We start from the raw sequence: 114,691 nt of genomic DNA on the forward strand, positions 1-114,691 counted from the left end.
ACAGCGCGGTAGCAACAACTTGGCACACTTCTGGCTTTAGCTCCCCTCGAGTAGAAGCGGTCAGTGCCAGCCATGGCACCGGGCATTGCTCTTGCGCCCTTCCCTATGGGCGTACGTCCGATTGGATGCTTGAACGCGGCGCCAACGCCCCGGGCAAGAGAGAAGTGTTAGCCGCGTGACTACGTCTTGGCGCCCTCTCTCTTCCCACGTTCTCTCTCCAATCGGTCCCTCGCTGGCGTGCCGATTGGCGCGCGGCGGTTTTCGAATCGTTGTGGAGAACACATCATGAAAATTCGCTTTGCCTTGGGTCAACCGCTTCGCTCGTTGCTGGCCATGGCCCTCGTGCCCGCTGCCCTGATAGCGTCTCCGCTGGCCTTGGCTAATGACAAGGTGGTGCTGCTCACTTCCTGGTATGCCCAGGCCGAACAGGGTGGTTTTTACCAGGCCCTGGCCGATGGCTTGTACGAGAAAGAAGGCCTGGACGTGACCATTCGCATGGGTGGGCCGCAGGTCAATGGCATGCAGTTGCTGGTCAACAAACAGGCCGACTTCATCGTCAACTACGACTTGCAGATCCTCAAGAGCGTGGAGCAAGGCCTGCCGGTGGTGGCCGTGGCCGCGCCGTTTCAGGGCGACCCACAAGGATTGCTGACTCATGCGGACGTCAGCGGCCTGGACGCCTTGCAGAACAAGCAGGTGCTGGTGTCCACCTCGGGCCAGCAAACCTGGTGGCCGTGGCTCAAGGCCAAGTACCAACTCAAGGACAGCCAGGCCCGGCCCTACACCTTCAACCTGCAACCTTTCCTCGCGGACGCCAACACCACGCAGCAGGCCTATGCCAGTTCCGAATTGTTCCAGGCGCTGAAGACCGGGGAGAAAGCCAACTTTTTCCTGTTTGCCGACGCCGGCTACCCGCCTTACGGCTCGACCCTGGCCACCCGCCAGGACGTGATCGATCAGCACCCCGACCGGGTCCAGCGTTTTGTTCGCGCCTCGATGGAGGGCTGGAAGCGCTACCTGGACAACCCGAGCGCCAACCATTTGATCAAGGCCGACAACCCGAACATGAGCGATGAGCTGCTCGCCTGGGGCTTGTCGACTCTCAAGCAATATCGCCTGGTCACCGGCGGTGATGCCGCCACCCAGGGCATCGGTGTGATGAGCGATGCGCGCTGGCAGGCCACCCGCAATTTCATGGTCGAAGCCGGCCTGCTCGGTGCCGATGCGCCTTGGCAGAAGGCCTATACCACGCGCTTCGTCCAGGACTTGAAAGTGCTGCCGACCGCCGAACAGGCCGCCAGCCGCTAAGCCAAATTGCAACGCTGAACCCAAAGCCCGGGCCCAAGAGCCGGCTGAATGAATACCGTGAGGACACTTTTTATGTTGGTCACCAAACAACCCGTCTTGCGCCGTTTCTGGTACGCCCTGCTGCCCATGACCGCGCTGGATGCCGGCCCTCAACCCTTCACGCTGCTGGGTGAAGCCCTGGTGCTGTGGAAGCGCCCCGACGGCACCCCGGTGGCCATGCGCGACCGCTGCTGCCACCGCACCGCCAAGCTGTCCAAGGGCTTTGTCAGCGAGGACGGCAACATTGCCTGCGGCTATCACGGCTGGGAATACGACTGCACCGGCACCTGCGTGAAGATCCCGCAGAACCCCGCGGGCATGATCCCGCCGGGCGCCTCGGTCCAGGCCTTTCACTGCCAGGAAAAATACGGCTACGCCTGGGTCGCCCTCGACGATCCGCTGCAACCCATCCCCGAGTTTCCCGAAGACGGCGCCCCGGGCTACCGGCGCATCTTTCAGTTTTATGAAGAGTGGAAAACCAGCCCACTGCGGGTCATGGAAAACTCCTTCGACAACTCGCACTTTTCCTTCGTCCACAAGGCCAACTTCGGCCTGTTCGACCAGCCGGCGCCGGCCGGCTACGAGTTCCGCGAAACCGATTACGGCTTCGAGGCCGAAACCCGAGTGCCGATCCGCAACCCCGAAGAAAGCTATCGCATCACCGGCACCCGCGAACCGATCACCCAGCGCCACCTGATCAACCGTTATTACCTGCCCTTCTCCCGGCGCTTTGGCTGCATGTACCCGGACAGCGGCATCCACCACATCATCTACAACTGCGCGACACCCATGGAAGACGGGCGCCTGATGCTGGTCCAGTGGCTGTACCGCAACGACAGCGAGGAGCAATGCTCGACCCAGGAACTGATCGATTGGGACGCGGCGATCACCGCCGAAGACCGCGACATTCTGGAAGCCACCGACTACGACGCCTGTGTCGACACCCGGCGCAGGGTGGAGCTGCACATGCCGTCTGACAAGCCCGGCCTGGTGATTCGCCGGCAACTGCTGAGCCTGCTCGAAGCCCATGGCGAAAGCGAAGTGTTCCTCAGCCACTGAGTTCAGCGCCCCGGTGCGCCGGGGCTTATCCGGTCGCTCATGACCCCAGGGGAGAGCGCTATGTTGATGCAAACCATAACTCCTGCCGACGCCCGGCCACAGGCGTTGCCCGACACCGACAGCGTCGGTGTGCAAACGCCACTGTTCGCCAACCAGGTGGAAAAAACCTACAGCAATGGCACCCAGGCCTTGAGCCGGGTGAAGCTGGCGATTCAGCGCGGCGAATTCGTCTCATTGCTCGGCCCTTCGGGCTGTGGCAAGAGCACCTTGCTGAAGATGTTCGCCGGCCTCGAACAACCCTCCGCCGGCCATGTGCGCTGGTGGGGCAAGGACAGCCCGGCCAGCCCGACGCAGGGTCAAAGCCTGGCCATGGTGTTCCAGGAGGCGACCCTGATGCCGTGGGCCCGGGTCAGCGATAACGTGCGCCTGCCCCTGGACCTGGCCGGTGTGCCCAAGGCACAGAGCCAGCCCAAGGTCGACGCGGCCCTGGCCCTGGTCGGCCTGGACCGCTTCAGCCAGGTGTACCCGCGGGAGCTGTCCGGCGGCATGCAAATGCGCGCATCCATCGCCCGCGCCTTGGCCACCGAGCCCAATCTGCTGCTGATGGATGAACCCTTCGGCGCCCTCGACGAGTTCACTCGCAACAAGCTCGACAGTGACCTGCGCCAGCTGTGGGCCAGCCGCGACCTGACCGTGGTGTTCGTCACCCACAGCATCTTCGAGGCGGTGTACCTGTCGTCGCGGGTGGTGGTGATGGGCGCGCGTCCGGGCCGGGTGATCGCCGACATCGAGATCGACGGCCCCCTGGAGCGGGACGAGGCCTACCGCACCTCCCCGGCCTTTATCGAGCAGTGCGCACGCCTGTCCCGGCTGCTGGCCCAGGCCAATGGCGACATTTGCTGATTCCCTACGAGAGCCCAATCATGAGCCCATCCTTTACTCCCTGGTTGCGACACCCCACGGTGTTGCGCATCGTCTCGCCGCTGCTGCTCGGCGCCGTGTTGCTGAGTCTGTGGCAACTGGCCTGCGTGGCCTGGAAAGTGCCGGTGTACCTGGTGCCCTCCCCGGCCGACATCGGCCGCACCCTGGTCAGCGATGGCCCGATGTTGCTCGGTGCGTTGTGGATGACCTTGAAGATCACCTTCTTCTCGTTCGCCCTGGCGGTGCTGATCGGCACTTTGGCGGCCTTTGTCTTTGTGCAGAGCCGGGTGCTTGAAGCCAGCCTGTTTCCCTACGCCATCCTGTTACAGGTCACGCCGGTGGTGGCCGTGGCGCCGCTGATCATCATCTGGTGCAGCAACACCACGCTGGCGTTGGTGATTTGCGCGACCCTGGTGGCGATTTTCCCGATCATCGCCAACACCGTACTCGGCCTGCGCAGCGTCAACCCCGGCCTGCTCAATCTGTTCCGCCTGAACCGCGCCAGCCGCTGGCAGGTACTGCTGCGCCTGCGCATTCCCAGCGCCCTGCCGTGTTTTTTTGCCGGGCTGCGCATTGCCAGCGGGTTGGCGTTGATCGGCGCGGTGGTGGCGGAGTTCGTCGCGGGCACCGGGGGCACTGGCGCCGGGCTGGCGTACCAGATTCTCCAGGCCGGCTTTCAACTGAATATTCCAAGGCTTTTCGCCGCCCTGCTGCTGATCGCCCTGACCGGTGTCGCATTGTTCAGCCTGATGGCCGTGCTGGCCCGGTTGAGCCTGCGCAACTGGCACGAAAGCGAACTCGGCTAACCCTTTGAGTCCGCCGCAGGCGCGGCGTATGGAGCCTCACATGACGTTTGAAAACAGCTGGCTGGTACGTAACGCCAGCGCCATTCTCACCGGGTTGTCCGGCGCAGCGGCGCGCCATGCCGGGCCTGATATTCGCATCGTCGACGGGCGCATCGCCGCCATCGGCGCCCTGCAACTCCTGCCCGGGGAGCGCGTTCTGGATGCCACCGATTGCGTGGTCTACCCGGCGTGGGTCAATACCCACCATCACCTGTTTCAGTCGCTGCTCAAGGGCATTCCCGCAGGTATCGACCAGAGCCTGGGGGCCTGGTTGGGCGCTGTGCCCTATCGCTATCGCGGCCTGTTTGACGAGCAGAGCTTTCGCCTGGCCGCGCGCATTGGCCTGGTTGAATTGGCGCGCTCCGGCTGCGCCACCGTCGCCGACCACCATTACCTGTACTTGCCGGGTATGGCCTTTGACAGTGCCGAGGTGCTGTTCGAGGAAGCCGAACGCCTGGGGCTGCGTTTTGTCCTGTGCCGGGGCGGCGCCACACAAGCACGACAAGCCGAAGGCATGGCGGTGGCCGGGCCGGAAACACTGGAGCAGTACCTGAACGACGTTGAGCGCTTGGTGCGGCGTTATCACGACCCGGCCGCCGATGCCTGGCGACGGGTGGTGATGGCGCCCACCAGCCCTCCCTACTCCATGCCGGCGGAGCATCTGCGCGAAACCGCCCGAGTCGCCCGGCGATTGGGCATTCGCCTGCACAGCCACCTGAGCGAAACCGTCGAATATCAAAACGAGGTTCAGCAACGCCACGGCATGTCGCCGGTGGCGTTCTGTGCCGAGCAGGAGTGGCTGGGGCCGGACGTGTGGTTCGCCCATCTGGTGAAACTCGATGCGGAGGAAATCCAGATGCTCGGAGCCAGCGGCACGGGCATCGCTCATTGCCCGCAAAGCAATGGCCGCCTGGGCAGCGGCATCGCCGATGTGGTGGCCATGGAAGCCGCCGGGATGCAGGTATCGATCGGCGTGGACGGCGCCGCCTCGAACGAGGCCTGCGACATGATCAGCGAAACCCACGCCGCCTGGCTGATGCAGCGGGCCAAGGCCGGCGAACGGACCCGCCCGCGGTATGCCGGCGGCAACGAGGAAGGCGGTGCCCACGCGGCCACGGTGGAAGACGTGGTGCGCTGGGGAACCGCCGGCGGTGCCAAGGTGCTGGGGCTGGACGCCGTGGGCAGCCTGCAGGTGGGCATGGCCGCCGACCTGGCGATCTACCGTCTCGACCAGCCGCGCTACTTCGGCCTGCACGACCCGGCGATCGGCCCGGTGGTAGGCGGCGGACGCCCGACCTTGCGCGCCATGCTGGTGGGCGGGCGGTTGACCGTCGACAACGACCAGTTGCCCGACCTCGACCTGGCCGAACTCGGCGCCCAGGCCCGGGACGCGGTGCGCCGCTTGCAGCAGGCCGCAGGAGTCCGCGCATGAGCTGGTCTGCCCTGCACGTGCGCAGCCTGCGCCTGGAAGCCGACGATGTGCTGGGTATCGAATTAGCACCCGTCGACGCCGCGCCCATGCCCTTTAGCTGGGCCGCCGGCGCCCATGTCGACCTGCGCCTGGGCAACGGCGCAGTGCGCCAGTATTCGGTGCTGAGCCTGCCGGAAGATGGTCACCTGTACCTGGGGATCAAGCGCGAGCCGGCCTCCCGAGGTGGCTCGCGCTGGCTGCACGAGCAACTGCGCCTGGGTGCGCAGATCGAAGTCAGTGCGCCACGCAATTTGTTCGCCCTGCAACCGGGCAGCGGGCCGGTGACGCTGGTGGCGGCGGGCATCGGTATTACGCCGTTGCTACCGATGTATCGCCAATGCCTTGCCGAAGGCCGTCCCGTACGCTTGCTTTATTTCACCCGGGAGACACGCCAGGCGCCTTTCATCCAGCGCCTGGGCGCCGACGTCCAGTGGTACGGCGGCTTGCGCGCCGGGCAAATCGCCGAGCTGTTGGCCAGGCAATTTCCCGCGTGGCAGACCGAAGCGGGTTTGTACTGCTGCGGCCCGACCGGCTTCATGGACACCGTCGAACAGGCGGCGCTCAAGGCGAACTGGCCGGCCACAGCCCTGTATCGCGAGCACTTCCAGGCCCAGCAGCCCGCGACCCCTGAGGCGCACAGCTTTTCACTGGAGCTGCGACGCAGTGGTTGTGAGGTCCAGGTGCAAACCGGTGAAAACCTGATCCAGGCGGCTTCGCGGGCCGGGGTCAATCTGGAATTTTCCTGTGGCATGGGCATGTGCGGCGCTTGCGTGTGCCGGGTGCTTGAAGGCGAACCGGAGCACCGGGATGAATGCCTGAGTGACGCTCAGCGCCAGAGCGGGGAATGGATCGCGGCCTGTGTGTCCGGGTGTCGCGGCCAACGGTTGGTGCTGGATGCCTGAGCGGTGAGGCATGAGGCCCGTTAAAGCGGGCCTGGTTGGCCGTCCATAAATGCCCAACCTCACATTTGTGCCGCACTCTTCTAGACTTAATAGGTGGTCGCAGACAGAACCAAGCACGTCGCTTTGGTGCAACTGAATCAACGCCCCCGTGGCAATCTGGCTTTTATGCCCCTATTGAGGCGCGGCGAAGACCGTGCCGGGCACAACAAGATGCCCGCCAAGGGTGCCCTGGCCACCGGCCTGAAAATCCACGATGCCGTGACGTGGTGTGAATGCCGCAGCCGACACTTTCGGACGACCGACGACCTTCTGGTTTGTCCGTGACCGTGAGGATTGCTGAATGCCTGATGAGTTGTTGCACCTGCCTGTGGTCAACAGTCTGCTGGAGCGCCATAAGAGCACCCCGGGTGCGCTGTTGCCCATTCTTCATGATATTCAGGAGCGTATCGGTTACGTCCCCGATGCCGCCGTCCCCGAGATTGCCCATGCCCTCAACCTGAGCCAGGCCGAGGTTCGCGGGGTGATCAGTTTTTACCATGACTTCCGTACTGAACCGCCCGCGCGGCATATCCTGCGTCTGTGCCGGGCCGAGTCGTGCCAGAGCCGCGGCGCCGAGCAGCTTGCCGCGCAGTTGCGCGAGCGTCTGCAACTGGATGATCACGGCAGCAGTGCCGACGGCAGTATCAGTTTGCGTCCTGTTTATTGCCTGGGGGCGTGTGCCTGTTCGCCGGCGCTGGAGCTGGATGGTCGGGTGCATGCGCGGCTGAGTGCCGAGCGGCTGGATGCGTTGCTCGATGCTTGCCGGGAGGACGCGTGATGCCGACTCTTTATTTGCCTTGTGATTCGCTGGCCCGTGCCGTGGGGGCCGATGAGGTGGCGGTGGCGCTGATCACGCAGGCTCAGGAACGTAATTTGCCGCTGGAGTTGCAGCGCACCAGTTCTCGCGGTTTGTATTGGCTGGAACCGTTGCTGGAAGTTGATAGCCCGCAAGGTCGGATCGGCTTTGGGCCGCTGACGGCTGCCGATGTGCCGTCGGTGCTTGAAGCGCTGAACAATCCATCCGCTCATCCGCTGGCCTTGGGGCTGGTAGAAGAGCTGCCTTATCTCAAGTCTCAACAACGCCTGCTATTCGCCCGCGCCGGCATTACCCGGCCGCTGTCGCTGGATGATTACCGGGCCCATGGCGGTTTCGAAGGTTTAACCAGGGCCGTCAGTATTGGCGGCGAGCAGACCTCGACCGCCGTGTTCGACTCAGGCCTGCGTGGCCGTGGCGGTGCGGCCTTCCCCGCCGGGATCAAATGGCGCACGGTGCGCGGCACTCAGGCTGCGCAGAAGTACATCGTGTGCAACGCCGACGAAGGCGACTCCGGCACTTTTGCCGACCGTATGTTGATGGAAGGCGATCCCTTCCTGCTGATCGAAGGCATGGCCATTGCCGGCATTACCGTCGGCGCCACTTTCGGCTACATCTATGTGCGTTCGGAATATCCGGATGCCGTGGCGACGTTGCGCGCAGCGCTGAACATCGCCCGAACTGCAGGTTACCTCGGCGCCAACGTCGGCGGCAGCGGCTTGGCCTTCGATATGGAAGTGCGCGTCGGTGCGGGTGCTTACATCTGCGGTGAAGAGACCGCGCTGCTGGATTCGCTCGAAGGCAAGCGCGGGATCGTTCGCGCCAAGCCGCCGATTCCGGCCTTGCAGGGGTTGTTCGGCTTGCCGACGCTGGTGCACAACGTGCTGACGTTGGCCTCGGTGCCGCTGATTCTGGCCAAGGGGGCGCAGTTCTACCGCGACTACGGCATGGGCCGTTCCCTGGGCACCATGCCGTTTCAACTGGCGGGCAATATTCGTCACGGCGGGCTGGTGGAACGGGCCTTTGGCCTGACCTTGCGCGAACTGGTGGAAGACTACGGCGGAGGCACCGCCAGTGGCCGGCCGCTGAAGGCTGCGCAGGTGGGCGGTCCGCTCGGCGCCTGGGTGCCACCTTCGCAATTCGATACGCCGCTGGATTACGAAGCCTTCGCCGCCATGGGCGCGATGCTCGGGCACGGTGGTGTGGTGGTGGCTGACGACAGCCTCGACATGGCCCGCATGGCGCGTTTCGCCATGCAGTTCTGCGCCGAGGAATCCTGTGGCAAATGCACGCCGTGCCGCATCGGTTCGACTCGCGGCGTCGAGGTGATCGACCGTCTGCTGGCGGCACCCGACCAAAACAGCCGCGATGCGCAGGTGATCATCCTCAAGGACCTGTGCGACACCCTGCAATACGGTTCGCTGTGCGCGTTGGGTGGCATGACGTCTTATCCCGTGGCCAGCGCCCTCAAGCACTTCCCCGCTGACTTCGGTCTGCAAGCCTCGGAGGCCGAGCAATGATCACTCTCTTCGACCCGAAAACAGACATTGACCTTGGTACTCCGGCCCGCGACAGCCAGGTGCAAGTCACCCTGAACATCGACGGCCGCAGCATCAGCGTGCCTGAAGGCACTTCGGTGATGCGCGCCGCCGCGCTGCTCGGCACCACCATTCCCAAACTCTGTGCCACCGACAGCCTGGAAGCCTTCGGCTCCTGCCGCATGTGCCTGGTGGAGATCGACGGCATGCGCGGCTACCCGGCGTCCTGCACCACGCCGGTCACGGAAGGCATGAGCGTGCACACCCAGACGCCCAAGCTCGCGACGCTGCGCCGTAACGTCATGGAGTTGTACATCTCGGATCACCCGCTGGACTGCCTGACCTGCTCGGCCAACGGCAACTGCGAGCTGCAAACCGTGGCCGGTCAGGTCGGCCTGCGGGAAGTGCGCTACGGCTATGAAGGCGAGAACCATCTGGCCGATGTGAAGGACACGTCCAACCCCTATTTCGATTACGACCCGAGCAAGTGCATCGTCTGCAACCGCTGTGTGCGTGCCTGCGAAGAAACCCAGGGCACCTTTGCCTTGACCATCACCGGGCGCGGTTTTGAATCCCGTGTCGCGGCTGCCGGTGGGGATAACTTCCTCGACTCGGAATGCGTGTCCTGCGGCGCCTGTGTGCAGGCTTGCCCTACCGCGACGCTGATGGAAAAAAGCGTGGTCGAACTGGGGCAACCCGAACGCAGTGTGATCACCACGTGTGCCTATTGCGGCGTGGGCTGCTCGTTCCGTGCCGAGATGAAAGGCGACCAACTGGTGCGCATGGTGCCGGACAAGAACGGCCAGGCCAACCACGGCCACTCCTGCGTCAAAGGGCGTTTTGCCTGGGGCTACGCCACCCACCCGGATCGCATCACCAAGCCGATGATCCGCAAACACATCAGCGACCCGTGGCAGGAAGTCAGCTGGGATGAAGCGGTGACTTACGCCGCCAGTGAATTCCGTCGCCTGCAACAGAAATACGGCCGCGATTCCATTGGTGGCATCACCTCCAGCCGTTGCACCAACGAAGAAACCTATCTGGTACAGAAACTGGTGCGTGCGGCTTTCGGCAACAACAACGTCGACACCTGTGCGCGGGTTTGTCATTCGCCGACCGGTTATGGTTTGAAGCAAACGTTGGGGGAATCTGCCGGCACCCAGAGTTTTGATTCGGTGATGAAGGCCGACGTGATCCTGGTGATGGGCGCCAACCCTAGCGACGCTCACCCGGTGTTCGCTTCGCAACTCAAGCGCCGTTTGCGTGAAGGGGCGCGGCTGATTGTCATCGACCCGCGTCGCATTGATCTGGTGGATACGGTGCATGCCCGCGCCGAGTATCACCTGGCTTTGCGCCCCGGTACCAACGTCGCCATGCTCAATGCTCTGGCCCACGTCATCGTGACTGAAGGACTGCTCAAACAAGACTTTATCGACGCCCGTTGCGAGGGCAGCGACTTCGCGATCTGGAGTGAATTCGTCAGCCGCGCGGAAAATTCGCCGGAAGCCCTCGGCCCAATCTGCGGTGTACCCGCTGCCGATATCCGTGCCGCTGCACGTTTGTATGCCACGGGCGGCAACGCGGCGATCTACTACGGCCTCGGCGTCACCGAGCACAGTCAGGGCAGCACCTCGGTAATGGGCATCGCCAACCTCGCCATGGCCACCGGCAACATCGGCCGTGAAGGCGTGGGCGTGAACCCGCTGCGTGGGCAGAACAACGTGCAGGGTTCCTGTGACATGGGCTCCTTTCCCCATGAGTTGCCCGGCTATCGGCACGTCTCCAACGAGGTGGTACGAGCGCAGTTCGAACAGGCCTGGAACGTCACCCTGCAACCCGACCCGGGACTGCGCATCCCCAACATGTTCGAGGCGGCGCTGGGCGGCAGTTTCAAAGGACTGTATTGCCAGGGCGAAGACATCGCCCAGAGCGACCCGAATACCCAGCACGTCACCGCAGCCCTGTCGGCCATGGAATGCATCGTGGTGCAGGACATTTTCCTCAACGAGACCGCCAAGTTCGCCCACGTGTTTTTGCCGGGTAGTTCGTTCCTGGAAAAGGACGGCACCTTCACAAACGCAGAACGACGGATCTCCCGTGTGCGCAAGGTCATGGAACCGCTGGGTGGCAAGGCTGACTGGGAAGGCACCGTGGCCCTGGCCAACGCCTTGGGTTACCCGATGAGCTACCAGCATCCATCGCAAATCATGGATGAAATCGCCAGCCTGACGCCGACCTTCACCAACGTCAGCTACGCCGAACTGGATCGCCACGGCAGCCTGCAATGGCCGTGCAACGCGGCGGCACCGGACGGCACGCCGACCATGCACATCGAGGAATTCGTGCGCGGCAAGGGGCGCTTCATGCTCACCGGTTACGTGCCGACCGAGGAGAAGGTCAACGCTCGCTATCCGTTGCTGCTGACCACCGGTCGCATCCTCAGCCAGTACAACGTCGGCGCGCAAACCCGGCGTACCGACAACGTTGCCTGGCACGACGAAGATCGCCTGGAAATCCACCCGACCGACGCTGAGAGCCGTGGCATCAACGAAGGTGACTGGGTCGGCATCGGCAGCCGCGCCGGGCAGACCGTGCTGCGCGCGCGGATCACCGAACGGGTCGCGCCGGGCGTGGTGTACACCACGTTCCACTTCCCGGAATCGGGGGCCAACGTGATCACCACCGACAACTCGGACTGGGCTACAAACTGTCCGGAGTACAAGGTCACCGCCGTGGAAGTCAGCCGCGTTTATCACCCTTCGGAATGGCAGAAGCGCTTCCAGGAATTCAGCGATGAGCAGCATCGGTTGCTGAAAGAACGTCGGCACCCCGAGAAAGCCGAGGTACGCAAATGAGTACCGACAACCTGATCAAGATGGCCAACCAGATCGGCCAGTACTTTGCTACGCAACCGGACCAGGAACAGGCAGTGCTGGGCGTGCGCAATCACCTGCAGATGTTCTGGGCGCCGAGCATGCGCAAGGAATTGCTGGCCTGGCAGACGGAGCATAAAGGGGCGGATTTGCATCCGCTGGTGCAGGCGGCGGTGAGTGGCGCGGGCTGGTAGCGACTGAATAAACACAATACTTGTAGGAGCCGGCTTGCTGGCGATGGCGGTTGGTTAGGCGACATCTGTGTCGACTGTATGTCCACCATCGCCAGCAAGCCGGCTCCTACAGCTTGAGCATGGGTGTAACGATTGCCCTACTCCTTATGCCCCGTCGTCCCTACCGCCACTTCAATCGCCCGAACGCTGACCGCTGCAAATATCGCGGTCATCAGCACGCCGTTGAATCCAAGCAATAACGCCAGTACCCGCGAGATACCGAGCTTGGGCACCAGCTCTCCGTAACCAATGGTCAAACCGGTCACGAAGCCGAAATAGATGCCGTCCATGGGCTTCCAGCCTTCCAGATAGCCGATGATGAAGCCGAACAGCACAATCAGGAAAACCAGAACGGAGAAGATCGGCCAGACGACTCGCAAGTAAAAACCGACTGCTTTGAAAAATTCTCGACGGACGTGCGCTGCATGAGTGGTGTTCATGTCATGGGCTTCCTGAGGATGGTATGAGCTGATGGCGAATTTAAACTCCATTAGCTTGGCACAAGCGCTGGAAACCGCTGGCGGATGGCACGATTCCGTCGCGGCAACGCATGTCCACTGCGTTGCCACGTCCGAGAGAAAGTAACGGTCAGTTCGTTTCGCTTTCGCGGATCAGTTTCTTGTTGATCTTGCCGACGCTGGTCTTGGGAATCTCGGCAACAAACTTGAACTGCTTTGGAATCGCCCACTTGTTGATGCGACCGCATTCAACGAAGGTTTTCAGGTGGGTTTCGAGGATTTTGCGGTCGAGGAATTGCCCCGGTTCGCACACCACCAGCGCCATCGGCCGTTCACCCCATTGCTCGTCGGCGATGCCCACGACGGCGACCGACATGACCGCTTCGTGCTCGCTGATCAGGCTTTCCAGTTCCAGGGAGCTGATCCACTCGCCGCCGGTCTTGATCACGTCCTTGATCCGGTCCTTGATTTCCACGCCGCCCATGGCGTCGATGGAGGCCATGTCGCCGGTGTGCAGCCAGCCGTTGTGCCAGAGCTCGGCGCCTTTTTCCGGTTCGTTCAAATAGCCTTGGGTCAGCCACGGTGCGCGCACGACGATTTCGCCTTGGGCCACTCCGTCATGGACGACGTCCTGGCCTTCGGCATCGATGATCTTCAGGTCGACCATTGGCACCGGCGTGCCGGTCTTGATGCGCAGCGGCAACTGGTCGTGCATCGGCTGCTTGAGGTCTTCGTCACGAAGATAGGTCACGCACAGCAACGGGCAGGTTTCCGACATGCCGTAGCCGGCGTGTACCACCATGCCTTTGGCACTGGCTTCGCTAGCGATGCCGAGGGTCAGGGCGCTGCCGCCGAGGAGCATTTTCCAGCCGTCGAAACGGGCAGTTTTCGCCTCCTCGCAGTTAAGGATCATTTGCAGGATGGTCGGCACGCAGTGAGAGAACGTGACTTTCTCTTCGCGGTGCAGCCGGACCAGGCTGTTGGGCTCGTAGCGGCCGGGGTAGACCTGCTTGATGCCCATCAGGGTCGCCACATAAGGCACGCCCCACGCATGCACGTGGAACATCGGCGTGATCGGCATGTACACGTCATCTGAGCGCAGCAGCGGCTGGCCCTGATAGACGCCCAAAGTGCCAACGGCATTCAGGGTGTGCAGGACCAATTGACGATGGGTGAAGTACACGCCTTTTGGCGCGCCGGTGGTGCCTGTGGTGTAGAACAGCGTCGCCACCGAGTTCTCGTCGAAGTCGGGGAAGTCGTACTGGTCCGAGGCCTGGGACAGCACCTGCTCGTATTCACCCAGCACCGGTAGCGACGTGTTGGCGGCGTTGTCGTCGGTGAGCTGGAGGAAGCCTTTGACCGTGGTCAGTTGCCCTTGAATCTGCTCGACCAGCGGCAGGAAATCGTCATGCACCAGCACCAGGTCATCTTCGGCGTGGTTCATGGTGTAGAGCACCTGATCCGGCGACAAGCGAATGTTCACCGTGTGCAGCACTGCGCCGATCATCGGTACGGCGAAGAAGCATTCCAGGTAGCGATGGCTGTCCCAGTCGAGAAGGGCCACGGTGTCACCGGCCTTGACCCCGGCCGCCGTCAGCGCGTTGGCCAGGCGGCGAATGCGCTTGTTCAGCGTCTGGTAGCTGTAGCGCAGTTTGTCGGCGTAGACGATTTCCCGACCCGGCTCGTAGCGCACCCCGGACAGCAGCAATTGCTTGATCAGCAGTGGGTAGGCATAGGCGCCGTCGGCGGGCGCGATTATTTTTGTATTTATCATGTTGGAGTTCCTTGTCCGTGGCTTAGAACTGCGCCGCGTCCAGTTGATAGAGGCATTCGCTGCCAGCCTTGGCCGACGCGCTCAACGAGTGGATTCGTGGCAGCAGACGGGCGAAGTAGAAGCGTGCGGTAGCCAGTTTGCTGACGTAGAAATCGTCCTCGGCGTCGGCGCTCATCGCAGCTTTGGCCATGCGCGCCCACATGTAGGCGTACGCGGTGTAGCCGAACACTTGCAGGTACTCGACCGAGGCCGCGCCGATTTCATTCGGGTTGTTTTGGGCCCGGTCCAGCAGCCACGCCGTCAGTTCGTCGAGGGTGTCGACGGCGGCGTTCAGCGGTTGGGTGAACTCGCCGAGGTCAGCGCAGGCGTTGGCGGTGAAATTACGGATTTCCGACGCGAACAACCGATAGAGCGCCCCGCCGCTGCCGACGATTTTGCGCCCGACCAGGTCCAGCGACTGGATGCCGTTGGTGCCTTCGTAGATCTGGGTGATGCGCACGTCGCGCACCAATTGTTCCTGGCCCCACTCGCGGATGTAGCCATGGCCGCCAAAAACCATCTGACCGTGAAGGGTGGTTTCCAGTCCCATGTCGGTGAGGAATGCCTTGGCCACCGGGGTCAACAGGGCCACCAATTCCTGGGCGCGATTGCGGGTGACTTCATCGTCGCTGAACTTGGCGGTGTCCAGTTGCAGCGCGACGTAACTGGAGAACGCGCGGCCGCCTTCGTTCAGGGCTTTCATGGTCAGCAGCATGCGACGCACGTCCGGGTGGACGATGATCGGGTCGGCGGATTTGTCCTTGTTTTGCGCACCGGTTGGCGCACGGCTTTGCAGGCGATCGCGAGCGTAGGCCAGGGCGTTCTGGTACGAGCGCTCACCTTGCGCCAGACCTTGAATGCCCACGCCCAGACGCTCGTAGTTCATCATGGTGAACATCGCCGCCAGGCCTTTGTTCGGCGCGTCGACGAGCCAACCGGTGGCGCCGTCGAAGTTCATCACGCAGGTGGCGGAGGCCTTGATGCCCATCTTGTGTTCGATGGAGCCACAGGACAGCGCGTTACGTTCGCCCAGCGAGCCGTCGTCATTGACCAGCACTTTGGGTACCAGGAACAGCGAAATGCCTTTCGGTCCCGCGGGCGCATCCGGCATACGAGCGAGCACCAGATGGATGATGTTTTCCGTCAGGTCGTGGTCGCCGCCCGTGATGAAAATCTTGCTGCCGCTGATGGCGTAACTGCCGTCAGCCTGGGGTTCTGCCTTGGTGCGGATCAGGCCCAGGTCTGTGCCGGCGTGGGCTTCGGTCAGGCACATCGAACCGGTCCAGGTGCCGGCGTACATGTTCGGCAAATACTTGGCTTTCAGTTCTTCGCTGGCGTGGGCCTTGATCGACAGGCAAGCACCGGCGGTCAGCATCGGGTACAGGCCGAATGACAGGCTGGCCGCGTTGACCATCTCTTCGACCTGCGCCGAAATCGCCTTGGGCATGCCCATGCCGCCGTACTGCGGATCACCGCCCACACCGACCCAGCCGCCTTCAGCGAAGGCTTGGTAGGCGGCGGCAAAACCGTCCGGCGCGGTGACCGAGCCATTGTTCCAGGTGCAGCCCTGTTCGTCGGTGCTGCGGTTGAGCGGTGCAATCACTTCACCACTGATTTTGCCGGCCTCTTCCAGGATCGCCGCGGCGGTTTCTTCATCGATCACGTCAGCCAGGCCAGGCAAACTGGCCCACAACCGGGACACCTGGAAAACCTCGTTGAGTACGAAGCGCATGTCGCGCAGGGGAGCTTTGTAGTCAGACATCGTTGCTTACTCGGAAGTGGTCACGGCATGCGGCATGCCAAGACGTTCAGTGGTTTCGGTGGTTTCTGCGGCGGTAACAGCAACGGCCTCGACCGCTCGTTCGCGCAGCAGGAAGTACGACAGGGCCGGGATCAGGATCAGCGCGCCAAGCATGTTCCACAGGAACATGAAGGTCAGCAGGATGCCCATGTCGGCCTGGAACTTGATCGGCGACCAAACCCAGCACACCACGCCAGCGGCGAGGGTGATGCCGACCAGCCCGACCACCCGGCCGGTGAACGACACGGCGTTGCGGTAGGCCTGGGACAACGGCATGCCCTGGCGCTGGAAATGCAATTGCACGCTGAGCAGGTACAAGGCGTAGTCCACGCCGATGCCCACGCCGAGGGCGATTACCGGCAAAGTCGCGACTTTCACGCCGATGCCCATGGCCACCATCAGTGCTTCGCAAAGGATCGAGGTCAGCACCAGCGGCAACAGCGCCACCAGTGTGGCGCGCCAGCTGCGGAAGGTGATCAGGCAGAACAGCGTCACCGCCAGGTAGACGTACAGCAGCATGGTGCGGTTGGCCTCACGCACGACGATGTTGGTCGCAGCTTCAATACCGGCACTGCCGGCAGCGAGCAGGAACTGGCGATCTTCGGTGCTGTTTTCCTTGGCGAACTTGTCGGCAATCGCCACCACGGCGTCGAGTGTTTCAGCCTTGTGGTCCTTGAGGAACGCAATCACCGGCATCAGCGAACAGTTGTTGTTGAACAGCTCCGGCGAGTTGACCGAGGCCTGTTGCGCAGCGTAGTTCAGCACGTCCTGGTTACGCTGGATGCTGTTGAGCTTGGGGTTACCTTCGTAGGTGCCCGCGGTGATTTGCCGTACCGCGTTGACCAGCGAGGTGGTCGCTTGCACGCCCGGATACTGTTGCAGCTCCCAGGCCAAACGGTCGGCGAGGGTCAGCGTCTTGTAATTCAGGCAGCCTTCCGGCGCAGTCTTGATCATCACCGCGAACAGGTCGCTGGACAGCGCGTAATGCTGGGTGATGTAGGCGTTGTCGCGGTTGTAACGCGAGTCTGCACGCAACTCCGGGGCACCGCTTTCGAGGTCGCCGATCTTCAGGTTCAGGCTGACCATGAAACCGCCGATGCCCATCAACACTGCAACCAGCACGGCACCAGTGGCCCACTTGCGCGTGGTGAAGCGGTCGAGCAAGTCCCACAGTCTGCCGAAGCCTTTGTGGTGTTCGGCACGGTTGTCGATTTTCAGTGCGCGGTCAGCCGCCTTGGCGCCGACGCCGACGTAAGACAGCGCCACCGGCATCAGCAACAGCGAAGTGAAGATCAATACCGCGACACCGATACTCGCGGTGATCGCCAGGTCCTTGATCACTGGAATGTCGATCAGCATCAGCACCGCGAAGCCCACGGCGTCGGCCAGCAACGCAGTAACCCCGGCGATGAACAGACGACGGAAGGTGTAGCGCGCGGCGATCAGTTTGTGGGTGCCACGGGCGATGTCCTGCATGATCCCGTTCATCTTCTGCGCCGCGTGGGACACACCGATGGCGAAGATCAGGAACGGCACCAGCACCGAGTACGGGTCGATGGCGTAGCCAAGCCAGGCGACGATGCCCAGTTGCCAGACCACCGCGATCAACGAGCAGCCGACCACCAACAGCGTGCTGCGTACGCAACGGGTGTAGGCATAAATGATGATCAGCGAAGTGATAACGGCGAGGCCGAAGAACATCATGACCTGGATCAGGCCATCGATCAGGTCGCCCATTAGCTTGGCGAAACCAATCACGCGGACCTTGTACTGGCCCTTGCCCTCTTCCCCGGATTTACGCGCGGCGCTGTCGCCGGCGTATTCGATCTTGTCGCGCAACTGCTCTTCGAGCATCTGCGAGAACGCGTGGTAGTTGATCGGCTGACCACCCGCGGCGGCTTTATCCAGCAGCGGCACAATCAACATGCTCGACTTGAAGTCGCTGGCCACCAGGCTGCCGACGATACCGGCGCGAGAGATGTTCTGACGCAGCTGTTCGATCTGTTCGGGCTGACCCGAATAGGTGTCGGGCATCACCGGGCCACCCTGGAAACCTTCCTCGGTGACTTCAGTCCAGCGCACCGCCGGGCTCCACAACGACTTCATCCACGCACGGTCGACGCCTTCGGTGAGGAATAACTGATCGTTAACCTGCTTGAGCACGTCCAGGTATTGAGGGTCGAAAATATCGCCCTTGGTGTTCTCCACCACCACCCGCACCGAGTTGCCCAAGCCGCGCAGCGACTGGCGGTTTTCCAGGAAGTTCTGGATGTACGGCTGGCTCTGCGGAATCATTTTTTCGAAACTTGGGCGCAACTCCAGGCGAGTTGCGGCCATGAAGCCCAGGACCACGGTGGCCAAGGCCATCAGCAGCATGAACAGCGGCCGATAGTTGAACACCAGCCGTTCGAGCAGGTTGCCGGAGCGGCGGTCGAAATCGCGCAGATCGCGGATCACCGGCATGGCGTCTTGTTTGATATTGCCCATGTCTGGGTTCTCGCTCTTAGGGTTCGAGGGCTGGATCGGCGGCCAGCGTCCGTGCGCCACGGCTGCCTGCCACTACCAGCGCGCCATCGGCGGACTGGGTAGCACCGGCTATGGGTGTCGGTGTCGGTTTCTGCACCAGATACAGTTGTGCGCCAGAACCCTGGCTCACCAGCATCTGCCCTCCCTGGGTGAACAAGCGGTATTGCCCGCGCGCATCGATGAGGCCGGCGGTGATGCTGACGTGCAGGCCGGTTTTCAGTGCGGTCCAGTTTTGCCCGCCATCGGTGCTGCGCAACACGTTGCCGCGCAGGCCATAGACGAGCACTTCGCCAGGCTTGCCGAGTACGCCGAAGAAGCTGCCCTGATAAGGCGTCGGCACGGCGGCGAAACGCTGGGTGTTGTCATCCCACTTGAGCAACAGGCCTTGCTCGCCGGCGATGTACACGGCGTCGCCGGTGGAGGCGATGGCGTTGAGGTGGAAACCCTGCGGGTTGTCGGTGCGATCCTGGAACGGGGTCCAGGTCAGGCCACCGTCTTCGGTGCGCAGGATCAGGTTGAACACGCCGACCACATAGCCGACTTTGTCGTTGGCGAACCAGACGTCAAGCAGCGGTTTATCCGCGCCTTGATCGACCAGTCGTTGGCCTTCCATAGCCAACTGGGGCCATTGCTCATTGCCCGGCTCGGCGCTGGCCAGCGCCGTGTAATGGTTAACCACTAACGTACCGATCTGGCGGCCGTCGAGTTGCTTGCTCCAGGTCGCGCCTGCGTCGCTGGAATGCAGCACCACGCCGTCATTGCCCACCGCCCAGCCTTGACTGGCGGTCGGGAAGTTAACGGCGGTGAGGTCAGCACTGACCGGCACGGATGCCTGTTGCCAGTGTTGGCCGGAATCATCGGAAAACAGGATGTGACCACGCTGGCCGACGGCGATCACGCGCCCACCGGCGCGGGCCATGCCAGACAACGGGCTGTTGATGGCCAGGGCGCTGACCTTGGCGGGCAGGTCCAGCACATCGACGTAATCGTTCGCATGGGTGATGCCCTGCGACAGGCAGAGCACGACGCCAAATGCCAGCTGCAACATATTATTTTTATACGAACACATACCGCGTCCTCTTCGAAAAACCGCGCCGAGGCACACGTTGGTGTGCCTGACGTTCGAACCTGGCGCCCGCTGCGATCGGCATGCACCGACCGCAGCACGGTTCACCGCCTTGTGAGCAGTGGACCGTACGGGCGCTTTTTTACGGTTGGCTTAGCGAATGCCGCTACCGGCCAGGGATTCCGAAGACCACTGGGCCTTGGAGAGCGGATCGATGTACTTGATGCCGCCGTAAGGGCCGACAACACCGTTGATGTTGTAGGAACCGCCGACCAGGTCGTAGATCATGAACGGCGTGGAGTCCGGAACCTGCTTGTCATAGCTCTGGCTGAGGAAGGCGAACGAACCGCGATAGAGCTGACCACGAGCGTCATATTGATCCGAGGCCAAAGCGGTCCAGCTGTCTTCGTCGAGGTAGAAGCGGCGCTTGGCGTAGATGTGGCGAGCACCGGCCTTGAGCGTGCCTTCGACGACCCACACGCGGTGTTTTTCCCAGCGTACGAAGTCAGGTGACAGGTGATTGGCAGTCGTCAGCGACTTCGGATCCTGCACGTAGGTCAGCTTGTAGGTGTTGTACGGCACGATCATTTCTTGCTTGCCGACCAGTTTCCAGTCGTAGCGATCCAGCGCACCGTTGAACACGAACACGTCATCGTAGGTGCCCGCACCGGCGGTACCAGGGTTTGGCGTGTCGTAGGCCAGGCTCGGCGCCAGTTTGACTCGACGCTGCCCCGGCAAGTACTGCCAGGCGCGACGCGGTTGCTGCAATGGGTTGGCGGCGTCCTTGAGCATGATCGCCTCGCCGGCCCGGCGCGCAGGGCCGGTGTACGCCAGTTTCATCTGGTAATACACGTCGGCGCTGCTGACCGGCTGCGACAGGTTTTCGTAGATCGGGTAAGAGATGTTCGCTTGCCCGGTGGTCGCCAGGCTCGGCACACCGGCCGAGTCGACGTTCCAGGAGTCGTACTTGGAGCTGATGCTGACGCCTTGGTAGCGCAACAGGAAGTTCCACATCGCTTCGTTGCCCGACTGCGGAATAGGGAACGGGATGCCTGGCAGCACGTTGTCGATGGCCAGGCCACCTTCCAGAGACTTGGCGCCGCTGGCGTTTTTCACGCCGTTGTCCAGAATCGCTTGAGGCAGCGAAACGGTGCGGTGCGTCGGGAACACGTCGACACGGAACGTCGGGAAACGCTTGGCCAGTTCTACCGTGGTCGCCGTAAGGAGGCCCTTGTACTGATCGACGTTCTTGCCGTCGATCACCAGTAGCGGTTTTTCACTGGCAAACGGATCCGGGCGCATGCTGTCGCCGGCTTTGAAGCTGGCCGGCGCCGTGGTCAAGCCACCGTTGTAGGCAGGAATGGAACCATCAGCGTTCCCGGCTTTTTCAGCCCCTACCAGGGTCAGGCTGCTGCCGAGCTTGGCAGCTTCCTGAGTCGAAACAGCGGCCTGTGCCTGAGCGGCGAAGACCAAGGCCAGCGAAGCGGCCAACACGGTTTTTACGAATTTCATGTTGTTATTCTCCTGCTTGCGTTAAGCAAATCAGTGGTGAATCAAAAGGTTGTTTTCATCGTCAGGTAAACAGCGCCACGGTCCTCAGTCGTTGCACCACCACCGGAGAAGGCGGAGTAGCCACCGGCGTAACAGGCGTAGTTTTCGTTGCCGCTAAAGGCGTTCGGCGCAGCGCCGTCACCGCCATTCGGACCGGTACTCACACCACTGACATTACACTTGTCGGTCTTGCCGAAAGAGTCCACGTACTTCAGGTCGACAAAGTATTTGTTGTACACGACGGCCCCGAGGCCGACGGCGTAGTTACCGGTGTCTTTGGCACCGCCACCGGAGACCGGTGACACGCCATCGAGACCGACGTTGATGGACATCGGCGCGTTGAGGTCAACACCGGGAAACACCTGGTACCAGGTCGGTGTGAAGTTGACCGCGATACCCCAGTTATCCCGGGTTGGCTGATCGATGCCGCGGTAGGTGCTCTTTCCTTTGTAGAGCGCTTCATTCTTGCTATCGAGCTTGAGCAAGTTGCTGTAGTACAACTCGGCGAGCAGCGTCGCCGAATCGAACACGGGAGTTTTCGGCATGGTCATCAGACCGTTGAGCGTCCAGTGCAGGGTGTCGCCGGTGGCGGCCATGCTGTCGCCCTTCTCCGGGGTGTCATACACCACGCCGGTGGAAGCGGTGCGCGCCGGCAACAGGCCAAGGCCCTGACCCAGACCCAGCGGGCTGGTGGTGCTGACGATCGCCGGAATACTGGCCAGCGGCATGTTGTGGCGAACGTTCAGGTCCGAACCCACGCTCACGCCACCGACGTCCTTGGACAGGCTCAGGCCGACGATCTTGATGTTGTCGGCGTAGGCCATTTGATAGGTGGCCGTGTTCAGCGAGTTGAGCGTGTTGACGACCGCTGGCACTTGCCCTGCCGGACGGGTGCCGTTGGCGTTGGCCGAGCTGATGCCCCTGGCATCCAGCCACGCTTGCGGCAGGATTTCCGAGGTTTCGCGGTAGTAAACGCCGAGGGTGCCGTCCAGCCAGGCGGGTGACCATTTGGCCATCAGGCCCCAGTCACCGCGCTTGTCCGGCGTCAAGTCATGCCCGCGACGTACGTTGGTCAAACCGTTGCACGGCGCCAGGCCACAACCCAGCGGGCTGCCTGGAACCACGGCGTTGGTGTTACCCAACAGGAACGATTGCGCGCCGAAACCGACCAGGTCGGAACCGCCGTAATAGGTGCCCGCTTCCGGCAGGCGCGCTTCGTCCCAATCAAGGAAGTACTGCGCAGCCAAAGTCAGTTCAGGGTTGACCGTGAACGACATCGACAGCTGATTACGCGGAACGAAGAGTTCCTTGGCTTCGGTGCCCGGCGACGCGGCCAGTTTGGCCAGGTCGAGGCCGGATTGGCCGTAGCTGATCGAGTGCACCGGGTTGAGGATGGTCTCGCCCCAGAACACGTTGTGCTGGCCAGCCTTGAAGCTCAGCATCGACTCCTCGCCCACTTCGGTGCTGTAGAACACGAAAGCATCGAGGATTTCTCCGGACGGACCGGTGTAATAACGCGAGGCGTAGTTGCTCAGGTGCGGGCTGCCAAAGCCGACGTTGTCATTGGTGACCGGGGCCAGGCGCGGGTCGTTGGCGACCAGACCGGATGTCGAACCGTTGCCGTTGACGAACGGGTTGGAATTGGAGCCGACGTTTTCATAGGCCTTGTCGTACCAGCTGGCGGCGCTGACGCGGAAGCCCATGTGGTTCTGATAGACCACGTCCATCTCGGTCAACAAGTCGACGCGATTGGTGATGTTGGTCCCGGACTTGCGGAAGTTGTAATCGCCGTCGTTGTTGTTCGGCGTTCCCAGCATGCGCTGGTCAGCGCTTTCGGTGCGTACGCCGTAGTTGTACTTGATGGTGTTATCGATTCGCATGGTCCAGTCCGGATTACCCGTATCAATCTCTGCCCCATGTGCGGCCGGCATAATGGCGGCCAGAATGGCCGACGCCAGCAAGGTGTAGCGTGTGGTGGTGAAGCCGTGACTCTTATTGTTGTTGTGCATTGCGTTGTCTCCGCCTTTTTCTATTTGTTTTTAGCGCAGCCGCCCTCGCGTGACCCGGTGAGGCCAACGTTTCAGGGGTGAGGGCAAATGCCGGTTGGCTGAGTGCCAATCCGACTCCTGTATTAGCGGTCCAGCTGCAGGATCAATGCCTCGGCTTGCGCCCAGTAGCCAAATCCTGCGGCCGGATTGAGATGGCCGACATCGCCCAGATCGAGCAAGTCGGCGCCCCAGTTTTCAGCCATGCGGGTCACGGCTGAAAGACTGGCCAGGTGATCATTGGTGCTGCCGGCCACGATGCTGCGAAAGGGCAGCGGCCCCTTTGGTAGAGGATCCCAACCGTTGCTGCGAAGGGATTCAGGGGATGGATAGTTGGCAGGCCAAGCCGCGTCGAGATCGGGTGGCGCGGCCAGCAGAGCGCCCTTGATCGGACGACTGAATTGCGCCGCCCAGTGCGCGACCATCAACACACCGGCACTGTGGGCGACCAGAATGACCGGCCCGTCGATCTGTTCAAGTTCGTGCTGGATCGCCCGGACACGCGCCTGGCAATCGAGCTTGTCGGTTTCCAGCGGCGGCACACTGCGTACCTTGCTCAGCCTGGCTTCCAGCAGCGTTTGCCAATGCTCGGCAACGTGCTCGCGCAGACCGGGTACGATCAGAACGGTGGCAGCAGTTTGCAGTTTATCCACGTCAACACCTTCGCTTTCTCGATGACTCGACTGGCTCTTTCGCCAGGGGCTTTTTGTAGTGTCGACATTAAAGAGCGGCCACCCCGCACGCTTTACATTGGACGTCATGCACTTTTCTTTTGATGACAAATTGTCGGACACTCAGACGTGTGACCGATGGTCTAAAATCACCGCAGGTTGGCGCAGGGTCACTGTAATCAACGGATGAGGTGCAATTGCTGCATAACGTGCAGATCGCCGGGCACGGGACAGCATGAAAACATCCGTTACATGACAACTGTTCAACAGCCCACGTGCTGGATATAGTCGCCACGCTCACGCCAATTGCCATCGGCCCAGGGAAGACCTTCGAATGCCCAAGTTTGTTCGCGCCGCCGTGTTGACCAACTACCTGGAGGTTACCCAGTACCTGGGTTTCAACCCGCGTGACGTATTGGCGGACGCAGGCCTGAGCCGAGCCCAGTTGCTAGCCCCTGAGTCGCGCATCACCATCGATTCCGCCGTGCGTCTGCTGGAAGATTCGGCGGCCGCCAGCGGCTGCCAGACTTTCGGCCTGAGCATGGCCGAATCGCGCCAGCTCTCGGACTTCGGCGTGGTCAGCTTGCTGCTCAGCCACCAGCGCACCTTGCGCGACGCTTTGCAGGTGGTATTGAACTACCGGCACCTGATGAACAATTCGCTGGCGATCTTCGTCGAAGAGGCCGGCAAAATGGTGATCATCCGCGAAGAGGTGGTCACCGAATCGCCGATGCCCAGCAAGCAGGCCACTGAATTGGCCATCGGCGTGATGTTCCGGCTGTGCGCCGCCCTGCTCGGCAGCCACTGGCATCCCTACAGCGTCAACTTCATGCACCAGCCGCCGGACAACCTGCAACTGCATCGACGCCTGTTCGGTTGCAACCTGGAGTTTGGCAGCGAGTTCAACGGCATCGTCTGCCCCAATACCAGCCTCGACCTGCCAAACCCCCATGCCGACCCCGCCATGGCCCGTTACGCCCAGAGCTACCTCGACTCGCTGCAAAACGACGAAGGCGCCTCCTTGCTGTTCGAAGTGCGCAAGGCCATCTACATGCTGTTGCCCATGGGGCGCGCCACCATCGAGCAAATCGCCCAGACCCAAGGCATGAACGTGCGCACCCTGCAACGCCGCCTAAAGGAAGACGGATGCGCCTTCAACGACGTGATCAACGACGTGCGCCGCGACCTGGTGCTGCGTTACCTGGAAAACCCGAACTACTCGCTCAGCCGGATTGCCGACATGCTCGGCTATTCGATGGCGAGTTCGTTTACGCGGTGGTTCATCAACCAGTTCGGCATGCCGCCGGCTAACTGGCGGGCGCAAAAGCAGGGGGCTGCGAAAACGCCGGGGGATGCTGCGGGGCAATCAGTTCCCAAAGAAACCTGATTCGGCCCGAGATGAGCGTTGCGGTTGAAAAGCGACTAACGGGGATGATCTCGACGTTGATGTTAATCCAACAGTCCAGCGCCAGTAACCCACCCCGCGCACAGCGAGCCCACGCGGATCGATGACCGCGAGCGTGGGCGTTGCGTGATGCTCACCGGGATTGTTCACGCGCTCTCGATAGCATTCGCTGTCGCGTGGCGTCTACTGTCAGAAATTACAGGTGGATGCCACGGCTCTAATCTTTGACAGCCAAAAAAAACGGCGACTGCTGGTACAGTCGCCGTGTAAAGACCGGTGTTTATGACACCGGTCGAGAGCTTCACTGTGACGAGGAGCCAGCCCAGTGAAGCCCTGCCATAAACCTTGCGTTCTCAGAGCCCCCAGCGCAGCAACAACAGCACCAGCACGACGAGGAACACCGTCTCACCCACCATCAGCAGGATCGGTTTGATCCCGACCGAAGCCAGCTCCTTGAGCCGGGTCTTCATGCCCAGTGCGCTGATGGAGATCACCAGGCACCAGCGCGACAATTCGTTGACCGAACCTTGCACCGCCGGGGCTATCCAACCGGTGCTGTTGATGCACGCCAGAATCAGAAAACCGACGGCGAACCACGGCAGCAACGGTGGACGTTTGCCAGTCGGGTCGGCGCCCTGCATGCGAGTGATCATGGCGGCGGTGACGATCACCGGCAGCAGCATGGCAACCCGCATCAACTTGACCACCGTGGCCGTGTCGCCGGTCTCGGTCGACATGCTGTAGCCGGCACCGACCACCTGGGCCACGTCGTGGATGGTGGCGCCGAGGAACACGCCCGCCACCTGCGGCGACAAATGCAGCCAGTTGGCGATCATCGGGTAGACGATCATCGCCATGGTCGACAGCGCGGAAACGCCGATCACCGTGAACAAGGTCGCGCGTTCTTTCTGCGGATGATTCGGCAGCGCTGCCGCCAGGGCCAATGCCGCCGACGCACCGCAGATCGCCGTCGCGCCACCGGTGAGCATGCCGAACAGGCGTTGAAAGCCCAGAGCCTTGGCCGCGATCACGGAAACGCTGATGGTCACCACCACCAGGATTACCACCAACGCAATCGGCTTCCAGCCCAGTGCTGCCATTTGTTCGAGGGTGATGCGCATGCCCAGCAGCGCCACGCCGATGCGCAAAACGGTGCGTGCAGTGAATTCGACACCGGCCTTGCACGGGCCGTCATCGGCAAGAAAATTCAGTGCCATGCCCAACAGCAAGGCAAACAGCATGACCGGCGCACCGTAGTGCTCCGACAAAAACGACGCAGCGGCCGCCACGATCAGGCTGACGATAAAGCCCGGGGCCAATTCGCGTGTGCGGCTATGGATACGGGTGAGAGCGATGGCGCTCATGGCGCGGCCTCCTCGGGAACAATGACGATAAACGCCTGGTCGTCGATGATCTCGACCGGGTAGCTGTTGACTTTGACCAGTTTGGAATTGAGCAAATAGCCGCTATGCAAATCGAAGCGCAGGCCATGGGCGCAGCATTGAATCACCCGACCATCCAAACGCCCGCCACACAGCGAGGCGCCCTGGTGCGGGCAACTGTCGTCGATAGCGAACAGCTGTCCGTCGACGTTGAACAACGCCAGGCTTTTGTCTTCGAATTCGAATAGCGCCCGGCCACCGGCCTGCGGGTGTTTCCCGGCAGGTACGGGGATGCGCCGGGTCATGCCGGTTGCCGCTCGAGTTCACTGTCCTTGAGTGCCTGGTTCATGGCCCCGAGCAGCGCCTGAGCCGGTTGTGCACCGATGACCGTCAGGCGGCGGTCGAACTGAAAGCTCGGCACGCCACTGGTCGCGTCGGGAGAACCTTCAAATGGCGTGCCGTCGCCCTTCAGGCAATCGAGCACCACGTCCGTATCGACACCGCAGGAGCGGACGATGGCGAGCAAGGTCTCTCGGCACCCGAGGTTTTCGCGTCTCTGGAAATACGCGGCGAACATCCGTTCGAGCAGCATTTCACGCTGCGCTGTATTACCCAGTTCACTCACACGCTCGAACATACGATGGGCGTCGGCGGTGTTGGGCATCGTCTCGATGCGGCTGAGATCGATGGTCAGTCCAACCGCCGAGGCTGCCTGCTGTACTTGTGCCTGACGCATGGTCACTGCGTCGGCATTGCCCAGGCGCTTGCGGTAGAAATCGGCGAAGGGCTCACCCTCTGCTGGCAACTGCGGCAGCAACTGCGTGCCATGCCACACCGTGGTGATCTTCACGTCCGGGTGGCGACTAAGGAACTGTACCTGCGCATGCTCCAATTGGCGTTTGCCGATCAGGCACCAGGGGCAGATAAAATCGAAAAACACATCAATCTGTAAACGACGACTCACAACTTCACCTCTATCCCGGCGGCACTGACTGGTTCAGGCACGCTCTGACCTTCAAGCCGGGCGATATCTTTTTGGTAATGACACTTGGCGTAGAAGAACACCGCTGCCGCCGCGAGGCTGACCAGTGGCACCAATTGGAACGCGGCATGCAGGCCGATGAGGTCGGACACACGACCCGTGAGGAACGGCCCGGGCGCCAGGCCCAGCAGGTTATTGGCCAGGGTCAGCGTGGCGAACGCCGTACCGTGGACCGAGTAATGGGTCAGGTTGGCAACCATCGCGCCGGCAGGGCCGGTGGTACCGGTGGCAATCAGCATGCCCAGGCAGATCAGCAGCAGTTGCAACGGTCCCGCCTGCAAGGCAAACGCAGCGGACAGCAACAGGCAGCTGCCCAGGCAGAAGCCGATGGCCAGGCTGACCTTGCGCTCCGGCGAGTTGCGGCACAGGCGATCACTGAGCATGCCGCACAGGATCATCCCGGCGCCGCTGCACAAGACGATGATCGCCGCCATGCCGCCAGCCTTGTCAGTGGGCATCTCGTAGTAGCGATTGAGATAGCTGGGAATCCACACCATCACCGTGCCGCCAACGAACAGCTGCAAGCCACTGCCAATGTAAGTCGCCACCACCGAACGGCTGGACCACAGCGTACTCAACGGACGCTTGACCGCTGCCACTTTGCTCGCCAGTTGCGCTGCACGCTTGGGCGCAATGCGCGCTTCCTTGACGATGATCGGGTAAAGCACCGCCAGCACCAGGCCGAACAGCGCCATGCCGGCAAACGACCAGCGCCAGCCGAGCTTGGCCGCAATCGCACCGCCCAACGCCATGCCCAGCACCGAGCCGAACATGCCGCCGGCCATGAAGGCACTGGCCAGGGTGGCGCGCATGTGTTTCGGAAACACCGAAATCACGACCGCGATGCCGACGCTGCCGTAGGCTGCTTCGCCGACGCCGACCATGAAGCGGGCGATGAACATTTGCTGATAGTCCTGCGCCAACGCGCAGCCCAGCGTAGCCACACTCCACAGCATCGCCATCAGTGCGAGGCTTTTGACCCGGCCGAAGCGGTCGGCCATCAACGACAGCGGGAATGTCAGCAGGCCGACCATCAGGGCAACGATGCCACTGAGCAGCCCGAGCTGGCCGTCGCTCAAGGCCCATTCGCCCTTGAGCAGCGGGAACACCGCATTCAGGACCTGACGCGACATGTAATCGGAAATCAACAGGCCGAACGTCAATGCAAAGACGATCCAGGCATATTGGCGCGCAACGCCGACTTCGCAGGAGTCGTCATCGTCGGCGGCGATTGGGTGAAAGGCCATGCAGCCTCCTCAAAAGCTTTTATTTATTGTTGTTATCAAGCGTGTTGCAGTGCAGCGGACGAGAGGTCACGGCCCCTCGCCCGGACCAAGGATCAGCCGCGTTGCGGCACACCTTTTTGCCCAGCCTTGCGGTTGGGGGCCATACCGTTTGCGAGCAGGGTTTCTTCGATGCTCTGGTACTGCACGCCGATGCGGTAGATCTCGCGGGCTTCTTTGCCGGTAGCGATTTCACGACCCAGCTCATGGGCAATGCGCACGGTTTGCTTGATCTGTGCCACCGAGCCGAAACGCTCGCCCTTGTGATCAATAATAGTGTCTTCGTTGCCCACACGCGGGTGCAGCCCCATGGACATCGCCATGGTGTTGAACGGCAGCACGTTCTTGAGCAGCGACTCGGAAGTCAGGGTGCAACCGTCCGGAACGCGGTGAATGAAGTTGAAGAAGTTGAACGGGTTCGGGCCGTCGAAACCACCGCCGATGCCGATCCAGGTCAGGTTCAGCGGGCCTTTGTAGACGCCACGGCGCACCAGGCGCTCAAGGGTTTCCAGCGCGTGCATGCCGGTCAGCTGGAAGTGCGGCTGAATGCCGTTGTCCATCAGGCGCTTGAGGTGCTCGGCAACCCAGGCCGGGCCGGCCGGCACGGTCATCTCGCTGTAGGCCGCGTGGATCATCGGGTTGTCCAGAGAAGTGCCCTTCAGGTACTCCGGATACAGCAACTCCATGATGTTCATCTGGGTGGTGTTGATCGCCACCGTGACCTGGTCCGGTTTTGGCGTCAGCTCGGCCAGCATGTGGCGAGTGTCGTCGGACAGCCACTTGGCGGCTTCACCATCGCTTTCCGGAGCGAAGGAAATCGAACCGCCGACCTGGATGATCATGTCTGGCACGGCTTCACGCACACCGGCGATCAGCTCGTTGAATTTCGACAGGCGCTTGGAGCCCTTGCCGTCCAGTTCACGCACGTGCAAGTGCAACACGGTGGCACCGGCTTCGTAGCATTCAACCGCTTTCTGGACCTGTTCATCCATGGTCAGCGGGATGTCTTCAGGGAAGTCTTCCGGCATCCATTCCGGGCCGTACGGGGCTACGGTGATGACTACCTTTTCCATGTTTTCGGGGTGCAGGGAATCGTCGAAGAATTGCATGATTACTCCAGTTCTTATGCCAGTTCTTATGATTGTCCCGCCCACCCGGGGTCGCGCCGGGCAGACGTATTTACGAGTTCGAATGCAGAGCGGTCGATCAGTAAGTCTTTTCGCCGATAATCCCGGCGCGCTCCATCTTGCGATGGCACGGCGGGTAATCCATGACGGCGTAGTGCTGGGTACTGCGGTTATCCCAGATGGCGATGCTGTTGGGTTTCCAGCGCCAGCGCACTTGATACTCAGGGATGTACGCCTGGCTGATCAGGTAGCGCAGCAACTCGCTCGCGCCGGGGTTGGCGTCCTGGCCGAAGCGCACCCGCTCAGGGGTGTGGTAGTTGCTCAAGTGCGTGGTGAAGGCGTTGACGAACAGCACCTTCTCGCCGGTTTCCGGGTGAGTGCGCACCACCGGGTGCTCGGCATCCGGGTACATCGCCTTGAGCGCCAGACGCTTCTCGATCGGCATGGCCGCACCGAAGCTCGCTTCGATGCTGTGGCGGGCGCGCAGGTCGGCAATCTTTACCTTCACATCTTCAGGCAGACGCGCATAAGCCTCGACCATGTTTGCCCACATGGTGTCGCCGCCCACTGGCGGGCATTCCACACAGCGCAGCACGCAACCCATCGGTGGCGCATCGCGCCAGGTCGCATCGGTGTGCCAGGCGTTTTCGTAACGGTCCATCGGCTGGTCCGGATTCTTGTAAATCCGCACCAGTCCCGGATGCTCCGGGTCGCTGCCGGCCACCGGGTGATCCTCCAGCTCGCCGAAGCGACGGGCGAAGGCCACGTGATCGGCGCGGGAGATTTCCTGGTCACGCAGGAACACCACGCGATGCTTGAGCAGTTGGTCACGAATCTCGGCAAACAAGCCGTCGTCGTGCACGGCGTCGGCGAGGTTGACGCCGATCAGTTCGGCGCCAATGGTGGCGGTCAATTGTTCGACTTTCATGGCTGGCAGCTCCTTAAATGACGAAAATCGACGAGCCGGTGGTCTTGCGTGACTCAAGGTCGCGATGGGCCTGCACCGCGTCCTGCAACGCGTAGTGCTGGTTGATCTCGATCTTGATTCGGCCGCTGCCAACATGGTCGAACAACTCGCCAGCCAGCTCGGCTTTTTCGGCCGGGTCGCTGATGTAGTTGGCCAGGGCCGGACGGGTCAGGTACAGGGAACCTTTCATCGCCAGCATCACCGGGTCGAACGCCGGGATCGGCCCCGACGCGGTGCCCACGCAGACCATCAGGCCACGGGGTTTCAACGAATCCAGCGACCCCATGAAGGTGTTCTTGCCAACGCTGTCGAACACGACGTTGACGCCCACGCCATCGGTCAATTCGCGAACGCGAGCGGCGACGTCTTCATGGCTGTAATTGATCGTATGGTCGCAACCGTGAGCCCGGGCTATTTCAGCCTTTTGTTCGGTCGACACGGTGCCAATCACGTTCAGCCCGAGCAATTTTGCCCACTGCGAAACGATCAGGCCGACACCACCGGCAGCAGCGTGCAGCAGAATGCTGTCGCCGGCCTTGAAGTCGTAGATGCGGCGCATCAGGTACGAGGACGTCAGCCCGCGCATGGTCATCGCGGCGGCGGTCTCGAAGCTGATGGTTTCCGGCAGCTTGATCAGCGGCGCGGCCGGAATCAGGCGCTCGGTACTGTAGGCGCCGAGGGTGTTGAGAAAACCGGTGTACGTAACGCGGTCGCCCACCTGGACGTTAGTCACGCCCTCGCCGATGGCCTGGACCACCCCGGAGGCTTCAACGCCCATGCCGTTAGGCATCGGAATCGGGTAAGTACCATTGCGGAAGTAGGTGTCGGCATAGTTCAGGCCAACGGCTACATGACGAAGACGGACCTGGCCAGGACCGGGTTCGCCGACTTCGACGTCCTCATAGCGAAGAACATCGGGACCACCGGTTTCGTAAAAGCGTACGGCTTTGGCCATTATTTTTATTCTCCAATCTGCAAGTTGGCTGTGGCATCGAATTGCACTGATTGGACTGTAGGTTGCGGCCTGATGCGACGCTTCTCATCAGGCGACAATGGCTTTTCATTTCATGACAGGTGTGGCAGCCCCCTCCTCGGCTATTCGATCTGAATAGGCCCTTTGGTGCCGGCACCACTGTCGGTCCAGTAGTCCTCGTTCTCCAACCGCCGGTCGCCCTGGATCGTGAAAGTGAGCTTGCCCTGGCGAAATTGCAGCGTGCCATCGGTGCGCTTGGCCTTGACCCGTTCGCCGTTGACCCAGACGTTCTCCTTGGAATCGATACGAATGGTGGCGACCGTCGCGCCGGCATCACTCTTGGCGACCCACTGCCCGGCGTACGGGGTCTGGGTGGTTGTACTGTCGTCGGCGGCTGGTGCTTGGGGATTGCTGAATCCGGCCTTGGCGTTTTCAGCCTTGCTCTTGTGGATGTCGCACCCCTCCAACTCGCTGACCTGGGTGCAACCCGAGGCCTCAAGCTGTTTGCGGTACTTGTCGTTGATGGCGTAGGCCGGGGATTGGCCCAGGATCACAAGGGCCAGCGCCGGCAGGATAAATCTGTTCATGCGTACCTCTGTGCAATTAAAAATGTGTTGAAGCGCCGACAAACGGCGTTGCCGATTCACATTAGCCTGTCCTGCCGCCACCTGCGATATCATCGCCCGCCTCTGCGCCCCAAGAGCCCTGACCCGGATGTCCGTAACCCTGCCACCGCCCACCGATCTTAATTCCCTGCCACCGGTACTCGCCGGCCCGCTGTTGCGGCGTCTGGAACCCACGCGGCTGGTGTTGTGGCTGGTGGCTTCGCGAGTGCTGGAACTGACCTTGCGCATGCAGGGTGTCGCCGATATCCGCCTCGACGCCGGGCAGTGCACGGTGATTGCGGTGGGCACTCATGCTTTCGTGCATTTGATCGATGTGCAACTGGACAACGCTCTGCCCTGTGATGAGCGCATCGAATACGACCTGTTGATGAGTGACGGCAAAGGTATCGCCGATTGGGCGCCGCATCTGCTTTATGGCGATGCTGTGCGTCCGAATTTCGTCCTGCGCTCGCGGATCGATCAGTTGCTGCACGGATCCTGCCGCAAACCCCATCACCCGGCGGCCGACGGTCTGCTCTGCGTCGATGCCCTGTTGGCGCAAGCACACGATGCCAGGGAGCGCCCGGCGCTGCTGATGATGAGCGGCGACCAGGTCTACGCCGACGATGTCGCCGGGCCAATGCTGCGGGCGATTCATGCCTTGATCGAGCGGCTGGGTTTGTTCGGTGAGCACCTCGAAGGCGCCGTCGTCAGCGACAGTGCCGAACTGTACGGCCACGCTGCCTGCTACTACCACCGCGCCGATTTGCTGCCGGCACTGAAGAGCAACGAAACCCTGCGTGATCGCTTCTTCGGCGGTGTGCGCAAGCCGATTTTCACCAGCAGCAGTGCCGACAATCATTTGGTGACTTTCGCTGAAGTCATGGCCATGTATCTGTTGGTCTGGTCGCCGACGCCTTGGTCGCTGATCGCACCAAAGCCGCCGAAACTGATCAAGGAACGGCGGGAGCGTTATGCGCTGGAACAGACGCGCATCGACGGTTTCAAGGCAGGCCTGGGCAACGTAGCGCGAGCGCTGGCGCATTTGCCGACGCTGATGATTTTCGACGACCACGACATTACCGATGACTGGAACCTTTCCGCGCAATGGGAGGAGACGGCCTACGGCCATCCGTTCTCCAAACGCATCATCGGCAACGCGCTGCTCGCCTACATGTTGTGCCAGGGCTGGGGCAACAACCCGGATGCGTTCCGCGGCGTACTGGAAAAAGCTGGCTCGTTGAGTGCCACCGGTCAAGACCGCTACCTCGACAGCCCGGTGCAGGACGCATTGATCGATGAGTTGCTGCGTTTCCAGCAGTGGCATTACGTGCTGCCCACCAGCCCGGCGATGGTGGTGCTCGACACCCGCACGCGGCGCTGGCGCAGCGAGATGACACTCAAGCAACCCTCGGGTTTGCTCGACTGGGAAGCCCTCAGCGAACTGCAACAGGAACTGCTGGACCACCCGTCAGCAATCATCGTTTCGCCAGCGCCGGTGTTCGGCGTCAAACTGATCGAGACCGTGCAACGGGTGTTCAGTTGGTGCGGCTATCCACTGTTGGTGGACGCGGAAAACTGGATGGCCCATCGCGGTGCGGCGCAGGTGATCCTGAACATTTTCCGACACTCGCGGACACCGGGTAACTACGTGGTGCTGTCAGGCGATGTGCATTATTCCTTCGTCTACGAAGTACTGATCCGACACCGCAAGGCCGGGCCGCGCATCTGGCAGATCACCAGCAGCGGCATCAAGAATGAGTTTCCGCCGAGACTGCTGGAATGGTTCGACCGCCTCAACCGCTGGTTGTACTCCCCACGCTCGCCGCTCAACTGGCTGACCAAACGTCGGCGCATGCGCATCGTCCCGCACGTCCCGGAGCATGCTGAAGCGGGCGAACGGCTGTGGAACTCGGCGGGAATCGGCCAGGTGTTCTTCAATGAACAAGGGCAGCCACGGGATATTTTCCAGCACAACGCCAATGGCTCGCCGAAAACGCGGATGGTGGCGCCTGAGGGAGATGATTAAAAAACCTGTGGGAGCGAGCCTGCTCGCGATGGCGCCCTGACAATCACCCTCGAAGTGCCTGATGGATTGTTTCGCGAGCAAGCGTGCTCCTACGACGAATCGGTGTCGCCCATGGATCTCACCCGAACCCTGATCATCGGCAATTCCGGTTCCGGCAAAAGCTGGCTGGCGCAAAGCCTGGCCGAGCAAATCCAGGCGCCGTGGACCGATCTCGACCTGATTCACTGGCTATCCGACGAACACAGCATCGCCCGCCCCCGCGCCGAAGCATTGGCCCTGGCGCGGATCGCTGCCGGTGCAGAGCGTTGGGTGATCGAAGGTGTGTACGGCTGGATCGTCAGCGAGCTTTTGCCTCGAGCGACAGCACTGATCTGGCTAACCGTTGACGACGAAACTTGCATCGCCAACATTCGCCAGCGCGAGGCGAAACGGGATAAGAAGGATGAGTTGCTGGTCGCGTTGCTGGAGTGGGCCGGCAGCTATCGGTTGCGTGAGGACTCCAGTGGATTTGGCGTACATCAGCAATTATTCGAAAGTTTTGTCGGCTCAAAATTTCAGCTGCAGAACCGGGCAGATATCACCGAATTCGCAACGCAGAAAATCCCCCTGTAGGAGCATATTTCAAGCGACTTTTATCGAGTGGCTCACCCCTCTCACAATCATCTCCACCTCCCGTTCATCGATCGTCAGCGGTGGCAGCAGGCGAATGGTCTGGCCCCGGGTTACGTTGATCAGCAAGGCGTGATCCCGTGCGGCGATAAGGCTCAGGTCGCGGATCGGTTGCTTGAGTTCGATGCCGATCATCAAACCCCGGCCGCGGATCGCTTTTATGTTCGGGCTATCCGCCAGTTCCATGCGCAACCTGCCGAGCAGGCGTTCGCCCTGTAGCCGCGCGTTGTCCAGCAACGCTTGTTCTTCGATGATTTCCAGCACTGTGCAACCGACCCGGCAAGCTAGCGGGTTACCGCCGAACGTGCTGCCGTGGCTACCAGGGGTAAAGAGTTCGGCGGCTTTGCCACGGGCCAGGCAGGCGCCGATCGGGATGCCGTTGCCGAGTCCTTTGGCCAGGGTCATGACGTCGGGAACGATGCCTTCGTGCTGGAAAGCGAACCACTGGCCGGTCCGGCCGATGCCGGTCTGGATTTCGTCGAGCATCATCAACCACGAGCGCCGGTCGCACAGTTCACGCACGGCTTTGAGATAGCCGGGCGGCGCCAGTTGCACGCCGCCCTCGCCCTGAATCGGCTCCATCAGAATCGCCACGATGCGCGCGCCATAGACCTGCTGCACCTGGTCCAGAGCCTGGAGATCGCCGAACGGCACTTTGACGAAATCCCCCGGCAATTTGTTGAACCCCAATCTGACCGCCGGGCCATCGCTGGCGGACAGGGTGCCGAGTGTCCGGCCATGAAAAGCGTTCTCCATGACCACCACCAGCGGCTGTTCGATGCCTTTGTGCCAGCCATACAGCCGCGCGATTTTCAGCGCTGTTTCATTGGCCTCGGCCCCTGAATTGTTGAAAAACGCCCGGTCCATGCCCGCCAGTCCGGTGAGTTTGTGTGCCAGCCTCTGCTGCCAGTCGATGCTGTAGAGGTTCGAGGTGTGAAGGAGCAAGCCGGCTTGCTCACTGATGGCTGCGACAATTTTCGGGTGGGAATGGCCTACGTTGGTCACCGCCACCCCGGCCACTGCATCGAGGTATTCACGACCGGCCTGATCCCACAGTCGCGTTCCCAGGCCTTTGCTGAAACTCAAGGCCAGGGGTTGGTAAGTGCTCATCAGGCAGGCGGCGGTCATGACATCAGGCTCCATCAATTGTCGGTGTTTTTGCAGTATGGTTATCCACCTGAGCTGGATAAACGCTGCAAAACTTCAATCATTTAAAAGCTGAGCTTGATAATGGACCTGTTCCAAGCAATGACCGTTTACGTAACAGTCGTGGAAGCCGGCAGCATGACTGCCGCGGCGCAGCAGTGCGAAATGTCCACGACAATGGTCGGCAATCACCTCAAAGCGCTGGAGCAGCGCCTGGGTGTGCGCCTGCTCAACCGTACGACGCGGCGTCAGCGGTTGACGGAATTTGGCACCGCTTACTATCAGCGCTGCCTCGAAGTCCTAGGGCTGGTGGAAGATTCCGAACGTCTCGCCGAGCAGGCGCTCGATGAGCCCAGCGGCACGCTGCGCATCACGGCGCCGCTGACTTTCGGCACCGAACGCCTGGCGCCCGCATTGAGTGAATTCAGCTTGCACAACCCGCGGGTGAAGCTCGACGTAGTGCTGACCAATCGCCGCCCGGACCTGATGGATCATGGCTTTGACGTGGCATTCCGTCTCGGTGCGCTCGAACCTTCCAACTTGATCGCCCGCCCGTTGATTGATTACACCCTGACCATGTGCGCCTCCAGAGACTATCTGGCGCGCCGTGGAACCCCGGAAAAACCAGAAGACCTGCAACACCATGATTGCCTGGCGTTTGCCTACCCGGCCGGCGACGACTGGCAGTCCGTGGAAAAACAATGGCGCCTGAGCGGCCCGGAAGGCGAAGTCGTGGTGGCGGTCAGCGGATCGATGTTGATCAACAGCTCATCGGGCCTGCATCAGGCCGCACGCACCGGCATGGGCATTGTGATGGTGCCGGATGCGCTGGTGGAGCAGGATCTCAAGGACGGAAGACTGGTGGCGCTGATGCAGAGTTATCGACTGCCGAGTCGACCGATGCACCTGGTATACGCCCAGGATCGCTACCGCTTGCCGAAACTGCGTCGTTTCGTCGACTTCGCCGTGCAGATGTGGGGCAAGCACTAGCGGGGCCGTGGCGCCATGCACTAATCTGCGCGACAGGCAGGTCATTTTGATATCAGGACGCCATGGAGAGCAGCAATGGGTGAAGCATCGAACGTCGAACCGTTGAAGTTCAACGTGTCGGACATGAACGACGACATGCTGCACACCATCCTGGAATTGGTCAGCGACGGTATTTGGGACTGGAACGCCAATACCGGTTTCGTCTACCGCAACCCTGGCTGGTACAAAATGCTCGGTTACACCCCCCACTCCCTGGATAACAACGTGTTTACCTGGGAAAGCGTGATCCATCCGGACGATTACCCGCACGTCATGGCGCAGTTCGATGCCTACCTGACGCAGCATGCGCCTGCTTATCAGGCCGAATATCGTTGCCGTATGCAGGACGGCAGTTACACCTGGATCGAAGATCGTGGCTACGTACTGGCGCGCAATGCCGATGGCTCGGTAGCGCGAATGGTCGGCGCACACCGCAGCATCGAAGACAAAAAGCGTCTGCTGGAAGAACTCGAACGACGCAATCAGTCCCTTGAAGCCATCGTTGAAGAACGCACCCGTGAATTGTCCCGGGTCAATCAGCAACTGCAGATTCAACTCGAAGAGAACCGCAAGCTGGCGGAAACCGATGTACTGACCTCGGTTGCCAATCGTTATCGACTGGAAAAAGCCCTGCCCCAGGCGTGCGAGCGCGCCCAACGCTTTCGGCAGCCACTGGCGCTGATCGCCATGGACATCGACGACTTCAAGACCATCAACGACCACTACGGCCATGCACTCGGCGATGCTGCATTGGTGCAGGTGGTCGAGAGCGTAGAACGTTGCGTACGCGAAGGCGATTTGTTCGCCCGTTGGGGCGGTGACGAGTTCATCGTGATCCTGCCCGATACTTCTCTTGCTGATGCCAGGCTTCTCGCCGAGAAAATCCGCCACAGGCTCGGCAGTCTGCCGCCCGTGGGGGACTTCCAGGTCACTATGAGTTTCGGCGTAGTCCAGCGTTTTGAAGATGAGCAGCAGACCGGCCTCATGGCCCGGGCCGACCAAGCGCTCTATCGGTCAAAGATTTCCGGCAAGAATGTCATTAGCGGATGAGTGCCATCCCCGCTCATCCCCTCTCTCCTACATACCCGCCTTCACCAACACCGGTTTTTCCTGATACCGCTGCGGATACAACTGCTTGAGCTGGGCCACCTTCGGTAGATCGTTGATCACGATGTAGGGATAGGTCGGATGTTCGGTCAAAAAGTCTTGATGCTCTTCTTCCGCCGGGTAGAAACCGTTGTAGGTTTCCAGCTTGGTCACAATGGGTTTGTCAAACGAGCGGGCGCTGTCCAGCTGGGCAATGTAAGCCTGAGCCACACGTTGCTGCTCCGGGTTCTGCACAAATATCGCCGAGCGATACTGCGTCCCGTGGTCTGGCCCCTGACGATTAAGTTCGGTCGGGTTATGCGCTACTGAAAAGTAGATTTGCAGCAGACTGCCGTAACTGACCTGGCCCGGATCGAAGGTGACTTCGACGGCTTCCGCATGCCCGGTATCACCGTTGCTGACACGCTCGTACTGCGCCGTGTTGGCGGCACCACCCGCGTAACCGGAAACAGCTTTCTTCACGCCTTTGACGTGCTGGAACACACCCTGAACGCCCCAGAAACAACCCCCGGCAAAGACTACGGTTTCGCTGTGGGCCTGGGTGATTTCGTCGATGCTCGGCGGTGGAATGACGACCGCATCTTCAGCACCGAAAGAGAGGGCCAGGCATTGGCCAATGACGCCGGCAGCGGCCAGGCCTAACAACGTACGGCGCCAGGTGAATACAACTTTCATGGGGCTGACTCCTGAGTAATTGCAATCGCGATCAACCGAACTTCGGGATCACACCTGTTTGAATATCATCGCCAGGCCGTTCATGCAGTAGCGCAGCCCGGTGGGTTTGGGTCCGTCATCGAAAACATGGCCCAGATGGCCCCCACATCGGCGGCAATGAACCTCTTCGCGCAGTACGCCGAAGGAGCGGTCCTGGCGGGTGGCAACAGCCTTTTCCAGGGGAGCCCAGAAACTGGGCCAACCGGTGCGACTGTCGAATTTGGTCGCGGAAGAAAACAGCGGTAAATCGCAACCGGCACAGGCGAACGTGCCGTCTCGGTGCTCATTGTTCAGCGCGCTGCTGTAGGCCCGTTCAGTGCCCTCTTCGCGGAGTATTTCGTATTGCTCGTCGCTCAGGATCGAGTGCCATTCGCTGTCGCTGTGGCTCACTTCGAATACCTCCGCCGCGCTGGCATCGCTGATCAGTGCAGACCCCGTGGAAAATTTTGGCAATACACCGATCGCCAGGGCTGCGACCCCCAGCCCGCCGCTCGCCAACAGAAATTGCCGTCGTGAAAACATGCTTGTCTCCGAAAATTCCAGGTGCCTGTCATGGAACACAGCCTAGGCTTGGGTTGATCGCCAAATCCTCACGGAAAGTTAAATAATTCGTGATAACTCAGGCCCCGAAAAACCCGCACAATGCGCTCATTGCGCCGAAGGATTGAGCTGGATGGAACAGACCAAACGTGTCCTCGTGGTCGAGGACGACCTGCATATCGCCGACCTTATCTGCCTGCATCTGCGTGATGAGCAGTTCGAGGTGGTGCACTGCGCCGATGGCAATGAAGGCATGCGTCTGCTGCAGCAAGGAAGTTGGGATGCACTGATTCTCGACCTGATGCTGCCCGGCGTCGATGGCCTGGAAATCTGCCGCCGTGCCAGGGCCATGGCGCGCTATACACCGATCATCATTACCAGTGCGCGCTCCAGCGAAGTGCACCGGATCCTGGGGCTCGAACTGGGCGCCGACGATTATCTGGCCAAGCCGTTTTCCATGCTTGAACTGGTGGCACGCGTCAAAGCGCTGTTGCGCCGTGTCGACGCCATGGCCCGTAACCTGAAAATGGACGCCGGTGGCCTGGACATCGATGGTCTGACCATCGACCCGATTACTCGCGAAGTGTCCCTGGAAGGGCGTCGCCTCGATCTCACGCCCAGGGAGTTCGACCTGCTGCACTACTTCGCCCGCCAGCCCGGAAAAGTATTTTCACGAATGGACCTGCTCGACGCCGTTTGGGGTTACAGCCACGAGGGCTACGAACACACGGTCAACACGCACATCAACCGCTTGCGCGCGAAAATCGAGGCTGATCCGGCTCAACCGGCGCGCATCCTCACGGTGTGGGGGCGCGGCTACAAATTCGCCACCCGTCAGGAGCAGGAACCATGAGGCTGACCCTCACACAACGCCTGTCAATGGTGTTCGCCATGTTGCTGCTTGTGTGCTGCGGCACGTCGGCCTGGATGCAAGTGCGCTCCAACCAGATGCATGAACAGGAAGTGGTGCAAGGGCTGTCCCGGGATCTGGCGCAACACATCGCCCGCGACACGGTGCTGATGGACAGCAAGGGCCTGATGCCCGATGCCGTGCGTGACCTGTTCAGCAAGCTGATGCTGGTCAACCCCAGTGTCGAGGTCTATCTGCTGGACACCGAGGGCAAGATTGTCGGCAGCGCCGCACCCGAGGGGCGGATACGACGCGAACGGGTCGACCTGGCGCCGATCCAGCGCCTGCTCAGGGGCGATACCCTGCCGATTCCCGGCGATGATCCGCGCAGCAACGATGGGCTCAAGGTCTTCAGCGCCGCGCCGCTCAAGGTCGACGGCAAACCGGCAGGCTATCTGTATGTGGTCTTGCTCGGCGAAGACCACGACCGCATCGCTGAACGCGGTGCCACCAGTGCAGCGCTCAATACCGCATTGATGTCCATCGCACTGGTGGCGCTGCTGTGCCTGATCGCCGGTCTCACGGCGTTTGCCCTGATCACTCGGCCGTTGCGGCGCCTGACCGAAACCGTCAGCCAGTTCGATATCGATGGTGTGCCGGTCTCGGTACCGTTAACGGCTCCGGTGGATAAAGCTGCCAGCCACGACGAAATTGCAATACTCGACGCTACCTTCCGACAGATGCAGGCGCGACTTGGTGAACAATGGCGTTCGTTGACCCGCCAGGATCAGGAGCGCCGCGAACTGGTGGCGAACATTTCCCACGACCTGCGAACGCCGCTGGCGTCGCTGCATGGTTACCTGGAAACCCTCTCGCTCAAGGACGCCACGTTGTCCCCCGCCGACCGCCGCCGCTACCTCGGCATCGCACTGGACCAAAGCCGCAAGGTCGGCGGTCTGGCGCAGTCGTTGCTGGAACTGGTGCGGCTGGAACATGGTTTTGTGCAACCGGTGCTGGAGCGCTTTTCCCTGACCGATCTGGCACAGGACATCTTCCAGAAATTCGAACTGACCGCCGAGGCGCGTGAGGTCGAACTGAAGGCTACATTCGCGCCCAATGTTTCTTCGACCTGCGCCGACCTGGGGTTGATCGAGCGGGTACTGACCAACCTGTTCGACAACGCCCTGCGCCATACCCCGCCCGGTGGGGAAATTGAACTCGGCTTGCGCCCGCAAGGGTCGTTTATTGAAGTGACTGTCAGCGACACCGGTCCTGGTATAGCCCCGGAGCTGCGTGAAGGGTTGTTCCTGCGGCCGTTCAATATCGGCGGCGCACGGCGTGATGGCGGGTTGGGCCTGCGGATTGTGCATCGCATCCTGCAATTGCATGGGCGCGATATTCAGTTGATCGATGTTCCCGGGCGCGGCGCGACCTTCCGGTTTTCACTGGCGGTGGATGAAGCAACTGCATCGGCGTTGGCAGAGCGTTCGATGAACCTGAATACACCGGGGTAAACCTGAGCTCCTTCACGGCTATGTCTGTTGGTCCGTGACAACGCCGCCCCGGTCCAATAGATTAGGCGACCTGAAAAGGCCCCCGTGCTTTCTCGCCTCTATTCAAGTTAAAGAAGTAGTGAAATTTCAATGTCCGATTCCAACACCGCTGAATCCGTAGTCACCCTGTCGTCCAAAGCGGAATACGAAAACTCCATCAATCTTTCACAACACGTGCCCCAGGCGAAAACCATCAGCGAGATGGTCCTCGACGCTTTCCAGTCCACCCGCGAAAGCGACCAGATCCGCGAACTGCGCGCAGCCATTCGCCAGGCCCACGACAGCTTCGACGACGATAAGGCCTATGAGCTGATGGGCGAACTCAAGCAGTTGAAAGACGCCGAGGCCGCCGACATTGCCGCCCTGGAAGACCTGAGCAGCAAGTTTTCGATCAATCGCATCCTTTCCAGCTTCAAGGACGATCCAGCCTTTCAGGAAATCGTCTACGGGCTGGCATTGAAAGTGTTGAACCAGACTCACCAGGCCATCAGCAACCCGGGTAGCGGCAAGAGCAAAGCGGCACGGGCCAAGAAGGACGTCGAGGTGTTCACCATCAGCAAGGACGGCGTCAGCGTCACCTTGCCGCTGCGTACCCCGCGTTCGCGCTTGAACGTTGACCGTGAAGCGCTGGAGTTCCTGGGTTTCACCTTCGTCGGTGAAGGCGATGAAGCTGAGCTGGAAAGCGAAACCTTCCTCGACAATACCGGCGCGGAACAGGCCGTCAATCGCAAGAACATCATCACCGCACTGCAACAGCAGACCGCATTTGACGGTTACAGCATCGCTGCACAGTAATACTCGTCATAGACACCGAAAAGCCCCGCCCTGAGACTCAGTGCGGGGCTTTTTAATGCCTGCATTTTCATCAGCAACCACTTTACAACGCTGTTGGCCGCAACGCCGCGACCATGTCGACTTCGATGGCCGCATTTTTTGGCAACTGATAAACACCGACCGTGGTCCGCGTATGTTTACCAGCATCGCCCAGCACATGGCTGAAGACGTCCGACGCACCGTTGGCCACTTCACTCAGGTCGACAAAATCCCCGGTGGATTTGACGTAGACCGTGACGCGCAGCAGCGACTTGATTTTGTCCAGTGAACCGATGGCATCGACGATCAGTGCCAACCCGCGCAACGCACTGATGCTGGCGGCTCTTTGCGCATCTGTCAGCGACAACTCCTGCCCTACCCGGCCCGGGTACTGAATCTCGCCATTCATCCGCGGCACCAGGCCACTGATGTAGAGCTCATCGTGATGCCGAATCAGCGGAGCGTAATGCCCGCCGGCGGTATTCTCGCCGTAGATGTCGTAGCCAACCTCTTTAGCCAGCGCGATGAAGCGTTCATCGCAAGTCTTGTGTTCAGTCATCTGCGCCCCTTGATCGGTCATTGCATCCAATGGTTTGACAGATTAGTTCAGATTCTCGCTACCGGGGCGATTCAGATGAATCGATTAACTCGCAGTGGAAGGCACTCGATAAAATCCGCCACTCAGCAAAAAGCCCCGCTCTTCTCTCGAAGGCGGGGCTTTTCGATCCTGCATCTGAAGCTTAAGGCGCGTACGTCAGCAACAACTCTGTCGGCACTTTGAAGTCCAGGGACATCATCACGCTCAACGCGGTAATGGTGAAGATCGAGAACACGAACAGCTTGCGTGCCCAGACCGTGTCATCCACTGCCTTGTAGCCGGTCCAGGCCATGTACAACCAGTACATGCCCATGGCCGCGGCGACGGCGAGGTAGCTCATGCCAGCGTAGCCGCTGAAGGTCAACATCAAGGTCGCCACGAGGAAGGCCAGGATGTAGATCAGGATGTGCTTCTTGGCCACCTGGATTCCGCGCTTCACTGGCAGCACCGGAATCGATGCGGCCAGGTAATCGTTGAAGCGGAAGATCGCGATGGCGTAGGAATGCGGCATCTGCCACAGGCTGAACATCACCAGCAGGGTCAGCGCGGCCATGTCGAAGGTGTTGCTGACGGCGACGTAACCGATCACCGGCGGCATCGCCCCCGACAGGCTGCCCACCAGTGTGCCGTGAACCGACTTGCGCTTGAGGTACAGGCTGTAGAAGCCGACGTAGATCACGAAGCCGATGACTGCGAACAACGCAGCCAACGGGTTGGCCACCTTGTACAACAGCGCAACGCCGGCGACACCCAGGACGGTCGCGTAGATCAGGGCCAGCTTCAGGGAGATCAAGCCCTGGACCAGCACCCGGTTCTTGGTGCGTTCCATCTTCAGGTCGATGTCGCGGTCGATGCAGTTGTTGAACACGCAACCGGAGGCAACCACCAGGGACGTGCCGATCATGGCGGCCAGGAAAATGGCCAGATCGACATGCCCTTTGGAGGCCAGGAAAAATCCGCCTGCCACAGAAAGCACGTTACCGAAAATGATCCCCGGTTTGGTGATTTGGATAAAGTGCTTAAAGGACATGCGGACTTACCTCACTTCGCCATCATGAACGTGTGGATGCTGAACATGATCCACAGCGACAGGCCAACCAGCAGGACGATCACGATCGCGGCGAAGACAAACGCAATCACGTTGTTACGCTGCGCAGCGGAACGGTCCAGGTGCAGGAAGTACACCAGGTGCACCAGCACCTGGATCACCGCAAAGGCCAGAACGATCAACAGGGTGATCGACTTCGGCAGCGTCGGGTACATCACCAGACCGAACGGAATCAGGGTCAGGATCACCGACAGCACGAAGCCAATGACGTAGGACTTGACGCTGCCGTGACCGGCGTCGTCGTGGCCATTGTGGGAATGAGCTGCGTTAGCCATTTACATAGTCCCCATCAGATAAACAACCGTGAATACGCAGATCCACACCACGTCCAGGAAGTGCCAGAACAGGCTCAGGCAGCTCAGACGGGTCTTGTTGGTCGCCGTCAGGCCGTTTTTCTGCACCTGGTACATCATGATCGCCATCCAGATCAGACCGCTGGTCACGTGCAGACCGTGGGTGCCGACCAGGGTGAAGAACCCGGACAGGAAGCCGGAACGGCTAGGGCCGTAGCCCTCGGAGATCAGCATGTGGAACTCGTTGATCTCCATGCCGATGAAGCCGGCACCGAACAGGAAGGTCAGGGCCAGCCAGCCCAGGACCTGCTTCTTGTTACCCCGGAAGAACGCCAGCATGGCGAAGCCGTAGGTGATCGAACTGAACAGCAGCAGAGCGGTTTCGCCCAGTACGTACGGCAGTTCGAAGATGTCGTGGCCCGACGGGCCACCCGCTACGTTGTTAACCAGTACCGCGTACGCTGCGAAGATCGACGCAAACAGGATGCAGTCGGTCATCAGGTAGAGCCAGAAACCGAATACGGTCATCTCGCCCGAGTCGTGGTGATGGTCATCATGCCCATGTCCATCGACATGGGTGTGTCCAGCATTGGTCACTAAGTTCGACATGGTTTAAGCCTGTTCCAACGAGGTTTCAACACGGGTGGCGGTGGCTGGGACTTTCCCGGCCGCTACCAGACGCTTGTGCTGCTCGGCTTCGATGCGCTCGATCACGTCGACCGGCACGTAATAGCCTTGATCATCACGAGCGGCGTGGATCACGAAGTAGATCACGGTGCCGGCCAGGCCAGCGATTGCCAGCCACCAGATGTGCCAGATCATCGCGAAACCAAACACCGTCAACAGAGCGCCCATGACCACACCAGTGGCGGTGTTGTTTGGCATGTGGATCGGTTCGTACTTGGCCGGAGTCTGGTACGCGGTACCGTTTTCCTTGGCTTCGGTGAACGGATCGACGCAATCGGCTTTCGGCAGCACAGCGAAGTTGTAGAACGGAGGTGGCGACGAGGTCGACCATTCCAGGGTATGGGCATTCCACGGGTCGCCGTGTTCGCACATGTTCTCTGGCTTGTTGCGGTCACGCACACTCACGTAGAGCTGGATCAGCTGGCAAGCGATACCGACAGCGATCATCACCGCACCGAACATCGCAACGTAGAGGTACGGCACCCACTCAGGGTTGGTGGTGGCGTTCAGACGACGGGTCATGCCCATGAAGCCCAGTGCATAGAGCGGCATGAACGCGACGAAGAAGCCCGAGATCCAGAACCAGAACGCTGCTTTACCCCAGCCTTCGTGCAGCTTGAAGCCGAACGCTTTCGGGAAGTAGAAGCCGAAGCCTGCGATGTAACCGAATACCGCGCCGCCGATGATCACGTTGTGGAAGTGCGCGATCACGAACAGGCTGTTGTGCAGCACGAAGTCAGCACCCGGGATGGCCAGCAGTACGCCGGTCATGCCGCCGATGGCGAAGGTCACCATGAAGCCCAGGGTCCACAGAACCTGGCTGGTGAAGCGCAGACGACCTTGGTAAATCGTGAACAGCCAGTTAAACAGTTTCACACCCGTCGGGATGGAAATCAGCATCGTCGCCAGACCGAAGAAGGCGTTGACGCTGGCACCCGAACCCATGGTGAAGAAGTGGTGCAGCCACACCATGAAGCCCAGGATCGAGATTGCGCCCGATGCGTAGATCATCGAGTGGTGGCCGAACAGTTTCTTGCCGGTGAAGGCCGAGATGACTTCCGAGAAAATGCCGAATGCCGGCAGGATCAGGATGTACACCTCAGGGTGACCCCACGCCCAGAACAGGTTGACGTACATCATTGGATTGCCACCAAGTTCATTGGTGAAAATGTGGAAATCCATATAACGGTCAAGCGTCAGCAGTGCCAGGGTAGCGGTCAGGATCGGGAACGATGCCACGATCAGGACGTTGGCCCAGGTGCAGGTCCAGGTGAAGATCGGCATGTCCATCAGCTTCATGCCAGGGGTACGCATTTTCAGCACGGTGGCCAGGAAGTTGACCCCCGTTAGCGTCGTACCTAGCCCGGATAGCTGTAGCGCCCAGATGTAGTAATCCATCCCCACGCCAGGGCTGTATTGCAGGCCCGACAGCGGCGGATAGGCAACCCAACCGGTCTTGGCGAATTCGCCGACGCCCAGGGACAGGTTGATTAGCACCACGCCGGAAACCAGCAGCCAGAAGCTCAGGGAGTTCAGGAACGGGTAGGCAACGTCACGCGCGCCGATCTGCAGCGGCACTGCAAGGTTCATCAGGCCGGTGAAGAATGGCATCGCCATGAAGATGATCATGATCACACCGTGAGCGGTGAAGATCTGGTCATAGTGTTCAGGTGGCAGGTAGCCAGGCGAACCCTCGGTGGCCATGGCCAGTTGGGTACGCATCATGATGGCGTCGGCAAAACCGCGCAGCAGCATGACCATGGCGACGATGATGTACATCACGCCGATTTTCTTGTGGTCGACCGACGTCAGCCACTCGGTCCACAGGTAGGTCCACTTCTTGAAGTAGGTGATTGCAGCGAACAGTGCCAGACCGCCGAGCGCGATCATGGCGATGGTCACCATTACGATCGGCTCGTGGAACGGGACCGCTTCCCAACTTAATTTACCAAACATCGTTTACTCCTCTGCCCCGGCAGCTGAATGCGAGTCCATGTCCGTAGCGGCCACTTCTTTCTCTTTCTTCTCGTGCTTCACTTTCGGGCCTGGTTTCATGCCTTCGTACTTGTCGACGATGGTCTGGAACAGGTTCGGTGTGACCGAGGAGTAGAGCTCGACTGGGTTGTTCTGGCTCTGCTTGGCAAGGGCTGCGTATTCAGCTTGTTCAAGCTGTTTAGGTGCCTTTTTGACTTCACTGACCCAGGCGTCGAAATCTTCCTGGGAAGTTGCGATCGCTTTGAATTTCATACCGGTGAAACCGGCGCCGCTGTAGTTGGCGGAGATACCGTCCATCTCAGCGTTCTCGTTGGCGATCAGGTGCAGTTTGGTCTGCATGCCCGCCATCGCGTAGATCTGGCCGCCCAGCGCAGGAATGAAGAACGAGTTCATCACGGCGTCAGAGGTGATCTTGAAGTTGATCGGGGTGTGCGCCGGGAACACGATCTTGTTGACCGTGGCGATGCCTTGTTCCGGGTAGATGAACAGCCACTTCCAGTCCAGCGCGACCACTTCGATGGTCACTGGCTTGACGTCGGATTCCAGCGGCTTGTACGGGTCAAGGGCGTGGGTCGACTTGTAGGTCACGTAACCCAGGGCAATGATGATCAGAATTGGAACTGCCCACACCGCGATCTCGATCTTGGTGGAGTGGTTCCATTTCGGGGTGTAGGTGGCGTTGGTGTTGGACGCGCGGTATTTCCAGGCGAACAGGAACGTCATGACGATGACCGGGATCACGACCAACAGCATCAGCAGCGTTGCGGTGATGATCAGGTTTCGCTCGTCCAGACCGACCTGGCCCTTGGGATTGAGCAAGGTCATGTTGCAGCCTGACAGCAGCAACGTGCCGATCAGCGGCAATAAGCCTAGTAGTCTGGGGTACCTGTTTTTACTCATCTCACGACCTCTAAAGCAGCTTGCGCAATGCAGTTGGGTTTTGATCGCCAACACTTCACCCTGCCAAGGGTTGGCATTTTTCTTGGATTGAATAAGGGCTGGCCCGTCGTGCGTCAGACGCGTTTCGACAAATCCTGGGCTAGCGTTGAGTTCTTATTCGAATTCGTGGTCAAAGGCCTTGTTACAGACCAATTCCATTTGGTGCGGATAGTTGGAGGCACCGACACCTGGAAGTCGCATGAAGCCACCCGGCCTCTCGACACCCTGTTCCTGCTCAAATACCTCGTGAGGCTGAGCAGCGCCGGGAATTCAGTGCGGGCGATTGTAGTTATGTAGCGTTTTTTAAACCATGTCTCATCCCGAAATAATTTATATCCCGGGCCGCAACAATGCTTCGCGGAATGCGTAAAAGTGGCGCATGTTATCGGAATTAATTCTCAACAAAAACACCAAAAACAGTAGGGCCACCACCCGCATTTCAGACAGGTCCAGTGGCCCGACAGCTGTTCTCTACCCCGCCCAAGCGCCCATATGACAAGGGCTCTGGCAAATCGCCAGAGCCTGTTAAAAATGCCTGCTTCCGTCTGGCGACGGCAAAAGGATCCGCCTCAAAAACAGACCAATTTCATTGCGGGAGTGCCTACCAATTCGACACTGCGAAAGCCGGTGCGGCACTCAAGATGTGACAACATGTCGCACGCGTGTCGCCCCCCTGTTTACACCTGCGACGGTGTTTTCAACGGGCCTCTGATATGCAAAAACGCCCCGGCCCTCACTTGAGAGGGCCGGGGCGTTTTTTTGTTCGACAAACGATAGAGCGGATGCTCTCAGCGCAGTGCCTTGCGGTTACGCATCGTCAGCAGCGGCACCAGCACCACCACCAGCACGAAGGCTACCAGCGCCCATTGCGCCAGAGACAAACCTAGGATCGGCGGATACGGCGTCGAGCAGAATCCATCGACCTGAAAACCCAGCGGGAATATCTTCGCCAACGGCAAGCCATCGACTATCGGTTGCAGCACATCGATGCCGCAACTGACCGCAGGATAGAACTGCGTGTAAACGTGATGCCCGGCCACGCCGACGCCCGCCAGCGCGCAGATCACCACCAGGGTTTCAAACACCGTGATACTGCGTCGAGTGCGCATGGCCGCGCCGATGAAGGCGAAAATCGCGATCAACAACAAGGCATAACGTTGCAGGATGCACAGCGGGCACGGCGCCTCGCCCAGGACGACTTGCATGTACAGAGCCCCGCCAATCAGCGCCAGACAGATGATGCCCAGCAACACCAGATAGCGTCGTTCACGCCCCAACCGCATTGTTTCCTCGCTCATCGCGTTTCCCTTCAAGATATCGAATGCCCGCCAGTCTACACGCTGGCCCTGACGTTTGAGAGCATGGCGCGTATCGGCGGGTGTCGGAGGGAATAGACGACAAGACGGTTAAGAAGAGATTAACTTTCGAGCGGACTTTCAATTCAAGACAGAGGTGAAGCAATCGCGGGCAAGCCACGCTCCTACAGATTTGTGTCGATTCACTCTGATGCGAACGACAAGTATCCTGCAGGAACGTGGCTTGCCCGCGATGTTTGCGACGCGGTGAGCCTGACTCACCGCGCCTGTAACTTACTCCAGCGCCGCAGCCGGCCCGAAGAACTCGTAACGGCTTTGCTTCTCGGGCACACCCAAGGCTTTGAGGTGACGCTTGATCGCCGCCATGAAGCCTTTAGGCCCCAGGAAGTAAGCATCCACGTCGCGCTCTGCCGGCAGCCATTCGCCCAGTTGCTCCTGGCTCAACAGGCCAACTTTATGCGCCGCCGGGCTGACACCGTCATCCTCGGAATAGCAGTAGAAGCGCTTGAGCTGCGGGTGACGCTCGGCCAGCCCGTCGATCCAGTCGCGGAACGCGTGAACGCTGCCGTTGCGGGCGCAGTGAATGAAGTGCACCGGGCGCTGGGTTTCCAGTGCCGCTTCAAGCATCGCCAGAGTCGGGGTGATGCCCACGCCGCCGCTGATCAGCACCAACGGTTTTTCGCTGGCGGTCAGGGTGAACTCGCCCGATGGCGGGAACAACTGGATGCTCGAACCGACGTGCAACTGGTCGTGCAGGTGATTGGAGGCGCGACCGCCCGCCTCACGCTTGACGCTGATGCGGTACTGACCCTTGTTCGCCAACGCTGAGAGCGAGTAATTGCGACGAATCTCTTCGCCATCGAGGGTCAGCTTCATGCCGATGTACTGGCCTGGCTCTGCCGCCAGAATCGGGCCTTTGTCAGCCGGTTCGAAGTAGAACGAGGTAATTTCCGTGCTTTCCTCGACCTTGGCCGCGACGATGAATTCCCGCGCCCCGCGCCAGCCGCCCGGTGCCTGTTCTTTCTGGTCGTAGATGCTTTTTTCGGCGCCGATCAGAATGTCCGCCAGTTGACCATAAGCCGCACCCCAGGCCGCGATGACTTCCGCAGTAGCGATTTCTTCGCCCAGCACTTCGGCGATGGCACGCAACAGGCAGGTGCCTACAATCGGGTAGTGCTCTGGCAGAATCTGCAGGGCGACGTGCTTGTTGATGATCTTGGCTACCAAGTCACCCAACTGATCGAGCTGGTCGATGTGGCGCGCATACATCAGCACACCGTTGGCCAGGGCTCGCGGCTGGTCACCGGTGGCCTGGTGAGCCTGGTTGAACAGCGGACGAACTTCCGGGTACTCGGACAGCATCATGCGGTAGAAGTGAGTGATCAGGGCTTCGCCACCGCTTTCCAGCAGCGGCACAGTGGATTTGACGATGGCACGGTCTTGGACGCTAAGCATAAAGTGACTCCTGAGCAACGAGGGTTTCTGAACTATTGCTCTATGCTTATCAGGTTCCATGCCAGATTTTAAACTGTTAAAAATCAATAAGTTAAAACATACATAGTCATATCGACACAGGCTGCTCTATAGTCACACCGACTACATGGAGTCACTATGACTGCAAAATCCCTGCTCACCACCCTGCTGCCACTGGTCTCTGACCTGTCCCGCGAACTCCCCGAAGGCGAGCGCTATCGACGCTTGCTGGAAGCCATGCGCGCCCTGCTTCCCTGCGATGCGGCCGCCCTGCTGCGCCTCGATGGCGAATGGCTGGTGCCGCTGGCCGTCGACGGGTTGAGCACGGACACGCTCGGCCGCCGCTTCAAGGTCAGTGAACATCCGCGTTTTGAAGCGCTGCTCAGCAGTACCGGACCGACCCGTTTCGCCGCCGACAGTGACATGCCTGACCCTTATGACGGCCTCGTCGATGGCCTTGATGATCACCTGGAAGTCCACGACTGCATGGGTTGCCCGCTGTTCATCGATGAGCGTCCGTGGGGTCTGCTGACATTGGATGCGCTGGACCCGGAACGCTTCGAGCCGATCGAACTGGATGCGCTGGAAGCCTTCGCCAGCCTCGCCGCCGCCACCGTAAATGCCGCCGAACGCATCGAACGCCTGAACAATCGCGTCGAAGACGAACATCAGCGCGCCGAGGTCTACCGCCAGGCCAGCGGCCAGCAGAACCGCGAAATGATCGGCCAGAGCAAAGCGCACAAACGCTTGGTGGAAGAAATCAATCTGGTGGGCGGCAGCGACCTGACCGTGTTGATCACCGGGGAAACCGGGGTCGGCAAGGAATTGGTAGCCCAGGCCATCCACGCCGCTTCGCCCCGCGCCAACAAGCCGATCATCAGTCTCAACTGCGCCGCGTTGCCGGACACGCTGGTGGAGAGCGAGTTGTTCGGTCATGTGCGCGGCGCCTTCACCGGGGCGATGAACGATCGACGCGGCAAGTTTGAGCTGGCCAATGGCGGCACGTTGTTTCTCGATGAAGTCGGTGAGCTGTCGCTGACGGTGCAGGCCAAATTGCTGCGGGTGCTGCAAAGCGGTCAGTTGCAGCGACTGGGTTCCGACAAGGAGCATCAGGTCGATGTTCGACTGATCGCCGCGACCAACCGCGACCTGGCCGAGGAGGTGCGCAGCGGCCGTTACCGTGCCGACTTCTATCACCGCCTCAGCGTTTATCCGTTACTGGTACCGGCCCTGCGTGATCGCGGGCGGGATGTGCTGTTGCTCAGCGGTTACTTCCTGGAGCAAAACCGCTCGCGCATGGGCCTCAACAGCCTGCGCCTGAACGCCGACGCACAGGCTGCGCTGTTGGGTTACGACTGGCCCGGAAACGTCCGCGAGCTGGAACACTTGATTGGCCGCAGCGCCCTCAAGGCTTTGGGTAGCTGCAAGGAACGTCCGAAGATTCTCAGCCTGAGTGCCTCCGACCTGGATCTGCCCAATGGCAGTATCGAAGTCACCGCCGAACAACCGGCCGCCGCGGCAATGGCGTTGGTGACGGGCGATTTGCGCGAGGCCACCGAAAACTATCAACGCCAATTGATCGGCGCTTGTCTGGAACGGCATCACAACAACTGGGCCAGCGCGGCCCGTGAGCTAGGCTTGGATCGGGCGAATCTTGGGCGGATGGCCAAGCGGTTGGGGATGAAGTAAGAAAAGATCGTCCGAATGCCTTATCCCTGTAGGAGCCGGCTTACTGGCTCCTACAGGATCGATTGTCGATGGGGAATTAACCTAAAGCCTGCCCCGGACAAGTCGATAACCCGGCATCGATAGCTGTTGGCGTTCCTCGCGTTCGCCCGCCACCTTTTTCCACAGAAGGTTTTTATGTCCTCCACCAAAGCTCGCGCAGATTCACTTTCGCTTCTGTTGTTCACCTTGCGCAGCGGCAAGTTGATGGCGATCAACCTGCTCAAAGTCAGTGAAATCATCCCCTGCCCGCCGCTGACCAAACTCCCCGAGGCGCACCCTCACGTCAAAGGCATCGCCACATTGCGCGGCACCTCGTTGTCGGTGATCGATCTCAGCCGCGCCATTGGCGAGCGTCCACTGGAAGACCCGAACGGTGGCTGCCTGATCGTCACCGATGTCAGTCGTTCCAAGCAGGGCCTGCACGTTCAGGCGGTGAGCAAGATCGTTCACTGCCTGACCACCGACATCCGGCCGCCGCCATTCGGTTCGGGTGGCGTGCGCTCCTACATCACTGGCGTGACCTCGGTCGACGGCACTCTGGTGCAAGTGCTGGACATCGAAAAGGTCATCCACGGCATCGCCCCGGCGCAGATCGAAATGGCGCCGACCGAACTGAGCATGGAAGATGCTGAACAATTGGGCAACGCGCGGATTCTGGTGGTCGATGACAGCCAGGTCGCCCTGCAACAATCGGTGCACACCCTGCGCAATCTCGGCCTGCAATGCCACACGGCGCGCAGTGCAAAGGAAGCCATCGATTGCCTGCTGGATCTGCAAGGCACGGCCCAGCAGATCAACCTGATCGTCTCCGACATCGAAATGTCGGAAATGGACGGTTACGCCTTCACCCGTACCCTGCGCGAAACCCCGGATTTCGCGCACCTCTACGTCTTGCTGCACACCTCACTGGACAGTGCGATGAACAGCGAAAAGGCTCGTCTGGCCGGCGCGAACGCGGTGCTGACCAAATTCTCTTCGCCGGAACTGACCCAGTGCCTGATCACAGCAGCCAAAGCTGTGGCCGAACAAGGTTATTGAGTTTGGCCGAGGAATTTTGCTTTCTGATGCGGCGCAACCTGGCCGAGGTTGTGCCGCCGATCATTTGGCCGACCTGCATTCAATTGTCCGAATACCGACCTGAACTTGCCGCTGCCGTGCACCACTTGATGGAGTTGGGTTACCGGGACGGTGGCGGTCGCGTGGCGGAGCTGGAAGTCTGGCAGCAGCGGTTTGAAACCGATCCTGAATACGATCCCGGCCTGTGCTTCATCGCCATGGATGCCGAAGGTATCGTTGCCGTGTGCCAGTGTTGGACCAGCGCCTACATCAAGAACCTGGTGGTGCATCCTCGCGCTCAAGGGCAAGGTCTGGGACGCGCGCTGCTGCTGAATGCATTCAAGGTGTTTCAACAACGCCGGGAAGGTTTCGTGGATTTGAAGGTGCTGGAGGACAACCTGCGGGCGCGGCAGTTGTATGAAAGTGTCGGGATGTATGTGGTACGCCGGGAACCGGTTCCAACCTGATACCGCTGCGATCTTGGCGATGGCCCTCAGAATTTATCCCCTGAGGCATACTCCAACCTTGGCCATTACCCTCCAAGGATGCCTGATCAATGAAAGCCGCCACCCTGTCCGTCCTCTGCCTAACCGTCCTAGCCCCCTTGGCCCACGCCTCCAGCCCCGATGCCTGGGCTGCCTACGACAAAGCCGTGCTCGCCAGTTGCACCAAGGCCAGCGGCCTGAAGGATGCCAAACCCGTCGGCAACGCCGCTCAGTTCGATGACCGGGTCGGTTACACCGCGCTCCTGCTGCAAGGTCAGTACCCGCAAAAACACATGAAAGGCCAGCAAGGTACCGAGCTGTGCCTCTACAACAAGAAAAGCAAAACCGCTTTCGTCACCGAATGGGACTCCATCCGCCCAACCGCGAAGGCGCAATGACTGGCGCATAACTTGCTTCAACAGGCATTTTTGCGGTGGCATCCTGTCGCCACCTGATTCCCTCGAAAGCGACTGACTGCTCGATGAATACACTGTTTTCCTGCGTTGGATGTGGCAAATGCTGCAATGATCACCACGTGCCCTTGACCTTGCCCGAAGCCCGGATGTGGGCGGCCGATGGCGGTCAGGTCATCGTGCTGGTGGAAGGTTTCCTGGGCAACGGGCTAGGCCTGGCGGCGCAACAACGCGAACATGCGCAACGCCGTTCGGCGCGGATACGTAGCGCTGATGCAGACGCCTACATCGCTATCACCTTTGCGGCTTATAACGTGGGGGCTTGCCGGAATCTTGACGAAAATAATCTCTGCCGCATCTATGAACGCCGACCACTGGTGTGCCGCATCTACCCGATGGAAATCAATCCGCACATCCCCCTCAACCCGACCATCAAGGAATGCCCGCCCGAGTCGTGGGAAAAAGGACCGGAGCTGATTGTCGGCGGTGAGTTGGTGGACCAGGAACTGACGCAACTGATCCAGCGCTCCCGCCAGGCGGATCGCGACGATATTCAGGCGAAGGTGGCGATTTGCACGTCGTTGGGGATTCGGACGACGGCGCTGAAGGGCGACGGGTTCACGGCGTACTTGCCGGATATGTCGGAGTTCATCTCGATCATCGACGAACAAGCGGCACACCCATTGCCGACGCAGGATTGCGAATGGCTGTTCCATGTGTCGGGTGACGATGTCGCTGGGCAGGTACTGGCGGCCGGCGCGCAAGTGGCGACGGATGTGCCGGTGAACTATTCGTTTATTTCGTTGCGGGCGGTTTGATTCAAAACATGCAGTGTTTTTAATGGCCTCATCGCTAGCAAGCTCCCACAGGAGACTTTCAGTGAACACGGAATTTTTGTACCTCCGCAATCCACTGTGTGGAAGCTAGCCTGCCAGCGATGGCAATACACCTGCCAATCAGGATCTTGAACCTTAACGCTTACCCATCGAACGCCGAGTCCCCGGAGGCGCCATGCCCGGGGTCTTGGTGTGGCCGTTCTTGGCGCCGTTCTTGTACCACGGCTGGTTGCCGTTTTTGGCGCTGGCCAGTTCACCCGGTTTGAACGGGAACTTGAATGCCGGGATCTCGGCTTTGGTTTCGCTGTCGATGCTGTCTGGCAGCTCTGCCGGCTCGTCGCTCAAGGTGTCGGCGACCGGCGGTTGTTTCGGGGAAGTCATGAAAGCTCCGGGTGCTGCGCAAAATGTCGGGCCCGGTCAGCGAGCCACGAAAGGCGGCAGTATAGCGGAACGGCAGCTGGAACCTTCAAGCTGAACGCTGCAAGTTAAGAGCAGTGAGGTAGCTTTTGGGGCTTGCGGCTGGGCGGCTGAAACTTGTAGCTTGCTAAGCATTCCACCGCCCGACGAGCCCTGCCCCCATGAAAAAGACCGTCCTCGCCTTCAGCCGCGTCACGCCTGAAATGGTCGAACGCCTGCAACAAGACTTCGATGTCATCGTGCCGAATCCGAAAAACGGCGACATCAGCGCCCAGTTCAACGAAGCCCTGCCCCACGCCCACGGCTTGATCGGCGTCGGCCGCAAACTCGGTCGTGCGCAACTGGAGAACGCAACCAAGCTGGAAGTGGTGTCGAGCGTTTCGGTGGGCTATGACAACTACGACGTCACGTACCTCAGCGAACGCGGCATCATGCTGACCAACACGCCGGATGTACTCACCGAAAGCACCGCCGACCTGGCCTTCGCCTTATTGATGAGCAGCGCCCGACGAGTGGCCGAGCTCGACGCCTGGACCAAGGCGGGTCAATGGCAAGCGACGGTCGGTGCGCCGTTGTTCGGTAGCGATGTCCACGGCAAGACCCTGGGCATCGTCGGCATGGGCAACATCGGCGCGGCCATCGCCCGCCGTGGTCGCTTGGGGTTCAACATGCCGATCATCTACAGCGGCAACAGTCGCAAGACGGCGCTGGAACAGGAACTCGGTGCCCAATTCCGCAGCCTGGATCAACTGTTGGCCGAAGCCGACTTCGTCTGCCTGGTGGTGCCACTCAGCGAGAAGACCAAACACCTGATCAGCCATCGTGAACTGGCGTTAATGAAGCCGAGCGCGATTCTGGTGAATATTGCCCGCGGCCCGGTGGTGGACGAACAGGCGTTGATCGAAGCACTGCAAAACAACCGTATTCGTGGCGCCGGACTGGATGTCTACGAAAAGGAACCGTTGGCCGAGTCACCGCTGTTCCAACTGAAAAACGCCGTGACCTTGCCACACATCGGTTCGGCCACCCACGAAACTCGCGACGCAATGGCCAACCGTGCCCTCGCCAATTTGCGCAGCGCCTTGTTGGGCGAACGACCGCAGGACTTGGTCAACCCGCAAGTCTGGAAAGATTAAAAAACACGGGCAGGCGTTTTATACGCTTGCCCGTTAATCCTGAAGCGATTAAATAATCCTTATTAAAACTTCCTCCGCACATACCTTGCAATTCAGTTCACCACCAAACAAACAACCCGCGCTATAAACTCTCCAAACTAATCACCTGGATGTGAAACCGTTAAGGAGAACAACAATTGAATCAACTTACCACCAGTCAGGTCATCAAAATAAGCAAAGCCAGCATAATGCTGTTCATAAGCTTTTTTGGTCTACTGATGATGTATAGCAACATTACCGACTATGCTACAAACTATGAGTACCTTGCCCATATCCTGAGCATGGACACTACACGAGACGATCACAAATACGCCCACCGAGCAATAACGTCGCCGATGATTCACCATCGAATCTACTGGTTCATCATTACACTTGAAGTCATGTTTACTGTTTTTTGCATGGTGGGAACCTTCCAGTTATTCAAAAACATCAACACCACCACAAAGGAATTCCATGAGGCTAAAAAATACGCACTTATCGGATTATTGATCGCGCTTTTTCTTTATTATGTTTGCTTTCAGATTATTGGCGTCGAATGGTTCAACATGGACGAGTCAGTGCAGTGGAGTTACAAAGACTGGGCCCGGCACATCATCGATTTCATGTTGCCAGCACTTATATATGTGGCGATCAGGATCGAACACTGAAGGCGAACGCATTCGACCCTGACGCGGCTTCAAGCAAGCTTGCCATTCCCCGCGACTATCGGTGCCTTGGGCTTACGAAACACCAACACGTTCCCCATCATCACCAGTACCAAACCCAGCAGCGCCGGAGCGGTCCATTGGTAACCCTCGGCAAACGCTGACACATTGAGCGCCACCACCGGGAACAACACGGTGCAGTAGGCGGCGCGCTCCGGCCCCATGCGCCCGACCAGCGTCAGGTAGGCGGTGAAACCGATCACTGAACCCGGGATAACCAGATACAGCAGCGACCCCATGTAGCGGACATTCCATTCCATGTCGAACGGAATCCCTTTGACCAGGCACCAGGTCGACAGCATCGCCGCACCATAGGCCATGCCCCAGGCGTTGGTTGTCAGCGGCTTGAGCCCGGCTTTCTGTTGCAGGCTCGACAGCATGTTACCCGCCGAGAAACACAGGGTGCCGAGCAACGCCAGGCCCAAGCCGAGCAAGGTTTCCGGGCTGGCGGTGTGGCCCGCCAGTTCGGGCCAGAACAGCAGCCCCAGCCCCAGCAGTCCCAGTGCGCCGCCCATCAGCACATTGCGGGCGATTTTCTGACCGAAGAACACCCGCGCATTGAGCGCGTTCCACAGGGTTGCGGTGGAGAACACCACGGCCACCAGACCACTGGGAATCCACTGACTCGCCGTCAAAAAGCACATGAAGTTAATGCAAAACAGGCACAGCCCTTGCGCCAGGCAGATCAGGTGCCCACGGCGGTTCATCACTTGCAGCTTTCGGCTGAGCAGCAACATCACGAAAAGCACCAGTGCGGCAAGGCCGAAGCGATAAACGATCGACACCGGAATCGCCACCACGCCCAACTGCCATTTCAGGGCAATCCAGGTCGTGCCCCAGATCAGCACGGTCAGCAAGTACAAAGAAAGGTTCATGGCAAAGGCTCCTCAATAGGCGCCCAGTTTCCTGCGCCACACCTTGGCGCACTTGCATAAACTTGCGCTTTTGTCAGGCGACTGGCTGGCAGGCGATGGTCTACGGAGTAGGATGCAGGCGTTGGATGCAAGTGTCAGAGAACAACGATCATGGCCGCACTGGAAACCCTGCAAGTCTTTCAAGCCCTCAACCGCTCGCCCAATGCTCGCCTCGAGCACAGCGCCGAGCTCGGTGACGGCTTGTCCGTAGCCTTGTGGAGCAATCATCACGACGCCCAGGATTACGAAGCGCCAAGCCACCACACTCTCTCTTGCTACATCGCCGGCGGCACCGGCACCTTCCGCCGCGACCAACCCGGCAACAAGGGCGGTCCGGACAAGCTGTGCATCCTGCCGGCCGACCATCAGTCAGGCTGGGTGATCAACGGCGACATTCGCCTGGCTCATCTGTATTTCAGCCCCGAACAATTTGCCCTTGGCTGCGTCACCCTGCTCGATCGTGAACCGCGGGAAGTGCAGCTACGCGAGCAAACCTTTCTGGATGACCCGCAGCAGGCGTCACGCTTTCGGCAGTTGATCAGCCTCAACTGGGATGAACCGGGCGAGCGCCTGTTCACCAGCAGCCTGGCCCACGAAATGCTCGGCCATGCGTTGCTCAGCCAGGTCAGCAGTCGCCACGGCCTGCGTCTCAAGGGTGGCCTGGCCGCCCATCAACGACGGCTGTTGGTGGAGTACATCGACAGCCAGTTGGCCGAGGCCATCAGCCTGGGACAATTGGCAGCGTTGTGTTCGCTGTCGGAATATCACTTTGCGCGGATGTTCCGGGAGAGCTTCGGCTTGCCACCGCATCAGTATGTGTTGGCGCGGCGTCTGAGCCGGGCTCGGGAGTTGCTGCGCTCGACATCGCAACCGTTGGGGGAGATTGCGCTGGCCTGCGGGTTTGCCAGTGCCAGTCACTTTACCAACCGGTTTCGGCAGGCGTTGGGTGGGACGCCGGGGGAATATCGCCAGGCGTTTTTGCGCTGACTGTGCCGCCGCCATCGCGAGCAGGCTCGCTCCCACAGTTTTTTGAGTCAATACAAACCCTGTGGGAGCTGGCCTGCCAGCGATGAACGATGACGCGGTTTAAAGTCAAAATTCCAAGGTGCTGGACAACGTCACCTGCCGCGAATCCCCCATCGACACAAAGAACCGACTCGCCGCCGAGGTGTAGTAAGTGCGGTCAAACAGGTTCTTAACATTGAGCTGAAACTTTACCTTCTGCCCGTCGAGCTGGGTGTCATACGTCGCAAAGGCATCGGCGACGGTGTAGCTCGGCAGCTCGAAATCGTTCACCGCGTTACCCGCCCGCTCCCCGACATACCGCGCACCCGCGCCGATCCGCAGCTGATCGCCACCCATGATCGAGCCGAAGTCGTACACCGCTGACAGCGAGCCGCTGTTCTTTGCAACGTTTTGCAGTTTCTTGCCTTTGTAGTCGGGGTCTTCGGTCACTTCGGCATCGGTATAGGCGTAGCTGCCGATCATGCTCCAACGGTCGCTGAGCTGGCCGCTCAAATCCACTTCCAGCCCTCGGGATCGCACTTCGCCAGCGGCACTGTAGATCGTCACCGGCCCTTCCGAGTTAGCGACCAGCACGTTGCGCTTCTTGATGTCGAACAGGGCAACGTTGCCCGTGACCTGACCCGGCATATCAAGCCTGGCGCCGATTTCCCAGGACTTGGCTTCTTCCGGCGCAACGCTGCCGTCGAGCACAGTGCTGCTGCCGCTCAATGGCGCGATGGTCGAATTGGGTTTGAACGACTCGGTATAGCTGCCGTAGAACGACAACTCATCGGTGTAACGATAAACGAGACCGGCACGCGGCACCCATTTCTGACCATTGCTGTCGGTATTGGCCTTGAACGGCACGCCTTTACCCGCGTACTGGTCGTACTCCTGGAAACGTCCGCCGGCCACCAGAATCCATTGGTCGGTGAGGTGAATCGAATCCTGTAGAAACAGCGAATCGCTGCGTAGTTTGTCCGTCTGCGCGCTGTCGGCCGGGCTGACAGTGGTGCCGGCAACTTCACGGCCATACACCGGATTGAGATAACTGAATGTGGTCAGGCTTTTCTGCCGGATCAGGTCTTCGCGGTAGATCTTGCGGTAGTCGTCATCGATACCGAACACCAGGTCATGGCGCATGCCCGCGACATCGACGTTGCCTTCAAGACTGACCGTGGTGAAGCGGTCGGTACTGAGCGCATTCTGGGTGCCGTCCATGCTGCGGGTCAGGGTGCCTTTATTGGTGTCGATGGCCGTCACGCGCACTTGGCTGGCGTCGTAGGTTTCTCGGTTCCAGCTGTAGCCGAAGTGCGCGCTCCAGTTGTCGTTGAGTTGGTGATCGGCTTCGAAGTGATACAGATCCGAACGCCCTTCCATGTTGTTGAAGGGTTCGTCGAGCCGTCGATCGCGGGGGATGTCCAGCGGATGATTGTCACGCGGATCGATCACCGTGCCACGGTCGAACGGGGTCAGGAATTCGCGGTGCTCGTAGGCGAACAACAACTGGGTGTTTTCGCCGAACCAGGCCAGCGATGGCGCCACCAGCGTCTCGCGATGCACACCGTAGTTGCGCCAGTAATCTTCGTCTTCGTGGTCCAGCACCATGCGATAGGCCAGCCCGGACTGCCCTAATGCGCCGGTGCTGTCGAAGGTGCCGCCGCTGCCGTTCTTGCCGTCGCCATAGGTCGAGCCGCGCGCGGTCAATGCATTGTATTGCTCAAGCTCGGGTTTCTTGCTGACCATGTTGACCACGCCGCCCGGGTCCTGAATCCCGTACAGCAACGAGGCGGGGCCCTTGAGCACTTCGACTCGGTCCACCGTAGCGTTCATGCCACGGCCCTGCACAATCGGCATGCCGTCGCGCATGATCGAGCCGTTGCGGTTGTCGCCGAAGCCGCGGGTCATCACCGAATCCTGAGTGCTGCCCAGGGTGTTGCCCTGGGTGATGCCGCTGACATTGGCCAGCGCATCATCAAGATTGCGCGGCGTCTGATCACGGATGACCTGCGCCGGGACGATGTTGACGGTCTGCGGAATTTCCTGAAGCGATGCCGAGGTGCGCATCACCGAACTGGTGTCGGGCGGCTGGTAGCTCGTCGACTGATCCATCACCGAGGTAATGGTGGTCGCGCCCAGGTTCAAGGCGCCCTCGGTGGGCAGCGGTTCGAGCACCAACGTGTGGCCGTCGGTACGGCGGAAAGTGAAACCTGAACCGGCGAGCAAGCGCTGCATTGCCTGTTCGGCGCTCAACTGCCCGCTGACGGGCGGTGCGGTGATGCCGTAAGGCGCTTCATCGGTGTAGATCACGCTGGTGCCGGTGATGCGGCTAAAGTCGCTCAAGGCCTGGGGCAGCGGTTTGGCAGCCATCGAAAAGCTGAACTGCGTGCGTTGTTCGGCACTGGTCTCTGCCGCCATTGCCACATTCAGTGGCAGCAACGCCAACGCCGAGAAGCTCAACGCCGAAACACCCACCCATTGTTTGACCGAACCCGATTTTGCCCTGGACTTCATGACTCATGACCTGTGTAGAACCGCAACGGATGCGAATGACTCGCAGTTTCAGTCACTACACGGATGGCGTTCGGTTTTACCTCAGCAGAAAGTTGAAAATATTTTTATTGGCGGTCTGATCGACCGCGATCGCTGGCAAGCCAGCTCCTACAGGACCGCGTTATCTGAGCTGGCTTGCCAGGGATGATGTCATCAGCTCAACGCAAAATAATCAGATGCCCCAACACCTGATGCTGCTCAAACCCGAACACTCCTTGCAACGAACTCAACACCGCCTGCGGGTCCTTGCTCGGAAAACTGCCGCTGACCTGACGCTTCGCCAGTTCATCATTGAGCAGCACGATCCGCCCCGGGTAATAACGGCCCAAATCCCAGACCACATCGGCGAGTGTCGCCTTGTAGTAATTGAGCCATCCTTGGCGCCATGCCAGCTGCGCTTCGCTGTCCACCGCATGAAGCGGTTGTGCTGAACCTTCGCCATACGCCACTTGCTGGCCGGCGGTGAGGATTTGCTGCTGGGCGTTCTTGTCTGCCGTCACCCCTACTCGACCGGACAACACCGTGACCTGCGCCCCATGGGGTTGCAGGCGCACCTCGAACTGCGTGCCGAGCACCCGCGCCTGGCCCTTTTCGGCCTCCACCACAAACGGCTCGCCGGTGTGAGTCACGCTGAAAAATCCGGCACCGCGACGCACTTGCACATGCCGCTCACCACGGCTGAAATCCACGGCAATCGCACTGTCGGCATCAAGGGTGACTTGCGACTGATCGGCCAACGTGACGGTGCGGATTACCCCGGGGGCCGACACATAATCGGCGCCCAGATCATCGATCCAGCGCGATGGCTGCCAACCGCTGCCGAGGCTGATCATCAGCAGCAAACATGCGGCCACGGCGAGCGTTCCGGACCAGCGCCGGACACTGCTGCGGCGTGAGCGATTCATCGCATTGAGGTAACCCTGCAGAGCAAATGCGTCTTCATCGGCGAGCGTGCGCGCAGGCCCTTCGCTCAACTCCCACACCACTTGCGCCCGAGCGTACGCCTCGGCATGGGCCGGGTCGGCCTGCAACCATTGGCTGAAGGTCGCCTGATCGCCGCCGCTCGGCTGGTCATGCAGCAGACTCAGCCAGGCTAGCGCGGCCTGCTCCTGAGCGGGCGTCGGGTTGACGCGTTCCAAGTTATTCACAGTGCTTTCCCTGGCATGCGCGGGTCGGGCTCCCGCAGGCTGGCCTTGCAGGCCTCGAGCGCGCGCATCATATGTTTTTCCACGGCACTTTGGGACAACCCCATGGCCTTGGCGATTTCGGCGTATTTGCGGCCATGAATGCGGTTGAGCAAAAAGATCTGCCGCGTGCGCTCGGGTAACGCGCGCAAAGCCGCTTCGACATGACGCAAATCATTGCCTGCCTCCAGCGCCGCTTGCGGCTCGCCGCCCACGCTGTCCGACGGCTCCGCCATCAAGCCTTCATTGGCCCGAACCCGCGTGCCTTCGCTGCGCAAATGATCGATGGCGATGTTGCCGGCGCAGCGCAACAAGTAGGTACTGAGTTCCTCGACCTGCACCAGCGGCCGCCGCCAGAAACGCAGGAACAAGTCCTGCACCAGGTCCGCGGCAGTCGCCCGGCAACCCACGCGACGACTCACCAGCGCTTCCATTTGCGAACGCTGCGAGAGGAACACCTGGAGAAAATGCGCACGGTCGCCGCGCGGTTCATCGCGCTCGCCTTCACAGGGCTCTTTTTCACAGAACTGGGGAGGACGGCTGATCATCGATTCAATACTGCGCCAACACGACAATCGGGCTGGTTACCAGGCTCAAGCCCGCCAGCGACAACGCCAGATACGGGCGATACGGCATCAACAGCACAAGCAGCAAGGCACTGAGCATCAACACCGCGCACCACTCCACCAAACCCAGCTCCCAACCTGTGGTCGATATCGCCGCCCACAACGACAAGCCAAGCAACAACCAGCCCGAAAGCTTCAGCCATAGACGCAGGCGCGGTGAAAGTTTGCGTCCCAGCAGATCTGCATGATGCCGATCCATGGATAAACACAGGGCAGTAAACGCGCTGTAGCAGAGCAAACAGCCGAGCAGCATTCAGTTCGCCTCCTGTTCTAGGGTGACCGCTCGCGCACGTTGCTGGCTGTGGACTTCAACCTGCCCGGCGCGCTGCATTTTCCACGTGGCCCAACCGAGAAACAGACCGCTGCCCAGGCACGCCAGATCGAAGCCGGCCATCGCCCAGTCGCCCTGCACCAGCGTGACGCCCAGGTGATACGGCGTGGTCAAGGCGTTCAACAACGGCACTGCGCTGAACAGTAGCGCCGCCAAAGCCAACTGTTCCACCCACGCCGAACGACCGCGACGGAACATGGCATGCAACAGGCTCAAGCCCCAGACGATAAAGAAGCTGTTTACCTCCCAATCCGCCCGGTCGGCCATGTCGACGGGCAGCAAGCGGTTGGCCCAGAAGAACACCGCCACCGCGACCACAAGACCCGACATGCTCGCGATGTTCAATATTTCTACCAACCGCAGTTCAAACGGCATCACGCCGCTCTTGGCGTGCTTGAGTTGACGCTTGCCGAGCCAGATCACCAGACCCGTGCCGATCATCGCCGTGCTCGCCAACCCACAAATAAAGTACAGCCAGCGCAACACCGGCGCGGCAAAATGGCCCATGTGCAAACCGTAGAAACTGCCGGCAATCGCCATCGGCAGCGCTTGTTCTGGTGTTGCATCCAGCAGCTGACCGCTGACGCCGTTGAAGGTCACGGCACTGCCAAAGTCGTGAACCACACGGTCCGCGCCATCGCGCGCCAGCACTACCGTGGCATTCGCGTCACCTGGATTGTTCACGGTCAAGCGCCCGACTCGCCCGCCCGACCACTGCTCTCGGGCCTTTTCCAACAGCGGCGCCAACGGCAGCAATTGAACAGGTTCGCCGGTGGCTTTCGCGGTAATGGCCGCCGGAAAAACCTCGCTGAAAAACGCCTGCACATCACCTTTATAGGAAGCCAGGATGCTCGCCGGCATCAACATGGACATGAAAATCACCAGGCTGCTGTAGGTGATCATCAGGTGAAATGGCAACACCAGCACGCCCACCGCGTTGTGCCCGTCGAGCCAGGAACGTTGGCCCTTGCGCGGGCGGAAGGTGAAGAAGTCCTTGAAGATTTTCTTGTGGGTAATGATCCCGCTGATCAGCGCGACGAACATCACCATGGCTGCGATGGTCGACAGCCAGCGGCCCCATGGATAAGGCATTTGCAACTGAAAGTGAAAACGGTAGAAGAACTCGCCGCCCCGTGTTTCACGCCCCTGCACCTCGCTGCCGGTTTGCGGATCGAGGAGTTTTTCCGTGAGCTGGCCGCGCTCACCGGGCTTGGCCGGGGTCTGCTGCCAGCGCACCGAAAGGCCGGGCTCACGGGCATCGGGCAAATCGATGATCCAGCGTGAAGCCTTCGGGGCGTGATGTTGCAGATAATCCTGAGCGACGGCCACGCTGCCTTCGGAGGACACCGAGCGTGCAGGAATTTCAGGCTGCATCCAGTGATTGGTCTCGTCCTTGAAGTAAGCGAGTGTTCCAGTGAGGAAAATTGCAAACAGCAGCCAGCCGAAGGTCAAACCGGCCCAGGTGTGCAACCAGGCCATCGCCTGGCGAAAGCCCTCTTTCATGAGTGCTCCATCCAGTAGGCCAATCCCGCTGCCGCCGCCAATAACAAGCTAGTGACGATCAACCCGAACCAGGCCCGCCACGCTGTACGACAGGCAAAACACCAGATCACCGCCAGCAGATAGACCATGAATGAACTCATCATTCCGGTCACTACAGCTTCGGTGAGGGCCATGGGTACCCATAGCGTCAGGCAAACACTGGCCAACGCTGTCACGAGGTACCCGCCGAACACGGCCGCCAGCACCCGCGAAGTGACCGCCAGTCGATAGGAAACGGGGAGCGTGGTGCATCTGCCTTTCATGTCGCGACCTTGAAACCGAGTGAGACCGCATGAACGTCACGGGGCCAGCAAGGCGCGATATTAATGATAAATATTCTCATACGCAAAAGAAGCGGATGACTGATCACTAAACCTGTGGCGAGGGAGCTTGCTCCCTCGCCACAGGGTATCGGTGAACTCTAGAAACAAAACGGGCCTGCGTTGCAGGCCCGTTTGAGTGGGGAGGGTAAAAAAGTGAATCAGGCTTCAGCCGTTTAGCGCAGCCTGTTCGTTTTCAAGAAACTCTTCTTCCAGTAGCACATCGGCGTGAGCCCTGCGCTCGAACGGCACCACGGCGGCGCGTGGTTTGCCTCGCAATTTGCCGAACAAGTGTTCCAGCGCATGCTCGAGTTTCTCGGCGGCTCCATCGATCGCCAGTTCCAGGCTGGCGGCTTTATGGGTGACAGAAATCGGTTGGTGGCCTTTTGGCCGCGCTTCCAGTTGGCAGCGCAAATCGTGGGGACCCGGCTTGTCGCCGTTCTCGTCCCTCAGGTGGACTTCGACACGAGTCAGGTCTTCTTCGTATCGTTCGAGCGTGCTCTCAATGGTAGTACGTACCCACTCCTCCAGTCGGATGCTGCTTTGAATATGGTTATCGCTATTGACTTGGATTTGCATAGTTCATCCCTTATTTCAGCTAGCTCGCGAGAGGCCGGTCAGCTAAGCCCTTGGGCGTCATCACCGTGACCTCTTGTTTACACAATCGGTCTGTACGCTGAACAATTCAACCCCTAAAAAAAGATAAATTTGTAATCGCAAAAAAAGCCGGACAACCGGTAAAAGCGCTGTTAAGGTCGGGAGTTGAGTCGCCCTGCTCCTCTGTCACAAATTCTCACATCTGCTGGTCCGCCAGCGGGTGCAAACCACGAAAAATCCCCGCCTCTTCCACCAGCCAGTCATGCACCGCACGCACGCCCGGATGGCTCAGCGCACCCGGCGCATAGAGCACCATGTAGCGCTTGTGATTGGGCACCGCCAGACCAAACGGCACGATCAAGGCGCCGCGTTCCAGTTCGTCGTTGAGCAGCGTTCGCCGCGCAATTGCCACGCCCATCCCGGCGATGGCCGCCTCGATGGTCAGGTGATTGCGATTGAAGGTATGTCCGCGTCGAACATCCGCACCTTCAAAGCCGATGGCATTCAAATAAAACTCCCATTCCGCATATTCATAACTGCCGCGCCAGGCAGTGATGTCGTGCAGCAGCGGGAAATGCATCAGATCCGCCGGCCCATGCAAGGGCGGCCGTCCGCGCAGCAGCCCTGGCGCACACACCGGGAAAATCTGCTCGTCGAGCAAGGCTGTGGATAACAATCCGGGATAGCTGCCGTCGTTCAGGTCAATGGCTAGATCGAAGTCGCCCTCGTGCAACGGCACGCTGCTGTCCTCGGCCACCAGGCGCAACTGAATATCGGGAAAACGCTGCTGCAACCGCGGCAGGCGCGGGGTTAGCCACTTGCTCAGGAACGACGGAATCGACCGCACCCGCAACGTCCCGCTGATCATGCCCGCATCCAGTCGGCGCAATTCCGCATCGATGCTGCCGTAGGCCTCGTTGACGGTGATTGCCAGTCGTTGGCCTTCAGCACTCAGTTCCACGCCCCGAGCGCGTCGATGAAACAAGCGGAAACCCAAGCGCTCTTCCAGTTGGCGGATCTGCTGGCTGACGGCCCCCGGCGTGATGTGCAGCTCTTCAGCGCAACGGGTAAACGATAAGTGCCGCGCGGCGCAGGAAAACACCTGTAGCCACACGTAGGTCTGGGCGTGCAATTGACGGCTCATCGTTTAGTCCTGCTAAAGGCTTTCTTAGGAAGTTTCGTTGGTCACGTAGGACCTAGGGCGGCAGTATCGCTGAAAGTGCGCTTGTCCTACAAAAATGGCAGCGATTTATCTTCCATTGCAGGAATAGGCTTTAGCATGGCTATCAGTGTTTTCGATCTCTTTAAAGTCGGCATCGGTCCGTCCAGCTCCCACACCGTGGGTCCGATGCGCGCTGCCGCGACCTTCGCCCAGGCCCTGGTGGATCAAGCTTTCCTGGCTGACGTGCGGCGAGTAGAAATCCGCCTCTATGGCTCCCTGTCGGCCACCGGTGTCGGTCACGCCACCGACCGCGCCTGCGTGATGGGTCTGATGGGCGAATGGCCGGATCGCATCGATCCTTCCACCATCGACAGCCGTATCCACACCGTGCGTGAAATCGGCGAATTATCATTGGCTGGCAAAGTGACCATCGCCTTCGACTGGTCGCGCGATCTCCTGCTGCTCGACGAGAGTTTGCCCTACCACCCCAACGCGATGTCTCTGACAGCCTTCGGCGAAACCGGCGAGCTGTTCGAACAAACGTACTACTCAGTTGGCGGCGGTTTCATCATCGAAGCGGCCGAAGCCGAGTCCGGTGTTGCCCCCGTCAGCGACGTCATGCTGCCGTACGATTTTTCCAGCGCCGCCGAACTGCTCAAGCTCTGTAACGAGCATGGCCTACGGGTTTGCGAGTTGATGATGGCCAACGAGCGGGCTTGGCGCAGTGACGAAGAGATCCGCCAGGGCCTGCTGCATATCTGGTCGGTGATGCGCGAATGTGTCGAGCAAGGACTGGAACACGAAGGCATTTTGCCCGGCGGTCTGAATGTGCCGCGTCGCGCTGCGAAACTGCACCGCAGCCTGTTGGAAATCGGCAAGCCGAACGTCATCACTTCGACCCTGTCCGCCATGGAATGGGTGAACCTGTTCGCCCTCGCCGTGAACGAAGAAAACGCCGCTGGCGGGCGCATGGTCACCGCACCGACCAACGGCGCGGCGGGAATCATTCCGGCGGTGCTGCACTACTACATGAAATTCAACCCGGACGCGTCGGACGATGACGTTGTCTCGTTCTTTCTGGGCGCGGCGGCCGTGGGCATTCTCTGCAAGAAAAACGCGTCGATCTCCGGCGCTGAAGTCGGCTGTCAGGGCGAAGTTGGCAGCGCCTGCGCCATGGCCGCCGCCGGCCTTGCAGAGGTGCTCGGCGCCACGCCGGAGCAACTGGAAAACGCCGCTGAAATCGGTCTTGAACACAACCTCGGCCTGACCTGCGACCCGGTCGGCGGTTTAGTACAAGTGCCCTGCATCGAGCGCAACGCGATTGCCGCCGTGAAAGCGATCAATGCCACGCAAATGGCCCTGCGTGGCGACGGTAAGCACTTCATTTCTTTGGATCGGGTGATCCGCACCATGCGCGATACCGGCGCTGACATGCACGACAAATACAAAGAAACGTCACGGGGTGGCCTGGCGGTGAACTGGGTGGAGTGCTGATCGTTTTGAAAGCACGGCAAAGTTTATTGCCCTGAAACGGGCAGGTAAAAAGAAGGCGGGCCACAGTGCCCGCCTTCTTTTTACCTGCATTTATTGTCCGACAATCGTTCCGGCATGCCCTTTGCTACATCCCGACCGAGGGCAAAAAGGACTTTTGCAAACCTCAGCGAGCGACACGCCGATGGTCTGGAGTGGCGAACTAATCCCGATCACGGCCGTCAACAACTGCACGTTCAATCAGGCGGTGACGCATCATGGACAACCCTTTTCAGCTCATTACCGATGCTTTTGCAGCGGATTATCAAATCAACCTGAGCATTCAGGGTCTGGATGGCAGCATCATGCTGACCCTGTCCAACAGTGGCCGTGTAGTAGCCAAGCGGATGATCAGCACCGAACAACGCAACGACCCCGAGCGCATCAAACGCTTGGTGCAAAGCATTCAATTCGGCATTGCCATCGAACAGGGCCACAGTGCCGTGGCCATCCTCGAAGCCATGACCGATGACGGGGCACGCAACCTTCCACCACCCTCCGTCAAAGGCCGGCCGGGACCGGCCATGGGGCTTTAAAGCTCGCCCTTCTCCACTTCCGGATGTTCACCTGAACCCGCACCCGTCTTACGGTGCGGGTGTTCGATCTTCACCGACGGAAATTGTGACGAGGCGTAACGCACCACCAGGATTGCAAACGCCAGCAGCAAGATTCCGCCGCACAGGTAGATGATCCCCAGATCCGGGGGATTGTGGTGCGACACGTTGGAGATCAGCAACCGAGTCAACGCGGTGATTGCCACGTAGATCAGGAAGCGCACGGGCATGTGATTGGTCTTGAAGTAAATCCCGACCATTGCGCCCAGTTCGAGGTAGATGAACAGCAGCAAGATGTCATCGATCTTGATATGCCCCTGTTCGAGCATCCCGAGAAACTCCATCACCGCTGCCCATGCGGTGACTGCACCAATAGCGAACAGCGCCAGGTAGTGGAAGGTCTCGACGAACAAATTGCCCAGGGACTCTGCCAGTTCATGCACGTTCTGCCGCAGCTTCTCGGCCCAGTTGATTTTCACGATGATGCTTCCTTAGGTCGGTTCGACCGGATAATGCAGGGTGGACGTGACGGTTGTTCTGCATGCAGAAAAAAGGCCAGTGGCCGTCGAGTGAGATGACAAGCGGTCAAGACGAGGCACTTTCTGACATCGTTGCATCGCGCTACATCCGGGTCGGGACTGGTATTTCTTACAGTATCTTTGGCGAAAAGAACGAGGCACATTGGCGGAGCCGCAACTCCTCCGGACGACCTCATGCCTGCCACTGCACGTAGTCTCGATTATTCAACTCCGGCAATCATGGTGATCGAACCCAGAGGCCTGATCGTTCGAAAGATTATGTATTGCCGAAACGTGGCCGGGGGCGAAACCGAAACAAGAGTGACCCGCCAGGTCTATAACCATGCGGCTCAACAAGTAGCCAATTGGGACCCTCGCCTCTTGAAACTGGCAGAGTCCCAGCCGGACACCAAGGCTAATCTGACTTCGCGCTTCACCATGACTGGCGCTTCATTGTTCACCGACAGTGTCGATGCAGGGTGGCGGCTTGCGTTGATGAATGACGCAGGTGGGGCGTGTCGGAACTGGGACTCACGCGGTACTCAGAGGCACACCGAATATGACTTTCAGCTAAGGCCGGTGGCCGTGATTGAGCACGAGAAGGGGGGTGAGCCAAAAACCGTTGAGCGCTTTACCTTTGAAGCTAATCGTCAGCCATCGGCAGAGCACAACAGCTGCGGTCGCCTTATACGTCACGACGACACTGCGGGCACCCGGGAGATCCCGGGATATGACCTTCATGGACAGCCGCTGGGTGAAACGCGGCGTTTTTTGAACCAGCTACAGACCCCCTCCTGGCCGCAAGAATTGCCACTTCGTGAGCAACTACTCGGATCAGAACGCTTCACCTCCAGCGACCGGTTTTCGCCGACCGGCGAACAGCTGGAAACGATCGATGCGAGGGGTAACTGCCAACTTCATCAATACAACCTCTCTGGACAACCCAATCAAATCAAGCTGCGTTTGTTCAAGGGCCCAGAACATACCGTGCTCAGCGAAATTCGCTACAACGCTCTTGGGCAGATGGAAAGCGAAACGGCTGGAAATGGCGTAATCAGCCGCGCTGAATACCGGCCCGAAGATGGTCGATTATTACGGCTCGTTTCGCTCCACTCGGTTCACCCTGTGCTGCAGGATTTAAGTTATGACTACGACCCTGTGGGTAATATCGTTCGCATCGAAGAGTCGGCACTCACAACGCTTTATTTCAATAATCAACAGACTCGACCTGAATCGATCTACTGCTACGACACCCTTTACCAACTGATCAAATCCACCGGCCGCGAGAGCTGCTTGCCCACGCCTGGCGCCTGTCTTCCTGATTACCAGCCACTACCTCCCGATCCAACACAGATGGCTAATTATGTTCAAACCTTTGATTACGATAAGGGTGGCAACCTGCGAAAACTGGTGCACGTCGGTGCACGGCAATACTCCCGACACATGTCCACGGCGCCAGAGAGCAATCGCAGCTTGTCTGTGCCAGTAGATGGAAGCGAACCGGACTTCTCCGCGAGTTTCGATCTAAACGGCAATCTCAAACGCTTGCAGGCGGGACCGGAGATGGACTGGGATCTGCGCAATCAATTGCAAGAAGTCACTCTCGTCTGTCGACCGGACGGTGCCAATGATCGCGAACAATATGTGTATGACGGTGGTGGCCAGCGGGTTCGCAAAATAACCACTACTCAAGCCAAAAACGTGATCCATTTTGCCGAAGTGCTGTACCTGCGAGACCTGGAGATTCGTACCAACAGTGCCAGCAACGAAATTCTCCACGTTATTAATGTCCACACCGGACGCGGCAGTGTGCGAGTCCTGCATTGGGAATCCCCGCCTCCCCAGAATGTCGACAACGATCAACTACGCTATGGCCTCTCCGACCACTTGGGATCCGGTGCCCTGGAATTGGATGAGTCCGCGCAAGTACTGAGTCGGGAAGGTTACTACCCGTATGGCGGCACGGCATGGTTTGCGGCTCGCAGCGAGACTGAAGGCAAATACAAAACCATTCGTTATTCGGGCAAAGAGCGGGATGTCAGTGGGCTTTATTACTATGGGTTTCGGTATTACATCGCTTGGTGGTGTCGGTGGTTGAATCCGGATCCGATTGGCGTATTAGGCGGGATGAATTTGTATCAAATGGTGCGAAATAATCCTGTGGTGAACATCGATCCTGATGGACATATGGAGCGAGGAGTAGGTCAACCCGGTGCGCAACGTACTGCCCCGCCGCCCGTTCCGGCCAGGCCTCAATCAACGCTGACCAACTCAGCTCGACTTCTAGCTCAATCAACCGATTCAACACGCCAGATATTTAGCCTGGAGGACATACTCAAACTGCCTACCCTATCCAAAGATAAATTTGAAAAAACAATAGTACAGCTTTTAGAAACGTCCCAAGCCGCTGACTTTCAATCCATAAATGACTTCATTGAGGCCGGTCAAGGACACCCAAATAGAGACCTAAGAAAACTGGCAAACTCAAAAAGCTTACGGCTAAAAGACAGCACCACAGAGCTAATTAATGAGCTGCACAAACTTGGCGCAATGGAAGAAAAACTCATTGCATATCGATCAATTAAAACTACGGAAATGGGTATTGCAGAGCTGCAAAAAAAAGGAAATCTGGTCACAGACCTAGGAATACAAAGCGCCTCGGTAACCCGTAAAAATGCTGAAGACTGGGGCAGTGGCTGGGCAAAAGATGCTTCGAAGGTCCCTAGAGATGTCATGATTATTTTTGGAGCTGATGTCCCAAAGACTAATCTTGCAACCGGATTTTTGATTGACCATGTCGCAATATTACCAGCAGAGAAACTTGAAGTAGCCGACTCTGAACTCAAAGACGGAAAACTTTACGTCCTATTGACAAAGCCCACATCCGCTAATGACATCAATACCGTATTTACAATTTTCGATGGAACTATCATTAATAATCTTTCAGAAATTCAGAGTTTTCTTAGATCAGTTGGCTCTGCATAATCGAGGTAATTATCTCGAATATGTGGTGAATTCATGAGAATCCGCCTAAAAACAGCTTTCTAATCTTTCACAGCGTCCAGAGACAAAAGGTGAATCTCCCCTGACGCCTAGACAAGCCGAAAGCCTCCCGACCCACACAATCTCCAGCTAAAGTAAAAACCCACTACCCAAACCCCAAGGTTTCGCTTATCCTTTAGCTGTATATAGATACAGTAGTCGATACCGACAACAAAATGTGAAGGCATGTGAGGTGGTGAATGGCCGTCGAAGTGGTATACCGCAGCAGCCGAGATCTGGAGCGCTTGTTCATGGATAAAGCCGAAGCTGACCGTCATGACAAAATGCTCGAGCTGGCCGAGTTGCTGGCTGAAGTGTTGCAAAAAGCCGTTCCGTCCCTGACCGAGCAGCAAGTGGAAGAAGCCGGGATCTACATGGCGAAGAATCGCGATGTGTTTGCCAAGGCATTCAAGAGCCAGCCGGACGCCTTGTCCGAACTGCTCACAGCGCCAGCTGAAGTTGCAGAGCCAGTAAAGGTGGCTGCACCCGTTGAGGAAGCAGAAGCTGAGCCTGTTGCCCCGGCCAAGCCAGCCAAGGCCGCCAAAGCAGCAAAGTAAGCAACGCCCGAATTGAATAGGCCCTGAGTCCGGTGGACTCAGGGCCTTTTTCATTTTGATCTTTTGATCTGGCTATCGGTACAACACTTTCTCCGCCAATTCATCCGCCACCCGCGCCGGCGAACGTTTTTCCGCTTGCGCGTGGGCGAACACCTCGGTGAGTCGCGAACTGATTTTCGACAGGTGTGCGGTGATGGTTCCCAACTCTTCGCCCCGGTGTTTGAGCGAAACATAAATCAGCCCGCCGGCATTGATCACGTAGTCCGGCGCATACAGGATGCCGCGCCGCTCCAACTGATCAGCGACGTCCAGATGAGTCAATTGGTTGTTCGCCGAACCTGCCACTGCCGAGCAGCGCAGTTGCGTGACGCTGTGGCTGTTCAGCACCCCGCCCAAACCACATGGCGCGAGAATATCGCAAGGCGTGCTGAGCAATGCGTCGTTGGCAATCGGGTGCGCGCCGAGTTGCTCCATCGCCAATTGCACCTTGCCGTGATCGATATCGCTGACCAGCAGTTCAGCCCCGGCGGCGTGCAACTGTTCCGCCAGGGCATAGCCGACGTTGCCCAAGCCCTGAATGGCCACGCGCAGGCCTTCGAGGTTATCGCTGCCCAGCCGCGCCATCGCCGTGGCGCGAATACCGGTGAACACCCCCATCGCCGCGTGCGGAGCAGGGTCGCCCGCCGAGGTGGTGCTGGTGACATGTTGGGTCTGCTGAGCGATGCAATCCATGTCCGCCACCGAAGTGCCGCTGTCGATGGCCGTGATGTAGCGCCCATCGAGCTGATTGATACAGCGCCCGAAAGCCTCAAAGAGCGCAGCGCGGTTGGACACATGAATCGGACGGATAATCACCGCCACCCCGCCGCCCTGGGCCAGACCGGCCAGGGCCGCCTTGTAACTCATGCCTTGGGCAAGACGCACTGCGTCCTCGACCGCGGATTCGTCGCTGGGATAGGCAAGGTAACGACAACCACCCAGGGCAGGCCCCAAACGGCTGTTATGAATGGCAATGACCGCCTTCAACCCGGTGGTCGGGTCGACGCTCAGATGCAGCGATTCAAGGCGAGTGCTTTGCATGAGAGCGAACATCGTAAGGCTCCCGAATCACTTCTTGTAGTCGCCAGTATAGGCTTGCGCTCAAAAATTGCAGAAGCGCACCGGAATAAAAGTAGCGGCTAATCAGGCTTTCGGAAATAACCCGGTTACTCGCCTTTATGGCACTGGACGAATGTCGGAGACGGGGCTAAAACGAGGCATTGCCCGGAGATTCAGATGACACCGCGCCAATCGTTTTTCAACTGTCTACAACGTTCACCGCCCGCACTGTTCGAGGCGGCGCTATGGATTGCGGTCGAGCACGACAAAGAGGTGAACCCGGAAGCCGTATTGCAAGATTTCAAGGATCTGCAACAGCGGGTCAGTTACGGTTTGCCGATGCTGCCGGTAAGCGAATTGGCGCAACCGCTGTTAAGGCGCATGAATGATCTGGGTTTCGCCCAGGACGACTTCACGCCCTTGCGCCCGCAAGCGGCATTGGTCGATAAAGTCCTGGAACGCCGACGCGGTCAGCCGCTGGCATTGGGATTGATTGCGCTGCAGTTGGCCAGAGGCCTGGAAATCCCTATGGTTGGCGTCAATTTCCCAGGCCATTTTCTCTTACGGGTGCCGGGCGCCGATCACTTGCTCGACCCGTGCGGCGGCCGGCGGCTGTATCCCAACGATTGCCGTGAGCTCCTGCATCGCCAGTACGGCCCGAACATGAAGCTCAGCGCCGAACACCTGGTCACCGCCGAGCCGGTGCAAATGCTCCAACGGCTGTCGCGTAACCTGCGCCAGTTGCATCTTTCCCACGATGACTACATCGGTGCGCTGATCGACGCCGAGCGCGTGCTGGAACTGGGCAACGCCAATGCCGCCGATTACCTGGCCCGGGCCAGCCTTTATCAACGACTGGAATGCCCCAATGCCGAGCGTTTCGACCTGGAACATGCCCTGCTGCTGAGCGACGATCCGATCCAGCGGATTCGACTGACGGAACGGCTAGGCCACCTGCCACCGAACTCCATCGTCCATTAAAAGAAAAGCAAAAGATCGCAGCCTTCAGCAGCGCCTACGGAGATCAATGTAGGCGCTGCTGAAGGCTGCGATCTTTTGATCTTGCTCTTATCAAGGCGTATCTGGCTGATTCGCTGGATGCGCCTTGATGAACGCCGGGTGACTAGCCGCCAATGCCGCTACTCGCCGGATTCGCGGATAAGCCTCGAGGGAAATGTTGAAGCGCTCGGCGGCGTACAACTGCGGGATCAGGTAGACGTCCGCCAAACCTGGCTCAGGTCCGAAGCAATAACCGTCATCGCCAATCAGTCGTTCTACGGTCCCCAGGCCCTGGCTGATCCAGTGCCCGATCCACTCCACTACCTGCGGCTCATCGTGACCCAGTTGCCGCAGCTTGTTGAGCACGCTGACGTTGTGCAGCGGATGCACATCGCAGCCAATCACCGCCGCCACACCACGCTCATGAGCGCGGGCAGCGAGATCTTTGGACAGCAGCGGCACCTGTGGATAACGTTCTTCCAGGTACTCAATGATCGCCGGTGACTGGATCACTAACTCACCTTCATCGGTGCGCAAGGCCGGTACTCGACCTTGCGGGTTGACCGCCAGGTAGGGCGGCTGCCGATGTTCACCACCTGGCGGCGCGATCAGATTGATCGGCAGCGCCTGGTAATCCAGCCCCTTCAATGCCAACGCGATGCGCACCCGATAGGAAGAGGTCGAGCGGTAGTAGGTATAGAGCTCCATGACCCGATCCTCTTAACGCGCCGCCAGCACTTTGCCACGGCATTCGCCGAAACCGATGGAGGCAAAACCTTCGCGGCTGCAACGGCCACGCAGGATGATTTCGTCGCCGTCTTCAAGGAACTTGCGTACCTCGCCAGACGCCAGTTCAATCGGTTTTTTACCGCCCTCGGTGATCTCCAGCAGGCTGCCGAACTGACCGTTTTCCGGGCCGGACAATGTGCCCGAACCGAACAAGTCACCGGCCTGCAATTGGCAGCCGTTGACGCTGTGGTGCGCAACCATTTGCGCCACGGTCCAGTACATGTGTTTCGAGTTACTCAAGGTCAGGCGATGGGCCGGCAGATTCTGTTCGCGCATGGCTTCGGTGAGCAGCAGCACCTCCAGCTCGATATCGAAAGCGCCAGCGGCTTGATCGCGCTTATCAAACAGATACGGCAGCGGCTGTGGATCGCCTTCCGGGCGTGCAGGCTGGGCGCGGCGGAACGGCTCCAGCGCTTCAGCCGTTACCACCCAGGGTGAAATGCTGGTGATGAAACTCTTCGACAGGAAGGGCCCCAGCGGTTGGTATTCCCAAGCCTGGATATCGCGCGCCGACCAGTCATTGAGCAGGCAGAAACCGGCGATGTGATCGGCGGCATCACCAATGGCGATGGAGTCGCCCATGTCGTTGCCCTGGCCGATCCAGATCCCCAGCTCCAGTTCGTAGTCCAGGCGTGCACATGGCCCAAACGTCGGCTCGGTCTGGCCGGCCGGCAGGGTCTGGCCTTTCGGACGGCGTACGTCAGTGCCGGACGGGCGAATGGTCGAAGCGCGACCGTGGTAGCCGATCGGCACGTACTTGTAGTTCGGCAGCAACGGATTGTCCGGGCGGAACAGTTTGCCGACGTTCTGCGCGTGCTCGATGCCGACGTAGAAATCGGTGTAGTCGTTGATTTTCGCCGGCAGGTGCATTTCGCAATCCGCCGCCAGCGGCAGCAGCTTTGCGCCTTGGGCTTCGATCTTGCCGTGCAGTGTGCTGCCATCCTTGAGCAATTCGATCAACCGCTCACGCAGGGCTACGCGTGCTTCGCGCCCCAGCTCGAAGAACGCATTCAACTGGCCGCCACGAGTGGCTTCGACAGCGGCTTTTGCAGCGCCATCGAACAAGCCGGCATCCAGTGCCGCTTCAAGATCAAGGATATGGTCGCCGATGGCCACGCCACTGCGTGGCGCCGAACCTTTCACGCTGAATACGCCCAACGGCAGGTTTTGCAGCGGGAAATCCGCATGGTCGTTGGCGGAAGCAACCCAGCTGCGAGGGATGGAAGTCTGCGTCATGGGTTATCTCCGGGTCGGGTCGAAAGTGGCGGGCAACGTGGCCCAGCAAGCATCGTAGTTGGTTTGCAGTTGCGGGCAATCGAGGGCGTAGCGGCTCGGACGCAGCACTTGGCTGGTCTCGAACATGAAGGCCATGGTGTTGTCGATTTTCGCTGGTTTGAGGTCGGCGTTAATCGCCTTGGTGCACGTCTCGCCGTCCGGGCCGTGGGCACTCATGCAGCTGTGCAGTGACGCGCCGCCGGGCACAAAACCTTCGGCCTTGGCATCGTATTCGCCTTGGATCAGACCCATGAATTCGTTCATCAGGTTGCGATGGAACCACGGTGGACGGAAGGTATTCTCGGCCACCATCCAGCGCGGCGGGAAAATCACGAAGTCGAGATTGGCCAGGCCGTGGACACTGGTCGGCGAGGTCAGAACGGTAAAGATCGACGGGTCCGGGTGATCGAAACTGACGGTGCCAATGGTGTTGAAACGGCGCAGGTCATATTTGTACGGCACGTTGTTGCCGTGCCAGGCGACCACGTTCAACGGCGAGTGATTGAGCTCGCAACCCCACAACTGGCCGAGGAATTTCTGCACCAGGGTTGTCGGCTGCTGAAGGTTTTCATAAGAAGCCACCGGGGTCAGGAAGTCCCGTGGATTAGCCAGGCCGTTGCTGCCGATCGGCCCCAGGTCCGGCAGACGCAATGGCGCACCGTGGTTCTCGGCGATATAGCCGCGGGCTTGCGGGTCGAGCAGTTCGACGCGGAATTTCAGCCCGCGAGGCAGCACGACAATCTCCAGTGGAGCTACGTCCAGCACACCCAATTCGGTAGCGATGCGCAGACGGCCCTGTTGCGGCACCAGCAGCATTTCGCCGTCAGCGTTGAAGAACACGCGCTCCATGGAACGATTGGCGCGATATTGGTAGATGCTGATCCCCGCAGGCTTATCCGCGCCGGAGTTGGCCGCCATGCTCACCAGGCCGTCAATGAAATCAGTCGGCTCGGCGGGAATTTCCAACGCGTTCCAGCGCAAGCGATTGGGGGTTACTTCCCCCAATGGTCCGCCGGCCAGTTGCCGCTCGAGTTTGACGAATGCCGGGTGGTTGGCCGACGGCTGAATGCGATACATCCACGTCCGCCGCGCTTCGCTGCGGGCCATGGTGAACGCCGTGCCGGAAAACAGTTCGGTGTAGAGGCCGTAAGGTGCTTTTTGCGGGGAGTTCTGGCCGACGGGCAATGCGCCGGGCAGCGCTTCACTGCTGAATTCATTGCCGAAGCCTGACTGATAGGCCAGTGCTGGCGTCGTTGAATCGGAGTTCATGGAGCCTCCTGAACAGGGAGTCGACAGTGGCCGATGGCTCAATTGCAGAGGTCGTGGCACGTCGCGGTTATTTTTATCGTAATTCGATTACGCATAACGTAATTTGATTGGTATTGACCGTCAAGCTATAAAGACGCCCATTCGTCCCGGGATCACACTGCCTCCATGGAAAAGCCTGATAGCAACGGTAAACAGAAAGTCCGCTCGGCCGAGGTAGGCACTGACATCCTCAAGGCCCTGGCCGAGTTGTCACCCTCGACTTCGCTTTCGCGCCTGGCTGAACACGTGCAGATGCCGGCGAGCAAAGTTCACCGCTATTTGCAGGCGCTGATCGCCAGTGGCTTTGCCGAACAGAACGCCGCGACCAACCATTACGGCCTGGGCCGTGAAGCCTTGCGCGTGGGGCTGGCGGCACTCAACAGTATGGACGTGCTGAAAGTATCCGCCCTGCCCCTGGCCGAGCTGCGCGACGACTTGAACGAAACCTGTTTTTTGGCGGTGTGGGGCAACCAGGGTGCAACCGTGGTGCGTATCGAACCGGCGGTGCGAGCGGTGACGGTAGTCACGCAATTGGGTTCCGTGCTGCCGTTGCTCAGCTCTTCGACCGGACTGGTCTTTGGCGCGTATCTACCCAAACGCGAAACCGTGGATTTGCGCGAACAGGAATTGCACGCTCATACAGCGCACGCGCTGGCAGACGATCAGGCCTATGCCGCCATCTGCGAACAAATCCGCGCGCGCGGCCTGCATCATGTGCATGGCTTGCTGATGCCTGGCGTGGATGCGTTATCGGCCCCCGTGTTTAACGCAATGGGCAATGTCGTGGCCGTGCTGACGGTGGTTGGCCCGACATCGTTGTTTCATGCCGATGAAAACGGCCCCGCGGCGCAGCGATTACTCGCGGCAACGCGGGCCGTCAGTTGGCGGATGGGTTACCAAAGCCGCCCAGGATCAGATCAGGAAATCGGGAACAATTTCGATCACTAAATGGGTGATATCCCGTGGCGTGAGCTGCGGATGCAGATGATCTTCCTCAGCGCTGTGAGCGACCGTATAAACACCCGAATGGTCGCCATGGTAATAAGGAATTTCATCGTGGCGCAGAGATTCAAATAAATCGTCAGCCAAACGTCGAGACTTGAATACTTTTCGCTCACCATTTTCAATAATGAAACTGGTGATATACACCTCATCAAAGTTGATATCAGTCACACTTCGCTCCAGCGCCCCCCTTACATCTTCAAGACCTAAAGACCGAACCGAGCGTTTGGCGAGGTTAATGGATGGCTCCGTCGTCAACGCCCTCACTATCTCAATAACAATTTTTTCAAAACCCAACAACTCCAGCCCGATTACTTTTTCTTTTGAATCAAAGGAAAACCGGCGAATGAAGATATCGCTTAGATTTTGCACATAATTTGGATACTGCTCTCTTTTCACCCACTCCATTGTCTCTTCAAATAACGTCCGCGAAGATTCAACTCCCCCGCCTAGAATATCCACCAACGTATTAATATACGCATTGAAAGGGCTGACTCCAAACCCCTGCAGGCGTTCAGTCAACAGCACCTCTACCGCAAAATCCGCACGAATGTTTTTCAGCAATTTAACATTGCTGCTTGCAAAAAAACTGTCACTCATAAAAATCCCTTTCTCAGTATAAAACTCGAGCATCCCGCCCGAACCATTGATTAACTAACAAATCCTAAATCACTTAACACCACTCATTGAGATGATGCACCCACAGAGAAACCACTTACTTCATTGTGCAGCACTGCAAGCCAAACTAAACTTACAGCGAACAATTAAAAAAAACACAACCAAGTTGTGTGCATTCGTAAAGCAACCCTATAACTTTACAACTTAATTGACCACGCCCATTGCTTTAGCTTTGGCCACGGCTTGCGTACGACGCTCAACACCCAACTTGCTATGAATACGCCGGGCGTGGGTTTTAACCGTATGTAATGAAATAAACAGCTGCTCGGCAATTTGTTGATTCGAGTTGCCTTGTGCGATCAGGCTGAGTACCTCCAATTCTCGTGCACTCAATGGGTTAACCTCCAGGGTCGACGGCGTCAGGTGCTCGTCTTCGCCCAAACGGCTGAGCAATGTCGGCTGGCGCAGGCGCAGTTCGCGCAAGGCCTGTTGCAAATGGCAACGCCTCACCAATGCCAACCCCGCCTGCAAGGCCGACTTCGCCAATGCCGGCTCGCCGGTCAGGTCTGCCACTTCGCAAATCACCAGCTGAAGCTCCGCTTCCAACGCCAGCATCGCGTGCTGTTGCGCGTGATCGAGCAAGGCCTTGAGCCGTTCCAGCGGTTGTTTCGCCAGATGCAGATGAGTCTCGGCGAGCACCAACTGGTATTCGATACGCGCGATCAGCTCCAGCGTTGCCGGGGGTGCTTGACGAGCACTCGGCCCGCGGTAATGACGCAGTACGCGAGTCAACGCTTCGCAGGCCAGTTGCGGCCGACCTTGTTGCAACCAGAAGTGACTGCTGACTTGCAGCAGCACACCGCGATAAACCGTGTCGGGAATTTGCCGCTGCTGCATCAACCGCTCGGCGTCGCGCAGTCGGTCAAACGCGATCGCGTAATCGTGCTGATTGGCCGCCAGCTGCGCCTGTCCGAGAAAACCATACAGCGCACGTTTGTCCTGACTGTGCAGGCAATCGCGCAAGCCGCTCTGAAAGAATTCACCGGCCACTTCATCCTGTCCCTGCCAGAGCGCCAGGCGCCCGCGCCGCAAGGCAATTCGCCCCAGCAGCGGCGTCGGGCGATCCGCCTGTCGATTCAACAACTCATGGATATCGGCCAGCAGGCTTTCGGCGCGCCGCGGAGCACCGCGTTGCTCCAGCAACTGCGCATGGTCAAGTTCGAGCAGTCCTTCAAACAACAGCGAACCTTGCGCACGTGCCAGGCACAGCGCCTCTCGGTTGAAGGCCTGCGCGGCGTCGAGGTCGGCGCTGAGCAGGGCTTGTTGCGTCAGGCCGGACAGGCACAACAATCGCGCCGCCCACGCATCGGCCCCCAGTTCGGCCAGCGCCTCGACAAAGTGCGCCCGTGCCGCTTCCATGCGCCCCTGCAGGTGCAGCAGCCAACCTTGCTGCGCCTGCCAGCGAGCCAACAGTTGCCGCTGCAGGATTGCCGTCGGCTGCGGGGTAAACCGGACCATTTGCTCAATGCACAAAGCGGCCTGATCGAAACGCCCTGCAAACAGCAGAGCTGCGGTGATCAACCCTACCAATTGCGGCGTTCCGAGGGTCAATTCTTCACCCTGGCGCTCATGCAGATTCAATAACAAGCGCACATTCTCTCTGAGGAACAAGTGCTCAAAGCTGAAGTGCTGTAAAAGACTGACCGCGACCTCGAACTCTTCGGCCAACAATGCCTGCTCGAATGCACCCTGCCAGTCCTCTTCGGCGGTGAACCATTGGCACGCACGCCGATGCCAGGAACGACCTGCCGAACCTTGTTCGTCACGCATGGCCCGGCCCAGTGGCACGAAGATGCGCAACCATTCGGCGGAGTCTTCCCAGGGCTCGATGAAACAGCCCATATCCTGCAAGGCGTGCAAGTACTGCGCACCTTCACCGGCGCCGAAAAGATGCTCGCACAGGCTGGCATTGAATCGCGGTAGATGGGCCAGAACCTGCCAGGCTTCAACCAGTTCCGGCGTCAATGTGTTGAACAGTTCATGCTGCAAATAATCGAGCAGCGTTGCCGAGCGCCCCTGCTGGTTCTCCCCGGCCGCCCACTGGCATCCGTCGAGCAAGGCAATGCGCACGCCGGCGCACCAGCCACCGCTGCGCTGAATGATCCGCCGGGCCGTACTCGCGGCCTGCGACGGCTCGACATGGAGGAGCAACTGTTCGATGTCGTGCTCATTAAACGCCAGCGCACGCCCTTCGCATTCGTACAACTCATCGTCGAGCAATAAACGGGGCCAGTTGCATTGCGGACGTCGACGCGTACTTAGCCACCAATTCAACAACGGGTTTCTGATAGCCAGTAATCGGTCCAGCAAACGATCGAGTTCGGGATTGGGCACGCGGCAGTAATCATCGAGGAACAGCCAGGTCGGCGTCTGCAACCGTGCCAGTGATTCCAGTAGCGTTTGTTCATCCGACGATGACAACCCCAGCGTTTGCGCCAATCGCCGCTGAAGTTCGGCCACACTCAACGATTCACCCACCAAGGGTAGCCAGTACGCCCGACCCTGCGTCGGCGCACGCAACAGGCACTCGGTGAGCAGCGCACTTTTGCCGCTGCCGGCCGGTGCACAAAGCAGCTTCACCCGCGCTGGCGAAACCAGCAACGGCTCGATCAAGCGCTCGCGGGACAGGTGATGCGGCGACAAGCGAGGCAGGAGTCCAGGACGGTCCAGACTCGGCGTCATGGCAGTCATAGTGATGCGCCTTTTTATAGTTGTGGCGCCACCCTATTCCTCTCTTGAGCGCTTATTGAAGAAGTATTCAGCAGGCTGATTTGTAGCCATAAAAAAGGTGACCATAAAGTCACCTTTTTGTGTAGGAGCCTGTAGGACGATTACCTAACGCCCGTACTCCGCAGGGCTGCAGGCGTGTAGTCCCCGGCTTTTGCCGCGATGTTGAATTCGAAGCTGCGCTTCTCTTCGTTCTTCATCCCCAGAGCAATATAACGACCGGCAATCAGGTCATACAGTGCCTCGACGGTATAGGCCGGGACCTGGTGATCGTAGTAGAACTGCGCGTGCCCTTCAGCCACACGCCAGAGTTGGCCGCGACCGTCATAGTGATCGGCCAGTGCCACCTGCCAGGTGTCTTCGTCGATGTACATGTGGCGCTTGGCGTACACGTGCCGCTCGTTGGGCTTGACCGTGGCGACCACCTCCCAGACCCGGTGCAACTCATAGCGGGTCAGGTCCTGATTGATGTGCCCGGCCTTGATCACATCGGTGTACTTGAGGTCAGGCGAATCGAGTTTGTAGCTGTTGTACGGGATGTACATTTCCTTCTTGCCGATCAACTTCCAGTCGTAGCGATCCGGCGCACCGGAAAACATGTCGAAGTTATCGGTGGTACGCAGCCCGTCAGACGAGGTGCCGACGCCGTCATAGGCCACTTGCGGTGCACGCCGCACACGGCGCTGGCCGGCGTTGTAGATCCAGGCCTTGCGCGGTTCCTGGACCTGATCCAGGGTTTCGTGCACCAGCAACACGTTACCCGCCAGCCGCGCCGGCGCCGTCACTTCCTGTTTGAAATAGCTGAGCACGTTGTCATCGCTCCCCGGTTTCAAATCCCCCAGCAGCGACGGCACGGCCACTTCGTCCTTGAAGCGGATGACGGTGAAATCGCCATTGGATTGAGGGGTTGCCTGGGTGATGGTGCGCCGCAGATTGCCGCCGTGGTAACGAGTGATGTGGTTCCAGATCACCTCGACTCCATTCTTCGGAATCGGGAACGCGTAGTAGCGGTTCCCGGTGAAGTTGGCCAGACCGTTACCGTCGTTGATGGGTGTCACGTTCAGCGCACTGCGCTTGGCCGACTCATAGATTTCCGCCGGCAGGGCCGCGGTGCGGTGGGTTGGATAGACCGGGATCTTGTAGGTCTCCGGGTAGCGCTTGAACATCGCCAGCTGTCCGTCGGAGAGCTTGTCCTTGTACTTGTCGACCGTCGCCGCCGTGATGATGAACAGCGGCTTTTCATTGGCGAACGGATCGGCCAGAAAGCCCTTGCTGTCCACCGCACCGGCGTTTTTTGGAATGCCGCCGGTCCACGGCGGAATAGAGCCATCGGCGTTGCCGGCCTTCTCACCGCCCAACGGCGTGAGGCTAGTGCCGAGCTTATTCGCCTCTTCCGCCGAAACCGCTGCCATCACGTTCACAGCGAGCAGACTCAGGGCCAGGGCGGTGCCAAATTGCAGAATCATCTTGCGCATTGAATTCATCCTTTTCAGCCAGATCAGAAGTTCACGCCAAAGCTCAGCGCCACGAAGTCGCGGTCTTCGAGCACGTTGTAGTCACCGCCGAAGAAATCGGTGTAACTGAGACTGGCGGTGTAAGTGTTGCGATAGTCCGCATCGACGCCGACGCTGACGGCCTTCGCGCCTTCGTTAAACAGCCCGTTAGGGCCGTAACCGGAGACGTCGTGGGACCACGACAGATTGGGCCGGAAGTTGATCCCGGCAATGACGTTGTTGTAATCGAGGATCGCGCGCGCGCGATAACCCCATGAAGTCGAGGTCACGAAACCGTCGGTATCGCCACCGAAACCATACTGGCCATACACCGAGTCGCGGCCGTAACGCAGCTTGCTGCGAGACTCCAGGCCACCGACGCGAACCACCGCCGCTTCGCCCACCAGTGTCAGGCGATCGGCGCCCGCAACCTGATCGATGAAGTGCGTCAGGGTGCTCTGGATCTGCGTCACTTCCTTGCGCCGATAGCCTTTGTTGTCTGCGCCGGGCGACGTCGCAATAGGCGATGCCGCGCCACCGGCTATCGGGTTGAGCATCGCCAGCGTCAGGTCGTTGGTGTTGACCTGCACCGGTGCGTTGGGGCGGTAGCTGATCTCGCCGGTCCACGCGGTGCCGGTGGGCAGCGTGGTGGAGAAACTGGCGCCGTAGAGGCGAATGTCTTCCGGGTATTCGAGGTAATACTGACCACGCCCGAGCATCACACTTTGCGCCAGACCGGAACCACTACCCGGTGCAATGCGGTTGGCCGTGGCGACGATTCCCGGAATGCTCGCCAGCGTACTGAGCCCGGCAGTAGTCGTGCCGACCGTCGGTGTGCGGCTGTGGTAATTCATGAAATACAAGCCGTACTCGGTATCGTCACCCAGCCAACGCAGCGCCGTCCCCCACTGGCCCGAATCGCGGGCATCGCGGTCGCTGCCACGGGGAACGACCACGCCTTCACTAGTGACCTCAAAACCCTGGCCGAACGCAGCGGCAATCGGTTGCAACGGTGCAATGGCTGGACTGGCGACGGTGTAACCCTTGTTGCAACCGTCCGCCACCACGTCGACACCGAAGAAGGTACCGCAGTTGTCGACGACGGTCTGATCCCACTCCAACTGATAGAAGCCTTCCACGGTCAACTTGTCGGTCAACCCTTGGGAGGCGAACAACATGTTCACCGGAATCAGGCCTTCCTTGATCTCGGCACCGGGACGGCGGAACGCGGAAACGTCGACCGGGTTGATGCTGTTGATCGAGTTACCGATAAAGGTACTTTCACCCCAGCTCACGACCTGTTTACCGACGCGAGCGGTGCCTGGCAGATCGGCGATGGAGTAATTGTGATAGAGGAACGCATCGAGGATTTGCCCACCGGACGATTTAGAGCCCTCTTTGCGATTGTGATCGCTGATCGGCTTGAACGGCCGGTCTTCGTCCTTCAATTCGAAGTCGTACCAATATTTGCCACGGACAAACACACCGGTGTCGCCGTACTTCAGTTCGAGATCGTGAATGCCTTTGAAGATCTTGGAGAAGGTTTCGCCTTTCTTGAAATTCAGGCGCCCGTCATCACCGGTCGACGCCTGCCCGCTACCGCCGTTGACGGTGCCTACCAGTGCGTCATCGGCATCGCGCATGCCCCAACTTGCGCCCACTGAAAGCGATGAATCGAACGTCCCCTCGATCTCGCCAATGTTGAATGAAACAGCCTGCGCCTGGGCACAGCAACCCAAGGCAACCGCAGCGGCCAGCGCCTGCGGTGTGAAGATGGCGCGCATTGTTGTTTTTGTCATGCGTCTTCCCCGGTGAGTGACAGAAGGCCTCACCCTACTGCCGCCTACCGGGGGTGATAAGCGCACCAAGGAGGTATTCGTGGTGTACCTCTTTAGAATTACTGGGCGTATGGAACGAGGGTTTGCGCGAGGCATGCATGGGCTGGATTGGGCGCCATCAGCGATGCGCATGTTGCGCGTGTTTGAATTCGGGAACTGTTGCGCAGGCTGTAACACTGCATGTCGCGAATGAATGTTTTTCCTTGGCCAGCAACCACTTATCCTTACCTGGCTTTCACAGAAAACAGCTTGAAAGCACGAAGCAACGGCCCGTGATTCTCCGAGCCGCTCGCGACAGATTTCAGATGAGATTGAAGGCTTCGACTCATCGCCCCGTGTACACCGACGTTGATTTGTAGCTCCTGGATCCAACGTCTACTTGGCCGCTGCGTTTGCAGCGGCCTTTTTTATGGGCGGATTTTTCCTTTTTTTAGAGTCGTCGTTTATTGCAGGTTTTTCTCAATAGCGGGAAAATTCCTACAGTTAATAATCAACAACCTTTCTACATACGAAAACACAACCAGCTTACATATCGACCGGAAAACACTTACACCTTTCTCGGACACAACTGAGAACTTCTTAACGTAATCTTATTTCGGCACAACCGATTAACTACGTTCATGGAAGATCACAATGTCAGAAAAACAAGGTCCCCCGCACCACTTACCGGCGACGGATATTCGCGGAGAAAAAGGATACATTGAATTAGATACGACCTATATTGGAAAACAACCGACTCCGGGAAAGAATCCAAAAGGTGGTGGATTTAGCGTACCGCCGACGCGAGCAGGCGGAATGGGTTCGGGCATTACAAACAACGAAGGGCTCAGACGCCAAACCAGAGACAACATCAAGGCGGCCGAGGCACTTATAAAAAATGAGTACGCTGCAAAATCTCAAGAGCTTCCAAACTTAACCGAGGTCGATATCGCTAATATGCGGGCGCAATTTTCTGTGCCAGCTTCTACACCGTCACAGGCTTATCAACACGAACTAAATATTAGAAACCTGGTAATTCAGCATAAAACCGCTGAACTGCACGCCCAAACACTTCTCGCCAATACTTTCTATGGGCATAGTCCACTCAATGCAACGATTGGTGATTACCTGGCCAGAGCTCAAGCTCTCGATAAAACTGTCACCCCACGAGGGCCTGCTTATTCAACATGGGTTACCTCCTATAAAGCTGCCTACTCTGCACAACTACTGACCGCGCAAATTCAGCTTCTAAATAATCAACAAGTACACGTACAACAGCTTTTCTCCGCTGCGCAAGCACAAGAACAAAGGGCTGCCGCTGAACACGCACGAATGGCAGCGGAGCAGGCTCGTCTTGAAGCCGAGGCCGAAGTACAGCGTCAAGCCGAGCAATTGCGCCTCGAAAATCAACGACAAGCGGAGGAAGGCGAAGCTCTTCGCAAAGCGATGGAGGCCGCTCAAGGCGCTCGCCCGTTTTCCGTATCGGGAGCGGCGGCGGCAAGCGGTCCGGTGTTCACCGTTGCAGCGGGAACTCTGGCATTCGATGCAGCTACCTCCCTCGCGATCAAGACTGCGTTGCGTTCGGCAACCGCCACTGCAATCACAGCTTTGGCAGCAGCCGTCGGTACAGCATCAGGAGCCGTAATAGTTGTTGGAGTCGCAACGCTGGTTTACTACGCGCTCCAGCGAAACAAAGAACCGTACACGCTCAGCGTACCGCTCTCGGGTTTCACAACATACGACGCAGATGAACTGCATGCCATCGCTGAGGCCAATGGGGAAATCGAACTCCCGGTAGTGCTGGGTTCAAAAACTACGGAAAGCACTACAGAGTTCGTTGTTGCCACTGCAAATAACGCTGCGGTGCCTGGAAAAGTTCCAGTGCGTATTGCCACCTACGATCCTCTTCTAAATCACTACAGCGCCCATCATCCCGGCACGCCGGGAATAGGCATGACGTGGACGCCCATTGTAAGGCTTGGAAATTCATCAACGGCCCTACCGGTACACGAGCAAAATGTCGTCAGCTACGACGGCGCGATCCTCACAGCCCTCGAAGGACGGATAGATACATCCCCAGCACTGGATGTGTACAGCTTTGGTGGATTCATTTATGTGTTCCCTATTGAGTCGGGTATTCCGCCTCAATATGTGGTGTTAAGCACTCCTTATGATGGGGCCACTACAATAGGGAAATTCAGTGGGCGCAAATTCAATCCAGAACGATCAGGTGGGCCGATACTTGAGCTGGACTGGCGCACAGCAACAGTCACTCGGGAAGGAGTCGACCTAGTAAGGCTGCATACTGCTCGACTCGATCAGTCTGACGCCAACGACATTATGATCAAGCGCCTTGAAAATATACTGAAAGGTGAATTGGCCCTAACTGATACGGATCGACGTTATTACACTCATGAAATCCGGGAACTGGAAAGATTCAGACTCATGGGACTGAGTGATGTTTTTATGCCAGAAGAAGGTTCGCAGGAATGGAACAACGCTCATACCGCCACACTGGAAGACTTCAAGCTTGGGGCCAGTGAGTCTTTGCTGTACTCCGCAGACGCACTCGAAGCTGGAAATAAACAAATTGAAAGAATCTACGAAAATCTTCTTAAAGGAGGCTTCCAGTGAACACTATTGAGCAAATCGTAAAAAACGAACCCGTTGCGGATATCGTGACAGCGTTCGGCGTAGGTCTCGGATACCCATCACTGGACAGAATGTTCAGTCAGTACCGCTTTGAAGTCATTGCAAATGGAGAGCTTCTGCGAGTCTATGCCCAACTTTTCCAAGAAGGAGTACTTGCGCACGGTGAAGGCCCAGTAGCAGTGAAAGGCCCTAACTGGAAAGCACCTCGGTTCGTCGCAGAAAAACGCTACGTCGAGTAAAAAATAACACCCCAAGCCCTACCCACCGGCTTGGGGTGTCGAAGACTTTCTTACAACGAATACTTCTGCAAATTCCCCATCATTTCCTTCAGCGCTTCAATATTGTCCTTCGGATGCGCCGCTCCTTCGAAATCACAAATTTGCTGCCAGTGCGCCGCCACGTCTTCCGGGGAGAAACCGATCCGTGGGTCGAACCCGGCGCCGAGGCTGCGTTCCCAGCGCACTTTGCCCATCCAGCCGCCGCCGACTTCGAACAGCCCGGAGGTTTCCTGACAGTTTTCGCTGGCCAGGTACACCACCAGCGGACTGACCAGTTCCGGTTTGAGTTGTTCGAACACTTGTGGCGGGATCAGGCCTTCGGTCATGCGGGTGCCGCCGGTGGGGGCGATGGCGTTGACCAGGATGTTGTTCTTGCGGCCTTCGATGGCCAGGGTGCGGGTCAGGCCGTAGAGGCCGAGTTTGGCCATGCCGTAGTTGGACTGGCCGAAGTTGCCGTAGATGCCTGAAGTGGACGCGGTGAAGATCACCCGGCCGTAGTTTTGCTCGCGCATGTGCGGCCAGGCGGCGCGGGTGACTTTGTAGGCGCCTTCGACGTGGACGCGGTAAACCAGGTCCCAGTCGCCGTCCTCCATTTTGTGGAAGGTTTTGTCGCGCAGGATACCGGCGTTGTTGACCACCACATCGACACGGCCAAAGACGTCGAGGGCGTGTTGAACGAGTTTGTCACCGTCGGTGACCGAGTCGTGGTTGGCCACGGCAGTGCCGCCGGCTTCACGAATTTCCGCGACCACGCGGTCTGCTGCCGAGGCGTTGGCACCTTCGCCCTGGGCCGAGCCGCCGAGGTCGTTGACCAATACTTTGGCGCCCTGCTTGGCGAACAACAGTGCATGCGCCCGTCCCAGACCGCCACCTGCACCGGTGATGATCACGACTTTATCTTCGAAGCGCACAGACTCATTCATGGGGAACTCCAGCAGGCCAGGGACATTGCCTTGGAGTTTCAGGCACGGGGCCGCGGGTCACAATGAACAGAGGGGTGGCTGAATGGTGCGCGATAAGGCTGGGGGATGATGAGTGCCCTGAACACAGCGACGACGTTGTGGCGAGGGAGCTTGCTCCCGCTCGGCTGCGCAGCAGTCGCCCATCCCGGATAAAACAACGTCCGCTCCGCGGCCCAGCGGGAGCCAGCTCCCTCGCCACGGGTGTTTCAGCGCTCAGCAGAAATCAGGAACAAGCCACCTTGAGCGAAGGTGAAATCTGCTGCTCGCGAAATTCCAGGTAATGCTTGAGCACCTGACACGGCGCCTCGATCTGCGGGTAATGACCGATACCGTTCAGCAGCACGGTATCCGGGTTGGGAATCAGCTCTCGATAGCGCAAAACCATGTGCGCACCGGAGATCGGATCGACCTCGCCATCGATCACCCGCAAAGGCACTTCACCACGCTGCATCGCGTTGACCCAACGCTCGCGCTGTACGCGGCGTTCGGGAATGTAAGTGATCAACTTGTGCATGATACGTGGCCCGTGATTGCTTTCGATCAGGCTCCAGAAATCATCCATTTCGCTTTCGGTGGGAAGGGTTCTCGGGCCGAAGATCTGATTGAAACTCTTCACCAGGCCATCACGACTGAAAGCGCGGCCAATCATCCAGCCCAATGGGCTGAGCAGGAGCTTTTGGATCAGCACTGGATGGTGGGTTTCAGGGAACAACCCACCATTGAGGAATACACAACTGGCGACCTGAACACTGGATTCGTAATGCCGGGCCAGCAGTTCCTGGGCCACGCTGTCGCCGTAGTCGTGGGCCAGCAGGTGTACCGGCTGTGTGACATTCAAGTGATCCAGCAACGCCTGCTGCAGATCGGCTTGTTCCAGCAAGCTGTATTCGTGGTTCACCGGTTTGGCCGAGTCGCCGAATCCCAGCATGTCGCAGGCAATTACCCGATAGCGCTGGGCCAGCGGCTGCCACAGGTAATGCCAGTCCCAACTGGCGCTCGGAAAGCCATGAATGAGCAGTAGCGGCTCACCCTGCCCCGCCGTCCAGAAACGGATGGCCTGACCACGAAAGTCGAACGTCTGGCTGCGTTTGCGCCAGATGCACAGAGGGATCTCGGCGAGTGCCATCAGAGTTTATAACCCGGGTCTTGTTTATCGAGTTTGCGCAGCAGCGCCGGCCAGGCCAGCGCTCCGCCCATGCCTTGAGCACTTTTGGTAACACCGGCGATCATCGCCTTGGCACCCGCCAGAATCTGCGGTTCGATGGCGATCAACTCGGCACCACCGGTCTGCGCCATGACCTGAATGTCGCAGGCGCGCTGGAAGGTGAACATCATCAGGAACGTGTCGGCGATGGTGCTGCCGCAAGTCAGCAAGCCATGGTTGTGCAGCATCAGAAAATTGTTTTCACCGAGGTCGGCTTGCAGACGCGCCTTTTCTTCGTGGTTCAACGCGACGCCTTCATAGGCGTGATACGCCAGGCTGGGCAGGACAAACAACGACTGCTGGCTGATCGGCAAAATGCCTTGTTTCTGCGCCGACACCGCCACCCCGGACGCCGTGTGGGTGTGCAACACGCAGACGACGTCGTGTCGAACCTCATGCACCGCGCTGTGGATGGTGTACCCCGCCGGGTTGATCTCATAAGGGCTGTCCATCAGCTTGTTACCGGCCTGATCGACTTTGACCAGGCTCGATGCAGTGATTTCGTGAAACATCAGCCCGAACGGGTTGATCAGGAAGTCTTCGGTGCCCGGTACCTTGGCTGAAATGTGGGTAAAAATCAGATCGTCCCAGCCATGCTGGGCGACCAGGCGGTAACAGGCGGCGAGGTCGACACGGGTCTGCCACTCGGCAGCGCTGACCAGGTCTTTGACACTCTGTGGAGATTGAATGGGGGCTACGCTCACGACCAGGAACCTCGGATTTTTATTATGGAGTGTTTCCAATAACAACCGAGTCTAGTCACCCCCCGCGTTCGCGTAGTTGCATTGGCAGCCAGCTTGATGGCCCAACGAGTCAGAGGGTCAACAAGTTTGGATCCGTGTCAAACGGCCGCCGCCAGACGGGTGACAGAGCGCACATTCAAACGCTCCGACAGAACCATGGCGATCCCCTTGAGGGAAGCCGATCAACCTTTCAATGCGTCGACCAATTCCGCCAGCCAGGGCTCGGCATCCGCTTCTGGCGTAACGCTTTCGCTGGCGTCCAGACGCAACATCGGCAGGACTTCGCGAATGCCCAGTTCGCCGAACAACTCGCGCATCAGCTCACCGCCGCCGCAAAACGTATCGCCATAACTCGCATCACCCAGGCCGATCACAGCGCCGGGCAAGCCACGCCAGGCAGCGGGCAAAACGTCACGAATCGAGAAGTACAGCGGCTGCAGGTTGTCCGGCAGCTCGCCCATGCCAGTAGTCGAGGTCACCGCCAGGAAGGCGTCAGGACCAAAGGCCTGGACATCGACCAGGCTGGCACGCGGGTTGTGGAAGGTTTCGAAACCGGCGGCTTTCAACATGTTTGCGGCGTGACGGGCGACTTCTTCAGCCGTGCCGTACACCGAGCCGGAAATGATGGCGACTTTCATCAATCTTGATCCTGAAGCTGAGTAAAAGACCCGGATCTTAACAGCACGGTCTTTATTGTTCTTTTAGAATCCAGCAGACCACCATCAAGGAAGGGTTACGCCGATGATCAATGCAAAACTGCTGCAACTGGCCATCAACGCCTCGAACGACGGCATCGTGATTGCTGAAAAGGAAGGCGATCAAGACAAGATCCTGATTTACGTCAACCCGGCATTCGAACGCCTGACCGGTTATACCAGCGAAGAAATCCTCTATCAGGATTGCCGCTTTCTTCAATCGGGCGACCGCGATCAGGAAGCCCTCGTGAAAATTCGCGACGCGCTGAACAGTGAAGGGGCGTGCCGGGAAATTCTCCGTAACTACCGCAAGGACGGCACACCGTTCTGGAACGAGCTGTCTCTTTCAACGGTGAAAAACCCGAATGACGGCCAGGTTTATTTTGTGGGTGTACAGAAAGACGTCACGGTTCAAGTCAAGGCGTTGCAGCGTGTGGCGCAGCTTGAAGCGCAATTGGCCGAGGTCCAGGCTGAGCTTGCTGCACTGAAAGCGACGAACGGTAAAAACAAAACAGCGAATTAAGTGTCATTAACTACAATCACCGAACAGTTTGTAACTTTTTCTTACGAGCCTGATATGCATCGCGACGCGCTCCTGACCCAGGATGAACTTGATTTCATCCAAACCATGCAGCACAACCCGCAGCTCAATGTGCGGGACGCGACGTCGAGCCTGCTCGTCAACGGTGGTTCGCAAATCCGTGACTTGCTAACGCGCCTTGCTGCGCATGAGCAGGTCACCATTCAAGCCAACTTCGAAAATCAACAGATGACCTTCCCCCTGCATTTGGTGGAAGACGAGTTTCATGCGCTGCATTTGCGTCTTGGCGTTCCGAGTATTTATGAAGACGGGCCTTTGGTCCGGCCATGGCGACTGGTGCTCGAAGAGCCCGTAGCGCTGGAAAATGCCCAGGGACAACCCGGCACGATGTGGGTGCACGAAATATCGTTCAAAGGTGCCTTGATCGAAGTTCGCAACAAAACTAAGGCACCCAAGCATTTTGCCTTGTGGTTCAGCCCCTCAGGCTATGAACGAATCGCTCTGCGTGGCACTTTCGAGAAAGAAACCGAGCAAGGCTTTTACGCCTATCAGTTGAGCCAGAGCGACACGGATGAGACCGAGCGCTTGCGCCAATTCATCCTGCAGCAGCACCGATTGACCCATCCCGCCCTGCATCTCTGACTCTCAAGTATCCAGGCCACCGGCCAGAAACTGTTGCAGTCGCTGACGCATCAGCAATCCCTCATTACCCAGGCATCCGATTGCTGATCCCGCCAGACTCTCCTGAGCCAGATCGGACGCGTCTCCAGCGAGCAACAACGGACACTCCAGGCTCGTCGCCAGGCGATTCAAACGCCGTGGTAGCTCTGGACTCGGCACATGATTGGAAAACAACACCAGCGCCTGGGGCTTGATCCTCTCGCAAACCAGAGTCAACTCCTCAAACGGCTGGTCGACGGTCAGCACGCGCACCCCCGTTTGCCCATCGCTCAGGAACAACGCGGCAATCAGCAATTCAAGTTCACGGCACTGCCCCGACAAAGCGCTGACGATGACTCGCCTTTGCGGCTTGTCACGGATCAGCAGCAAGCGTTGCAATACCCGTGAACGCAGAAAACTATCCAGGAACAGCCACTCACTGGTCACGCCGAATGAATCCTGACGTTGCAGCAATTGCTTCCAGAGCGGGATAAGGATGTCCTGGAACACCACGGACTGAGAGTAAGTGGAAAAAACCTGGCCGTAGACCTGATCCAGCTGTGCATCGTTAAACGCAAAAACAGCAGACCGGACCTGCTGTTGCCATTGCGCGTAATCGGCTTGGACCAGGTCATCGGGGATAATGTGCGACAGCGCCTGCAGCGGTTCGGCCTTGGCCAGTATCTTGCCGATTTTACTGACGGCAACACCGCGTTCGAGCCAGCTGAGGATGCTGCGAACTCGCTCGATATCGTTCGGCGAATACAGACGATGCCCACTTTCGGTGCGTGCTGGCACGATCAGCCCGTACCGGCGCTCCCATGCACGAAGGGTTACCGGGTTGACGCCGGTTAGACGCGACACTTCGCGAATGGGAAAGAGCTCATCCTGCTCAAGTGCGACACCCTGGCTGGAATCCGAAGCGATGTCAGTGAGTACGGGCATCTGGTTAAACGTCCTTGTGTCGTTCGAGCCTCATTCTAACTCTCCCGCGCCGTAAAATTTCCGTAAAGATTCAATACCTGAATCATGAGAAAATGTCACAGACGCTCCGGGACAAATCAGGAATAATCCTTGCTTGTCCCAAGACGCAGCCCACTACCCCGGCGCTGCGCCTGGCGAAACTCCTACCCGGAGTGACGCAATCGTTATACGGAGATACATAATGTCTACCTCACCCGTCACGCTGATGGTTGCGCGCCGCGTCGCCAATGGGCGTTACCAGGACCTGATCGCCTGGTTACGCGAAGGCGAACAGCTGGCCACCGACTTCCCCGGTTATCTCGGCTCTGGCGTGCTCGCTCCGCCGCCCGACGATGACGAATTCCAGATTATCTTCCGCTTCGCCGACGAGCAGACCCTGCACGCCTGGGAACATTCCGCCTCGCGCACTGCCTGGCTGGCCCGTGGCAGCGACTTGTTCGCCCATCCCACGGAACATCGGGTCAGTGGCATCGAAGGCTGGTTCGGCGCTGCCGGCCAACGACCGCCACGCTGGAAACAGGCCGTGGCGATCTGGCTGGCATTCTTCCCGGTTTCGCTGCTGTTCAACTTCGTGCTTGGGCCGTTACTTGGCGAAATGTCACTGCTGCCACGCGTGCTGGTCAGCACACTGTGCCTGACGCCGTTGATGGTTTATTTCTTTATTCCGCTGTCGACCCGTTTGCTGGCGAGTTGGCTTAACAGCACTCCTGCACGACGATTGCCTGCTGAACCCTCTCCCCAAAACCGCTGACAGATCGCAGGCTTCGCCAGCTCCTATATAAAGCGGGAACGTACCCCTTACTGTAGGCGCTGCCGCAGGCTGCGATCTTTTCAGAGGCATCGCACGGCTCGTCGCTGGTATAGTTTTGATCTCACCGCGACGCGAGCCGTTCATGACCTCTTCCTCCGCCCCGATCCTCATCACCGGTGCCGGCCAGCGTGTCGGCCTGCATTGTGCGCAGCGATTGCTCGAAGACGGCCATCGCGTGATATTCAGCTACCGCAGCGAACGTCCCGGCGTGCAAACACTGCGCGATCGAGGGGCAACGGCGGTGTTCGCCGACTTCTCTTCCGAGGCCGGAATCTTCGCCTTCATCAGCGAACTGAAAACCCACACCGACAGCCTGCGGGCGATCGTACATAACGCTTCCGAATGGCTGGCCGAAACGCCGGACACCGACGCCGAGGCGTTTACCCGCATGTTCAGCGTGCACATGCTGGCGCCCTACCTGATCAACCTGCATTGTGCCGACTTGCTCGAACGCTCAAGCCCCGCCGACATCGTGCACATCAGCGATGACGTGACCCGCAAGGGCAGCAGCAGGCACATCGGCTACTGCGCCAGCAAAGCCGGGCTCGACAGCCTGACCCTGTCCTTCGCCGCGAAGTACGCGCCCGCCATCAAGGTCAACGGAATCGCGCCAGCCCTGCTACTGTTCAACCCTGACGATGACGCGGCCTACCGTGCCAAGGCGCTGGCCAAATCCGCGCTGGGCATCGAACCCGGCTGCGACGTGATCTACCAGAGCCTGCGTTATTTACTTGATAACCCTTATGTCACCGGCACGACCCTGACCGTTAACGGCGGAAGGCACATCAAATAAGTGTCTCGCGAGGATTTTCCATGACGTTATCCCTGCCTCAGAACGCCCTGTCCGAGAGCTATCGCGAGATCCTCATCGGTCTGGGTGAAAACCCCGACCGCGAGGGGCTGCGCGACACGCCGCTGCGCGCCGCCAAAGCCATGCGTTACCTGTGTCATGGTTACGAACAAAGTGTCGAGGAAATCGTCAACGGCGCCTTGTTCGCTTCTGACAACGATGAAATGGTCATCGTTGACAACATTGAGCTGTACTCGCTTTGCGAACATCACCTGCTGCCCTTCATCGGCAAGGCGCATGTAGCTTATATTCCGACGGGCAAGGTACTGGGTTTGTCGAAAATTGCGCGTTTGGTGGACATGTTCGCCCGGCGCCTGCAAATCCAGGAAAACCTCACCCGGCAAATCGCCGACGCGGTGCAACAAGTAACCGGCGCGGCAGGGGTTGCCGTGGTCATCGAAGCCCAGCACATGTGCATGATGATGCGCGGCGTCGAGAAACAGAATTCGACCATGAACACCTCGGTGATGCTCGGCGCCTTCCGCGCATCGAGCAACACGCGCCAGGAGTTCCTGCAATTGATTGGACGGAGCAAGAAGTAATGCCACAACTTCAACCAGGCATGGCACGCATCCGGGTCAAGGACCTGTGCCTGCGCACCTTCATCGGCATCAACGAGGACGAAATCCTCAACAAGCAGGATGTGTTGATCAACCTGACCATTCTGTACGCGGCTCAGGAAGCGGTGCGTGACAACGACATCGACCACGCGCTGAATTACCGGACCATCACCAAGGCGATCATCGCGCACGTGGAAGGCAATCGCTTTGCCCTGCTCGAGCGCCTGACACAGGAAATTCTCGATCTGGTCATGGCCAATGAGTCGGTGCTGTACGCCGAGGTCGAAGTCGACAAGCCTCACGCCCTGCGGTTTGCCGAGTCGGTGTCGATTACGCTTGCAGCGAGCCGCTAGCTACAAGCTTCGAGCGACAAGCTGTAAACTTGGACTCATCGCCCATCATCTTGCAGCTTCGAGCTTGCCGCTTGCCGCTGTCTCGCAGAGACCCCCATGACCGATCAACAACGCCTGGAACTTGAAGCCGCCGCCTTCCGCCGGCTAGTCGCGCACCTGGACAGCCGCAAGGATGTGCAGAACATCGACCTGATGAACCTCTCGGGTTTCTGCCGCAACTGCCTGTCCAAGTGGTACAAGGCTGCCGCTGACGAACGCCAGATCGACGTCAGCCTCGATGATGCCCGCGAAGTGGTTTACGGCATGCCGTACGCCGAATGGAAAACCCAATACCAGCAAGAAGCCAGCGCCGAACAACAAGCGGCGTTCGCCAAAGGAAAACCTAATGAGTGATTTGAACACCCTGCGCGCCAGCCTCAAAAGTGGCGAACACGCTTTCGCCGACACCCTGGCGTTCATAGCCGCCGGTTACGACTATCAGCCCCAGGCGTTCACCAACGGTGGCGTGGAAAACGCTGCAGGGCAGAACGAAGGTTCGTGCAAGACGCTGGGACTGGCACTGCTCGAAGGCTTGAGCGATGAAGAAGCCTTGCTGGCGTTTGGAGAGCATTACCGTTCGGTACAGGGAACTCCGGAAGGCAGCGATCACGGCAATATCCGTGCTTTGATCGCCCACGGTCTGGCCGGTGTCAAATTCGCTCAACAGCCACTGACTCGCCGCTGATCTTTGTAGGAGCCGGCTCGCTGGCGATGGCGGCGTATCAATCAACATCGACATTGCCTGACACATCGCGATCGCCAGCCAGCCGGCTCCTACGGGTATTGGCGACACATTCCGACTTTTAAGATTGACCCGGCAACTTTATTTCGTTTGCCCCGCACCACCGCTCACGGCTTAGATAAAAAGAAGCGCCCCTTCTTCAGAGTCGGTCATCCATGAGCAGCGAATCCATCAGTCAGTCGATCAACATCGTTCACCCCGTCACGCTCAGCCACGGCAAAAATGCCGAGGTCTGGGACACTGATGGCAAACGCTTCATCGATTTCGTCGGTGGCATCGGCGTACTGAACCTGGGCCATTGCCATCCGCGTATCGTCGAAGCCATCCAGGAACAAGCCACCCGCCTGATTCATTACGCGTTCAACGCCGCACCCCATACGCCCTACCTCGCTTTCATGGATCGCCTCAGCGCGTTTATCCCGGTGGATTACCCGGTCAGCGGCATGCTCACCAACAGCGGTGCCGAAGCGGCGGAGAACGCCCTGAAGATCGTCCGTGGAGCGACCGGCCGCACGGCCGTCGTCGCCTTCGATGGCGCCTTCCACGGTCGCACACTGGCCACCCTCAACCTCAACGGTAAAGTTGCGCCGTACAAACAAAAAGTCGGTGTGTTGCCAGGGCCGGTGTATCACCTGCCTTATCCGAGCCGTGACAACGACGTGACCTGCGCCGACGCACTGAAGGCCATGGAGCGGCTGTTCAGCGTCGAGATCGACGTCGACGACGTGGCCTGCTTTATCGTCGAGCCGGTGCAGGGCGAAGGCGGTTTCCTGGCGATGGACGTCGAGTTCGCCCAGGCGTTGCGCAGGTTCTGCGACGAAAAAGGCATCGTACTGATCGTCGATGAAATCCAGTCCGGTTTCGGGCGTACCGGCGAGCGCTTTGCGTTCTCGCGCCTGGGCATTGAGCCCGATCTGATCCTGCTAGGCAAAAGCATCGCCGGCGGCGTTCCGTTGGGTGCGGTGGTCGGGCGCAAGGCGCTGCTCGATAATCTGCCCAAGGGTGGCCTTGGTGGCACTTACTCGGGCAATCCCATCGCTTGCGCGGCCGGACTGGCGACTCTGGACGAGATGACCGACGCCCATCTGCAATCCTGGGGTTCGCAACAGGAAGAAGCGATTGTCAGTCGCTACGAAACCTGGCGCGCGAACAAGCTGTCGCCGTATCTCGGCCGCCTGACCGGTGTCGGAGCAATGCGCGGTATCGAGCTGATCAAGCCTGATGGTACGCCCGCTTCGGCGCAGCTGACGCAATTGCTGGCCCTGGCGCGGGACGCGGGTTTGTTACTGATGCCTAGCGGTAAATCGCGAAACATCATTCGGCTGCTGGCGCCGTTGACCACCGAAGCTGCGGTGCTTGAGGAGGGTCTGGACATCCTTGAGGCGTGCCTCGCCAAGCTGTCCCTGTAGGAGCCGGCTTGCTGGCGATGGCGGCATATCTACCAATATTGATATCGCCTGACACACCGCAATCGCCAGCAAGCCGGCTTTTACAGGTCTGCGTCGCCCATAAAAAAACCGGCCGAAGCCGGTTTTTTTATGGGCGCAGAATCAAGCGTTCTTCACGTTGTCGAGGTAGCGCTCGGTATCCAGTGCCGCCATGCAACCGGCACCGGCCGAGGTGATGGCCTGACGATATACGTGATCAGCCACGTCACCGGCGGCGAAGATACCTTCGACGCTAGTGGCAGTGGCGTTGCCGTCACGGCCGCCCTGCACGACCAGGTAGCCGTCTTTCAACGTCAGCTGGCCTTCGAACAGCGAAGTGTTCGGGGTGTGGCCGATGGCGATGAACACGCCGTCGACTTTCACTTCGTCGAAGCTGCCGTCGTTGTTCTTCAGGCGGGCACCGGTCACGCCCATGTTGTCGCCCAGGACTTCGTCCAGGGTCGCGTTCAGCTTAAGGATGATCTTGCCTTCGGCGACGCGGGCATTGAGCTTGTCGATCAGGATTTTCTCGGCGCGGAACGTTTCGCGACGGTGAATCAGAGTCACGGTGCTGGCGATGTTGGCCAGGTATAGCGCTTCTTCAACCGCAGTGTTACCGCCGCCCACAACAGCCACTGGCTTGTTGCGATAGAAGAAACCGTCGCAGGTCGCGCAGGCCGAAACGCCTTTGCCCATGAACGCTTCTTCCGATGGCAGGCCCAGGTAACGAGCACTGGCGCCGGTAGCGATGATCAGGGCGTCGCAGGTGTAGGTCGCGCTGTCGCCGATCAGGGTGTATGGCTTGGCAGCGAAATCCACGGCATTGATGTGATCGAAAACGATCTCGGTTTCAAAGCGCTCGGCGTGCTCTTTCATGCGCTCCATCAACGCCGGGCCGGTCAGGCCGTGAACGTCGCCCGGCCAGTTGTCGACTTCGGTGGTGGTGGTCAGTTGACCGCCGGCCTGCATGCCGGTGATCAGCAATGGCTTGAGGTTGGCACGGGCGGCGTATACCGCAGCGCTGTAACCGGCAGGGCCGGAACCAAGAATAATCACACGCGAATGACGGACTTCAGACATGACCTGCTCCTGTTGACCGGCCCGGAACACCTGGCGCGGAACGCCGGGTTGCCGGCGGGAATAAAAAAGAACGGTGGAAGGCACTTTGGGAAGGCTTGAACCCGACCGTCCTGTAAAAAGATTGGGTGCAGCGTATCGAGGGGGCGAAGATTAAGGAAATACGGTTTAACAATCCAGCTCATAGGTGGTCTCTATTCCGTCGGCGTGATTATCAGGACGCCTTTGTTACAGTGAATGTCGATACCGCTGTCGTGCTTTCACCTGTCAGGCAAAGCCGGTAAGGTCGGCGCGTTTACCCTCTGCTCGGAGCACGTTATGCCCGCCCCCGTTCTGTCCGGCCCGCAATATCTGCGCGAAGGCCTGAAACTGGTTCTCAGCCCCAGCCTGCGCCTTTTTGTATTGCTCCCACTTCTGATCAACCTGGTGCTGTTCGTCGGATTGATCTATCTGGCCGGCCATCAATTCAGCCTGTGGGTCGATACGCTGATGCCGTCCCTGCCTGATTGGCTGAGTTTCCTCAGCTATGTCCTGTGGCCACTCTTTGTGGTGCTCGTGGTGCTGATGGTGTTTTTCACCTTCACCATGCTCGCCAACGTCATCGCCGCACCGTTCAATGGCTTCCTCGCGGAAAAAGTCGAAGTGGTGGTGCGCGGCACCGACGACTTCCCGGCCTTCAGCTGGGGCGAACTGATCGCCATGATCCCGCGGACCTTCGCCCGGGAAATGCGCAAACTCGGCTACTTTCTGCCCCGTGCGATCGGCTTGTTCATCCTCTCGTTCATCCCCGTGGTGAACATCATCGCTGCACCGCTGTGGCTGTTGTTTGGGGTATGGATGATGGCGATCCAGTACATCGACTACCCGGCCGACAACCACAAACTGGGCTGGAACGAGATGCTCGCCTGGCTGCGCGAGAAGCGTTGGCAGAGCATGAGTTTCGGCGGCAGCGTTTATCTGGTGTTGCTGATTCCGGTGGTCAACATCCTGATGATGCCAGCAGCAGTGGCCGGGGCAACGCTGTTCTGGGTCCGCGAACGTGGGGCCGAAAACCTGGTGACCGAACGCTAATCCGGTCACAAATCCATCATCTGACCGTCACAACGCCGACATGGCCTCAGCCGACACTGGGGTCATGACGACAGCTCTGCATATCACCCTGATCACCGAAACATTTCCACCCGAAATCAACGGCGTGGCCAATACCCTTGGTCGCTTGTGCGACGGTTTGCGAGCACGTGGGCATCAAGTGGAATTGGTGCGACCGCGTCAGGACTGCGATCAGCAGAACAGCAGCGACGATGAATTGCTGTTGTGCCGGGGCTGGCCGCTGCCGGGCTATCCCGGTTTGCAATGGGGCCAGTCGTCGATGCACAAGCTGCTGCGGCGCTGGAAGCGTCACCGCCCGGACGTGCTGTACATCGCCACCGAGGGACCGTTGGGACTGTCGGCATTGCGCGCGGCACGGCGCCTGGGGATTTCGGTGGTCAGCGGCTTTCACACCAATTTCCAGCAGTACTCCAGTCAATACGGGCTTGGACTGCTGACGCGTTTGCTTACCCACTATCTGCGCTGGTTTCACAATCGTTCGACGCTGACGCTGGTGCCAAGCGTGAGCCAAAGGATGGAATTGGAACGCCGGCATTTCGAGCGCCTGGCGTTATTGTCCCGAGGCGTCGACAGCCAATTGTTTCACCCGGCCAAACGGGTGAATGCGCTGCGCGAACAATGGGGGCTGGGCGAGAAAGATATCGCTGTCATCCATGTCGGACGTTTGGCCCCGGAAAAAAATCTCGGCCTGCTCAAGCGTTGCTTCGACACACTGAAAACAACTTATCCACAGCGCACCCTGAAATTGATCGTGATCGGTGACGGTCCGCAGCGTGCAGCCCTGGAGAAGGACCTGCCCGAGGCGATTTTCTGTGGCTCACAACGGGGTGAAGTCCTCGCCGGTCACTATGCCTCGGGCGATGTGTTCCTGTTTCCGAGCCTGACGGAAACTTTCGGCAATGTCGTGCTGGAAGCACTGGCCTCCGGTTTGGGCGTGGTGGCTTACGATCAGGCGGCAGCGGCGCAGCATATCCGGCATGGCTACAACGGCGTGTTGGCGATGCCGGGGGATGAGGAGGCATTCTGTGATGCCGCGGTGTGGTTGCTGGAGAAACGCGAAACCTTGCGCTGTGTGCGGCTCAATGCGCGCCAGCATGCCAGCCGGCAGGGTTGGGCGACGATTATCGAGCAGTTTGAGGGGCAGTTACGGGGGGCTTGCGTGGGGGAGTTGGTGATGCCGAATGCACCGACCTTGCCTTGAATCTTTGTTGTTTTTGAGAGGGTCATCGCTGGCAAGCCAGCTCCTACAGTTTCTAAGAAACCGCGACATCTGTAGGAGCCGGCTTGCCGGCGACAGGTTCAGTCCAGACGCTACTTAAACCAGCGTCATCAACGCCTCACGGCTGAACGGCAGGATGTCTTCTTCGCGACCGTCACGCACTTTCTGCGCCCAGTCCGGGTCCACCAGCAGCGCACGGCCAACCGCCACCAGGTCAAACTCGTCGTTGTTCAAACGCTCCAGCAGTTTTTCCAGGCTGGCCGGTTGCGCGACCTTGTCGGTGTTGACCATGAACTGCAAGAATTCGCCATCCAGACCAACGCTGCCCACGGTGATGGTCGGCTTGCCGGTGAGTTTGCGCGTCCAGCCCGCCAGGTTCAGCTCGGAACCGTCGAACTCCGGTTCCCAGAAACGGCGTGTTGAGCAGTGGAAAATATCCACGCCGGCATCGGACAACGGCTTGAGGAACTCACCCAACGCTTCCGGGGTTTGCACCAGGCGCGCCGTGTAGTCCTGCTGCTTCCACTGCGAGAAGCGGAAGATGATCGGGAAACCTTCACCGACCGCGGCACGCACGGCTTGAATCAATTCGATGGCAAAACGCGAACGGTTGGCCAGGCTGCCGCCGTATTCGTCGGTGCGCTGGTTGCTGCCTTCCCAGAAGAACTGGTCGATCAGATAGCCGTGGGCGCCGTGGATTTCCACGCCGTCCATGCCGATGCTCTGGGCATCCTTCGCCGCCTGGGCGAACGCGGCAATCACATCCTGAATATCCTGATGGGTCATGCCGTGAACCACGACCTGGCCGTCCTTCACTTTTTCCGACGGACCGTAACCCGGCACGCTGGCATCCGGCTCGGTGCCGATGCGACGCACGCTGCCTACGTGCCACAACTGCGGAACAATCTTGCCGCCTTCGGCATGTACAGCGTCGACAACTTTTTTCCAGCCAGCCAGCGCAGCCTCACCATAGAAATGCGGCACGTTCGGATAGCCGTTGGACGCCTGGTGACCAACGGTCGTGCCTTCGGTGACGATCAGGCCTACGCCGGCGGCGGCACGACGACGGTAGTATTCGATCACTTTGGAATTAGGTACGCCGCCCGGCGAAAACGAGCGAGTCATCGGCGCCATGACGACGCGGGTCGGCAATTCGAGGGTGCCGAGGTGGAACGGTTTGAACAGGGCTTTTACAGGCATGGGACGCTCCACGAAGAATGACTTTATGACGGCGATAATATGGAGCTTCGTGCGAGCTGGGAAGCACTATTGATTTTGGTGATTAAGGGTCAAAAGGTAGAGAGTCTGTAGGAGCCGGCTTGCTGGCGATCCATGCGCCACGGTGTATCAGGAACACCGCGATCGCTAGCCAGCCAGCTCCTACAAAAGGGAGTGTCAGCTCAGGGCTTTTTCAATCGCCTGAATGACAGAGGGATCATCCGGTGCTGTACGCGGTGAGAACCGCGCCAGCACGCGTCCGTCTTTCCCCAGCAAGAATTTTTCAAAGTTCCAGGTGATGTCACCGGGGAATTCCGCACCCTCGCCCGCCAGCAATTTATACAGCTGGTGACGCTCGTGGCCATTGACTTCCAGCTTGCTGGACAACGGAAACGTCACGCCATAGTTGAGGCTGCAAAACGCCTTGATCTCTTGCTCGGTGCCCGGCTCCTGCCCCGCAAACTGGTTGCACGGCAGCCCCAACACGCTAAAGCCTTTGCCTTTGTATTGCTGGTAGAGGTTTTCCAGTGCCGCGTACTGTGGGGTCAAACCACATTTGGAGGCAACGTTGACCACCAGCACGACATGCCCCTTGAAAGGTGCCAGGGGTAGCGCCTGCCCATCCAGGGCTGTCAAATTAAGATCGTGAAAAGCACTCATGACGTACTCCAGATTCCAGTGTTCTTCTCGAAACAGCCACTTGGCGGCGTCAATCGGGACAGCCGCAACTAAAAAGGCGCCCTCGGGGCGCCTCTCCAGTTATCGAAAGCTTAGCGCAGAAAATCAGTGGTGATGGCCACCTTCGCCATGGACGTGGCCATGAGCGATTTCTTCCTGGCTGGCGTCACGGATGTTGACGATCTTGACCTGGAAATTCAGGCGCTGACCGGCCAACGGGTGGTTGCCGTCGACGGTAACGTCATCGCCGTCCAGATCGCGGATGGTCACTATCTGCATCTGGCCGTCCGGAGCGGAAGCGTGGAACTGCATGCCCACTTCCAGTTCATCAACGCCTTCGAACATGCTGCGGCTCAGGGTGCTGACCAGTTCGGCAGCGTATTCGCCGTAGGCATCTTCCGGCTCAACGGCTACGGTCAGCTCTTCGCCGACTGCTTTGCCTTCCAGTGCCTTTTCCAGGCCAGGGATGATGTTACCTGCGCCTTGCAGGTAGACCAGCGGCGCGCCGCCGGCGGAGCTGTCGATGACCTCACCAGCGTCGTTGGTCAGGGTATAGTCGATGGAGACAGCCTTATTGGCGGCGATCAGCATGGGGCGAGACCTTTTGCAGAAGAATATTGAAAGGCCAAGTTTAGCGAAGCAATCGCCTGAAAGCGAACACAACCCGGACAGACGGGTTGTGACGATCACGGGCTTTCATCAGGACGAGGACGGACACTGGGTGGCCGAGCTTTCCTGCGGCCATACCCAACACCTGCGACACCAGCCACCATGGCAATCGCGAGCCTGGGTCATGGATCCCGTGCAACGTCTTGAAAAAATAGGCCAGCCCTTTGATTGCGGTTGGTGCGCACAGGGCTCGGTTAGCGATAACCTTGGCGACTGAATTGCGGTAGATCGTCAGCTATAGATGGTCGCCATTGCCATGCTCCTTTAGAGAATTCGCATGCAAACTTTTTTTATCGCACCCACCGATTTTGGAGTGGGTCTGACCTCTATCAGCCTCGGGCTGGTGCGCACCCTTGAGCGCGCCGGTCTGAAAGTCGGCTTTTTCAAACCGATTGCCCAGCCACACCCGGGCGACACCGGCCCGGAGCGCTCCACCGAACTGGTGGCCCGTACCCACGGCCTGAAACCGCCGCAGCCGCTGGGCCTGGCCCATGTCGAGCGCATGCTTGGCGATGGTCAGCTGGACGAACTGCTCGAAGAAATCATCACCCTCTATCAGCAGGCCGCCATCGGCAAGGACGTGCTGATCGTCGAAGGCATGGTGCCGACCCGCAGCGCCAGCTATGCCGCACGGGTCAACCTGCATTTGGCCAAAAGTCTCGATGCCGAGGTGATTCTGGTGTCGGCGCCGGAAAACGAAGTGCTGACCGAGCTCTCCGGTCGCGTCGAGTTGCAGGCGCAATTGTTTGGCGGCCCGAAAGACCCGAAAGTCCTCGGCGTGATCCTGAACAAGGTCAAGACCGACGAAAGCATGGAAGACTTCGCCGCGCGCCTGAAGGAGCATTCGCCGCTGTTGCGCAGTGGCGATTTCCGCCTGCTCGGCTGCATTCCGTTCCAGCCTGAACTGAACGCCCCGCGCACCCGAGACGTCGCCGATCTGATGGGCGCCCAGGTGCTCAACGCCGGCGACTACGAAACCCGGCGCATGACCAAAATCATCATTTGCGCGCGCACCATGCGCAACACCGTGGAACTGCTCAAGCCCGGCGTGCTGGTGGTGACACCCGGTGACCGCGACGACATCATCCTCGCCGTCAGCCTCGCCGCCATGAACGGCGTGCCGCTGGCCGGCCTGCTGCTGACCAGCGACACCCTGCCCGACCCGCGCATCATGGACCTCTGCCGTGGCGCTTTGCAGGCCGGCCTGCCGGTGTTGTCGGTGAGCACCGGTTCCTACGACACCGCCAACCAGTTGAACGGCCTGAACAAGGAAATCCCGATCGACGACCGCGAGCGCGCGGAAATCATCACCGATTTCGTCGCCAGCCACCTCGATGCCAACTGGCTGCACCAGCGCTGTGGCACGCCACGGGAAATGCGCCTGTCGCCGGCGGTGTTCCGCTATCAATTGATTCAGCGTGCGCAGAACGCCAACAAACGTATCGTCCTGCCCGAGGGCAGCGAACCGTTGACCGTGCAAGCGGCGGCGATCTGTCAGGCTCGCGGCATCGCTCGTTGCGTATTGCTGGCGAAACCGGCGGACGTCGAAGCCGTAGCCCGCGCCCAAGGCATCGAGTTGCCACCAGGCCTGGAAATCCTCGACCCGGACCTGATCCGCGAGCGTTACGTCGAGCCAATGGTCGCCCTGCGCAAAAGCAAAAGCCTCAATGCGCCGATGGCCGAGCAGCAACTGGAAGACACCGTGGTGATCGGCACCATGATGCTGGCGCTGGATGAAGTCGATGGACTGGTATCGGGTGTGATTCACTCCACCGCCAACACCATTCGCCCGGCCCTTCAACTGATTAAAACCGCGCCGGGTTGCACACTGGTGTCCTCGGTGTTCTTCATGCTGTTTCCAGAGGAAGTGCTGGTTTACGGCGACTGCGTGATGAACCCGCACCCGAGCGCCAGCGAGCTGGCCGAAATTGCACTGCAAAGTGCGGATTCGGCAGCCGCATTCGGCATCACCCCGCGCGTGGCGATGATCAGCTACTCCAGCGGTGAATCGGCCAGTGGCGAAGAAGTCGAAAAGGTCCGTGAAGCCACCCTGCTGGCCCACGAACAACAGCACTCGCTGCTGATCGACGGCCCGTTGCAGTACGACGCCGCTGCCAACGAAACCGTTGCCCGGCAACTGGCGCCGAACAGCCAGGTAGCAGGTCGCGCCACGGTATTCGTGTTCCCCGACCTCAACACCGGCAACACCACGCATAAAGCCGTGCAGCGCAGCGCCGACTGCGTCAGCCTCGGCCCGATGCTGCAAGGCCTGCGCAAACCGGTGAACGATTTGCCACGCGGCGCGCAAGTCGATGACATCGTCTACACCATCGCGTTGACCGCGATCCAGGCAGCCAACCGACCTATGGATGTTTAAATGCTGGATTTTCTACCTGCCGCCGTACGCGGTGTGATTGCATCGCTTTTGCTGGCCCTGAACACAATTTTGCTCTGCTCGTTTCTGTTCTGCGTGGCGATTCTCAAAGTGTTGCCGTTCGCCCTCACTCAACGCTTCACACTTTGGCTGATGAACCATATCCATGAAGCCTGGATCAGTAACAACAAAGGCTGGATGAACTTGGTCAGGCGCACCCGTTGGCACATCAGCGGTCTGCAAGGTCTCGACTACAAGCATTCGTACCTGATCACCAGCAACCACCAGAGCTGGGTCGACATTCTGGTGCTGCAATACGTGCTCAACCGCCGTATCCAGCCGCTGAAGTTCTTCCTCAAGCAAGAGCTGATCTGGGTGCCGGTGATTGGTCTGGCGTGGTGGACGCTGGGGTTTCCGTTCATGAAGCGTTACTCCAAGGCCTATCTGGAAAAACACCCGGAAAAGAAAGGTAAAGACCTGGAAACCACCCGCAAGACTTGCGCGAAGTTTCGCAATAACCCGGTGGGGATTTTCAATTTTGTCGAGGGCACGCGCTTCACTGAGGGCAAACATGCCCAACAGAAATCACCGTTTAAATATCTGCTCAAACCCAAGGCCGGCGGCATTGCCTTTGTGCTGGACGCCATGGGTGAGCAACTGGAATCCATCGTCAACGTGACCATCCACTACCCGGGCGGACGTCCCGGTTTCTGGGACTTGCTGTGCGGGAATGTGGCAGATGTGGTGGTGCATTTTGAAGAACTGAAGATACCGCCGCAGTTCATTGGCAAGAATTACGACCAGGATGGTGAGTATCGCCTGCAATTTCAGGGCTGGATCAACCAGTTGTGGGAAGACAAGGATGCGTTGTTGGGACAGATGCATCGGGAGTATCCAGCAAAGTAATCAGGTGTCTGTTATGGCCTCATCGCTGGCAATCTCGAGGCAATAAAAAACCCGCCGGATGATCACTCATCGGCGGGTTTTTCATTAATGGCTAAGCCTTAGATCGCGCCACGCTTACGCAGCAGATCCAGCACTTGCTTGACGCCTTCTTCCAGCGACACGGACTGAGTGTCGATAACCAGATCGGCATCCAGCGGCACGTCATACGGGAAGGACTCGCCCGGGATGTTATCCCCGGCGGCCGCGTACAGGCCTTGTGGATCACGTTCGGCACAGACCGTTGGCGAGGCCTGGACGTAGACCGTCAACAGACGCTCCTTGCCGATCAGCTCCTTCGCCTGCTCACGACCTTCAGAACTCGGTGCAACGAATGCCGCCAAGGTCAGCAGACCGGCTTCGTTGAACTGACGCGCCACGTGCGCGGCACGACGCCAGTTCTCGGTACGCCCGGCGCGATCCTGTGGCAGACCTTTGTTCAGGTCATGACGCAGGTTCTGGCCATCCAGTACAAACACCGCGCGGCCCAAGTCGAACAACTTGCGTTCAACTGCATACGCCAGGGTGCTTTTACCGGCGCCCGACAAACCACTGAACAACACGGTGGCCGGTTGCTGGCCGAAGCGCTGAGCGCGTTCTTCGGTGGCAACGTGAGCCAGTTTGCCGTGATGCGTGCTGGTGCCGTGCGCCAGTGGTTGCGCGACGATCATGCCCGCGCCAACAGTGCCGTTGGTCAAGCGGTCGATGATGATGAAGGCGCCGGTGGTGCGGTTGCTGTCGTAACCGTCGAGGGCAATCGGCGCGTCGAGCGCGATCTTGACCTTGCCGATTTCGTTCAGCTGCAGCGCGCTGGCAGGGCCTTCCTCAAGGGTGTTCACGTCGACCTTGTTGACGATGCTGGCGATAGAGCCCGGCACGTAACTGGTGGCGCGTTTGATGTCGTACTTCTTGCCCGGCAACATCGGCTCTTCAGCCATCCACACCAGCATCGCTTCGAAGCTGTCGGTCACTGGCGGCACGTTGTCGGCGTGAACCAACAGGTCGCCACGGGAGATGTCGATCTCGTCTTCCATGGTCAGCGTTACCGCTTGGCCAGGACCGGCGTGCTCCAACTCACCTTCAAAAGTGACGATGGATTTCACGCGGCTGCTCTTGCCCGACGGCAGAACCACGACTTCGTCGCCCTTCTTGACGATGCCGCTGGCCAGGGTGCCGGCGAAACCACGGAAGTTCAGGTTTGGACGATTGACGTACTGCACCGGGAAACGCAAGTCGGTGAAGTTGCGGTCGCCCGCCACTTCCACGGTCTCGAGAATTTCCATCAGCGACTGGCCGGTGTACCACGGCGAACGCTCGGACTTGTTCACCACGTTGTCGCCCTTCAGCGCCGACATCGGCACGAAGTGCATGCTGGTCGGCTTGAGCTTCAGGCCTTCAGCGAACTTCAGGTAGTCGGCCTTGATCGACTCGAACACACCCTGATCGAAGTCCTTGAGGTCCATCTTGTTGATGGCGACGACGATGTGCTTGATGCCCAGCAACGAGGCAATGAAGCTGTGGCGACGGGTCTGGGTCTGTACGCCGTAGCGGGCGTCGACCAGGATAATCGCCAGGTCACAGGTAGAGGCACCTGTGGCCATGTTGCGGGTGTACTGCTCATGGCCCGGGGTGTCGGCGATGATGAATTTGCGTTTGGCGGTGGAGAAATAGCGGTACGCGACATCGATGGTGATGCCTTGTTCACGCTCGGCCTGCAGGCCGTCGACCAGCAACGCCAGGTCGATGTCTTCGCCGGTGGTGCCGACTTTTTTCGAGTCGCGGGTGATCGCTTCCAGGTGATCTTCGTAGATCATCTTGGAGTCGTGCAGCAGGCGCCCGATCAGGGTGCTCTTGCCGTCGTCGACGTTACCGCAGGTCAAAAAGCGCAGCAGTTCTTTACGTTCGTGCTGGCCCAGGTAGGCGAGGATGTCCTCGCTGATCAAATCAGATGCGTGCGACATAACAACCCCTTAGAAATAACCCTGACGTTTTTTGTCTTCCATGGAGCCGGCGCCATCGTGGTCGATGACACGGCCCTGGCGCTCGGAAGTTCGCGTCAGGAGCATTTCCTGAATGATGTCCGTTAGGCTTTCGGCCTCGGACTCCACCGCGCCCGTCAACGGGTAGCAGCCAAGGGTACGGAAACGCACTTTCTTTTTGACGATACGGGCTTTGTCTTCATCGCTCAGGTGTTCGAGGATGCGCTCGTCGTCGATCATGATCAGCGTGCCGTTCTTCTCGATGACTTCACGCTCGGCGGCGAAATACAGCGGGACGATCGGGATGCCTTCAAGGTAGATGTACTGCCAGATGTCCAGCTCGGTCCAGTTCGACAGCGGGAATACGCGGATGGATTCGCCCTTGTTGACCTTGCCGTTGTAGACGTTCCACAGCTCAGGGCGCTGGTTTTTTGGGTCCCAGCGGTGCTTGCTGTCGCGGAACGAGTACACGCGCTCTTTGGCGCGCGATTTCTCTTCGTCGCGGCGGGCACCACCGAAAGCGGCGTCGAAACCATGCTTGTCGAGTGCCTGCTTCAGGCCCTCGGTCTTCATGATGTCGGTGTGCTTGGCGCTGCCGTGGGTGAACGGGTTGATGTTCTGCGCCACGCCGTCCGGGTTGATATGGGTGATCAAGTCCAGGCCCAGTTCGGCGACCATCTTGTCGCGGAACTTGTACATCTCCTGGAATTTCCAGCGAGTGTCGACGTGCATCACCGGGAACGGCAGCTTGCCGGGGAAAAAGGCCTTGCGTGCCAGGTGCAGCATCACGGCGGAGTCTTTACCGATGGAGTACAGCATCACCGGGTTGTCGAACTCGGCGGCCACCTCGCGGATGATGTGGATGCTTTCCGCCTCCAGCTGTTTCAGATGCGTCAGTTTGTCGACCATGGCTACTCACGAAATCTTTCTTATGAACGGCCAGCGGGCCGTGTTCGAGCGGGGAATCCTAGCACAGCGACCTCTTCTAATGAGGACACCAACTAGATCGAAAGAGCATATGAATATGCCCGTCCGTTTGGGCCTCCGCGCCTCTGTAGGAGCTGGCTTGCCAGCGATGGGGCCTTCGAATACCGCCGCAATCAAAGGGACGCCATCGCCAGCAAGCCGGCTCCTGCAAAAGCGCTTGGACCTTCTGTGCTTTAAATCGGATTCGGGCAATCGATAAAGATGTGCTCCAGCGCAAAACGCCGTGCCAGGTAATCGCCCAGTGCCTGAACACCATAGCGTTCGGTGGCGTGGTGACCGGCGGCGATGAAGCTGATGTCGTTTTCACGGGCGCTGTGGAAGGTTTGCTCGGACGCTTCGCCGCTGAGGTACAGATCGACGCCCGCCAGCACTGCCTGATCGATGTAGCCCTGACCGCCTCCGGTGCACCAGCCGACGCGGCGAATCATCGCGCTGCCTTCAATCAGCAAGGGCTCGCGGCCCATGACTTCCTGCACGCGCCGGGCGAAATCACGGGGTGTCACCGGTTCGTTCAACGAGCCGACAAGACCGACGACCTTCAGATTGTCGGGGTCCAGCGGACCTTCAACGGTGATGTCCAGCTGACGCGCCAGTTGCACGTTGTTGCCGACGTCCGGATGCAAATCCAGCGGCAGGTGATAAGACAGCAAGCTGATGTCATGCTTGAGCAAGGTCTTCAACCGCCGCTGTTTCATGCCGGTGATGCACGGGTTTTCGCCCTTCCAGAAGTACCCGTGATGCACCAGTACCAAATCGGCATTGGCTTCCACCGCCGCATCAAGCAAAGCCTGGCTGGCGGTGACGCCACTGACGATGCGCATTACTTGCGGCCGCCCTTCGACTTGCAAGCCGTTGGGGCAGTAATCGGCTATTTTCGAGCTGTTGA

General features: G+C 59.2%; 106 protein-coding genes and 1 pseudogene (1 of these 107 cut by a window edge). 49 read left to right on the top strand and 58 right to left on the bottom strand.

The window, feature by feature from the left end; genetic code table 11:
- Positions 1-285: 285 nt before the first annotated feature.
- The 11 genes from ABVN21_RS18850 (at position 286) to ABVN21_RS18900 (ending at position 12,003) form a co-directional block, all read left to right on the top strand.
- The gene (locus tag ABVN21_RS18850) at positions 286-1,308 is read left to right on the top strand and encodes an ABC transporter substrate-binding protein (protein ID WP_339553435.1); all 1,023 of its coding nucleotides are present in this window, start codon (positions 286-288) and stop codon (positions 1,306-1,308) included.
- A 72-nt stretch (positions 1,309-1,380) separates the two neighbouring features.
- Positions 1,381-2,406, top strand: a complete 1,026-nt coding sequence (locus ABVN21_RS18855; RefSeq protein ID WP_339553434.1) for an aromatic ring-hydroxylating dioxygenase subunit alpha — start codon at positions 1,381-1,383, stop codon at positions 2,404-2,406.
- Positions 2,407-2,466: 60 nt separating this feature from the next.
- Positions 2,467-3,309, top strand: coding sequence for an ABC transporter ATP-binding protein (locus tag ABVN21_RS18860; RefSeq protein WP_339553433.1), 843 nt, complete (start codon positions 2,467-2,469; stop codon positions 3,307-3,309).
- A 95-nt stretch (positions 3,310-3,404) separates the two neighbouring features.
- Positions 3,405-4,133, top strand: a complete 729-nt coding sequence (locus ABVN21_RS18865) for an ABC transporter permease (RefSeq protein ID WP_339553519.1) — start codon at positions 3,405-3,407, stop codon at positions 4,131-4,133.
- Positions 4,134-4,173: 40 nt separating this feature from the next.
- Positions 4,174-5,604, top strand: a complete 1,431-nt coding sequence (locus ABVN21_RS18870) for an amidohydrolase family protein (RefSeq protein ID WP_339553432.1) — start codon at positions 4,174-4,176, stop codon at positions 5,602-5,604.
- On the top strand, positions 5,601-6,545 hold the full coding sequence (locus tag ABVN21_RS18875; RefSeq protein ID WP_339553431.1) for a PDR/VanB family oxidoreductase: 945 nt from the start codon (positions 5,601-5,603) through the stop codon (positions 6,543-6,545). The genes ABVN21_RS18870 and ABVN21_RS18875 overlap by 4 nt, the downstream gene beginning before the upstream one ends.
- A gap of 165 nt (positions 6,546-6,710) precedes the next feature.
- A complete protein-coding gene (locus tag ABVN21_RS18880) occupies positions 6,711-6,869 on the top strand; it encodes a hypothetical protein (RefSeq protein WP_339553430.1) in 159 nt (52 codons plus the stop codon).
- Between the two features lie 16 nt (positions 6,870-6,885).
- Positions 6,886-7,362 (top strand): formate dehydrogenase subunit gamma, encoded by a 477-nt coding sequence (locus ABVN21_RS18885; protein ID WP_339553429.1) that lies wholly within the window; start codon positions 6,886-6,888, stop codon positions 7,360-7,362.
- The gene (locus ABVN21_RS18890; RefSeq protein WP_339553428.1) at positions 7,362-8,918 is read left to right on the top strand and encodes an NADH-ubiquinone oxidoreductase-F iron-sulfur binding region domain-containing protein; all 1,557 of its coding nucleotides are present in this window, start codon (positions 7,362-7,364) and stop codon (positions 8,916-8,918) included. The genes ABVN21_RS18885 and ABVN21_RS18890 overlap by 1 nt, the downstream gene beginning before the upstream one ends.
- Positions 8,915-11,791, top strand: coding sequence for a formate dehydrogenase subunit alpha (gene fdhF / locus ABVN21_RS18895; protein WP_339553427.1), 2,877 nt, complete (start codon positions 8,915-8,917; stop codon positions 11,789-11,791). The genes ABVN21_RS18890 and fdhF overlap by 4 nt, the downstream gene beginning before the upstream one ends.
- Positions 11,788-12,003, top strand: a complete 216-nt coding sequence (locus tag ABVN21_RS18900; RefSeq protein ID WP_339553426.1) for a formate dehydrogenase subunit delta — start codon at positions 11,788-11,790, stop codon at positions 12,001-12,003. The genes fdhF and ABVN21_RS18900 overlap by 4 nt, the downstream gene beginning before the upstream one ends.
- 137 nt (positions 12,004-12,140) lie before the next feature.
- Here the strand turns inward: ABVN21_RS18900 and ABVN21_RS18905 are convergent, their stop codons facing one another.
- The 8 genes from ABVN21_RS18905 to ABVN21_RS18940 form a co-directional block, all read right to left on the bottom strand.
- On the bottom strand, positions 12,141-12,482 hold the full coding sequence (locus ABVN21_RS18905; RefSeq protein ID WP_339553425.1) for a potassium channel family protein: 342 nt from the start codon (positions 12,480-12,482) through the stop codon (positions 12,141-12,143).
- A gap of 148 nt (positions 12,483-12,630) precedes the next feature.
- Positions 12,631-14,274, bottom strand: coding sequence for a fatty acid--CoA ligase (locus ABVN21_RS18910; RefSeq protein ID WP_339553424.1), 1,644 nt, complete (start codon positions 14,272-14,274; stop codon positions 12,631-12,633).
- Positions 14,275-14,296: 22 nt separating this feature from the next.
- A complete protein-coding gene (locus tag ABVN21_RS18915; protein WP_339553423.1) occupies positions 14,297-16,075 on the bottom strand; it encodes an acyl-CoA dehydrogenase C-terminal domain-containing protein in 1,779 nt (592 codons plus the stop codon).
- Positions 16,076-16,081: 6 nt separating this feature from the next.
- Positions 16,082-18,601, bottom strand: a complete 2,520-nt coding sequence (locus ABVN21_RS18920; RefSeq protein ID WP_339553422.1) for an MMPL family transporter — start codon at positions 18,599-18,601, stop codon at positions 16,082-16,084.
- Between the two features lie 16 nt (positions 18,602-18,617).
- Positions 18,618-19,709 (bottom strand): YCF48-related protein, encoded by a 1,092-nt coding sequence (locus tag ABVN21_RS18925; protein WP_339553421.1) that lies wholly within the window; start codon positions 19,707-19,709, stop codon positions 18,618-18,620.
- Between the two features lie 150 nt (positions 19,710-19,859).
- Positions 19,860-21,218 (bottom strand): DUF1329 domain-containing protein, encoded by a 1,359-nt coding sequence (locus ABVN21_RS18930; protein ID WP_339553420.1) that lies wholly within the window; start codon positions 21,216-21,218, stop codon positions 19,860-19,862.
- A gap of 41 nt (positions 21,219-21,259) precedes the next feature.
- Positions 21,260-23,266, bottom strand: a complete 2,007-nt coding sequence (locus ABVN21_RS18935; RefSeq protein ID WP_339553419.1) for a DUF1302 domain-containing protein — start codon at positions 23,264-23,266, stop codon at positions 21,260-21,262.
- A gap of 122 nt (positions 23,267-23,388) precedes the next feature.
- Positions 23,389-23,955, bottom strand: a complete 567-nt coding sequence (locus ABVN21_RS18940) for an alpha/beta hydrolase (RefSeq protein ID WP_339553418.1) — start codon at positions 23,953-23,955, stop codon at positions 23,389-23,391.
- A gap of 352 nt (positions 23,956-24,307) precedes the next feature.
- Here ABVN21_RS18940 and ABVN21_RS18945 point away from each other — a divergent pair, with 352 nt between their 5' ends.
- Entirely contained in the window at positions 24,308-25,360 is a 1,053-nt protein-coding gene (locus ABVN21_RS18945; protein ID WP_339553417.1) for an AraC family transcriptional regulator, read from the top strand.
- A gap of 371 nt (positions 25,361-25,731) precedes the next feature.
- Here ABVN21_RS18945 and ABVN21_RS18950 read toward each other — a convergent pair whose 3' ends face one another.
- The 8 genes from ABVN21_RS18950 to ABVN21_RS18985 all read right to left on the bottom strand — a co-directional run bounded on the left by ABVN21_RS18950 (position 25,732) and on the right by ABVN21_RS18985 (position 32,739).
- Positions 25,732-26,742 (bottom strand): putative sulfate exporter family transporter, encoded by a 1,011-nt coding sequence (locus ABVN21_RS18950; RefSeq protein WP_339553416.1) that lies wholly within the window; start codon positions 26,740-26,742, stop codon positions 25,732-25,734.
- Positions 26,739-27,065 (bottom strand): Rieske 2Fe-2S domain-containing protein, encoded by a 327-nt coding sequence (locus tag ABVN21_RS18955; RefSeq protein ID WP_339553415.1) that lies wholly within the window; start codon positions 27,063-27,065, stop codon positions 26,739-26,741. The genes ABVN21_RS18950 and ABVN21_RS18955 overlap by 4 nt, the downstream gene beginning before the upstream one ends.
- Positions 27,062-27,724 carry a DsbA family oxidoreductase gene (locus tag ABVN21_RS18960; protein WP_339553414.1) on the bottom strand — a complete coding sequence of 221 codons (663 nt, stop codon included), beginning with the start codon at positions 27,722-27,724 and terminating at the stop codon, positions 27,062-27,064. Before ABVN21_RS18960 ends, ABVN21_RS18955 begins: the two co-directional genes overlap by 4 nt.
- On the bottom strand, positions 27,721-29,049 hold the full coding sequence (locus tag ABVN21_RS18965; protein WP_339553413.1) for an MFS transporter: 1,329 nt from the start codon (positions 29,047-29,049) through the stop codon (positions 27,721-27,723). Before ABVN21_RS18965 ends, ABVN21_RS18960 begins: the two co-directional genes overlap by 4 nt.
- A gap of 92 nt (positions 29,050-29,141) precedes the next feature.
- A complete protein-coding gene (locus ABVN21_RS18970; RefSeq protein ID WP_339553412.1) occupies positions 29,142-30,194 on the bottom strand; it encodes a 3-keto-5-aminohexanoate cleavage protein in 1,053 nt (350 codons plus the stop codon).
- Positions 30,195-30,291: 97 nt separating this feature from the next.
- On the bottom strand, positions 30,292-31,140 hold the full coding sequence (locus ABVN21_RS18975) for a TauD/TfdA family dioxygenase (RefSeq protein WP_339553411.1): 849 nt from the start codon (positions 31,138-31,140) through the stop codon (positions 30,292-30,294).
- A 13-nt stretch (positions 31,141-31,153) separates the two neighbouring features.
- Positions 31,154-32,134, bottom strand: coding sequence for a quinone oxidoreductase (locus ABVN21_RS18980; RefSeq protein WP_034147007.1), 981 nt, complete (start codon positions 32,132-32,134; stop codon positions 31,154-31,156).
- 140 nt (positions 32,135-32,274) lie between these two features.
- Positions 32,275-32,739, bottom strand: coding sequence for a hypothetical protein (locus tag ABVN21_RS18985; RefSeq protein ID WP_339553410.1), 465 nt, complete (start codon positions 32,737-32,739; stop codon positions 32,275-32,277).
- 127 nt (positions 32,740-32,866) lie between these two features.
- Here ABVN21_RS18985 and ABVN21_RS18990 point away from each other — a divergent pair, with 127 nt between their 5' ends.
- The gene (locus ABVN21_RS18990; RefSeq protein ID WP_339553409.1) at positions 32,867-34,786 is read left to right on the top strand and encodes an alkaline phosphatase D family protein; all 1,920 of its coding nucleotides are present in this window, start codon (positions 32,867-32,869) and stop codon (positions 34,784-34,786) included.
- A gap of 111 nt (positions 34,787-34,897) precedes the next feature.
- Positions 34,898-35,398: an adenylate kinase gene (locus ABVN21_RS18995; protein WP_339553408.1), complete on the top strand. Its 501-nt coding sequence runs from the start codon at positions 34,898-34,900 to the stop codon at positions 35,396-35,398.
- Positions 35,399-35,407: 9 nt separating this feature from the next.
- On the opposite strand, the gene ABVN21_RS19000 is transcribed toward ABVN21_RS18995, so the two are convergent.
- Positions 35,408-36,583, bottom strand: coding sequence for an aspartate aminotransferase family protein (locus tag ABVN21_RS19000; RefSeq protein ID WP_339553407.1), 1,176 nt, complete (start codon positions 36,581-36,583; stop codon positions 35,408-35,410).
- Positions 36,584-36,685: 102 nt separating this feature from the next.
- Between ABVN21_RS19000 and ABVN21_RS19005 the strand changes: the two genes are divergently transcribed.
- A complete protein-coding gene (locus ABVN21_RS19005; protein WP_339553406.1) occupies positions 36,686-37,591 on the top strand; it encodes a LysR family transcriptional regulator in 906 nt (301 codons plus the stop codon).
- Between the two features lie 75 nt (positions 37,592-37,666).
- Positions 37,667-38,680 carry a diguanylate cyclase gene (locus ABVN21_RS19010; protein WP_339553405.1) on the top strand — a complete coding sequence of 338 codons (1,014 nt, stop codon included), beginning with the start codon at positions 37,667-37,669 and terminating at the stop codon, positions 38,678-38,680.
- A gap of 27 nt (positions 38,681-38,707) precedes the next feature.
- Here the strand turns inward: ABVN21_RS19010 and msrA are convergent, their stop codons facing one another.
- Complete coding sequence (msrA, locus tag ABVN21_RS19015) at positions 38,708-39,412, bottom strand: peptide-methionine (S)-S-oxide reductase MsrA (protein ID WP_339553404.1); 705 nt, start codon at positions 39,410-39,412, stop codon at positions 38,708-38,710.
- Between the two features lie 48 nt (positions 39,413-39,460).
- Entirely contained in the window at positions 39,461-39,973 is a 513-nt protein-coding gene (msrB, locus tag ABVN21_RS19020) for a peptide-methionine (R)-S-oxide reductase MsrB (RefSeq protein WP_339553403.1), read from the bottom strand.
- Positions 39,974-40,124: 151 nt separating this feature from the next.
- Between msrB and ABVN21_RS19025 the strand changes: the two genes are divergently transcribed.
- From ABVN21_RS19025 to ABVN21_RS19035, 3 genes are all read left to right on the top strand, one after another.
- A complete protein-coding gene (locus ABVN21_RS19025; RefSeq protein WP_339553402.1) occupies positions 40,125-40,844 on the top strand; it encodes a response regulator transcription factor in 720 nt (239 codons plus the stop codon).
- On the top strand, positions 40,841-42,355 hold the full coding sequence (locus tag ABVN21_RS19030; RefSeq protein WP_339553401.1) for a HAMP domain-containing sensor histidine kinase: 1,515 nt from the start codon (positions 40,841-40,843) through the stop codon (positions 42,353-42,355). The genes ABVN21_RS19025 and ABVN21_RS19030 overlap by 4 nt, the downstream gene beginning before the upstream one ends.
- A gap of 129 nt (positions 42,356-42,484) precedes the next feature.
- Positions 42,485-43,189, top strand: a complete 705-nt coding sequence (locus ABVN21_RS19035) for a hypothetical protein (RefSeq protein WP_339553400.1) — start codon at positions 42,485-42,487, stop codon at positions 43,187-43,189.
- An 82-nt stretch (positions 43,190-43,271) separates the two neighbouring features.
- Here the strand turns inward: ABVN21_RS19035 and ABVN21_RS19040 are convergent, their stop codons facing one another.
- The 8 genes from ABVN21_RS19040 to hmpA all read right to left on the bottom strand — a co-directional run bounded on the left by ABVN21_RS19040 (position 43,272) and on the right by hmpA (position 51,598).
- A complete protein-coding gene (locus ABVN21_RS19040; protein WP_339553399.1) occupies positions 43,272-43,766 on the bottom strand; it encodes a RidA family protein in 495 nt (164 codons plus the stop codon).
- Between the two features lie 181 nt (positions 43,767-43,947).
- On the bottom strand, positions 43,948-44,835 hold the full coding sequence (gene cyoE, locus ABVN21_RS19045; protein WP_339553398.1) for a heme o synthase: 888 nt from the start codon (positions 44,833-44,835) through the stop codon (positions 43,948-43,950).
- 11 nt (positions 44,836-44,846) lie between these two features.
- Positions 44,847-45,188: a cytochrome o ubiquinol oxidase subunit IV gene (gene cyoD / locus ABVN21_RS19050; RefSeq protein WP_339553397.1), complete on the bottom strand. Its 342-nt coding sequence runs from the start codon at positions 45,186-45,188 to the stop codon at positions 44,847-44,849.
- Positions 45,189-45,815 (bottom strand): cytochrome o ubiquinol oxidase subunit III, encoded by a 627-nt coding sequence (locus tag ABVN21_RS19055; protein WP_007986828.1) that lies wholly within the window; start codon positions 45,813-45,815, stop codon positions 45,189-45,191.
- A 3-nt stretch (positions 45,816-45,818) separates the two neighbouring features.
- Positions 45,819-47,849, bottom strand: a complete 2,031-nt coding sequence (gene cyoB / locus ABVN21_RS19060) for a cytochrome o ubiquinol oxidase subunit I (protein ID WP_339553396.1) — start codon at positions 47,847-47,849, stop codon at positions 45,819-45,821.
- Between the two features lie 3 nt (positions 47,850-47,852).
- The gene (gene cyoA / locus ABVN21_RS19065; RefSeq protein WP_103394228.1) at positions 47,853-48,788 is read right to left on the bottom strand and encodes a ubiquinol oxidase subunit II; all 936 of its coding nucleotides are present in this window, start codon (positions 48,786-48,788) and stop codon (positions 47,853-47,855) included.
- Between the two features lie 827 nt (positions 48,789-49,615).
- Complete coding sequence (locus ABVN21_RS19070; RefSeq protein ID WP_339553395.1) at positions 49,616-50,125, bottom strand: disulfide bond formation protein B; 510 nt, start codon at positions 50,123-50,125, stop codon at positions 49,616-49,618.
- Positions 50,126-50,416: 291 nt separating this feature from the next.
- Complete coding sequence (hmpA, locus tag ABVN21_RS19075; RefSeq protein ID WP_339553394.1) at positions 50,417-51,598, bottom strand: NO-inducible flavohemoprotein; 1,182 nt, start codon at positions 51,596-51,598, stop codon at positions 50,417-50,419.
- A gap of 156 nt (positions 51,599-51,754) precedes the next feature.
- Between hmpA and norR the strand changes: the two genes are divergently transcribed.
- The 5 genes from norR to ABVN21_RS19100 all read left to right on the top strand — a co-directional run bounded on the left by norR (position 51,755) and on the right by ABVN21_RS19100 (position 56,116).
- Positions 51,755-53,305, top strand: coding sequence for a nitric oxide reductase transcriptional regulator NorR (gene norR, locus ABVN21_RS19080; RefSeq protein ID WP_339553393.1), 1,551 nt, complete (start codon positions 51,755-51,757; stop codon positions 53,303-53,305).
- 174 nt (positions 53,306-53,479) lie between these two features.
- Positions 53,480-54,382, top strand: coding sequence for a chemotaxis protein (locus ABVN21_RS19085; RefSeq protein ID WP_339553392.1), 903 nt, complete (start codon positions 53,480-53,482; stop codon positions 54,380-54,382).
- Between the two features lie 26 nt (positions 54,383-54,408).
- A complete protein-coding gene (locus ABVN21_RS19090) occupies positions 54,409-54,867 on the top strand; it encodes a GNAT family N-acetyltransferase (RefSeq protein ID WP_339553391.1) in 459 nt (152 codons plus the stop codon).
- 89 nt (positions 54,868-54,956) lie between these two features.
- Entirely contained in the window at positions 54,957-55,283 is a 327-nt protein-coding gene (locus ABVN21_RS19095; protein ID WP_339553390.1) for a hypothetical protein, read from the top strand.
- 83 nt (positions 55,284-55,366) lie between these two features.
- Positions 55,367-56,116: a YkgJ family cysteine cluster protein gene (locus ABVN21_RS19100; protein ID WP_339553389.1), complete on the top strand. Its 750-nt coding sequence runs from the start codon at positions 55,367-55,369 to the stop codon at positions 56,114-56,116.
- A gap of 153 nt (positions 56,117-56,269) precedes the next feature.
- On the opposite strand, the gene ABVN21_RS19105 is transcribed toward ABVN21_RS19100, so the two are convergent.
- A complete protein-coding gene (locus ABVN21_RS19105) occupies positions 56,270-56,515 on the bottom strand; it encodes a hypothetical protein (RefSeq protein ID WP_339553388.1) in 246 nt (81 codons plus the stop codon).
- A 197-nt stretch (positions 56,516-56,712) separates the two neighbouring features.
- Between ABVN21_RS19105 and ABVN21_RS19110 the strand changes: the two genes are divergently transcribed.
- Positions 56,713-57,687 (top strand): D-glycerate dehydrogenase, encoded by a 975-nt coding sequence (locus ABVN21_RS19110; RefSeq protein WP_339553387.1) that lies wholly within the window; start codon positions 56,713-56,715, stop codon positions 57,685-57,687.
- 176 nt (positions 57,688-57,863) lie between these two features.
- Positions 57,864-58,373 (top strand): DUF2165 domain-containing protein, encoded by a 510-nt coding sequence (locus tag ABVN21_RS19115; protein WP_339553386.1) that lies wholly within the window; start codon positions 57,864-57,866, stop codon positions 58,371-58,373.
- Between the two features lie 29 nt (positions 58,374-58,402).
- Here ABVN21_RS19115 and ABVN21_RS19120 read toward each other — a convergent pair whose 3' ends face one another.
- The gene (locus tag ABVN21_RS19120; protein WP_339553385.1) at positions 58,403-59,305 is read right to left on the bottom strand and encodes a DMT family transporter; all 903 of its coding nucleotides are present in this window, start codon (positions 59,303-59,305) and stop codon (positions 58,403-58,405) included.
- A gap of 150 nt (positions 59,306-59,455) precedes the next feature.
- Here ABVN21_RS19120 and ABVN21_RS19125 point away from each other — a divergent pair, with 150 nt between their 5' ends.
- Positions 59,456-60,331, top strand: a complete 876-nt coding sequence (locus ABVN21_RS19125; protein WP_339553384.1) for an AraC family transcriptional regulator — start codon at positions 59,456-59,458, stop codon at positions 60,329-60,331.
- 105 nt (positions 60,332-60,436) lie between these two features.
- Here the strand turns inward: ABVN21_RS19125 and ABVN21_RS19130 are convergent, their stop codons facing one another.
- The 8 genes from ABVN21_RS19130 to ABVN21_RS19165 all read right to left on the bottom strand — a co-directional run bounded on the left by ABVN21_RS19130 (position 60,437) and on the right by ABVN21_RS19165 (position 68,646).
- The gene (locus ABVN21_RS19130) at positions 60,437-62,863 is read right to left on the bottom strand and encodes a TonB-dependent receptor (protein WP_339553383.1); all 2,427 of its coding nucleotides are present in this window, start codon (positions 62,861-62,863) and stop codon (positions 60,437-60,439) included.
- A gap of 197 nt (positions 62,864-63,060) precedes the next feature.
- Positions 63,061-64,050 (bottom strand): FecR family protein, encoded by a 990-nt coding sequence (locus ABVN21_RS19135; protein WP_339553382.1) that lies wholly within the window; start codon positions 64,048-64,050, stop codon positions 63,061-63,063.
- A complete protein-coding gene (locus ABVN21_RS19140; RefSeq protein ID WP_339553381.1) occupies positions 64,047-64,634 on the bottom strand; it encodes an RNA polymerase sigma factor in 588 nt (195 codons plus the stop codon). The genes ABVN21_RS19135 and ABVN21_RS19140 overlap by 4 nt, the downstream gene beginning before the upstream one ends.
- Positions 64,635-64,638: 4 nt before the next feature.
- Positions 64,639-64,965 carry a DUF3325 domain-containing protein gene (locus tag ABVN21_RS19145; protein ID WP_339553380.1) on the bottom strand — a complete coding sequence of 109 codons (327 nt, stop codon included), beginning with the start codon at positions 64,963-64,965 and terminating at the stop codon, positions 64,639-64,641.
- The gene (locus tag ABVN21_RS19150) at positions 64,966-66,546 is read right to left on the bottom strand and encodes a PepSY-associated TM helix domain-containing protein (protein WP_339553379.1); all 1,581 of its coding nucleotides are present in this window, start codon (positions 66,544-66,546) and stop codon (positions 64,966-64,968) included.
- Entirely contained in the window at positions 66,543-66,848 is a 306-nt protein-coding gene (locus ABVN21_RS19155; RefSeq protein WP_339553378.1) for a DUF3649 domain-containing protein, read from the bottom strand. The genes ABVN21_RS19150 and ABVN21_RS19155 overlap by 4 nt, the downstream gene beginning before the upstream one ends.
- A 225-nt stretch (positions 66,849-67,073) precedes the next feature.
- Positions 67,074-67,484, bottom strand: coding sequence for an HPF/RaiA family ribosome-associated protein (locus tag ABVN21_RS19160; protein WP_339553377.1), 411 nt, complete (start codon positions 67,482-67,484; stop codon positions 67,074-67,076).
- Positions 67,485-67,698: 214 nt separating this feature from the next.
- Positions 67,699-68,646: a LysR substrate-binding domain-containing protein gene (locus tag ABVN21_RS19165; protein ID WP_339553376.1), complete on the bottom strand. Its 948-nt coding sequence runs from the start codon at positions 68,644-68,646 to the stop codon at positions 67,699-67,701.
- A 135-nt stretch (positions 68,647-68,781) separates the two neighbouring features.
- Between ABVN21_RS19165 and ABVN21_RS19170 the strand changes: the two genes are divergently transcribed.
- A complete protein-coding gene (locus ABVN21_RS19170) occupies positions 68,782-70,158 on the top strand; it encodes an L-serine ammonia-lyase (RefSeq protein ID WP_339553375.1) in 1,377 nt (458 codons plus the stop codon).
- 254 nt (positions 70,159-70,412) lie between these two features.
- A complete protein-coding gene (locus tag ABVN21_RS19175) occupies positions 70,413-70,730 on the top strand; it encodes a DUF3509 domain-containing protein (RefSeq protein WP_339553374.1) in 318 nt (105 codons plus the stop codon).
- Here the strand turns inward: ABVN21_RS19175 and ABVN21_RS19180 are convergent.
- Positions 70,727-71,227: a phosphate-starvation-inducible PsiE family protein gene (locus ABVN21_RS19180; RefSeq protein WP_008054441.1), complete on the bottom strand. Its 501-nt coding sequence runs from the start codon at positions 71,225-71,227 to the stop codon at positions 70,727-70,729. The genes ABVN21_RS19175 and ABVN21_RS19180 overlap by 4 nt on opposite strands.
- Positions 71,228-71,461: 234 nt before the next feature.
- Between ABVN21_RS19180 and ABVN21_RS19185 the strand changes: the two genes are divergently transcribed.
- Together ABVN21_RS19185 and ABVN21_RS19190 are read left to right on the top strand one after the other, a co-directional pair.
- Positions 71,462-74,251, top strand: a complete 2,790-nt coding sequence (locus ABVN21_RS19185) for an RHS repeat-associated core domain-containing protein (RefSeq protein ID WP_339553373.1) — start codon at positions 71,462-71,464, stop codon at positions 74,249-74,251.
- A 257-nt stretch (positions 74,252-74,508) separates the two neighbouring features.
- A pseudogene (locus ABVN21_RS19190) lies at positions 74,509-74,748 on the top strand (YebG family protein); the annotation flags it as partial.
- A gap of 189 nt (positions 74,749-74,937) precedes the next feature.
- Here ABVN21_RS19190 and ABVN21_RS19195 read toward each other — a convergent pair.
- A complete protein-coding gene (locus ABVN21_RS19195; RefSeq protein ID WP_339553372.1) occupies positions 74,938-75,957 on the bottom strand; it encodes a Glu/Leu/Phe/Val dehydrogenase dimerization domain-containing protein in 1,020 nt (339 codons plus the stop codon).
- A 183-nt stretch (positions 75,958-76,140) separates the two neighbouring features.
- Here ABVN21_RS19195 and ABVN21_RS19200 point away from each other — a divergent pair, with 183 nt between their 5' ends.
- A complete protein-coding gene (locus ABVN21_RS19200; RefSeq protein WP_339553371.1) occupies positions 76,141-76,944 on the top strand; it encodes a transglutaminase family protein in 804 nt (267 codons plus the stop codon).
- 90 nt (positions 76,945-77,034) lie between these two features.
- Here the strand turns inward: ABVN21_RS19200 and maiA are convergent, their stop codons facing one another.
- The 3 genes from maiA to hmgA are packed head-to-tail and all read right to left on the bottom strand — an operon-like array spanning position 77,035 to position 80,295.
- Entirely contained in the window at positions 77,035-77,670 is a 636-nt protein-coding gene (gene maiA, locus ABVN21_RS19205) for a maleylacetoacetate isomerase (protein ID WP_339553370.1), read from the bottom strand.
- Positions 77,671-77,682: 12 nt separating this feature from the next.
- Complete coding sequence (gene fahA / locus ABVN21_RS19210) at positions 77,683-78,987, bottom strand: fumarylacetoacetase (RefSeq protein ID WP_339553369.1); 1,305 nt, start codon at positions 78,985-78,987, stop codon at positions 77,683-77,685.
- A gap of 3 nt (positions 78,988-78,990) precedes the next feature.
- Positions 78,991-80,295, bottom strand: a complete 1,305-nt coding sequence (gene hmgA / locus ABVN21_RS19215; RefSeq protein ID WP_339553368.1) for a homogentisate 1,2-dioxygenase — start codon at positions 80,293-80,295, stop codon at positions 78,991-78,993.
- A gap of 165 nt (positions 80,296-80,460) precedes the next feature.
- Between hmgA and ABVN21_RS19220 the strand changes: the two genes are divergently transcribed.
- Positions 80,461-81,282 carry an IclR family transcriptional regulator gene (locus ABVN21_RS19220; RefSeq protein WP_339553367.1) on the top strand — a complete coding sequence of 274 codons (822 nt, stop codon included), beginning with the start codon at positions 80,461-80,463 and terminating at the stop codon, positions 81,280-81,282.
- Here ABVN21_RS19220 and ABVN21_RS19225 read toward each other — a convergent pair.
- The 4 genes from ABVN21_RS19225 to ABVN21_RS19240 all read right to left on the bottom strand — a co-directional run bounded on the left by ABVN21_RS19225 (position 81,247) and on the right by ABVN21_RS19240 (position 88,033).
- The gene (locus tag ABVN21_RS19225) at positions 81,247-81,936 is read right to left on the bottom strand and encodes a hypothetical protein (protein WP_339553366.1); all 690 of its coding nucleotides are present in this window, start codon (positions 81,934-81,936) and stop codon (positions 81,247-81,249) included. The genes ABVN21_RS19220 and ABVN21_RS19225 overlap by 36 nt on opposite strands.
- A 222-nt stretch (positions 81,937-82,158) precedes the next feature.
- A complete protein-coding gene (locus tag ABVN21_RS19230; RefSeq protein ID WP_339553365.1) occupies positions 82,159-84,705 on the bottom strand; it encodes a LuxR C-terminal-related transcriptional regulator in 2,547 nt (848 codons plus the stop codon).
- 140 nt (positions 84,706-84,845) lie between these two features.
- On the bottom strand, positions 84,846-86,216 hold the full coding sequence (locus ABVN21_RS19235) for a DUF1329 domain-containing protein (RefSeq protein ID WP_339553364.1): 1,371 nt from the start codon (positions 86,214-86,216) through the stop codon (positions 84,846-84,848).
- A gap of 23 nt (positions 86,217-86,239) precedes the next feature.
- The gene (locus ABVN21_RS19240) at positions 86,240-88,033 is read right to left on the bottom strand and encodes a DUF1302 domain-containing protein (protein ID WP_339553363.1); all 1,794 of its coding nucleotides are present in this window, start codon (positions 88,031-88,033) and stop codon (positions 86,240-86,242) included.
- A gap of 672 nt (positions 88,034-88,705) precedes the next feature.
- Between ABVN21_RS19240 and ABVN21_RS19245 the strand changes: the two genes are divergently transcribed.
- Entirely contained in the window at positions 88,706-90,685 is a 1,980-nt protein-coding gene (locus tag ABVN21_RS19245; protein WP_339553362.1) for an S-type pyocin domain-containing protein, read from the top strand.
- The gene (locus ABVN21_RS19250) at positions 90,682-90,942 is read left to right on the top strand and encodes an immunity protein (protein ID WP_339553361.1); all 261 of its coding nucleotides are present in this window, start codon (positions 90,682-90,684) and stop codon (positions 90,940-90,942) included. Before ABVN21_RS19245 ends, ABVN21_RS19250 begins: the two co-directional genes overlap by 4 nt.
- 50 nt (positions 90,943-90,992) lie before the next feature.
- Here the strand turns inward: ABVN21_RS19250 and ABVN21_RS19255 are convergent, their stop codons facing one another.
- The 4 genes from ABVN21_RS19255 to ABVN21_RS19270 all read right to left on the bottom strand — a co-directional run bounded on the left by ABVN21_RS19255 (position 90,993) and on the right by ABVN21_RS19270 (position 94,528).
- Positions 90,993-91,904: an SDR family oxidoreductase gene (locus tag ABVN21_RS19255; RefSeq protein WP_339553360.1), complete on the bottom strand. Its 912-nt coding sequence runs from the start codon at positions 91,902-91,904 to the stop codon at positions 90,993-90,995.
- Between the two features lie 262 nt (positions 91,905-92,166).
- The gene (locus ABVN21_RS19260; RefSeq protein ID WP_339553359.1) at positions 92,167-93,069 is read right to left on the bottom strand and encodes an alpha/beta hydrolase; all 903 of its coding nucleotides are present in this window, start codon (positions 93,067-93,069) and stop codon (positions 92,167-92,169) included.
- Positions 93,069-93,851, bottom strand: coding sequence for a class II aldolase/adducin family protein (locus tag ABVN21_RS19265; RefSeq protein ID WP_339553358.1), 783 nt, complete (start codon positions 93,849-93,851; stop codon positions 93,069-93,071). Before ABVN21_RS19265 ends, ABVN21_RS19260 begins: the two co-directional genes overlap by 1 nt.
- A gap of 221 nt (positions 93,852-94,072) precedes the next feature.
- Complete coding sequence (locus ABVN21_RS19270; RefSeq protein ID WP_339553357.1) at positions 94,073-94,528, bottom strand: flavodoxin; 456 nt, start codon at positions 94,526-94,528, stop codon at positions 94,073-94,075.
- A gap of 103 nt (positions 94,529-94,631) precedes the next feature.
- On the opposite strand from ABVN21_RS19270, the gene ABVN21_RS19275 reads away from it, so the two are divergent.
- Together ABVN21_RS19275 and ABVN21_RS19280 are read left to right on the top strand one after the other, a co-directional pair.
- Positions 94,632-95,108, top strand: coding sequence for a PAS domain-containing protein (locus ABVN21_RS19275; RefSeq protein WP_339553356.1), 477 nt, complete (start codon positions 94,632-94,634; stop codon positions 95,106-95,108).
- A 54-nt stretch (positions 95,109-95,162) separates the two neighbouring features.
- The gene (locus ABVN21_RS19280; protein WP_339553355.1) at positions 95,163-95,768 is read left to right on the top strand and encodes a hypothetical protein; all 606 of its coding nucleotides are present in this window, start codon (positions 95,163-95,165) and stop codon (positions 95,766-95,768) included.
- A gap of 3 nt (positions 95,769-95,771) precedes the next feature.
- On the opposite strand, the gene ABVN21_RS19285 is transcribed toward ABVN21_RS19280, so the two are convergent.
- Entirely contained in the window at positions 95,772-96,731 is a 960-nt protein-coding gene (locus tag ABVN21_RS19285; RefSeq protein ID WP_339553354.1) for a MerR family transcriptional regulator, read from the bottom strand.
- A gap of 220 nt (positions 96,732-96,951) precedes the next feature.
- On the opposite strand from ABVN21_RS19285, the gene ABVN21_RS19290 reads away from it, so the two are divergent.
- The 7 genes from ABVN21_RS19290 to ABVN21_RS19320 all read left to right on the top strand — a co-directional run bounded on the left by ABVN21_RS19290 (position 96,952) and on the right by ABVN21_RS19320 (position 101,534).
- The gene (locus ABVN21_RS19290) at positions 96,952-97,521 is read left to right on the top strand and encodes an antibiotic biosynthesis monooxygenase (RefSeq protein ID WP_339553353.1); all 570 of its coding nucleotides are present in this window, start codon (positions 96,952-96,954) and stop codon (positions 97,519-97,521) included.
- A 142-nt stretch (positions 97,522-97,663) separates the two neighbouring features.
- A complete protein-coding gene (gene folM, locus ABVN21_RS19295; RefSeq protein ID WP_339553352.1) occupies positions 97,664-98,374 on the top strand; it encodes a dihydromonapterin reductase in 711 nt (236 codons plus the stop codon).
- A gap of 20 nt (positions 98,375-98,394) precedes the next feature.
- The gene (gene folE / locus ABVN21_RS19300) at positions 98,395-98,973 is read left to right on the top strand and encodes a GTP cyclohydrolase I FolE (RefSeq protein ID WP_339553351.1); all 579 of its coding nucleotides are present in this window, start codon (positions 98,395-98,397) and stop codon (positions 98,971-98,973) included.
- Entirely contained in the window at positions 98,973-99,344 is a 372-nt protein-coding gene (gene folX / locus ABVN21_RS19305; protein WP_008026970.1) for a dihydroneopterin triphosphate 2'-epimerase, read from the top strand. Before folE ends, folX begins: the two co-directional genes overlap by 1 nt.
- A gap of 96 nt (positions 99,345-99,440) precedes the next feature.
- Complete coding sequence (locus ABVN21_RS19310; protein ID WP_339553350.1) at positions 99,441-99,737, top strand: DUF1244 domain-containing protein; 297 nt, start codon at positions 99,441-99,443, stop codon at positions 99,735-99,737.
- Complete coding sequence (locus ABVN21_RS19315) at positions 99,730-100,068, top strand: HopJ type III effector protein (RefSeq protein WP_339553349.1); 339 nt, start codon at positions 99,730-99,732, stop codon at positions 100,066-100,068. The genes ABVN21_RS19310 and ABVN21_RS19315 overlap by 8 nt, the downstream gene beginning before the upstream one ends.
- Before the next feature lie 212 nt (positions 100,069-100,280).
- Positions 100,281-101,534: an aspartate aminotransferase family protein gene (locus ABVN21_RS19320; RefSeq protein WP_339553348.1), complete on the top strand. Its 1,254-nt coding sequence runs from the start codon at positions 100,281-100,283 to the stop codon at positions 101,532-101,534.
- A gap of 141 nt (positions 101,535-101,675) precedes the next feature.
- On the opposite strand, the gene trxB is transcribed toward ABVN21_RS19320, so the two are convergent.
- Positions 101,676-102,632: a thioredoxin-disulfide reductase gene (gene trxB, locus ABVN21_RS19325; RefSeq protein WP_339553347.1), complete on the bottom strand. Its 957-nt coding sequence runs from the start codon at positions 102,630-102,632 to the stop codon at positions 101,676-101,678.
- 315 nt (positions 102,633-102,947) lie between these two features.
- Here trxB and cysZ point away from each other — a divergent pair, with 315 nt between their 5' ends.
- Both cysZ and ABVN21_RS19335 read left to right on the top strand, forming a co-directional pair.
- On the top strand, positions 102,948-103,700 hold the full coding sequence (gene cysZ, locus ABVN21_RS19330; RefSeq protein WP_339553346.1) for a sulfate transporter CysZ: 753 nt from the start codon (positions 102,948-102,950) through the stop codon (positions 103,698-103,700).
- Positions 103,701-103,740: 40 nt separating this feature from the next.
- Entirely contained in the window at positions 103,741-104,940 is a 1,200-nt protein-coding gene (locus ABVN21_RS19335) for a glycosyltransferase family 1 protein (protein ID WP_339553345.1), read from the top strand.
- Between the two features lie 114 nt (positions 104,941-105,054).
- Here ABVN21_RS19335 and ABVN21_RS19340 read toward each other — a convergent pair whose 3' ends face one another.
- The 3 genes from ABVN21_RS19340 to ABVN21_RS19350 all read right to left on the bottom strand — a co-directional run bounded on the left by ABVN21_RS19340 (position 105,055) and on the right by ABVN21_RS19350 (position 107,445).
- Complete coding sequence (locus tag ABVN21_RS19340; protein ID WP_339553344.1) at positions 105,055-106,158, bottom strand: NADH:flavin oxidoreductase; 1,104 nt, start codon at positions 106,156-106,158, stop codon at positions 105,055-105,057.
- Between the two features lie 195 nt (positions 106,159-106,353).
- Positions 106,354-106,836: a glutathione peroxidase gene (locus ABVN21_RS19345; RefSeq protein WP_339553343.1), complete on the bottom strand. Its 483-nt coding sequence runs from the start codon at positions 106,834-106,836 to the stop codon at positions 106,354-106,356.
- 123 nt (positions 106,837-106,959) lie between these two features.
- Positions 106,960-107,445: a peptidylprolyl isomerase gene (locus ABVN21_RS19350; RefSeq protein ID WP_339553342.1), complete on the bottom strand. Its 486-nt coding sequence runs from the start codon at positions 107,443-107,445 to the stop codon at positions 106,960-106,962.
- Between ABVN21_RS19350 and ABVN21_RS19355 the strand changes: the two genes are divergently transcribed.
- The 3 genes from ABVN21_RS19355 to ABVN21_RS19365 are packed head-to-tail and all read left to right on the top strand — an operon-like array spanning position 107,414 to position 110,803.
- The gene (locus ABVN21_RS19355) at positions 107,414-107,740 is read left to right on the top strand and encodes a DUF3565 domain-containing protein (protein WP_339553341.1); all 327 of its coding nucleotides are present in this window, start codon (positions 107,414-107,416) and stop codon (positions 107,738-107,740) included. The genes ABVN21_RS19350 and ABVN21_RS19355 overlap by 32 nt on opposite strands.
- A 60-nt stretch (positions 107,741-107,800) precedes the next feature.
- Positions 107,801-109,900: a phosphate acetyltransferase gene (gene pta, locus ABVN21_RS19360; protein WP_339553340.1), complete on the top strand. Its 2,100-nt coding sequence runs from the start codon at positions 107,801-107,803 to the stop codon at positions 109,898-109,900.
- Positions 109,901-110,803, top strand: coding sequence for an acyltransferase (locus tag ABVN21_RS19365; protein WP_339553339.1), 903 nt, complete (start codon positions 109,901-109,903; stop codon positions 110,801-110,803).
- 98 nt (positions 110,804-110,901) lie between these two features.
- Here ABVN21_RS19365 and cysN read toward each other — a convergent pair whose 3' ends face one another.
- From cysN to ABVN21_RS19380, 3 genes are all read right to left on the bottom strand, one after another.
- A complete protein-coding gene (gene cysN / locus ABVN21_RS19370; RefSeq protein ID WP_339553338.1) occupies positions 110,902-112,800 on the bottom strand; it encodes a sulfate adenylyltransferase subunit CysN in 1,899 nt (632 codons plus the stop codon).
- 9 nt (positions 112,801-112,809) lie between these two features.
- The gene (gene cysD, locus ABVN21_RS19375) at positions 112,810-113,727 is read right to left on the bottom strand and encodes a sulfate adenylyltransferase subunit CysD (RefSeq protein ID WP_339553337.1); all 918 of its coding nucleotides are present in this window, start codon (positions 113,725-113,727) and stop codon (positions 112,810-112,812) included.
- A 251-nt stretch (positions 113,728-113,978) separates the two neighbouring features.
- Positions 113,979-114,691, bottom strand: the 3' portion of a protein-coding gene (locus ABVN21_RS19380; RefSeq protein ID WP_339553336.1) for a Nif3-like dinuclear metal center hexameric protein. 46 nt of this gene lie beyond the right edge of the window; 713 of the gene's 759 nt are visible here — the last part of the coding sequence; its start codon lies off the right edge, out of view — the gene reads right to left on this strand; its stop codon occupies positions 113,979-113,981.

This window comes from Pseudomonas sp. MYb327 (assembly GCF_040438925.1).
Lineage (GTDB): Bacteria > Pseudomonadota > Gammaproteobacteria > Pseudomonadales > Pseudomonadaceae > Aquipseudomonas.

Bases quoted from the DNA above. Each gene is read 5' to 3' on its own strand.
- ABVN21_RS18850 (WP_339553435.1), top strand. From the start codon at position 286: ATGAAAATTCGCTTTGCCTTGGGTCAACCGCTTCGCTCGTTGCTGGCC.
- ABVN21_RS18855 (WP_339553434.1), top strand. From the start codon at position 1,381: ATGTTGGTCACCAAACAACCCGTCTTGCGCCGTTTCTGGTACGCCCTG.
- ABVN21_RS18860 (WP_339553433.1), top strand. From the start codon at position 2,467: ATGTTGATGCAAACCATAACTCCTGCCGACGCCCGGCCACAGGCGTTG.
- ABVN21_RS18870 (WP_339553432.1), top strand. From the start codon at position 4,174: ATGACGTTTGAAAACAGCTGGCTGGTACGTAACGCCAGCGCCATTCTC.
- ABVN21_RS18875 (WP_339553431.1), top strand. From the start codon at position 5,601: ATGAGCTGGTCTGCCCTGCACGTGCGCAGCCTGCGCCTGGAAGCCGAC.
- ABVN21_RS18880 (WP_339553430.1), top strand. From the start codon at position 6,711: ATGCCCCTATTGAGGCGCGGCGAAGACCGTGCCGGGCACAACAAGATG.
- ABVN21_RS18885 (WP_339553429.1), top strand. From the start codon at position 6,886: ATGCCTGATGAGTTGTTGCACCTGCCTGTGGTCAACAGTCTGCTGGAG.
- ABVN21_RS18890 (WP_339553428.1), top strand. From the start codon at position 7,362: ATGCCGACTCTTTATTTGCCTTGTGATTCGCTGGCCCGTGCCGTGGGG.
- fdhF (WP_339553427.1), top strand. From the start codon at position 8,915: ATGATCACTCTCTTCGACCCGAAAACAGACATTGACCTTGGTACTCCG.
- ABVN21_RS18900 (WP_339553426.1), top strand. From the start codon at position 11,788: ATGAGTACCGACAACCTGATCAAGATGGCCAACCAGATCGGCCAGTAC.
- ABVN21_RS18905 (WP_339553425.1), bottom strand. From the start codon at position 12,482: ATGAACACCACTCATGCAGCGCACGTCCGTCGAGAATTTTTCAAAGCA.
- ABVN21_RS18910 (WP_339553424.1), bottom strand. From the start codon at position 14,274: ATGATAAATACAAAAATAATCGCGCCCGCCGACGGCGCCTATGCCTAC.
- ABVN21_RS18915 (WP_339553423.1), bottom strand. From the start codon at position 16,075: ATGTCTGACTACAAAGCTCCCCTGCGCGACATGCGCTTCGTACTCAAC.
- ABVN21_RS18920 (WP_339553422.1), bottom strand. From the start codon at position 18,601: ATGGGCAATATCAAACAAGACGCCATGCCGGTGATCCGCGATCTGCGC.
- ABVN21_RS18925 (WP_339553421.1), bottom strand. From the start codon at position 19,709: ATGTGTTCGTATAAAAATAATATGTTGCAGCTGGCATTTGGCGTCGTG.
- ABVN21_RS18930 (WP_339553420.1), bottom strand. From the start codon at position 21,218: ATGAAATTCGTAAAAACCGTGTTGGCCGCTTCGCTGGCCTTGGTCTTC.
- ABVN21_RS18935 (WP_339553419.1), bottom strand. From the start codon at position 23,266: ATGCACAACAACAATAAGAGTCACGGCTTCACCACCACACGCTACACC.
- ABVN21_RS18945 (WP_339553417.1), top strand. From the start codon at position 24,308: ATGCCCAAGTTTGTTCGCGCCGCCGTGTTGACCAACTACCTGGAGGTT.
- ABVN21_RS18950 (WP_339553416.1), bottom strand. From the start codon at position 26,742: ATGAGCGCCATCGCTCTCACCCGTATCCATAGCCGCACACGCGAATTG.
- ABVN21_RS18955 (WP_339553415.1), bottom strand. From the start codon at position 27,065: ATGACCCGGCGCATCCCCGTACCTGCCGGGAAACACCCGCAGGCCGGT.
- ABVN21_RS18965 (WP_339553413.1), bottom strand. From the start codon at position 29,049: ATGGCCTTTCACCCAATCGCCGCCGACGATGACGACTCCTGCGAAGTC.
- ABVN21_RS18970 (WP_339553412.1), bottom strand. From the start codon at position 30,194: ATGCAATTCTTCGACGATTCCCTGCACCCCGAAAACATGGAAAAGGTA.
- ABVN21_RS18975 (WP_339553411.1), bottom strand. From the start codon at position 31,140: ATGAAAGTCGAACAATTGACCGCCACCATTGGCGCCGAACTGATCGGC.
- ABVN21_RS18980 (WP_034147007.1), bottom strand. From the start codon at position 32,134: ATGGCCAAAGCCGTACGCTTTTACGAAACCGGTGGTCCCGATGTTCTT.
- ABVN21_RS18985 (WP_339553410.1), bottom strand. From the start codon at position 32,739: ATGAACAGATTTATCCTGCCGGCGCTGGCCCTTGTGATCCTGGGCCAA.
- ABVN21_RS18990 (WP_339553409.1), top strand. From the start codon at position 32,867: ATGTCCGTAACCCTGCCACCGCCCACCGATCTTAATTCCCTGCCACCG.
- ABVN21_RS18995 (WP_339553408.1), top strand. From the start codon at position 34,898: ATGGATCTCACCCGAACCCTGATCATCGGCAATTCCGGTTCCGGCAAA.
- ABVN21_RS19000 (WP_339553407.1), bottom strand. From the start codon at position 36,583: ATGACCGCCGCCTGCCTGATGAGCACTTACCAACCCCTGGCCTTGAGT.
- ABVN21_RS19005 (WP_339553406.1), top strand. From the start codon at position 36,686: ATGGACCTGTTCCAAGCAATGACCGTTTACGTAACAGTCGTGGAAGCC.
- ABVN21_RS19010 (WP_339553405.1), top strand. From the start codon at position 37,667: ATGGGTGAAGCATCGAACGTCGAACCGTTGAAGTTCAACGTGTCGGAC.
- msrA (WP_339553404.1), bottom strand. From the start codon at position 39,412: ATGAAAGTTGTATTCACCTGGCGCCGTACGTTGTTAGGCCTGGCCGCT.
- msrB (WP_339553403.1), bottom strand. From the start codon at position 39,973: ATGTTTTCACGACGGCAATTTCTGTTGGCGAGCGGCGGGCTGGGGGTC.
- ABVN21_RS19025 (WP_339553402.1), top strand. From the start codon at position 40,125: ATGGAACAGACCAAACGTGTCCTCGTGGTCGAGGACGACCTGCATATC.
- ABVN21_RS19030 (WP_339553401.1), top strand. From the start codon at position 40,841: ATGAGGCTGACCCTCACACAACGCCTGTCAATGGTGTTCGCCATGTTG.
- ABVN21_RS19035 (WP_339553400.1), top strand. From the start codon at position 42,485: ATGTCCGATTCCAACACCGCTGAATCCGTAGTCACCCTGTCGTCCAAA.
- ABVN21_RS19040 (WP_339553399.1), bottom strand. From the start codon at position 43,766: ATGACTGAACACAAGACTTGCGATGAACGCTTCATCGCGCTGGCTAAA.
- cyoE (WP_339553398.1), bottom strand. From the start codon at position 44,835: ATGTCCTTTAAGCACTTTATCCAAATCACCAAACCGGGGATCATTTTC.
- cyoD (WP_339553397.1), bottom strand. From the start codon at position 45,188: ATGGCTAACGCAGCTCATTCCCACAATGGCCACGACGACGCCGGTCAC.
- ABVN21_RS19055 (WP_007986828.1), bottom strand. From the start codon at position 45,815: ATGTCGAACTTAGTGACCAATGCTGGACACACCCATGTCGATGGACAT.
- cyoB (WP_339553396.1), bottom strand. From the start codon at position 47,849: ATGTTTGGTAAATTAAGTTGGGAAGCGGTCCCGTTCCACGAGCCGATC.
- cyoA (WP_103394228.1), bottom strand. From the start codon at position 48,788: ATGAGTAAAAACAGGTACCCCAGACTACTAGGCTTATTGCCGCTGATC.
- ABVN21_RS19070 (WP_339553395.1), bottom strand. From the start codon at position 50,125: ATGAGCGAGGAAACAATGCGGTTGGGGCGTGAACGACGCTATCTGGTG.
- hmpA (WP_339553394.1), bottom strand. From the start codon at position 51,598: ATGCTTAGCGTCCAAGACCGTGCCATCGTCAAATCCACTGTGCCGCTG.
- norR (WP_339553393.1), top strand. From the start codon at position 51,755: ATGACTGCAAAATCCCTGCTCACCACCCTGCTGCCACTGGTCTCTGAC.
- ABVN21_RS19085 (WP_339553392.1), top strand. From the start codon at position 53,480: ATGTCCTCCACCAAAGCTCGCGCAGATTCACTTTCGCTTCTGTTGTTC.
- ABVN21_RS19090 (WP_339553391.1), top strand. From the start codon at position 54,409: ATGCGGCGCAACCTGGCCGAGGTTGTGCCGCCGATCATTTGGCCGACC.
- ABVN21_RS19095 (WP_339553390.1), top strand. From the start codon at position 54,957: ATGAAAGCCGCCACCCTGTCCGTCCTCTGCCTAACCGTCCTAGCCCCC.
- ABVN21_RS19100 (WP_339553389.1), top strand. From the start codon at position 55,367: ATGAATACACTGTTTTCCTGCGTTGGATGTGGCAAATGCTGCAATGAT.
- ABVN21_RS19105 (WP_339553388.1), bottom strand. From the start codon at position 56,515: ATGACTTCCCCGAAACAACCGCCGGTCGCCGACACCTTGAGCGACGAG.
- ABVN21_RS19110 (WP_339553387.1), top strand. From the start codon at position 56,713: ATGAAAAAGACCGTCCTCGCCTTCAGCCGCGTCACGCCTGAAATGGTC.
- ABVN21_RS19120 (WP_339553385.1), bottom strand. From the start codon at position 59,305: ATGAACCTTTCTTTGTACTTGCTGACCGTGCTGATCTGGGGCACGACC.
- ABVN21_RS19125 (WP_339553384.1), top strand. From the start codon at position 59,456: ATGGCCGCACTGGAAACCCTGCAAGTCTTTCAAGCCCTCAACCGCTCG.
- ABVN21_RS19130 (WP_339553383.1), bottom strand. From the start codon at position 62,863: ATGAAGTCCAGGGCAAAATCGGGTTCGGTCAAACAATGGGTGGGTGTT.
- ABVN21_RS19140 (WP_339553381.1), bottom strand. From the start codon at position 64,634: ATGATCAGCCGTCCTCCCCAGTTCTGTGAAAAAGAGCCCTGTGAAGGC.
- ABVN21_RS19145 (WP_339553380.1), bottom strand. From the start codon at position 64,965: ATGCTGCTCGGCTGTTTGCTCTGCTACAGCGCGTTTACTGCCCTGTGT.
- ABVN21_RS19150 (WP_339553379.1), bottom strand. From the start codon at position 66,546: ATGAAAGAGGGCTTTCGCCAGGCGATGGCCTGGTTGCACACCTGGGCC.
- ABVN21_RS19155 (WP_339553378.1), bottom strand. From the start codon at position 66,848: ATGAAAGGCAGATGCACCACGCTCCCCGTTTCCTATCGACTGGCGGTC.
- ABVN21_RS19160 (WP_339553377.1), bottom strand. From the start codon at position 67,484: ATGCAAATCCAAGTCAATAGCGATAACCATATTCAAAGCAGCATCCGA.
- ABVN21_RS19165 (WP_339553376.1), bottom strand. From the start codon at position 68,646: ATGAGCCGTCAATTGCACGCCCAGACCTACGTGTGGCTACAGGTGTTT.
- ABVN21_RS19170 (WP_339553375.1), top strand. From the start codon at position 68,782: ATGGCTATCAGTGTTTTCGATCTCTTTAAAGTCGGCATCGGTCCGTCC.
- ABVN21_RS19175 (WP_339553374.1), top strand. From the start codon at position 70,413: ATGGACAACCCTTTTCAGCTCATTACCGATGCTTTTGCAGCGGATTAT.
- ABVN21_RS19185 (WP_339553373.1), top strand. From the start codon at position 71,462: ATGCCTGCCACTGCACGTAGTCTCGATTATTCAACTCCGGCAATCATG.
- ABVN21_RS19195 (WP_339553372.1), bottom strand. From the start codon at position 75,957: ATGTTCGCTCTCATGCAAAGCACTCGCCTTGAATCGCTGCATCTGAGC.
- ABVN21_RS19200 (WP_339553371.1), top strand. From the start codon at position 76,141: ATGACACCGCGCCAATCGTTTTTCAACTGTCTACAACGTTCACCGCCC.
- maiA (WP_339553370.1), bottom strand. From the start codon at position 77,670: ATGGAGCTCTATACCTACTACCGCTCGACCTCTTCCTATCGGGTGCGC.
- fahA (WP_339553369.1), bottom strand. From the start codon at position 78,987: ATGACGCAGACTTCCATCCCTCGCAGCTGGGTTGCTTCCGCCAACGAC.
- hmgA (WP_339553368.1), bottom strand. From the start codon at position 80,295: ATGAACTCCGATTCAACGACGCCAGCACTGGCCTATCAGTCAGGCTTC.
- ABVN21_RS19220 (WP_339553367.1), top strand. From the start codon at position 80,461: ATGGAAAAGCCTGATAGCAACGGTAAACAGAAAGTCCGCTCGGCCGAG.
- ABVN21_RS19225 (WP_339553366.1), bottom strand. From the start codon at position 81,936: ATGAGTGACAGTTTTTTTGCAAGCAGCAATGTTAAATTGCTGAAAAAC.
- ABVN21_RS19230 (WP_339553365.1), bottom strand. From the start codon at position 84,705: ATGACTGCCATGACGCCGAGTCTGGACCGTCCTGGACTCCTGCCTCGC.
- ABVN21_RS19235 (WP_339553364.1), bottom strand. From the start codon at position 86,216: ATGCGCAAGATGATTCTGCAATTTGGCACCGCCCTGGCCCTGAGTCTG.
- ABVN21_RS19240 (WP_339553363.1), bottom strand. From the start codon at position 88,033: ATGACAAAAACAACAATGCGCGCCATCTTCACACCGCAGGCGCTGGCC.
- ABVN21_RS19245 (WP_339553362.1), top strand. From the start codon at position 88,706: ATGTCAGAAAAACAAGGTCCCCCGCACCACTTACCGGCGACGGATATT.
- ABVN21_RS19255 (WP_339553360.1), bottom strand. From the start codon at position 91,904: ATGAATGAGTCTGTGCGCTTCGAAGATAAAGTCGTGATCATCACCGGT.
- ABVN21_RS19260 (WP_339553359.1), bottom strand. From the start codon at position 93,069: ATGGCACTCGCCGAGATCCCTCTGTGCATCTGGCGCAAACGCAGCCAG.
- ABVN21_RS19270 (WP_339553357.1), bottom strand. From the start codon at position 94,528: ATGAAAGTCGCCATCATTTCCGGCTCGGTGTACGGCACGGCTGAAGAA.
- ABVN21_RS19275 (WP_339553356.1), top strand. From the start codon at position 94,632: ATGATCAATGCAAAACTGCTGCAACTGGCCATCAACGCCTCGAACGAC.
- ABVN21_RS19280 (WP_339553355.1), top strand. From the start codon at position 95,163: ATGCATCGCGACGCGCTCCTGACCCAGGATGAACTTGATTTCATCCAA.
- ABVN21_RS19285 (WP_339553354.1), bottom strand. From the start codon at position 96,731: ATGCCCGTACTCACTGACATCGCTTCGGATTCCAGCCAGGGTGTCGCA.
- ABVN21_RS19290 (WP_339553353.1), top strand. From the start codon at position 96,952: ATGTCTACCTCACCCGTCACGCTGATGGTTGCGCGCCGCGTCGCCAAT.
- folM (WP_339553352.1), top strand. From the start codon at position 97,664: ATGACCTCTTCCTCCGCCCCGATCCTCATCACCGGTGCCGGCCAGCGT.
- folE (WP_339553351.1), top strand. From the start codon at position 98,395: ATGACGTTATCCCTGCCTCAGAACGCCCTGTCCGAGAGCTATCGCGAG.
- folX (WP_008026970.1), top strand. From the start codon at position 98,973: ATGCCACAACTTCAACCAGGCATGGCACGCATCCGGGTCAAGGACCTG.
- ABVN21_RS19310 (WP_339553350.1), top strand. From the start codon at position 99,441: ATGACCGATCAACAACGCCTGGAACTTGAAGCCGCCGCCTTCCGCCGG.
- ABVN21_RS19315 (WP_339553349.1), top strand. From the start codon at position 99,730: ATGAGTGATTTGAACACCCTGCGCGCCAGCCTCAAAAGTGGCGAACAC.
- ABVN21_RS19320 (WP_339553348.1), top strand. From the start codon at position 100,281: ATGAGCAGCGAATCCATCAGTCAGTCGATCAACATCGTTCACCCCGTC.
- trxB (WP_339553347.1), bottom strand. From the start codon at position 102,632: ATGTCTGAAGTCCGTCATTCGCGTGTGATTATTCTTGGTTCCGGCCCT.
- cysZ (WP_339553346.1), top strand. From the start codon at position 102,948: ATGCCCGCCCCCGTTCTGTCCGGCCCGCAATATCTGCGCGAAGGCCTG.
- ABVN21_RS19335 (WP_339553345.1), top strand. From the start codon at position 103,741: ATGGCCTCAGCCGACACTGGGGTCATGACGACAGCTCTGCATATCACC.
- ABVN21_RS19340 (WP_339553344.1), bottom strand. From the start codon at position 106,158: ATGCCTGTAAAAGCCCTGTTCAAACCGTTCCACCTCGGCACCCTCGAA.
- ABVN21_RS19345 (WP_339553343.1), bottom strand. From the start codon at position 106,836: ATGAGTGCTTTTCACGATCTTAATTTGACAGCCCTGGATGGGCAGGCG.
- ABVN21_RS19355 (WP_339553341.1), top strand. From the start codon at position 107,414: ATGGAGACAGCCTTATTGGCGGCGATCAGCATGGGGCGAGACCTTTTG.
- ABVN21_RS19350 (WP_339553342.1), bottom strand. From the start codon at position 107,445: ATGCTGATCGCCGCCAATAAGGCTGTCTCCATCGACTATACCCTGACC.
- pta (WP_339553340.1), top strand. From the start codon at position 107,801: ATGCAAACTTTTTTTATCGCACCCACCGATTTTGGAGTGGGTCTGACC.
- ABVN21_RS19365 (WP_339553339.1), top strand. From the start codon at position 109,901: ATGCTGGATTTTCTACCTGCCGCCGTACGCGGTGTGATTGCATCGCTT.
- cysN (WP_339553338.1), bottom strand. From the start codon at position 112,800: ATGTCGCACGCATCTGATTTGATCAGCGAGGACATCCTCGCCTACCTG.
- cysD (WP_339553337.1), bottom strand. From the start codon at position 113,727: ATGGTCGACAAACTGACGCATCTGAAACAGCTGGAGGCGGAAAGCATC.